Below are 115,343 nucleotides of genomic sequence, written 5' to 3' on the forward strand. Positions count from 1 at the left end.
TAAAATTTACCAAAAAGTTTTAACGTTTGTTCTTTAGATAATTTATGTAAAAGAGAAAAAGAAAATATTTTACAAGAACCATTATTTTCTCCTGCTTGATTTATCTGATTTCCATTTTTAAAAAGCGTAGGTACAAACTCATAATTTGCATCAATATGCGCAATAACCTCTTCAAAGGTAATATTTTCTTCTTTTATTATTTTTTGAATTAAAAGATCCATTAATTTTTATTTTTTGATTGAGTCAAAGATAAAAAAGCTATCCGAAAAAGTTACAATCTTATCATCTTAACCAGAAGAAAAAATCACATGATGCTGATAATGTAACTTCTCCTACCGTCGAAGTAACAGACTAAACATTGAGTTTTAACTTTTCAGACACCTTCGGAATTTAATTAATACATATATTAACAATCAGCCATATTTACGGCAACTGCCAATCCTCCTTCTGAGGTTTCTTTATATTTATTATTCATATCTTTAGCTGTTTCCCACATGGTATTTACCACTTTATCCAATGGTACTTTTGCATTTTTAGGATCCGTTTCTAGTGCTAGTTCAACTGCGTTAATAGCCTTAATAGCTCCCATTGTATTACGCTCTATACAAGGAATTTGCACAAGACCACCAATAGGATCACAAGTAAGTCCTAAATGATGTTCCATGGCAATTTCTGCTGCCATTAAAACTTGTTCTGGTGTCCCTCCCATTACTTCACACAAAGCACCCGCCGCCATAGCTGATGAAACCCCTATCTCTGCTTGACATCCTCCCATAGCCGCTGAGATGGTGGCTCCTTTTTTGAAAATAGAACCAATTTCGCCTGCTACCATCAAAAATTGTTTGATTTGTTCTTCATTAGCTTGATGATTTTCTATGACCATATAGTACATTAACACGGCTGGTATTACCCCAGAACTCCCATTAGTAGGTGCTGTAACAACTCTACCTAATGAGGCATTAACCTCATTAACTGCTAGTGCAAAACAAGATACCCATTTAAGTATTTGTCTAAATTTCACTTCGGTTTTACGTATTGTTTCTAACCACTCTTGTGGCGAATTATAATGCGCTAGACCGATTAAATTTTGATGTATATCAAATGCTCTCCTTCTTACATTCAATCCACCTGGTAAGATTCCTTCTGTATGACAGCCTATATACATACATTCTAGCATGGTGTTCCATACTCTTAATAGTTCATTATGAATTTGATCTTCTGTACGAATTGATTTTTCATTATCATAAACTATTTCTGATATTTTTCTATTTTGTTGCTGGCAATAATTTAATAATTCAGTTGCGTAATTTATGGGATATGGAAATGCCTTTTTTACTTCTTCTTTTTCTTTTGCAGATACTCTTTCTTCTTTTACAACAAATCCTCCTCCTATTGAATAAAATGTTGATTCATACTTTTCATTCTCATAAAATGCAGTAAAAGTTAATCCGTTGGCATGAAAAGGCAAAAAGTTTTTATTAAATACAATATCTATTTTGGGATTAAATTTTACAACAAATTCATTAGCTAATTTTAATTCATTAGAATCGTTAATATGATGAATGATTCCGTCAATATCTTGCACTGGAATATACTCTGGATCTTGTCCACTAAGCCCCAACATTACGGCCAAATCCGTTGCATGACCTACTCCTGTCAATGAAAGAGATCCATATAAGTCTACCTGTACTTTATTTGTTTTATTTAGAATGTTTGCTTCTTTAATTTCATTTAAAAATCGTTCAGCTGCACGCCAAGGACCTAGAGTATGCGAACTTGAAGGCCCTACTCCTATTTTTAACATATCAAATACTGAAATACACTCTTCCATAATTTTTTATTTTAGCGTACAAAGATAAGGTTCCTATTGCTTACAAAAAAGCGTTAATTTTTTAAAAAATATAAATAGAGATATCATTTTATCAATTACTTTTGTCCTAAAAAAACAAAGCAATGATCAAACATATTAGAATTCAAGAATATAAAGCTTTAATTTACAGAATATTACTAGTATATGCTTTTTACTCCTTCGTTCGAATTCTTTTTACTCTTTTTAATCTAAAATTTTTAAAAATAGACTCTTTAGGTCAATTTTTAAAATTAGCGTTTCATGGATTAACTTTTGATACTACTGCTATATTATACGTAAATTCTCTTTTCATATTACTTTCTATATTTCCTTTATGGATTAATACACGCAAAGGTTATCAAACAGTACTGTTATATGTATACTTCATTACTAATCTAATAGCCTACGCAACTAATTTTATTGACTTTATTTACTATAAATATATTTATTCAAGAACCACTATTGCTATTTTAGATATAGCTAAACATGAATCTAATAAAGGAAATATGTTTTTTAGATTTATTGTAAGCTATTGGTATGTTTATCTACTCTTTTTTATAACGGCTTTTGTCTGGATTAAATTATACAAGTTAGTTAAAGTTCAAGAAGAAAAAATTGAACATAATTGGAAATATTTTTTAACTTCAAAAATTGGAGTTATTATTATTTTAGTTTTATCAATAGGTGGAATACGAGGTGATTTTAAAAAAAGTACTCGTCCTATTAACCTCATAGATGCCAATCAATATGTTACAAAACCACAACATGCAGATATAGTTTTAAATACCCCTTTTGCATTAATTCGAACATTTCGCACAACAACATTTCAAAAAGTTAATTATACAATCAACGATTCTGTTTTAAAAAATCAAATACAACCCATTAAACAATACCGTAACTACCCTCTCACAAAACCTAATATTGTTGTATTTATAACAGAAAGTTTTGGACGAGAATATTGGGGATGTATGAATAAAAATACGACCATCCCTGGTTTTAAGAGTTATACTCCTTTTTTAGATGAATTAGCTAAAGAAAGTTTAATCTTTACAAATGCCTATGCTAATGGAAGCAAATCTATTCACGGAATGTCATCAGTTATTGCTGGTATCCCATCCTTTAGAGATGCCTTTACCTCTTCTCCTTACCCTAATCAAAAAATTCAATCTTTGGTTTCTTGTTTAAAAGAACTGGGTTACGATACTTCTTTTTTTCATGGAGCTCCTAATGGATCTATGGGATTCATGGGATTTGGAAATATTTTAGGTTTTGATCATTATTATGGAAAAACAGAATTTAATGACGATACACAACACGATGGTGTATGGGGAATTTGGGACGAACCTTTTATGCAATTCATGAAAAAAACATTAGATCAAAAGAAAACGCCTTTTTTTAGCACAATATTTACAGTATCATCGCACGAACCGTATATAGTACCTAAAAAATACGAAGGTAAATTCCCAAAAGGAACAAGCCCAATGCACCAATGTGTAGGATATACAGATTATGCTTTCAAACGTTTTTTTGAAGAAGCTAAAAAACAACCTTGGTTTAAAAATACAATATTTATTATAACCGCTGATCATACGAACCTTACAGCATATCCTGAATACGACAAAATTGTAAATAGGCAAGCCGTACCCATTCTTATTTACAAACCCGACAGGAGCTTAAAAGGTGAAAACAGTGATCTTGCACAACAAATAGATATTTACCCTACTCTATTAGATATGATTGGCTACTCAAAACCCTTTAGAAGCTGGGGAAGAAGTTTAGTAAATAAAACAGACATAATGCCTTTTGCAATAAATTTTAACGGTAATAGTTATCAATTACAAAGAGGGAATTATATTTGTACTTTTGATGGTAATCAAGACATTCATTTTTACGATAAAAATGATAAAGCATTAGAAAAAGAACTTAGTCTAAAGCCTAACCAGGAAATGCTGGAAACAGCAGAAATTTGTAAAGCATTAATTAAAGACTATTTTGATAGAATTATAGACAAAAAATTAGCTCAATAATGAACAAGAAAATAATATTATTCATAGCAATATTAGGAAGTGTCATAGGTGGTAAATACGTATATGATATGCACCTAAATCATAACTTTGAAACCATTACAGAAGGAAAAGTATACAAAAGCGGGGTTATACCACCAGATGAAATAGAAGATTACGTGAAAAAGTACAAAATAAAATCAATTGTAGACTTGCGCTTCCCTGGAACTGCTGATTTAGAAAATAACCCAGAAGTCCCTTCTGAATTAACGGCTGAAAAGCAAGCTATTGCAAAAATACCAGGTCTTAATTATTTTAACAATGGTTCTGACCAAGTACCTACAGAACAAAATTTAGAAACATTTTATAAAATTATGGATAATCCTAATAATTATCCTGTCTTAATTCATTGTTATCATGGTGTAGGCAGAGCCGAATTATACTCAGCTCTTTACAGAATAGAATATGAAAATTGGAATAAAGACAAAGCGCGTACTTCTACTAGAATATTAACCAAATATTCTTCTTTTGATTTAGGAAAACCAAAAGGTGATTTCCTTCACAATTATAAAAAACGAAACGAAACAAAATAGTTTTACTATAAATTTTATTTAAACTCGAGTTATAGAACTCGAGTTTTTTTATAGTTCCAAAATAGATCTTGACTAAACTTATGTTATATTTTTTACTTTATCTCTTTTATGCTTCTAATTTTCATCACAAAATTGACCATTTAGTTTAGAACTCTTTAGAAATATTATAAAAACTCAAACAAAACCTCTATATATGCAAAACCCAAAACAGTAATTAGCTGCTTTGGGTTTTTATTATTATAGGTAAACTAAAAATTTATTAAGATAAAGCCACTTTTACTTGATCGGCTGCTTCTTGAAATTGAACTGCTGATAAAATTGGCATACCTGAATTATCAATTAATTCTTTTGCTATTTCAGCATTCGTTCCTTGTAAACGCACAATAATAGGAACATTAATAGCATCTCCCATGTTTTTATAAGCATCTACTACTCCCTGTGCTACACGATCACAACGAACAATACCACCAAAAATATTAATTAGGATTGCTTTTACATTTGGATCTTTTAATATAATACGGAAAGCTGTTTCTACACGTTTAGCATCTGCTGTACCTCCTACATCTAAGAAGTTTGCTGGTTCATAACCTGCATACTTAATTAAGTCCATAGTAGCCATAGCTAAACCTGCACCATTTACCATACAACCTACAGTACCATCTAAATCTACATAGTTTAAACCTGCTTCTTTAGCTTCTACTTCAATTGGGCGTTCTTCTGTAATATCGCGCATTTCAGCTAAATCTGCATGACGGTATAACGCATTGTCGTCTAAAGATACTTTTGCATCTACAGCCATAATTTTATTGTCTGAAGTCTTTAAAACAGGATTGATTTCAAACATAGAGGAATCAGATCCAACGTATGCTTTGTATAAAGCATCAACGAATTTCACCATTTCTTTGAATGCTTCACCTGATAATCCTAAGTTAAAAGCAATTTTTCTAGCTTGAAAACCTTGTAGACCAACAGCCGGATCTATTTCTTCTGTAAAGATTTTATCTGGTGTGTGCTCTGCTACTTCTTCAATATCCATACCTCCTTCAGTAGAATACATGATCATATTACGACCTGTTCCTCTGTTTAATAATACAGACATATAAAACTCTTTTGTTTCACTTTCGCCTGGGTAGTATACATCTTCTGCCACTAAAACTTTATGAACTCTTTTTCCTGTTGGAGGTGTCTGAGGAGTTATCAAATCCATTCCAATGATTTGACCTGCTAATTCTTTAACCTGATCTAAGTTTTTAGCCAACTTAACACCACCACCTTTACCACGACCACCAGCATGTATTTGTGCCTTAATCACATGCCATCCTGTACCTGTTTCATCTGTAAGTTGTTTTGCCTTAGCAACCGCTTCTTCAGCATTGTTTGCTACATAACCACGCTGAACACGTACTCCGTAGCTTGCTAATATCTGTTTCCCTTGATATTCGTGTAAATTCATAATATTTCTTTTGACTTTTATAAAGTGGCACAAAAATAATAATTTTCAAAAGAAAAATATAATTCAATCTAACTTTTATTTAAAGTAATGAAATAATATTATTACTTGTTTTCTATTTTTTAAACCCTTTCAGATTTAAAGCAATCCCCTAACCTAAAATGTTACATAAAAAACATTTTGTTGTAATTTTATTTTAAATCTTTATTTTTTTTTCAGTCAAAAAAGAACTTTTTATTTTTATCAAAATTTTAAAAATGGAAGAAACTAATTTATTACAAATCGAACAGTTATACGGAGCTCCCGTATATATTTATCACGCAGAAAAAATTGAAAATCAATATAACCGATTAAACAATGCTTTCAGTAAGGTTCAAAAACTTCAAATAAATTATGCAGTTAAGGCGTTATCTAATCTTTCTATTTTAAAACTATTTAATAATCTAAACTCAGGGTTAGACACTGTTTCTTTACAAGAAGTACAACTTGGTTTATTAGCAGGCTTTACCCCTGACAAAATAATTTTCACACCCAATGGCGTTTCTTTACAAGAAATAGAAACTGCCTCTGAATTAGGGGTTCAGATCAATATTGATAATTTATCTATTTTAGAACAATTTGGCAATAAACACCCTAATACTCCTGTATGTATACGTATAAATCCTCATATCATGGCTGGAGGAAATGCCAATATTTCAGTTGGACATATTGACAGCAAATTTGGTATATCCATACATCAGCTTCCTCATATCTTACGAATTGTTAAAAATACGGGCATGCACATTAACGGATTACACATGCACACAGGTTCCGATATTTTGGATATTGAAGTTTTCTTAGAAGCAACCGAAATATTATTTAAAATAGCCAAAAACTTCACTCTATTAGATTTTATAGACTTTGGAAGCGGTTTTAAAGTATCTTACAAAAAAGGAGATATTGAAACTGACATTGAAGAGTTAGGTAAAAAATTAAGCAAACGATTTAATCATTTTGAAAAAGAATACGGAAGAAAATTAACCTTGATGTTTGAACCAGGCAAATTTTTAGTTAGCGAAGCTGGATTTTTTTTAACAAAAGTAAATGTAGTCAAACAAACTACTTCTACCGTTTTTGCGGGAGTTGACTCTGGTTTCAATCATCTAATACGCCCAATGTTATACGGATCTGAGCATCAAATTATAAATATTTCAAATTCTAAAGGAAAAGAACGTTTCTACACCGTAGTAGGATACATTTGCGAAACAGACACTTTTGCCACCAACAAAAAGATAGCAGAAATTAAGGAAGGTGATATTCTGGCTTTTAAAAATGCAGGTGCTTATGGATTTTCAATGGCATCTAACTACAATTCCCGTTTTAAACCTGCCGAGGTATTATGGAAAGATCAAAAAGCGCATCTTATACGCCAACATGAAACCCTAGAGGATTTAACAAGAAATCAAATTTTAGTTGACTTTTAAATTCAATAACAAACTAATACCATTTTAACTTTGAATTTTCTTTTTAAAAATGACATCTACAAAAGCAATAAAAATGAGTGTTGGTTTTCGATACGTTTCCCGCTCGAACTAACGATGATTTCAATTATATTACTCAACCGTCTGTTCGAGTTGTTTTTTAAAATAAAAAACATATTGAGAATTTTATTTTTTAATCCAATTATAGTTTAAGTTCAAATGACATAATTTCTATTAATTTTCCATAACAACCAAGGAAGAGGTAAAAAGTAATAACTTAATATGTAGTTTATCACTTATCTTATCATCGAAGTAACACTATCAGTATTGTAATTTACTTCATCTGTTCATTTTTTCAACCCAAATTATGCCTTAGTCACATTTTTTTACTTCAACTATAGTTTTAGCACATTGAAGAGAAAAAATAAAGTATTTTCTTAGATTTAAAGTCTTTTATCTGCAATAAATTCCTAACGCATAATCTGGGTTCAAATCTCTTTTTTGTTGATTGTAGTAATTTTAAAAAACTCTAACTTCAATAGTTTTTAACAACCTCTAAGTAATACTTCTCATTTTTTGATTATTTTCGCACAAAAAAATATGTACAAAATTTTAGCAAAAGTAAACAAGATTATCTTACCTAGTTTCAGTAAACAACAGTTAGACCCTAGTAAAGCCAAAAAATGGCAATTAGCAATATTAGCTTACCGCTATTATATAACAACTAGAGCTCTTACTAATAAGTAACCGCGGAAAATATTGGTTTTCCTTCTAATTTCTTACGACCCTTCAAAAAAGTCAATTCAATAAGAAAATTACATTGAACCACTTCTCCTCCAAGCTTTTCTACCAATTCACACACCGCCTTAGCAGTTCCTCCTGTTGCTAAAACGTCGTCGTGAATTAATACTTTTTCTCCTTTTTGAATAGCATCTATGTGCATTTCCAAAACATCTTCTCCATATTCTAGTTCATAACTAGCCGAAATAGTCTTATAAGGGAGTTTATTTTTCTTTCTTACAGGAATAAAACCCACATTTAATTCCTGAGCTAACAACATTCCGAAGAAAAAACCTCTTGATTCTATTCCTACTACCTTGTCAATTTTAGTATTTTTTAACTCTGACAAAAGTTTTTCTATAACTTCATGCCTTGCGGGAGGATTTAACAACAACGGAGTTATATCTTTAAACAAAATACCTTCTTTAGGAAAGTCCTGAATATCACGAAAATACTGATCTAAACTCATTTTTTATTAATTTTATTTTGCAAGATAAAGAAATTTTTCTACATTTGCACCCGCAATCGAGTTGTTATGCAAACAAAATGATTGAAAAATGGCCTCGTGGCGCAACTGAATAGCGCATCTGATTACGGCTCAGAAGGTTACAGGTTTGAATCCTGTCGAGGTCACAAAAATACAATAAAATTATAATGGCCTCGTGGCGCAACTGAATAGCGCATCTGATTACGGCTCAGAAGGTTACAGGTTTGAATCCTGTCGAGGTCACAAAAATACAACAAATTATAACGGCCTCGTGGCGCAACTGAATAGCGCATCTGATTACGGCTCAGAAGGTTACAGGTTTGAATCCTGTCGAGGTCACAAAGCTCACAACAGTGGGCTTTTTTTATACCTTTTATTTTTAACTATAGTTTAAATCTAATTATTACAAAATTCTTTAACAAATTTTAAAAAATTATTACATCTCTTATTTAATCCAAAAAAACTACCTTTGTGTTTTGCTTAATATATATGCAACATACAGAGGAAACTATTGAAATTATAGGTGCTCGCGCGCACAACCTAAAAAATATTGATATCACCATACCTCGTGAAAAACTAGTTGTTATTACAGGTTTATCGGGTTCTGGAAAATCTTCATTAGCATTCGACACTATTTATGCTGAAGGACAACGACGTTATATCGAAACTTTTTCAGCCTACGCTCGTCAGTTTTTAGGCGGACTAGAGCGTCCTGATGTAGACAAAATTGATGGCCTTTCTCCTGTAATTGCTATTGAACAAAAAACAACAAGCAAAAGCCCACGTTCTACTGTTGGGACTATTACCGAAATTTACGATTTTCTTCGTTTGCTTTTTGCTCGTGCTGGAGACGCTTATAGTTATAATACTGGCGAAAAAATGGTTTCATATTCTGATGAACAAATCAAAGAGTTGATTCTCCAAAATTTCGACAAAAAGAGAATCAATATTTTAGCTCCCGTTATTCGTGCTCGTAAAGGACATTATGCTGAGTTATTTCAACAAATAGCCAAACAAGGCTTCTTAAAAGTACGTGTCAACGGACAGGTACAAGACATTGTAACAGGAATGAAATTAGATCGTTACAAAACCCATGATATTGAAATCGTTATTGATCGTTTAGCTGTAGACAAATCCTCAGATAGCGAAACGCGATTAATGGAAAGCATTAAAACAGCCATGTATCATGGAGAAAATGTGCTCATCATTTTAGACCAAGATTCAGGAGAAATCAGATATTTTAGTAGAAACTTAATGTGTCCTTCTACTGGAATTTCATATCAAAATCCAGAACCTAATTTATTTTCTTTCAACTCGCCTAAAGGAGCTTGTGATCATTGTAATGGATTAGGAACTATAAATGAGATTAATCTAAAAAAAATTATTCCAGATCCCAAAATATCCATCAAAAGTGGAGGAATTATAGCACTAGGCGAATATAAATCCACTTGGATTTTCAAACAACTAGAAACTATAGGTGAAAAATTTGGTTTTAAACTAACTGACCCAATTGAAACCATTTCTTCGGAAGCCATGAATATGATTTTAAATGGGGGCAATGAAAAATTTAGTATTACTTCAAAAACAGCAGGTGTAACAAAAGAATACAAAATTGAATTTGAAGGAATTGCTAATTTTATTAAAAATCAGCACGACGAAACAGAGTCTACCTCTATAAAACGCTGGGCTAAAGACTTTATGGACGAAGTAAGCTGCCCTGAATGCCATGGCTCTCGATTAAGAAAGGAAGCATTATACTTTAAAATTAATAATAAAAATATCCAAGATTTATCCAATACAGATATAATTGACCTAAGCAAATGGTTTAACCAATTAGAAGATTATCTAACTGAAAAACAAAAAATAATTGCTTCAGAAATAGTAAAAGAAATTAAAGTTCGTTTACAATTCTTAGTAGATGTAGGACTAAACTACCTCTCTTTGAGTAGAAGTTCTAAATCTCTTTCTGGTGGTGAAGCACAACGCATTCGTTTGGCTACACAAATTGGATCACAACTAGTAGGCGTATTATATATTTTAGATGAACCGAGTATAGGTTTGCACCAAAGAGATAATGAAAAACTAATTCACTCCTTAGAGCAATTACGTGACATTGGCAACTCCGTTTTAGTTGTAGAACACGATAAAGACATGATTGAAAGGGCTGATCACGTAATAGACATAGGTCCTAAAGCTGGACGTTATGGAGGGCAAATTATTAGCCAAGGAACCCCTCAAAATTTATTAAAAGAAAATACAATTACGGCTCAATTCATGAGTGGTAAAATGAAAATAGAAGTTCCTGAAAAACGTCGTGAAGGAAATGGTAAAAAAATCAAACTTACAGGTGCAACGGGCAATAATTTAAAAAACGTTTCTGTAGATTTTCCATTGGGTAAACTAATTTGTGTAACAGGTGTTTCTGGATCGGGCAAATCAACTCTAATTAATGAAACCCTCTACCCTATCCTTAACCACCATTTTTTTAATGCAGTAAAAAAACCACAACCTTATAAAAAGATTGAAGGTTTAGAACATATTGACAAAGTAATTGATATAGATCAAAGCCCAATAGGTCGTACTCCTAGATCAAACCCTGCTACTTATACTGATGTTTTTTCAGAAATTAGATCTTTATACACACAAACCCCAGAAGCACAAATAAGAGGATACAAGCCTGGACGTTTTAGTTTTAATGTGGCTGGTGGACGCTGTGAAACCTGTGAAGGAAGTGGAGTTCGTACTATTGAAATGAGTTTTTTACCTGATGTATATGTAGAATGCGAAACATGTCAAGGAAAACGTTTTAATAGAGAAACCCTAGAAATTCGTTATAAAGGTAAATCTATTTCAGACGTATTGGATATGACTGTAGATGAAGCTGTTGATTTCTTTGAAAACATACCAAAAATCTACCGAAAAATTAAAACAATTCAAGATGTAGGATTGGGATATATTACATTAGGACAACAAAGTACAACCCTATCAGGAGGCGAAGCTCAACGGATTAAATTAGCTACAGAACTTTCAAAAAAAGACACAGGAAATACTTTTTATATAATGGATGAACCTACTACAGGTTTGCATTTTGAGGACATTCGTGTGTTAATGGAAGTTATTCATAAATTAGTTAATAAAGGCAATACTGTTTTAATTATAGAACACAATCTAGATGTAATAAAACTAGCTGATTATATAATAGATGTAGGATATGAAGGCGGAAAAGGTGGAGGTGAAATTATTGCAAAAGGAACCCCAGAAGAAATAATTAAAAATAAAAAAAGTTATACCGCACAATTTTTGAAAAAAGAATTATCTTAGTCGGCTGATTTTTAAAAAAATTATACTAATAATAACCGAGTCAAGCCTAAAGACTCTCAACAATAAGAAGATGAAAGAAATATTTTCAAATGAAGACGAAAGAATCCAAGACAAACTAAAACAAAAAACTTGGAACGAGATACGCTCAAACGATTCTTGGGCTATTTTTAAAATTATGTCTGAATTCGTAAATGGTTACGAAACAATGGCTCGTATAGGACCTTGTGTATCTATTTTTGGTTCAGCAAGAACAAAACCCGAGGATAAATATTATCAATTAGCGGAAAGAATTGCTTATAAAATCACCAAAGCAGGATATGGCGTTATTACGGGTGGTGGTCCTGGTATTATGGAAGCAGGTAATAAAGGAGCACATCGTGGTGAAGGAATATCAGTAGGTTTAAATATTGAACTTCCTTTTGAACAACATTACAATCCTTATATTGATAAAGATAAAAATTTAAATTTTGATTATTTCTTTGTTCGCAAGGTAATGTTTGTAAAATATTCTCAAGGGTTTGTTGTAATGCCTGGCGGATTTGGCACTTTAGATGAACTTTTTGAAGCTATTACATTAATTCAGACAAAAAAAATAGGTCGTTTCCCTATTATTCTTGTTGGAACAGAATTCTGGAGCGGGTTACTTGACTGGATTAAAAATGTTATGATAGACAAGCAAAAAAATGCGAATCCTGAAGATATGAACTTAATAAAAATTGTAGATACAGAAGATGAAGTTGTAGAAGCTTTAGATAATTTTTACAAGAAGTATAATTTATCACCTAACTTTTAATTAAAACCTTTTTAAGGTATCTTATAATACCAAAGAAGTTGTGCAAAAAGCTACAATCTTCTCATTTCGAACATAGGAAGGAATTGCATAATGCTAAAAATGTGATTTCTCCTATCGTTGAAGTGACGAACTAGACATTGAGTTTTAACTTTTTCAGATACTCTTTTTTATAAATAATACCATTTCAACTTTAAAAATACTGTAAAAAGCTTTTATATAAAATTCATAGCCTGTTATTGATTTAATTCATTCTCATCTGTTTTAATCAATTCTTCCATTTTTTGCTTTAAGTCGGCTAGAGTATCATAAATTTTCATTGAAATTTTATCTTTCATCCATTGTTAGATTTTTTCAGTAGGGTTTAGTTCTGGACAATATGGAGGAATTTGTAATCAGAAATATGTTCTCAGGAATTATACCATTTAAACTTAAAATATACTGGATTAAAAAAATAAAGTTCTCGATACACTTTTTTTCATTTTAAAAACAACTCGAACAAACGGTTGAATATATAATTGAAATCATCGTTAGTTCTAGCGCGAAGCGCATCGAGAACCAATACTAAAAATAATTTTATTTTCTATATTTTACTTAATTACAGTTTAATTTCTAGTGTTACATAATAAACTCTAGGTTCTGAAGGGATAATACCTGGTCCTGGATATCCTGTTGCTCTTTTGGTAAAATATTTATTATTAGTTAAATTATTTACACTAGCTTCTAATTTAAAACGATTAATTTTATAAGAGACAGATAGGTCAAGTACGTTATAAGAAGGAATTCCTCCAAATATACCTGATAAGTCATTTTGGTCAGAAACTCTATTAGAAGCGTCTGTAAATTGTGATGATACGTAAGTATATTGTGTACTAACTAGTAGATTTTTGTATCCTAAACTTAATCCTGACTTTAGATTATAAAGAGGTACAAATTCAACATGATTATCTTTAATATTAGGAATATCTGATTTTATATATTTAGACTTTGTTATGGATATATTTGAAAATCCATCAAATTTAAAGTTTAAATTATTGGGTACTATTATTTTTAAAAAATTGATATTAACTAATGATTCAACTCCATAAGTAACACCTGTTCCAATATTATCTCTTAAGCGTACATCTGGTTTTAATCCTTTGGGATCACGGGCACTATATTCGCCAATTTTATTGTCATATAATAAACCAAATCCGTTAATATCAAAATTTATTATGTTTCCTATTTTTCCTCGGATACCAATATCTGAGCCATATCCTTTTTCATCAGTTATATCATCAGCTACAACAATACTAGGACTAGCTGTTCTTATATCATTAAAAGTTACTGAGCGGTAGTTTTGTGTTAAATTAGCGTATAATTCTAAACCATGCTTAGGTTTATAACTAAAACCAAGTCCAAGTAATGAAAATTTTCTTTCAAAAATTCTATCTTCAAACTCTGTTTTATCTATATTTATGTTTCCTGCTAGATCTCTATTAATTACTCTAAAGAAACCAACAGCTTGTGTTTTAATATATTCATATCTAAAACCTGGCGTAATTGAAAAATGATCGGTTATTTTAAATATATTTTCACCAAATAATGATATATTAAGGTTTGGATAGCTATATGATGATTGGTTCTGATAGTATGGAAATTCTTTATCCGCAATTTTAAAATCAGCATCTGAAGTAGAGCTTCCAGGACCTTGTATACCTGAATTTTTAGATTGATAATATTTGGCTCCTATCAAAAAAGCATTATTTCTATTCCATAAATTATATTTATTTAGATACCGTACTTCTGCTCCCCAATTTATAAACTCTCCAATAATTAAATCTCTTTCTGTATTAGGCGTATCAGGGTTAGAAACTCTGTTAGAACGATATCCTAATGCTTTTCTATAAGCATCTAATCCAAATAATTGTAATGATAAATCCGCATCATTTTTAAATTTATGTTTTAAGCGTAAAGCAAATAAATTCCAATTTACAGAAAACCAATTGCGTGATCGATTACTTTGAAAAGGATCATTTGCAAACATTCCGTTAGTTAATCCTCCAGGTTGTTTTGCTAAATAATTAAAATGCGTATAATCAAAATGAAGTGAAGTTTTATCGGATAATTTATAATTTAAATTCCCAAAGTAATTCTTTGATTCAAAATTTGAATTAGGCCTGAATCCGTCGCCTTTTTTATAATTGTAAAATGTATAGTAACTCCATTTATTTTTTGTTCCTGTCAAACTAGTAAAATTAGCAATTGTATTAAAAGATCCTGCTGTAAAACGAGAAATAGCTTCTAGGGGTTTAGTGCTTGGTTTTTTTGTTTTAAAATTAATCATCCCTCCAAACTGTGTTCCATACTGAAGAGAAGCTGCTCCTCTAATTACCTGAATTTCTTCTATAGCTTCTGTTGGAGTAGCATAATAACTTTCAGGATACCCTAATACATCTGCACTAATATCATAATCATTTTGGCGTGTATTAAAATTAGCTGTTCTATTAGGATCTAAACCACGTCCTCCTATTGATAGTTGTAGTCCTCCATCAATACTTTCATTCATTGTAATACCGACAACTTGCGAAAAAATTTGACGTGCGTTATTTATTGCTTTATTGGCTGTCAAATTATTTAAAACAACTACTTCTGTTTTTTTTCCAGCATATATAGCTGTTTCTTCAACGTCTTTTAAAGTTCTAATAGCACTTATTTTTTGACGTTGACTGACTATTTTTACTTCTGATAACTTTTTTATTTGTTCTATCTCTATTATTTGCAATTGGGTTAAGGGAGTCATCTTTTTTTCTATAATTTCATACCCTTCTTTATAAAAGACTAGAGTTGTTGGGTTTTTACTTTTTATCGTAAAATTTCCATTTGAATCAGTATAATAGTTTAGACCTTGTCCTTTATCTAAAATTTCAACTTGTGGAATTCCTACTCCATTAAACACAATCCTACCTATTATATTAGTTTGTGAAAACATTTTTGTAACTACTAATAGTAGTACTATAAATTTAAAATCCTTTAATTTCATCTTTAAATGGTAAAATCCATGTTTTATGTTTGAACGATTCTTTTTGTGATCCTAAATCTATATTTGGATCTATATAAGGTTGACTCAATCGCCCGTTAAGGGCCACAAAGCTTTCTACATATATTTTGGGGTTTACGAAGCCGTTATCTGTATAATATTTTTTAAGTATATGGGCATATTCTAGTATAAAATCAGGCTGAAATGACATTTGTTTCTCCTGAAAAGGAGTTAAAAAATCACGATTATCAACTAATATTACTTTACCTGTTTGATCTACAACTTTAAATTGTGTATATCCTGCTTTTTCCATTAGCATTACACGCCAAGAAAAACGAAAACCTTCTTCTGTCCAAAATAATTCTTCAGGGTACAATAAATATCTAAAGGGAAAAATTAATTGAAATAACATAAAAAAACTTAAAAAAATCACTTTCCATTCTGATGTGATAGCTTTAGAAAAATGGTTTGTTTGAAATCGAGAATTAGAAATATGTAATATTTTAATTACTTTTTCTAATGCTTTTTTATGAAAATTAGGAGAGAAATAGATTAATGTACTTATAATCATTACATAAGGAAAAACACCAATAGGGAATAATATTTTTGTAAAAATATGGAATATAACTACAAATATAAATCCAACTATTCTAGTTCTTCTATTTAATAGTAAAAAAGGAATGGATAAATCATAAATAGCACCCGCCCAGCTCATAGCATAATGAACTCCATTTTTAAGCAACAATGTACCTATAATTGGCAAGCCTGAATTCATAGGAAGCCATGTTTTTAAAGGTTGTGCTTCTAGTAACCAATCTGAATTTAGCTTTATTAGTCCTGCATAAAAATAAACGATTCCTAACATTAATTTTAGAATATCAATAGTCCATTGTGAAACATGTGAGTGCAACTTGGACTTATCGAAATATACGTCTAAAGAATAATTACAATTTGCAGGAAGAAAAATTAGAATAAAACTAATTATAGAGATAAAGTAATAGTGATTTAAATAGGTTGTTTTATCCATTAGTTCTACGTAAGTAAAACTGAGGAAAAAGCATATAATAGCGAGTTTATAGCGATAACCTAAAGCAATAAATAAGGCCGATAAGCCACAGATAAAAAAAATAAAATAAGTATAAACTCCTATTGGTTTAACCCATTCGAATCCGAAGTAAGTGAAATGATACTTAGGGGTTATATACAGACTTTTTATCCATCCATAACTCCAAAAACGAACAATACTAAAAAACATCATCAGACCAAATGCTATTCTATAAAAAGCTAACGTTTCGGAAAATGATGTTTTTTTTAAATATGTATGAATATTAATCCCCATCTGAGTCAACATAGCCTACTGCAATATTAAGTGCTGTTAACATATCTACTTTAAAATAAGATACATTAATTTGCATAGCATCATAGGCCTCTAACATTTTATTATTATTGGTATTTATCTGACTAACAAAATCATCATCAAGTGCATTATTTTTAATTTTAATTAATGAAAATTGATCACTAATAATGGTACTTAATAATTTATTATTTCTTTGTACGTTTAAGTGGTCTAGATAACTTTTTAATGAAGGTCCTGTTTGATTATTAGAATAATACTTTCCATTAAAAAAGTCAGCACTTGCACTTATTGCTTCATTTAGCAAAATTTTTGATACATTTTTTCTAAAGTAAGCTTCTATTTTGTTAGGTTGAATGCCATTAGAAAATTTTCCTGCTGGATAACCTACTTTCCCTAATCGGATATGCTTTTCAAAATATTCTATATACGCATTTACAATTAAATTTACAGAACCTGAGCTCGTATTATTTGTATTTGATATAAAAGTATTTTTATTAGCTTCCCAATCTTTTAATAACAAATCTGCGTTATTTTTTAAATCAGTTACTAAATCAGTCAAATAGTTTCTATATTTTAAAGCATCTGCGCCTGTATAGAACACTAAAATGGCATTATCTGTATCTGCTAAGCCATAAAGCATATAATCAAGAGCAGGATACCCTTGTTTATCAAATTGTGTTAAAGAAGTAAGGTTATAGTTTTGAGTATTTATATTTTTGTTTAGTTCAATAATATTTACAGGATATGTATTAGAATGTCCAATAAAATATAAATCTTCTGCTTTTCCTATTTTAAAGATAGCTACATGCTGATAAGCTTTGTATGAATTAAGCCAAGAAACTCTTAACTTGTTCAAATTATCTATAGTGGGGTTTTGTTTAAAAGTATTTACCTCTTCAAGAAGTTTATTTACCTCTATTTGGTAATTTTTATAAGCTGGGATAATAATATTTTCTGCCCAATTAACAAGCATGGCTTTTTTATCATAGTTATCTCCTATGGTAATTTGAGGTTCATCAATTTTTTTATCATCTGAACAACTTGTCAATAAAGACAAAAAAAGTACAAAAAATATTTTTCTCATAATCTCTTTATTAATACAAATATGAAACTGTCTAAAAAGGTTGTAATCTTATCATTTCAACCAAAGGAAGAAACAAACGAAACAAATCACTGATAATATGAGTTCTACTATTTTCTAAGTGATAGAATAAATGTTTAGTTTAAACTTTTCAGACACCTTCTTTATTTATGCAAATATAACCAAGTACTAATACGTATTAGTACTTGGTTAGTTTATCACTTTATTATAATTTATTAGTTAACTGTTTCTGCTTGCGCTACTGTAAAACCAAACTTATCTGCAATTTGTTTTGCTAAAGTTTCTAAATTATTCTTAGAATAATCAACATCCCAAAAACCGTTTTTACCTCCTACTAAAGTTTTTAAAATAGTATCTATTTCATTTTTAGATAAATACGGATTATTCGTTCCTGATTTATTTGTATATCTTAAACATTTTATAAAACCATATCCTTCAGATAATGCGTGGAAAGTTTTTCCTGCTCCATTAGCTAAACTTTTCTTTCCTTCCATTAAATAATATACCGCACGTACAGCCGCTACCTTTGCTAATTTTTCTTTAATTATAGCAATCTGAGCATCACGAGTAACATAATCATTATTTACAATGGCTGCTCTACCTAGTCTAAACGCTAAATTAATATCTGCTTTTAGAGTATTAAAATCTTTATCTGCATTTACTTGATCAATATAGCTATCCCAAAATTTAGCATTTTTACCTTCTGCATCACGACCAGCTCCATAAACATAGCCATAAGCTTCATCCCAAGCATGCTCCATCTCTGTGTAATTTACACCTGCTTTTAATTTTTTATTTGTATTATCTTCTCTATTTGTACCTGCATCTAGTTTTTTTGTACTTAAATAATTATTGCAAATCTGGTCTATAAAACAAGCTCCCATTAATCCTTTTAAAACTACTTGAATAGGTTCTAAACCATTAGCTGAATAATATCTTTTTTCAAAAATACCTGCAACTCCTTCAGTAGCAGCACCTGTACCAGCACTTCCTACTGCTCTCAATTGATTTTCAAAAAATGTTCTTTCTTCTCCCTGCTCTACACTATTAGATGAAAAATAATCTAATGATGCAGCCGTTTTATCTTTTAATTGCTTAGTAACTGATGTATTTAACTCTCCGCTTGTAAATGGAGAATTTGTATTAGTATACATATCTAACAACTTAGCCTCGTTAACAGCAAGACCACCAGCTCCTTGAGTTTTAACATAATCTGCTATTTCTTGAAGCATTAAAATTCTAGATTTTTGACCGCTGAAATCAACTGTTGTAACACCATTACGATTAAAAGTATAGGTAGTAGGTGTAATATAAGACTTGTCAACCTGTATTACCTGTTCATCTTTAGAACATGAAGCTAAAACTAAAGAAAATAAAGGTAAAGAGGCTAGTAAAATTTTATTAAAGTTCATTATTTAAATATTTTATTTAGATCATTTAAAAATAAGTTGATACAAATATAAAGACTCATTCTAAATAAAAAAAATTATTTAGATTATTTTTAAATACTCTTTTATTAATGATAATGATTAAAAATCTTCAATGCCTCATTATAAGCACTTTCAAAACTCATAGCACTTAAATTATGATTTACTTTTTTAGATGTAAAATAAGATAGCATTTTTTCTGTAGGCATATTTCCTGTTAGTTTATCTGTAGCCATAGGACAGCCTCCATGTCCTTTTATAGCACCGTCAAAACGTTTGCAACCTGCTTTGTAAGCACTATCTATTTTTTCAAACCATTTATCGGGGGTGGTATGTAAATGAGCTCCAAATTCAACATTTGGATATTTAGGGATCAGATTTGAAAATAAATATTCAATAACATCAGGTGTAGAAGAACCTATCGTATCTGATAGAGATAAAATTTTAATTCCCATAGAAGCTAATTTTTCAGTCCATTCTCCTACTATTTCTATATTCCAAGGATCACCATAAGGATTTCCAAACCCCATTGATATATAAGTAACTAGTTCTTTATTAGACTGTTCTGCAATATTCATTATTTCTTGCAATGTTACTAACGCCTCTGCTATAGTCTTATGAGTATTACGCATTTGAAAATTTTCTGAAATAGAAAAAGGGAATCCTAAATAGTTTATTTCCTTATATTGTGCTGCATTTTTTGCACCTTGTGTATTAGCCACTATAGAAAGTAATTTGCTCTGAGTGTTAGACAAATCCAACCTAGCTAAAACTTCAGCGGTATCTTGCATTTGTGGAATGGCTTTTGCTGAAACGAAACTTCCAAAATCAATCGTATCAAAACCAACACGTAACAATGATTGTATATATTGTACTTTTTTATCTGTTGGTATAAAATCTTTTATGCCTTGCATGGCATCACGGGGGCATTCGATTAACTTAATATTTTCAGCATTCATAAGAATCTTTATCTAAAGTTAGGCTTGTTCTAAAATTTTTTTATTGATAGCTTTAATTAAAGCGGGACCTTCATATATAAAACCTGTATATAATTGTACTAAACTGGCTCCTGCATTTAATTTATCTATAGCGTCTTGTGCTGAATGAATACCTCCTACCCCAATAATAGGAAATGCTTTATTACTGTTTTTTGATAAAAAGCGAATTACTTCTGTGGATCGGTCTTTTAAAGGTTTACCTGAAAGTCCTCCTATTTCATTTTTATTGGGAGATTGTAATCCTTCTCTAGAAATAGTGGTATTTGTAGCTATAACTCCTGCAATCTTTGAATTTTTAACTATATCTATAATATCTAACAACTGTTCATTTGTTAAATCAGGGGCTATTTTTAATAAAATAGGTTTTATTTCTCCTTGCATGGCTTCAACTCCTACATATCTTTTAAAATTAAGCTCTTGAAGTGATCGTAAGAGATTGGTTAAGGGTTCTTTATCTTGTAATTCTCGTAAACCAGGCGTATTAGGAGAACTTACATTAACTACAAAATAATCAACATAATCATATAATGCTTCAAAACATACTTTGTAGTCATCTACTGCGTTTTCATTAGAAGTTGCTTTATTTTTACCTATATTACCTCCTATAAGTACCCCTTTATTTTTTTTTAAACGATGAACGGCATCTTGCACTCCTCCATTATTAAATCCCATACGATTGATAATGGCAGAATCTTCCAACAACCGAAATAAACGTTTTTTTGGATTTCCTTCTTGTGCTTTAGGTGTTAATGTCCCTATTTCGATAAAACCAAAACCAAAGTCAGATAATTCATTAAACAATTTAGCATCTTTATCAAAACCTGCTGCAAGTCCTACTGGATTCTTAAATTTTAATCCAAAAACTTCTCTTTCTAGACGTTTATCTTCTATTTGAAATTTACCTTTAATAAAAAAAGAAACACCTGGCATTTTGTTTAATAAACGAATTGTATTAAAAGTAAGATGGTGTACTTCTTCTGGATCAAATCTAAAAAGTAACGGACGGATAAATTGTTTATACATATTAATTTGTTGTGTTGTTGTGCAAAAATAACAATTCAACAGCAAAATTTAAAATTGCTTTGTATTTTTGCTTGTAATAATTTCTTAAATTTATATGAACATCCGATTAATAGCTATTGGCAAAACAGACAATAAAAATTTACAAACACTCATTGATGATTATATCAAGCGTTTGTCTTTTTATGTGAAATTTGATCTAGAAATTATAATAGATATAAAAAATGCTAAAAATCTATCGGAGGTACAGCAAAAAGAAAAAGAAGGTGAATTAATTTTAGCCAAGCTTAACCCCACGGATCATTTAGTTCTTTTAGATGAAAATGGCAAATCATTTTCAAGTATAGGTTTTTCAGAAGAACTTCAAAAAAAAATGAATTCTGGAATTAAAACCTTGGTTTTTGTAATTGGTGGGCCTTATGGTTTTAGTGATTCTGTATATAAAAAAGCAAATGGAAAAATTTCTCTTTCCGCTATGACATTTTCACATCAGATGGTACGTTTATTTTTTATAGAACAAATTTACAGAGGATTTACTATTTTACGAAATGAACCTTATCATCATCAATAATGCTTTCTATACTAATTCCTACTTACAATTATAACATTTATCCTTTAACACTAGAAATTCATAAACAATGTGTTAAAGAAAATATTGTATTTGAAATACTCTGTCAAGACGATTTTTCTAATTCAGAATTAAATTTAGAAAATCAAAGAATAAATCAACTTCCAAATGCTTATTTTTATATTTCAAAAGAAAAATTAGGCAGAGGAAAAAACTTAAACGTTCTTGCTTCTTTGGCGCAATACAAATATTTTTTAATTCTTGAAGCTGATTCCTTTCCAGACTCTAATTTATATATTAGGACAATTTTAAAAAATCTAAACGATACTGTTTCTGTACTTTTTGGAGGTGTTAAATATCCTTTAACTCCATCGGGAAATGATAAAATTTTACGATGGAAATATGGCAATAAAAGAGAAATTAAAAACATATCACATAGAATAAAAAATCCTTATGATTTTACTTTTAGTTGGAATTTAGTTATAAAAAAAGAGATTTTTAACACCATTTATTTTCATAATCAAATAACAGAATATGGCTATGAAGATTTGATTTTTATAAATATGTTAAAAAAAAAGCAAGTTTTTATTCATCACATAAACAATCCTTTAATTCATCTAAACGAAGAAAGTTCTTTAGTTTTTTTAGCAAAATGTAAAAAAGCAAGTATCAACGCGTATTACCTTACTCAAAATTTGTTTATTGACAAAAAAGATATTCGCTTAACAAAAATATTTTATATTGTAAAGAAATTTAAACTAGAATATCTTTTTGCCTTCTTTTTTGATTTTACAGAATCTATGATAAAACAAAATTTAGTATCAAAAAGACCTTCTTTATTTTTATTAGATCTCTATAAATTAGGCTATTTATGCAAAAAAATACGTTTCTGTTTTCTGTAATTATACCACTTTATAATAAAGAAAATTATATATATAATACATTAATTAGTGTAATTAATCAAACCTATACTTATTTTGAAATAATTATTGTCAATGACGGAAGCACAGATAAGAGTTTAGAAATTGTAAAAAACATTAACGATTCTAGAATAAAAATTTTTGAACAAAACAATAAGGGGGTTTCTAGTGCAAGAAATTTAGGTATAAAAAATGCTACAGGCTCTTTAATAGCTTTTTTAGATGCTGATGACCTCTGGAAAAAAAATCATTTGGAAGAAATACAACAACTTTACTCATTATATCCTAAATGTGGTATGTATTGTAGTAGATATTTTATGAAAATTTCAAAAAAAAAGAGTATTCCAATTTCTTATTCTTATGAAATTCCAAATGATTACAAAGGTATTTTAGTTGACTATTTTAAAACGAGCCTCGTATATAGAGTTGGGCTACCTTCTGCAGTAGTAATACCTAAAACCTTATTTAAGTCAGGTTTTTCTTTTAATAATAACGTAAGCAGTGGTCAAGATCTTGAACTTTTTACACAAATAGCTATTTCTTACCCTGTAGCCATTACCAATTGTTATACAATAGAATACAATTTTGTTGTTGATAATCAATTATCAAAAACACCTATAACTCAAAAAAAACTATGCAATTTAAACCAATTTAATAAAGCTGAAGAAAACGATAGTTCTTTAAAACAATTTTTAGATGTTTATAGAAAGGAATATTCTTTGCATTTTAAAATGGCAAAGGATTTTAAACAAGCTAAGGATTATTACAATAAAATTTCTTCCAATAACATTAGTTGGAAATTCAGAATATTATTTCACTTACCCAGAATTATATTATTAAGTTTATTAATTTCTAAACGTTATCTAAGAAGTAAAGGTTTTGATTTTACTATTTATAATTAGAAATATAATTTACAAAGTCCGTATAATCTCTAATGTAATCATCTTCATCAAATTCATCAGAAGAAATTACTAAACATACTGCTCCTGATGAAAAGTTATCTAATTCTCTCCATATTTTTGTGGGAATAAGTAATCCTTTATCTGGTTTATTTAAAGTTATTCTTTCTTTAGTAATTCCATCGTCAAGTAATACATCAAAACTACCTGAAATAGAAACCAAAAATTCTAATTGTTCCTTATGAGCATGACCTCCTCTTGAAGCACTACTAGGCACATCAAATAAATAGTAAACCCGCTTGATCGGAAAAGGTAAGGTATTTCCTTCAATTATACCAAGATTTCCACGGGTGTCCTCTATCTTGGGGATAGAAATAATTCTAATATTCATTATTTTTTGTTTACAAAACAAAAATACATTTAATTTATAAATATAACTTTAATTCATATTGGATTTAAATAATAATAATTTATAAGTTTGTTTAAAAGTTTCAAATGAAAGTAGAAGAAAAAGATATTGAAATATTAGTTTCCACAATGAATAGAAATTCTTTAAATTTTCTATATCAAATGTTCCCTGATTTTAATAGTTTTTACTTTCGTATCTTAGTCGTAAATCAAACAACTCCAGAAAACATTCTCCATAGTAGTCATAAAAACATACGAGTAATAAATACGTATACCATTGGTTCATCTAGAAGTAGAAATATTGCATTAAAAAATGCTTTCGGAACTATTCTTGTTATATCTGACGACGACGTTATTTTTGAAAAATATTTTTATAAAACTATTCTCAAAAATTATACTGATTTACCCAATACAAATTTAATTTGTTTTCAGGCTAAAAGAGATAAAAATACTTTATTAAAAAAATATCCATCTCAAAAGAAAAAAAATATTAACGCTATGGATATACTAAATGTAGCCAATATAGAAATAACTATCAATCGACAAAATATTAATTTTTCAGATCTAACATATAATTCTTTTTTTGGATTAAATGCTTTATTCGGACTCGGAGAAGAAGCTGCTTTTTTATGGAATTTAAAGAAAAAAGGATATAAAATTGATTTTATTCCTGAAACCATCGTAACTCACCCTAATCTTACAACTACAGATAAAATTAATTTTAACGAAAAATATTTTGCTTATGGAGCTTTATATAGTCAAATGTTTGATAATAAATTTATTTTCTGGCTTTTTTTAAAACTATTTTTTGACTTAAAACACGGTCATCTAAAGTATCCTAATTTAAAAAAGGCTTTTTTAATGGGCTTAAAAGGTAAAACAAAATATTTAGAAGTATCAAAACAAAATTCCCTTTGAATAAATGGAAAACGCCCCTCTTGTTACAGTTATCTGCTTATGTTATAATCATGCTACTTTTGTTACAAAAGCTTTAGATTCTGTCATAAATCAATCCTATAAAAACATTGAGCTCTTGATTGCTGATGATGCTAGTCAAGATGAATCAGTAGCCATAATTAAAAAATGGATAGAAAACTATCCTCATGTCTTTTTTATGGTCAATAAAAACAATTTAGGAAATACAAAAACATTTAACAAACTCCTCAAACAAGCAAAAGGAAAATATATTATTGATTTAGCAGCAGATGATGTTTTAACTTCAGGTTGTATAAAAAAACAAGTCGATACCTTCTTAAATACAACCTATAAAAATTTAGCTTTAGTATATGGAAATTTAGAAATCATTGATGAAAAAGATAATCATTTAGAATATTACTATTCAGTCAGTTCTAATAAAAAAGTAATCAAACTCCCTCCTTCTGGATACATATACATATCACTTTTAGCTGGAAAAGAAAAAATGTGCTCCGTTTCATCCATGATAAAATCAGAAGTACTAAAGTCATTAGGAGGTTATGATGAATTATTAGCCTATGAAGATTTTGATATATGGATAAGAGCTTCTAAAAATTTTGAATTTGAATTCATTGATGAAATTCTAGTTCAAAAAAGAGAATTGAAAAGTTCTATGTATCAATATTTTTTCAAAAAACGGAATCATTTTACAAAACGTTTAAACAACTCTACTTATAAAATCTTAGTTAAAGCTTTTAAACAAAATACTAAAAAAGAAGAGTATTTAGCTATGCTTAAAAGAGTTCATTATGAAATAGTTTTAAATTTTAGAAATGGTCATTATAACCTTTGCATTCTACTAATTTTCTTAAAATTAAAAATTCATTTAAAATCATTTTTCAAAACATCTTCTCTGAAAGAATAAGATAAAATCTTTAAATAGCAATATTTGTAAAAGAATGCAAAACAAAGTAATACTCTTTATTGAAAATAAAAAGAGACTATCCAAAAAGCAATATTTTATCTTTGTTAATTTAAGTGAGAAGAAAAATAACATAATATTGGGTATGTTATTTATAATTCTGTTTAAACCTCTTTTTGAACAGTCTCCCTTTTCAAATTAATTTTTTAACATTGAAAAAATTTCATCTTTCAAGAATAGCAGTTTTGCTTTTAACTCGTGCATGTGTGCATCTGTAGTTACCTCTGCTCCAGAATTATATCTATGAATTTCATGTTCTATTTCATGATATTCATCAAATATTTTTCTGAAATGATTATCTGTTGTTTTTAAATCGTGAATTTTTTCAGTGAATTCAGGGAATTCATTCAGTAGGTTGTGTCTTTCCATTTTTGCTTATATTTAAATTATTATGAAATTCTATTTTTTTATTTTCTATCATTATTTACAATGTGGTGTATTTTGAATAAATAAACTCATAGTACTAGGGGAGAAAAAAGGTATATCTAAACCTAATCCTCTTAGTATAAATAATATTCCTACTCCAACGACTGTTATTGGTATTATTTTTTGAATTTTATTTCGTACGGATACTGTTAACAAATTAGAAGTATAAACTACTATGGTCATCATAGGAATAGTTCCCACTCCATATAAAGCCATATAAACCATACTTAACGGAATTTTTTGCATAGCAATAGCTCCAAAAAGTGCTACATATACTAATCCGCAAGGCAAAAAGCCATTAAGTAACCCTATCATAAAAATAGATTTATTGGTTTTATTTCTAAACTGTTGACCTAATAATGACTTTACTTTACTTAATATTGTGTATATAGGTTTAGAAAAGTTGTATTGGGCGAAGGCTTTTTCTGGAACTAAAACTATTACTATCATTAAAATGCCAATAATAATTGACATTTTTTGCTGAAAACCAGCAAGAAAAAGCCCTCTACCCAACAAACCAAAAAACAATCCTAATAGGATATAGGATATGATTCTTCCTATGTTATAGATGATAATTTGTATTATTTTTTTTGTTTGATTTGTTCTATTAACTGGCAACATCATAGCAATAGGTCCGCACATACCCACACAGTGCAAACTGCTAATTAAACCTAATATGAATGCTGAATATATCATTTTTAAATTTAAAGTAAAGGGATAAAAAACCTTTCTTTACAAATTTACTTTCTCTTTATTCAAATAGTTTATTTCTTTGTATTTCCAGTCAATAGTAATGTCCCAACGACCGCCAATCAGCTTGGTTTTAGGTATGAGCAAATTGGAAGAAGATAACGATATGGGCACATCGAAATCTAATTGCTGATTAGACGGTCTATAAAAGGACACCTTACCTATTATATTTTTATAATCAAATGATTTTGGAAATTTTATTATAAGTCCCTCACTTTTAATTTCTAAAAGGACTTTTTCTTTTAAATTAATTGCATTTTGTTCTTTATTTAATTGATCTTGGTATCCTACTTCTTTTTTATAATAATCCTCTGTAACCATTTCGTGATCATATTCTTTTGTTCCTTGTACTTTAAATACAAAATATAGTATAAATGTGATAAATAACCCAAATGCTATCACAATTCCTGTACCCCAATTTGCTCTCATAATTTTATTATTACATTACATACCTTTTAAATATTATCTTCCATAAGAAATGATTTTATATTTTAAAATCTTCTTATTTTGTTAAAAATTACTTGTTAGTTCCTAATTAAATCTTCTTGGCCCTAAGAAATTACTAGTAGTGGTTTCTATCAAGTTATTATTATTATAAACTTCTATCTTTATTTTTGTTTTATCACCTTCTAAAAATGCTGGATGAATTTCTACGAATAAAGTACCTTGTGCTAAATTATCTTTTTTAACCTGAATGCTTTGTTTGCCTACAATTTCTATTTTACCTTTTGGACTAACTAGTTTAAAAGTTACATTTTTAAAATCATCCATGGTTTTATTAACTATTTTATAAGTAAAAACGTTTGTAATATTTTCTCCTTTATGTTGAAATAACTGTCCTGGTAAACGTAATACTGTAGCTTCTATATCATTTCTTAAAAACAACATACCAATAAAAATTCCCACAAGAATACTTAAAACAGCTACATATCCTTTCATTCGAGTTGTAAAAACAAACTTTTCTTTTTTAACAATCTCATTTTCACTTGCATAACGTATTAGATTAACGGGTAGATTTACACTTCTCATAATTGCATTACACTCATCTATACAAGCTGTACAGTTAACACATTCTAACTGAACTCCGTTTCTAATATCAATTCCTGTAGGACAAACATTTACACATTGATGACAATCAATACAGTCTCCCTTGCCTAATAAAGATCTATCTTCTCCTTTTTTGAATTTCGCTCTTCCTTTTTCGCCCTCTCCTCTTACATGATCATAAGCTACATTAATAGTTTTATTATCTAATAATACCCCTTGCATACGACCATAAGGACAGGCTATAATACAAACTTGTTCTCTAAACCAAGCAAATACAAAATAAAAAACTGCTGTAAAAATTAAAAGAGCAATTAAAGTACCTGTATTGTGTAGTGGTCCTTGACGTACCATATCTAACACATGATCTCCTCCTATTAGATAAGCTAAAAAAACATTAGCTATAAAGAAAGAAACAACAAAAAAGAGAATCCATTTTGTTACTCTTTTTTTAATTTTTTCGGTATTCCATTCTTGCTTAGTTAACTTTATTTGAGCTCCTCTATCACCTTCTATCCAATATTCTATTCGTCTAAAAACCATTTCCATAAAAATAGTTTGTGGACAAATCCAACCGCAAAAAATACGTCCAAAAGCAACTGTAAATAATGCTAACCCAACGACGCCAATGATCATAGAAATTACAACTAAATGAAAATCTTGAGGCCAAAACGGAAATCCAAAAATGGAAAATTTTCTTTCTATTACATTAAACAATAAGAATTGACTTCCATTTACTTTTATAAAAGGCGCTGAAAAAAGAAAAATCAATAATAAATAACTGACTACTTTTCTTTTATTATAAAATTTACCACTAGGTTTTTTAGGAAAAATCCAAGCGCGCTTTCCTTCTTTATCAATAGTTGCAATAGTATCTCTAAAACTATCAGATGGTGAATGGCCTGCCATAATTTCTTTTTTTATATCTTTTTAATAAATTAAAGTGAAATGAGAAATCTCAAAACAACACCTCATCATGAGATTTCTCATATCTAACACTTTAATCATTTAGCTTTGGTTGAGTCAACGTTTACTGAGGTTGTTTCAGCAGCTTTTGTTACTCCTCCTTCTTCCCATAGATCACCTTCAGGAGCTTTGGCTCCAGCAGGGTTAGTACCTTGTAAACTCAATACATAGCTAGCAATTTTTTGAATTTCAGAAGGTTTTATTTGATCTTTCCAAGCAATCATCCCTTTTCCTGCGCGTCCACCTTCCATAATGGTATTGAATACGTTTTTGATTCCTCCTCCTAAAACCCAATATTGGTCTGTCAAGTTTGGCCCAATTGCTCCTCCAGCATCTGCTTTATGGCAAGCAATACAGTTCGTTTGAAAGATTGCTTTACCTGCATTGATACTTTCTGAATCTGTCAATAAAGTAACTGTTTCTTTATCCATTAAATCTGGTGCTGTTTTTTTGTATTCTTCTACTTGAACTTTTGCTATAGCCATTTCTTTTTCAAATTCAGCAGTTTGATCATCATGCCCTAACATGTGGAAACGCACTAAATAAATGAACGCAAATGCTATGGTTCCGTAGAACAGGTATACCCACCAAGGAGGTAAAACATTATCTAATTCTTGAATTCCATCATAATTATGATTCATAATTAACTCATTTTCTTCTTCAACTTTACGAGAACGAGTTAATTTTTGTAAAATTCCTTTAAAGAACTGAGTTTCAGTAAAAGGTAAACTTTCTTCTAATTCTTTTGCTTTACGTTGTTCATCTGTCAGTAAAGTATCTAAAACCTTATCGGTTGCATTAAGAACTAATTCTACTGCTATTAATATTAACAAAAATATTAGCAGAATAACGTTTAATATAGGATACTTAATAAAAGCTGGGCGGTCACCCGAGTCTATAAAGAACTCCATGGCAATAAAAAAGATTCCAAAAAAAACTGGAATTCTTACATATATGGGAAATATTTTTTTCATGTGTTTAAAATTTATTTTTCAGCGCAAAATATGATACCATTCGTTAAGTCACACAATTATTTATACAAGCTTATTATTAATAGTGATCTCATAATGCCTAAATTTTATTTTTTAATACATATACATTATCTTTTAATGAAAAGACAATTTCTTATGTTTTATAAGTTTAAAAATTCATCTGTAGTACCTTCTGCAAAAGGCAGATTACTTAACTGATTAATCTTATCTTTTTTATAGGTAAAAACCCAAAAATACAATCCTATAAAAAAGAAGAAAAAGATCAACAATGAAATGATAGGATATATCTCAATACCAACGATATTTTCCATAGTGTGTTTGACAAACTTTAACATAGTTTCTTAGTTTTGAGTATTTTTAACCTTAATATCCGTTCCTAAGCGCTGTAAATAAGCTATTAAAGCTACAATTTCACGATTTTTCATAGGAATAAATTCCTCTCTACGCATCTTCGCGTTTTTCTCACTTTCTGTATAACTTTTTACAAAATCAGGATCATTTTTTAGATTGGATTCTATTTTAGAAGATTGTTCTTCAATAGATAATCTAGCATTCTTAATATCTTCTTCAGTATAAGGAACACCTAACGTTTTCATTACCTCCATTTTTTTCTCTATTTGAGAATAATCAGCTGGTTTATTATCAAACAACCATTTATAGGCTGGCATTATGGAACCAGCTGATGTACTTTGAGGATCCCACATGTGATTAAAGTGCCAGTTGTCATTATATTTTCCTCCTACTCTAAATAAATCGGGACCTGTACGTTTAGATCCCCATAAGAATGGATGATCATATACATATTCACCTGATTTAGAATATTCTCCATAACGTGCAACTTCTGATCGGAAAGGACGAATCATCTGAGAGTGACATCCCACACAACCTTCACGGATATACAAGTCACGTCCTTCTAACTCTAATGGTGTATAAGGTTTTACACTTGAAATAGTTGGAATATTGGATTTTACAACAATAGTTGGAATAATTTGTATAATACCTCCTATTAGAATTGCAATTGTAGCTAGAACAGTTAATTGAACTGGTTTTCTTTCTAACCAAGCATGAAATTTTTCATTTTTTAAACGGTATGGTGCAATAGTGGCTAATGCTGGAGCTTCTGCTAATTCATCTTCAACTGATTGTCCGTTAGCAACTGTTTTATACGCATTATAAACCATCACAAACATCCCTATTAAGTACATACTTCCTCCTATAGCACGAATAGCATACATAGGCATAATTTGAGTAACTGTTTCTAAGAAATTACCATACACTAACGATCCATCAGGGTTAAATTGTTTCCACATAGAGGCTTGTGTAAAACCAGCCACATACATTGGCAAAGTATACATAATGATTCCTAAGGTTCCTATCCAAAAATGAAAATTAGCTAATTTTTGAGAATATAATTGCGTTTTAGTTAATCTAGGTAATAACCAATAAATAATACCAAACGTCATGAAACCATTCCAAGCTAAAGCGCCAACGTGTACGTGCGCTACAATCCAATCTGTAAAATGCGCGATAGCATTTACATTTTTTAGCGATAACATAGGTCCTTCAAAAGTTGCCATACCATAACCTGTAAGTGCCACTACAAAGAATTTTAACACTACATCAGTACGTACTTTATCCCAAACTCCTCTTAAGGTTAAAAGACCATTAATCATACCTCCCCAAGAGGGCGCAATTAGCATTACAGAAAACACTACCCCTAAGTTTTGCGCCCAATCAGGCAAAGCTGTATATAATAAATGATGAGGTCCAGCCCAAATATATAAGAAAATTAAAGACCAAAAGTGAATAATTGATAATCTATAAGAATACACAGGTCTGTTAGCCGCTTTGGGCATAAAATAATACATAAGTCCTAAAAATGGTGTAGTCAAGAAAAATGCCACTGCATTGTGTCCATACCACCATTGTACTAAAGCATCTTGAACCCCTGCGTAAACAGAATATGATTTTAGACCATTAACAGGCAATTCTAAACTATTAAAAATATGCAACACTGCTACTGTTACGAAAGTAGCTATATAAAACCAAATGGCAACATAAAGATGTCTTTCTCTACGGCGCAAAATAGTCATGATCATATTTACACCAAATACCACCCAAATTAGAGCTATAGCAATGTCTATTGGCCATTCTAATTCTGCGTATTCTTTAGAGGTTGTATAGCCTAAAGGTAAAGAAATGGCTGCAGCAACAATAATTAACTGCCATCCCCAGAAGTTTAAGTTCGTTAAAAAATCACTATACATTCTGGTTTTTAATAATCGCTGAATAGAATAGTAATAACCTGCAAACATTGCATTACCTACAAAAGCAAAAATTATTGCATTTGTATGTAAAGGGCGTAAACGTCCGTAGCTCAACCACGAGATACCATCTGTAATATTAGGGAATAAATACATTGTTGCTAACAATAGCCCTACTAACATACCTACTACCCCAAAAACTATGGTTGCGTATATGAACTTGTTTACAATTTTGTTGTCATAATAAAATTGTTGCATTTCCATAATTAAATTTGTTTTTCTGAATTTATATTTGTTTTGGGTTTACTTTTTTTGAGCTCATCTTCGAATAACATACGAACCGAAGGAGTATAATCATCATCAAACTGACCACTTTTCACCGCTCTAATGAATATATAGAGAAAAGTAACAGCTAATACGATACTGATACAGATTAGTAAATAAATAATACTCATACCTTTATTTTTATACCTCAAAGTTACCTTGACTATATGGGATAAAATATGATTTTTATCATACTCTTTATTTTGTTTAAAATTTACACTCTATCTTATTATAAAACCCTTAAAATCTGAATTTTACAATCCTTTTTTAGACGCATAAAAATTACTCATTAATGTTACAAAACTTACAATAGTAATAGTACTCAACGGCATTATGATAGCTGCTACGATAGGTAACAAATTACCTGTTACAGCATAACTTAACCCCACAACATTATATAGGAGTGATAATACAAAACTCATATAAATAGTTTTCATCGCATTTTTCGAATATTTCATAAAAAAATCAATCTTTGAAAATTGGGTAGCATCTAAAATCCCATCACAAGCAGGAGAAAACACATTTACATTTTCTGAAATAGCAATTCCTATATTACTTTGAGCCAATGCTCCAGCATCGTTTAATCCATCCCCTACCATCATCACATTATCCCCTCTTTTTTGAAGTTTTTCTATATATTGCAATTTTTCTTCTGGTTTTTGATTGAATACTAAACATGTAGAAGAAGGTAGCATTTTTTCTAAAATTTTCCTTTCGCCATCATTATCACCTGATAAAACGACTAATTTGTATCTCTTTGATAAATTTTCAAATAATTGTTCTAATCCTTCCCTATACTGATTGTTAAACACATAATTTCCTTTATATACTCCGTCAATTGCAACGTGGACTTTGGTTTTCTTATGAGTATTTTCACTCATGTGTTCTAAAAATTGTGAAGAGCCTAACTTAACCGAGCGTCCATTCAACTCAGCAAAAATTCCTTTACCTATTATTTCTTCAAAATAAGTAATTTCTATTTTTTCTTGAGTTGGAATAAAATCATATAACCTTCTGCTTAGAGGATGATTAGAAGTACGGAGTACGTTTTTTAAAAGTTTTAATTCATCATCATTAAATTCACTACCTTCATAAGTTATAGATGTCTTTTTGTTCGTTGTAATGGTTCCTGTTTTATCAAAAACAATTGTATCTACTTTTGCTAATTGTTCTATAACCGTAGCATTTTTCAAATAAAATTTTCTGTATCCCATTATACGAAGGACATTTCCTAATGTAAAAGGAGCGGTTAATGCTAATGCACAAGGACAAGCCACTATTAAAATTGCCGTAAAAACATTAAATGCTGTAGAAAGTTCTTGGAATATCCAAAAGGCAAAAGACACAAAGGCCAACAATAATAAAGCAGGTGTAAAATACTTACTAATAGTATCTGTAATTGTTTTGTATTTTTGTTCTACTCGTTTTTGAAAAACATCATTACTCCACAATTGTGTTAAATAACTTTGTGAAACTGAATGCAAAACTTCTATTTCTATAATTTTTCCTATTTGTTTTCCTCCTGCATATACCTTATCTCCTGATTTTTTCTTCATTGGTATTGCTTCTCCCGTAACAAAACTATAATCAATAGAAGCTTCTGACGAAATCAGAATACCATCCACAGGTATTAATTCTTGATTACGAATCAGTAATCGGTCTCCTTTGGTTATATCGTATACTTGAATAGGTTCTTCATTTCCATTCGTATTAATTTTAGTAATTGCAATTGGAAAATACGATTTGTAATCGCGCTCGAAAGACAAAAAGTTATATGTTTTTTGTTGAAATAACCTTCCTAATAACATAAAGAAAATCAACCCACACATACTATCAAAAAAACCTTGCCCATAATCAAAAACTATGTCAATTGTACTCCGTACAAACATTACTATAATTCCTAAAGCAATAGGAATATCTATATTTAACATTTTTGATCGAATGCTTTTCCAAGCAGACATATAATAACTCGAAGCTGAATAAAAAAAAGGAGGTAATGATAAAGCAAAAATCAACCATCTAAAAAATCCTTTATATTGCTCAATCCAAAACTCTCCTACCTCAAAATATTCTGGAAAAGAGAGTAACATGATATTGCCAAAGGAAAAAAAGGCAATACCAATTTTATAAATTAAAGTCCTATCTACTTCTTGTTTTTTATTTTCGTAATTTTCTAAACTAATATAAGGTTCGTAACCAATCTTACTGAGTATTTCAACAATTTCTTTTAAATTAATGATTTCTGGACTATAAGTAATTCTAACTTTCTTTTGATGAAAATTAACTTGCGAACTAACAATCCCTCTCATTAATTTTTGAAGATTTTCTAAAATCCAAATACAAGAACTACAATGTATATGAGGTATATACAAAGAAATAATATGAGTCCTTTCTTCTTCAAAATCTAATAATTTGGAAACTATTTTATCATCATTCAAAAAATTGTATTTCCCTTTTACATCTTGTGGGGTAGCTCCAGGAGATTTTTCGAAATCATAATAACAAATCAAATCATTTTGACTAAAAATCTCATATACTGTTTTACAGCCCACACAGCAAAAAGATCTATCTTCAAAATCAATTTTTTCTCTTTCTACAATATCATTTCCGCAATGGAAACAACTCATTTTATCCATAAATTTATTTGCTCTTTAAAACCTTTAACAAAATTCTTTCCTTATTCATAATTTTACTATGATATTTATCATACTTTAAATATCTTTGAACGCTGAATTTTGTGATATGAGCAAATGTGAACAATGTATCGTTAGACAATTCAGTTCTTTGAAGGCTCTAACAAAGGACGAATTATTACGAATGGCCGAATGTAAAACTTCGTATACCATTAAAAAAGGCGAACCTATCTTTGAAGAAGGCGAGATGACTAATGGAATCTTTTGTATAAAAGATGGAGTTTGTAAAATGACCAAACTAAGTACAAATGGCAAAGACCAAATTGTAAAACTAGTAAAAGCTGGTGAACTTTTAGGACAGCGATCTATGATTAGTGAAGAACCGGCTAATTTAAGTGCTGTTGCCTTAGAAGATATGGAAGTTTGTTTTGTTCCCAAAAGTGAAATATTAAAATTTTTTAATCAAAACAATCAGTTTTCTATGAATGTCATGAAAACAATATGTAGCGATTTAAAAGAGGCTGATGATCACATGGTCTCAATGGCTCAAAAAAGCGTAAAAGAACGTTTAGCCGAAACACTCCTCTATTTAGAAGAAACCTTTGGTAGCAATGAAGATGGTTCACTTCGTATCCAGCTCTCTCGCGAAGAATTAGCTGGTATGATAGGTACTGCCACCGAAAGCTGTATCAGATTACTTTCCGAATTAAACAAACAAGAATTAATCAGTATATCAGGAAAAAAAATAGCCATTAAAAATAAAAATCAATTACGAAAAATGGCAGAGTAAACTTTAAAATTATTATTTATTTTACTTTTTTTATCTAAAATATAAGAACTATCCTTATATAGAATAAAATAAAATTCTTATACCATTTAAACTTCCTCATAATATTTTTTTTAACCTTGAGAGTGTCCAAAAAGTTCGCAATCTTGTTCATTTCGACCAAAGGGAGAAATCACATAGTTCTGATTATAAGACTATTCCTTACATAGAAGAGACAAACTGCATGTTGATTTAGGCACTATCCTACAAAAGCAATAAAAATGAATGTTGGTTCTCGATGCGCTTCACACTCGAACTAATGATGATTTCAATTATATAATTCAAGTTGCTAGTTGATATTTATAAAAAACAAAGCAAAGGTTAAGTAATTTTGTTTTGTGAACCAAAAAAACAACACCAATGCTTTGCAAAGACAAAATTATATCAATTTTTTGTTTAATTGATGATATTTTAAAAGGAATTGAACATCCAGAAGATATAAGAAGACAGGTTAGCGATAGTGAAATTATTTTAACTGCGATTGTGTCATCGACAAGCTTTTATGTGTAATAGTTAATATTTAATCTGACAGTTACCAATTAAAGTATTAATTTTAAACAAAGATTAAATATGACAACAAATCAAAAAATAATAGGTAATAAAATTGGACTATTAAACTTAGCAAACAAATTAAAAAATGTATCAGAAGCTTGTAGGATTATGGGCTACAGTCGTGATAGTTTTTATCGTTTTCAAGAATTATATGAAACAGGAGGCGAATTAGCACTTCAAGAAATAAGTCGAAGCAAACCCATTATTAAAAATCGTGTTGAACCCTACATTGAGCAAAAAGTAGTAAGCATTGCTACAGATAATCCAGCTCTAGGTCAGCAAAGAGTGAGTAATGAATTGCGTAAAGAAGGCATTGTACTTTCTCCTGGAGGAGTTCGTTCGATTTGGCTTCGTAATGATTTAGAGACCTTTAAAAAGCGATTAAAAGCCTTAGAGACAAAAGTAGCAAAAGAAGGTTTGATTCTTACTGAATCACAAGTCGTAGCCATTGAAAAAGCTAAAGAAGAAAAAGAAGCTCACGGAGAAATAGAAACCGCTCATCCAGGTTATTTGGGAGCACAAGACACCTATTATGTTGGCACAATTAAAGGAGTAGGAAGAATTTACCAACAAACTTTCATAGACACTTATTCTAAAGTTGCTTTTGCAAAACTATACGACCAAAAAAATTCACTCGTAGCAGCAGATATGCTCAATGATAAAGTGCTCCCATTTTATCAAGAACAAGATGTTTCTTTACTTAGAATACTTACCGATAGAGGAACAGAGTATTGTGGTTCACAAGATCACGATTTTCAACTTTATCTAGCTATTGAAGACATAGATCATACTAAAACCAAAGCTAGAAGTCCTCAGACTAATGGTATTTGCGAACGTTTTCATAGAACTATACAAAATGAATTTTATGCCATAGCTTTTAGAAAAAAAGTTTATAACTCAATTGAACAACTTCAAATAGACCTTGACCTTTGGCTTATAGAATACAATCAAAACAGACCCCATTCTGGTAAGTTTTGTTATGGACAAACTCCTTTAAAAACTTTTTTAGATACCAAATATTTGGCAGATGAAAAAAACTTGAATAAATTGCATCAGAATCATTTTTTTCTTTCATCTGAAAAAGCCCCGCAGGAATTGAAAAAACAAACAATCTGACAAACTTAATTTAACTTACAACTGTCAGGTAAAGTAGTGGCTATTACATTTTATGGAAATCATAGTTCAGCTATAAAGTTTATGAAACAATATGGATTTATACCAAAGATGCTTGACAAGAGTAGATTTAATAGAAGATTACATAAAATTGGAAGTTTGCTTTATGAGTTATTTGAAATAATAAGTTCATATTTTAAAGATTTATGCTGTGAGATGCAGTATATCATAGATTCATTTCCAGTTGCTGTTTGCAATAATATGAGGATTTCGAACTGCAAAATCCTCAAAGAAGAAAAATGGCGAGGTTACACAGCAAGTATGCGAAATTATTTTTATGGACTTAAAGTACAATTACTTACCACAAAAAATGGAATCCCAATAGCTTTTCATTTTACACCAGGAAAAACAGCAGATGCAAAAGCACTAGGAAAAATGATTGACAAATTACCAGTAGAGGCTTCAATATATGGAGATAGTGCTTATACTGATTATAGTTTAGAGGATGCTGTATATGAGAGAAGATGTATTTCATTAAAAATTCAGCGTAAATCAAATGCTAAAAGAATGGATACTTTAGAACAAAAAAATGAAAAACTAAAAATGAGAAAAAGGGTAGAAACAACAATAAGCGATATTAAAAAAATGTTTCCAAGAACTATACATGCAATAACTTTAGAAGGTTTTCTAATAAAACTTACATTATTTGTCTTTGGCTTGCAATTAAATAAATCAATTAACTAGCAACTTGAATTATATACTCAACCCTTTGTTCGAGTTGTTTTAAAATAAAAAAAACAGATCGAGAATTTTACCTTTTAATCCAGTATATTTTAAGTTTTAATGGTATTATTTAGATTCAAAATCATTTTTACATTCAATAAACTTATAACATCTTTAATCTTACAATAAAAAACAAACCCCGTTTTGGGCTATTTTCACTCAAAACAGGGTTTAAATTCAAAAAAAACTTAATATTTAGGAAACTTTTTTCGTTTTACCTTTCTTATAAATAAGTATTTATATACAAAAAACAATCTTACATTAGAGATTAGTCTTTACCTCTATTTAACTTATTCTTAAAAAACGCTTTTAAAAATTAATTTATTTTATTAAAATCTTTTTTCTAATAGTGTATTGATCTGATTTTATATCTAGCAAATAAACTCCTTTAGGATTATCTGAAATATTAATTTCATCATTAGATGTTAAAGATTTGAATGATTTTTCAAAGACTAATTTACCTGAAACATCATATATAGCCATTTTTAAAGGTTCATTAATATTAACATTTAATCTAAAAACACCATTAGAAGGATTAGGAAAAACACCTCCTTTATTCACATCTAATTCATGATTTTCTAAAGCGAGCGTTCCGCTTGGTAAAGCTACTCTCCATATTCCTCTTCCATAAGTAGAAGCTGTTAAATTATTTTCAGAAGTATTAATTTTTAACTCTGTTATCTTAACTCTAGGTAGACCATTACTAAAAAGACTCCAAGAATTAGATTCTTCGTCAAAATAATATACCCCTAAATTTGTTCCTACATAAACAGAATTTTTTTCATTTCCTTGTGCAGCTATACAATAACTAACCGAATAAGGCAAATTATACGTTATATTTACCCAAGTCTTTCCTGAATCAGCTGTTTTATAAACCTTTGAACCGTATATTATATAAAAGATATTAGGATTTACAGGATTAAAACAAATTGCTACTAAAGTTTTTGCATACATCCCAGGAGCAGGAGGAAGATTAATAACCCTTGGGACCAAATTACCTGAACTATCTTTGTTTTCATCTGTATAAATTAATTCATCAAAATTAGGATTAGCAGCACTTTTTCTATAATACAACAACCTATTAGGATATAATGGATTAACTTTCATATTTCTTATATTATACCCATTAGAATTATTAGTTCTTGGTTGCCAAGACCTATTTTCTAATTCCTCTATTTCTTTCCAACCACCATAAATATTTCCCGCACTTGATATTTCAAGAGGAGTAACCCACTCTCCCCGTGGATGACTCACAACAAAAGAACCTTCTGCTTTTAAATTAAAATCATATTCATATAAATTTCCTCCATATTGTGTAAAACCGTATGCTAAATTAGGCATTACAGGATTTATTGCAGCATCCATACCATCTCCTCCATAGAAATTAACCCAAGTATCATTATCCGATATAAATCCCCCATTATCTTGTAAGCCTCCCACTAATCTAGAATTCGTAGATGGGGAAGTATCTATTTTATAAAACTGACTTATTTGTAAACCAAACGTTCTATTCACAAAAGTATTACCATTATCTTTAGAAATATAAATTCCACCATCTGATGATACATACACATTAGACCCTACTGTTCTTATATCATGAATATCCGCGTGTGTATATCGTTGATCTAAAACACTCCCCCAATGATTCAAAGAAGTAAAAGTTTTTCCTCCATCATTTGAACCCCATAAATTCAAACATCCCGTATAAACTAAATCTTTATTAGTTTGCGATACCGCCAATCCTAAATCATAATAGCTCTGGTAACTTTCTAAAACATTAGTTGAATCATTTTTAAGCGTAAACGTTTCTCCTGAATCAACTGACAAATAAACCCCTTTAAATCCATTTAAAACACCAGATGTATTAGCACCTAACAAATACAAATAATTAGAGTCCGCTTGAGTAGTTGCCATAATCATTTTTTTTACTCCCACAAAACTTTTCTTTAATTCCCAAGTCAAACCATTGTCAATACTCTTATAAATAAAAGTATCATCCCCATTTGAAGTAGAAGCATATACCACATTGGAGTCATTAGGCTTAAATGCAATCTGAAAAACAATCTCTTCCTCTGAAGTTTGCTCAAAAGTAAGCCCTCCATCCTGCGAACGATACACCCCTGAATTTGTCCCTACAATTACAACATTGCTATTATTAGGATCTATCAATATTGTTCTCCCATAATTTATATCCGTCAAACCCATTTTTATCCAAGTTTCACCCCCATCATTTGATTTATAAAGACCATCAAATCCTACATTTGCACCATCTGCATCTCCTGTCATTGCATATATAACGTTCGTATTGTTAGGATCTATCGCTAATCCTGAAATACCTATTGAATCAATAAAATCAGTTTTAGGAGACCAACTTAATCCTCCATCTGTAGATTTCCAAACACCTCCTGTAGCTGCTCCTATATAAATTACATTTTCATTAGTAGGATCCGTAACAGAACAGTTTACCCTACCCTGCCCTGTACTCCAAGAACCTTTATTAGTATATGTAAAAGGACCAACAGGTGTCCACAAATTATTTAATGCCTCTCTATAAACTTGATCACTTAAAGAAGGGCTTTCTTTAAATTCAACTTTCATCTTATTAATAGCACTCGAATTAGGTAAATAACCATTCTCATCTACCTCAAAACTTGCCATATATTTCCATCTCTGATATACCTTCCATCCACTCCCCTTTGCATTAATATCACGATTATTAAAAGATTCTTCCACTCTTCTATCAATTTCATCAAATTTAATAGTCTTATTTTCAATTGACTTATATAATTTTTGATTAAAAATAAAAGACTGTGAATAAAAATTAAAATTTAAAAACAATAATGTTGTTACTAAATAGTTTCTCATAATCTTGTTTGTTATTTTTACACAAAATAAACCAAAATAATAACTAATACTTTAAAAAAACGACGAAACGCACAAAAATCCTTTCAAGTGTTTTGAAATTCAAATTTCATTTTTCAAAAAGTAAATATTACATTTGCAATGACAAACACAACAACACACAACAATGATTCATTTTTTTGGTAACACAACCAACACTGTATTTGCTGTACAAACGCAAAACGAATTATCGACAGAAGATATCAACAAATTAAATTGGCTTTTTGGCAACGCACATAAAATAGAAAAATCCGTATTGGCGGATTTTTTTGTTGGTCCTCGTGCCGCTATGGTGACTCCTTGGAGTACCAATGCTGTTGAAATCACTCAAAATATGGGAATCTCTGGAATTATTCGTATCGAAGAATTCCAAAGGGTAACCGAAGATTTCGCTGATTTTGACCCCATGTTGTTACAAAAATACTCGGAGTTAAATCAAGATATTTATACCATCAATATTCAACCTGAAGCCATTATGGAAATTGAAGATATTGAAGCTTACAACCAACAGGAAGGTTTGGCTTTAAGTCCAGAAGAGGTGGAATATTTACATAATCTTTCGACTAAAATAGGTAGAAAATTAACCGATTCTGAAATTTTTGCTTTTTCACAAGCCAATTCAGAACACTGCCGTCACAAAATTTTCAACGGAACTTTTGTGATTGATGGTGAAGAACAACCTACTTCCCTATTCAAATTAATCAAAAAAACTTCTGAAACACATCCTAACGAAATTGTTTCAGCCTATAAAGACAACGTAGCTTTTGTAAAAGGACCTACTGCCGTTCAGTTTGCTCCAAAAAGTGCTGACAAACCTGATTTTTACCAAGAAAAGGAATTCGAATCGGTTTTATCCTTAAAAGCTGAAACCCACAACTTCCCTACCACGGTAGAACCTTTCAACGGTGCCGCTACAGGTTCTGGAGGTGAAATCCGTGACCGTTTAGCAGGTGGACAAGGTTCATTGCCCTTAGCTGGTACAGCGGTGTACATGACTTCTTACTCACGTTTAGAAGAAAATCGCCCTTGGGAAAATGCTATGGATGAAAGAGCTTGGTTGTACCAAACCCCTATGGATATTTTAATCAAAGCATCAAATGGTGCTTCCGATTTTGGAAATAAATTTGGTCAACCCCTTATTACGGGTTCGATTTTAACTTTTGAACACGAGGAAGAGGCTCGCAAATTAGGTTTCGATAAAGTAATCATGCAAGCGGGTGGTATAGGTTACGGAAAACTAGAACAAGCTAAAAAACACGAACCTAAAGCAGGCGACAAAATCGTTATTTTAGGAGGTGAAAATTATAGAATTGGTATGGGAGGTGCGGCGGTATCTTCTGCTGATACGGGTGCTTTTGGTTCGGGCATCGAATTAAACGCTATTCAACGTTCGAATCCAGAAATGCAAAAACGCGCGGCTAATGCTATCCGTGGTTTAGTTGAAAGTGACAACAACCCTATCGTTTCTATTCACGACCACGGTGCTGGTGGACACTTAAACTGTTTATCAGAATTAGTAGAAGCTACAGGTGGACATATCGATTTAGATAAATTACCAGTGGGTGACCCTACCCTTTCGGCAAAGGAAATCATCGGTAATGAATCGCAAGAACGTATGGGATTAGTCATTGGTGAAAAGGACATCGAAACTCTAAACCGTATTGCAGAAAGAGAACGTTCCCCTATGTACACTGTGGGTGATGTAACGAATGACAATCGTTTCACTTTCGAATCAAAAACAACAGGGGCAAAACCCATGGATTATGCGTTAGAGGATTTCTTTGGTAGTTCGCCTAAAACGATTTTGACGGATAAAAAGATTAATCGTAACTATTCAAATCCTGATTATACCGTTGCTGATGTTCCAAACTACTTAAACCAGATGCTACAGTTGGAAGCAGTCGCATGTAAAGACTGGTTAACCAACAAAGTTGACCGTTGTGTAGGCGGACGTGTAGCGAAACAACAATGTGCAGGACCGTTACAATTACCATTGAATAATGTGGGTGTAATGGCATTAGATTATAAAGGTAAAGAAGGTATTGCGACTTCAATTGGACACGCGCCAGTAGCCGCAATTGTTGACCCTGTGGCAGGTTCAAAAAATGCGATTGGTGAAGCATTATCTAACTTAGTTTGGGCGCCTTTAAAAGACGGATTACAATCGGTTTCCTTATCGGCGAACTGGATGTGGCCTTGTAAAAACGAAGGGGAAGATGCTCGTTTGTACGAAGCAGTAAAAGGTTGTTCAGATTTTGCTATCGAATTAGGCATCAATATCCCAACCGGTAAGGACTCGCTTTCTATGAAGCAAAAATACCCTAACGATGAAGTAATTGCACCAGGAACGGTAATTATTTCAGCTATGGGAAATTGCTCAAACATTACCAAAGTAGTTGAACCTGTACTTAAGAAAAACGGTGGTAACATTTACTATATCAACCTTTCACAAGATACTTTTAAATTAGGAGGTTCTTCTTTTTACCAAATTTTAAATAAGATTGGTAACGAAGTTCCAACGATGAAAGACGCTGTTTATGTACGTAAAGCATTTAACGAAATCCAACATCAAATCAAGGAAAGAAACATTAGTGCGGGACACGATGTAGGTAGCGGTGGTTTAATCACAACCTTACTTGAAATGTGTTTTGCAGATGTGAATGTGGGGGCAACCATCGATTTAACAATATTAAACGAAGCTGATACGGTAAAAGCGTTATTCAACGAAAATATTGGGTTGGTATTCCAGTCTAATTTAGGAGATGATGCCATCGATTTAGCTTTTTCAAAACGCAATGTAAAAGCATTCAAAATTGGAACCGTTACTGAAGGAAACACCGTTTCAATCAAAAACTTCAATGACCAATTCAATTTTGATGTGGCTCAGTTAAGAGATACTTGGTACAAAACTTCCTTCCTTTTAGATTCAAAACAATCTAAAAACGGAATGGCTCAAGAAAGATACACTAATTACAAAAACCAACCTTTACAGTTTGTTTTCCCTGAAAATTTCAGCGGTATGAAACCTGAAATTCCAGCAGCTGCGCGTCCTAAAGCGGCTATCATCCGTGAAAAAGGAAGTAATTCAGAGCGTGAAATGGCAAATGCGATGTACTTAGCTGGTTTTGATGTAAAAGACGTACACATGACCGACTTAATATCTGGTCGTGAAACTCTTGAAGATATCCAATTCATTGGTGCTGTGGGTGGTTTCTCCAACTCAGACGTATTAGGTTCGGCAAAAGGTTGGGCAGGTGCTTTCTTATACAACGAAAAAGCCAATACCGCTTTACAAAACTTCTTCAAACGAGAAGATACTTTGTCGGTTGGAATTTGCAACGGCTGTCAGTTGTTAATGGAATTAGAGCTAATCAATCCAGAACACGAAGTACACGGTAAAATGCACCACAACACGTCTAACAAACACGAAAGTGGCTTTACTTCGGTAAAAATCCAAAAGAATAACTCGGTAATGTTGTCTTCATTAGAAGGATTGACTTTAGGGGTTTGGATTTCGCACGGTGAAGGTAAATTCAAATTACCATATAGTGAGGACAAATACAACATTGTAGGTAAATATGCTTACGAAGGCTATCCAGCTAACCCTAATGGTTCTGACTATAATACGGCCATGCTTTGCGACACCACAGGACGTCACTTGGTAATGATGCCACATATTGAACGTTCTATATTCCCTTGGAACTGGGCGAATTACCCAGAAAGGGGTCAAAAAGACGAAGTTTCTCCTTGGTTAGAAGCTTTTGTGAATGCTAGAAAATGGATTGAAAATCAGAAATAAATAAAAGGAAAGCGGTTGTAAGACCGCTTTTTTTGTGGGGATTTTATATATTTGAGAATAAATACGTAACTTTTTAAGCTAAGTACAATTGGCAAAAAACCTTTAAAAAAATATTATGGAAATTTTTAAAACAGCAGAGTTTTGGTATTTTTTTATTCCAGTTATCATAAGTTTTGTAATTTATTTTTTAGACAAAAGTGTCAAAGACGAGAAAAAACATCTTTTAATTTTATTTAAATCAAATCAAACTATTTCAAAAAACATACAAGAAAAACTGCGAGGGTTTATTGTAGAATTTAGTGCTTCAAATGCAATCGCATTTCCTGAAAAAAATTTAACTTACGGAACTTGGCTTGAAATGATGTCCGAAGAATACAAAAAAAATCTTTCAGATGAATTATACGAATTCGCAAAAAAAGGAAAAATACCAAAACCAACATTACTCTCAATGACTGACTCATTAAATAGGCAAAATGAAGCTTTAAGATTGATGGAAATTGATATGGATTTAATAATAAAAAAGGCTAAGGAAGGAAGATAGTAACAATTTCAAATGTAGACAATAGTAGTGTCTTTTACATTTTAGGAATGAATTATTCTGTAAGCCTGTCATTTCGACCAAAGGGAGAAATCACATAAAGGGAATAAGACACTACTTAAATTTGATTATGTGACTCCTCCCAAGGTCGGAGTGACAAACTGGACAGTGATTTACTATAAAAAATTATTCGTAATCTTGTCATCCCGAGAAACGAGACTCGAACGAAGTGAATGGCGAAGCAAATCACATAAAGTGAGTAAGACACTACTTAAATTTGATTATGTGACTCCTCCCAAGATCTGAGTGACAAACTATACGGTTATTTTTCAGGAATGAGTTATTCGGTAATCTTGTCATCCCGACACAAGGAGGGATCACATAAAGTGAGTAACGCATAGCTAATAAAGTTTAACCTAGATTATGTGACTCCTCCTTGCGTCGGAGTGACAAACTAGACGGTTATTCATTTACTATAAAAATTATTCATAATCTTGTCATCCCGACGCAAGGAGGGATCACATAAAGTGAGTAACGCATAGCTAATAAAGTTTAACCTAGATTATGTGACTCCTCCTTGCGTCGGAGTGACAAACTATACGGTTATGTACTATAAAAAAATTATTCGTAATCTTGTCATTCCGACGCAAGGAGGAATCACATAAAGTAAACACAATGCTTTTAAAAAATTGACTTGGGTTATGTAACTCCTCCTTGCGTCGGAGTGACAAACTATACGGTTATGTACTATAAAAAAATTATTCGTAATCTTGTCATTCCGACGCAAGGAGGAATCACATAAAGTAAACACAATGCTTTTAAAAAATTGACTTGGGTTATGTAACTCCTCTTCCGCAGTGACAAACTCAATAACAAAAAATAACTTATAATATGGATCCATTCAATCCTCAAAAAGGTTTTCATACATATTATGTTTATATCATCACAAACGATTTTCGTTCGACCTTTTACATTGGAATAACAAACAATCTTAAACTCAGATTGGAACAACATAGATTAAACATAGAAATCGGTAATAAAACATTTGCAGCAAAATACAACTTAAAACATTTAGTTTATTACCAAACATTTACTTGGGTTCAAGAAGCGATAGCAAGAGAAAAAGAGTTAAAAAATTGGAGACGAGAGAAGAAATTAGAATTGATTAAAGAATTCAACCCTAGCTTTGAGTTTTTGAATCATTTTTTTGAATAACTGTATTAAATATTAAATTCTTTATGCGACTCCTCCTTGCGTCGGAGTGACAAACTGGACAGTGATTTTTTTTATTAAAATTTATTCGGTAAGCCTGTCATTTCGACCAAAGGGAGAAATCAAATAAAGTGAGTAAGACAATACTTGAATTTGATTATGTGACTACTCCTTGCATCGGAGTGACAAACTGGACGGTGATTTTTTTTATTAAAATTTATTCGGTAAGCCTGTCATTTCGACCAAAGGGAGAAATCAAATAAAGTGAGTAACACAATACTTGAATTAGATTATGCGACTCCTCCTTGCGTTCGTGACAAACTGAACATTTATTTATTTTTCCATAATCTTTTTAAGAATCTCAACAAAGCAACTTAAAATAAGTTTATATTTACAAAAAACTTTCAAAATGGGATTCGGACTTTTGTTTCTATTTATTCTAGTTTTATACTTAAAGACTAGTGACTTAAAAAAAGATGTTAACAACACTTTATCTGATATTAATAAATTAAAAAAGGAAAATAATTCGTTAAAAAAAGAATTAGAAAGTTTAAAGCTCAAACTTGAGAACGGTTTTATTACTCCAACACCTAGTATACCCGAAACTGAAAAACCTTTTGAAGTCACACAAGAACAAAAAATTGAAAGTGTTTCACGTATTGATATTGAATTTGTTCCTTCTGATACTATAGAAGAAAAACAAGTCGTGCCTGAACCTATTAACATTACAACCGAAGTAACTCCCGAGTTGATTACCTCAATTATTCCTGCCACACCTGATGAAAAAACAGAAGTAACTTCAATAGAAACCGATCAAGAAGTATTGTCAACAAAACCTGTTATCAATAAAATAGTTGAAGAAGAAAAAGAAACTGTTCCTTTTACAAAAGAACCTATTAAAGAGGAAGTTTATCAAGAAAGTGCTTTTTCAATTTTCTTAAAAAAAGCCGAAAAACAATTTGCAGACAATTGGACAGGAATTCTTGGAACTGCCATTATGGTTCTTGGAATTGGTTACTTAAGTATTTATACCGCTTTGAAAGTGTCGCCTTTTTTTAGAATCCTAATTTTATGGTTATATGCTGGCTTATTGATAGGTTCTTACTATATCTTAAAAAAGAAAGAAAAATGGATAAGTACAGGTTTATGGCTTCGAAGCGCAGGTGCCAGTTTGTTTTTATTTAGTTGTTTTGGTGCTTCCCAAATTGATTCTTTAAGTTTTATTTCCAATACAGCAATGGGTTATGCGTTTATTGGTCTTGGAATAGGTTTAAATTTATATATAGGTTACATCGTTAAAAAACAAACTTTTTTATCGCTACACGTTGTCTTGAGTATCTTAATACTTTGTGTGATTCCAGATAAATTATTAATTACATTCTTATTAGCAGCTATTACAGTTACAATAGGTATCATTCTTTCTTATAAAGAAAAATGGGAATATCACTTGTTAATAGTCATTATTGGTTTTGTGATATTCGATATTTGGTTCAATGCACAAGGAACAAAATTAACCACTACAGAAAACATTCTAGCTATTTTAGGTATCATTATGGTTGCAGGTAGTTGTGTATTTATGCAATACAGAGCCATTTATGAAAACTCTCATTTTGACAAACCTGCCTTTATTACCCATTTGACCAATTGGCTTTTGTTTGCAACGGGATTAGTATTACACGCGACGGGAAGTAAATTTAAAATAGTTGTATTATTCCTAGGCGCCCTAATTTGCTTTTTTATGGCACTCAAAGCGCGAAAGAAAAAAGTGTACTGGTTATATAATTTAGACGGTATGGTTTCTTTTATATTAGCCGGATTGAGCATTATTATGTTGAATGATTGGAATATAGGACTTGATATTATTGCTTTTATTCTTTATTGTCTTGTTCTCGTTTGTTTATTCATTGTACATAAAGAGAAGGAAGTTCTACTGCATAAAATATTACTAGGTGTTAATCATTTTATGGTTGTTGCTTTAATTATTTTCTTTTTATTATTAGAAACCAATAGTATTGCTCCAAACCAGAGTTTTAATATTTTATTTTCTTCTATCCTACTCTTTTGTATAGCGATAGCTGTACCTATAATTTCTCAGATAAAAAAAGAATTTCTAGAAGTTGATTCTCTTTTCCTAGAAAAAAGCATTAGCATCAATGGCCTATTAGCGATGATTGTTTCAACTATTATTGTTTTGAAATGCAATGCTTTATACGGAAAGGCTTTTTACTATGCTGTAATTGCATTTGCCGGAATATGGTTTGTTTTAAAATGGAAATTTAAGGCTAAAACTTTTGAAATAGGTAGCGTTATTTTTTACTTACTGACTATCGTAATTGGTCTCTTGCTAATTCAAGTACAAGATAAAACCTATCAAGATGGACTGTTTAGTTTTGGTTTATTAAGTATCATAGTCCTAAATTGGTACCAAAAAGAATTTTACAAGAACGATTTTTATATTCGCTTTTTCGGAATTATGGGGGTAAATATTTTACTACTAATCTTTAGTTTTAAATATCTAACTCATTTTGAAACACTTCAAATTTTGAGTTTGTTTGGTATTGCTTTATTAAATCACGAATTTCTTTGGATTTCTTATAAAAGAAAAAATCTTTGCAGTAAGAATCAAACGATTTTATATCTGTTCTACTTTTTATTTATAATCATAGGTACTATAACTTTTATTTTCAAAACAACTGCTTTTTCAAATGCAAACATAGGTTTTATCAGCATTGGAATTCTACTTATAGAATCCTATGTTTTATTTACAAAAAGATTTAGAAAAAACATAGGTGACAATTTACCTAATTGGGAAAAATTGAATGTTTTTAATACCGAGTTTATCATTATTACAACATTGATCTTTGGTATCTCTTGTTTAAAAATGACGTACTTACCTATATACGTTGCCTCTTTAGGAGTACTTTTCTTTATCGCTTTTCAAAAATTTTCAGAATGTAAACGCTTTTTAGTGTATTCATTTGCACTAACTGTAGTTGCTATTATTTTAATGGTATCTACAGCTTTAAATAATTCTACAAATGATTATTTTGTTTACCTATCTCAATTTATAACATTTGCAATTACTTTAGGATACTCGTATTTATATATCACAGATAAGAATTTACCTGAAGATAAAAATTACTCATTTGTTCTGCCTTATATTCAAAATATTGGTCTGTTATTTTTATTACTTATCCAATTACAGACCAATTGTATTTCTTTATTTTTAATGTTTTTAGCAATTAGCAATTATTTTATAATTACCCGATTCAAAGTAAAAACCCACCCTTTTACCATCTCTGCAATTGGTTTACTTTCTATTGCTACATCTTTATATTATAGTGTGTATAAATGGAATCATTTTAGCCTGATTGATTGGTTTTTACAATTAGGAGCGATTGCCCTTGGGGTAGTATTAATTGGTTTATTAAATAAAACAGAAAAAGTTGAAGCGCAAAAATCGTATAATCAAATTATCGTAAACACTTGGTTATCTTTTATTATGTTTTCTCAATTAGAACATCAATGGTTGCCTATTTTTTGGTGTGTCGTAGCTATACTAAATCTGTACTTGTATTATAAGAAAATTAGCAAAGTTAAAAACATCCATTTTGTATATTATTTGTTAGCCAATTTGCATCTTGCTTTCTTTAGTTTTAACTTTTATGAAACTAGATTTTTAATCTTTTATCTGTTACTATTTATTTTACTAGCTGTTTATATATATCTGAGTTATAAATGGGCCGAAGAATTTAAACAAAAAAACAGCCTGTTGATTTACCCTGCTACATTAAGTATAGGTTGCTTTTTATATTTGACATTTGATAAAGGAATATTAACCTTCTTCTGGATATTAGAAGCTTTAGGATTGCTTATTTTAGGAATTGCTTTGAAAGAGAAATATTTCCGATATGTATCGCTTTCTTTGGTTGGTTTGTGTATTATCCGACTGATGTTCTTTGATTTATCAAATGCTGACTTCCTGATTAGAGCTTTAGTCTTACTGGGCGTAGGTGTGGTATTGCTAGTAATGAATACTTTATTTAAAAAATATAAGGATAGGTTTGACTAAAATTAGTTTTTATGTGAATGATTTTATTTAAAACTAATATATTACTTATTTTAAGAGAGAGGAATATATTTTTCTATTTTTAAAAAAAGATTAGAGAAGATTAAATTAATAGGAATAGATTTTTATATAATAGTCTTTTGATAATCTACAGGCAAGTCAATAAATTAAGATTTTGAGGTAATAATATTACTTCATAAAATTTTATTAGTTTTGTATAGATGACGGAAAAAAATTTATATATCATCTCGGGTTGTAATGGTGCTGGAAAAACCACTGTATCTTTTGCCATATTGCCTGAAATTTTAGATTGTAAAGAATTTGTAAATGCAGATGAAATAGCAAAAGGACTCTCTCCTTTTCAACCTGAAAAAGTAGCCTTTGAAGCGGGTAGAATTATGCTTCACAGAATAAATGAGTTATTTATACAGAATGAAAGTTTTGCTTTTGAAACTACCTTATCAACAAGAAGCTATAAAAATAAAATAATTGAGGCTAAGAATGAAAATTATAATGTAACTTTGTTGTTCTTTTGGTTAAGAACAATAGAGTTAGCAAAAGAGAGAGTAAAAACAAGGGTAAAAGAAGGAGGGCATAATATACCTGAATATATTATAGAAAGAAGGTACAAAAAGGGTATCTTTAATTTATTTGATATTTATTTACCTATTGTAGAACAAGTCCTTATATTTGATAATTCAGAAGGAAATCATCAATTAATAGCTGAAAAATCAAGTAATGATGAATTAAATATCATAGATCTTAAAAAGTTCAACGAAATTAAAAATATTTATGACCAAAGAAGCTAAAATTGAACGTCGTAACAATATTATAAAAGGATTGGCTATAGCCTACCAAAAAATGTTAGAATTTAAGAAAGAACGAAATAGTGAGCTCGTTATCATTAAGGATGATAAAATTGTAAAAATTAAATTATAAAAAATATTTTTATTTTATGATTTAACTCTGAAAATCTAAGATTTTATTTCATATCGTTTTAAACTCAGATTAAAATAGACTCAGGCTGAAATCTATAGACAAGGCAGGTTCGCTCTTCCTTTATTTTTGTTTTTAAATAATTATCAGATATGATATTCAGATTAATAATTATCTAATAAAAAAACCTAACAACCATTATTGTTAGGTTTTTTTAGGCACATTCATAATTACCCAAACACTTGCATATCAACAAAATAAGTATTATTTTAGAAGAAACAAACCCCGAAATTGCTCAAAAAGAGTCAAAAACGGGGTTTTTCTTTAAATGCTATGCCAAAAATAATACGTTTAAGCGAATTTCAATACCAAATTCCATTTTTTACTATCAATAAAGATTTTGATGGTTTTTACGCCCAATTTTTAAAAACAGATTTGGGTAAAATTTATCTTTCGATGCCTTTTTCAGAGCTTGCTCAAGCCTTCAAACTGAAAGATTCTCAAAAAGGGACTCATTGTTATTTTAGTCCTAAAGGCAAAATTGCTCTGATGATGCTTAAAAACTACTACGGTTGTTCGGATAAAAAGTTGATTGAACTTCTCAATGGAAATATCTTTATGCAATTTTTTTGTGATATTCTGATTCCGATTGATAAACCTTTGAAAAACTTTAAAATCGTGAGTCAAATCAGAATGGAGCTATCCAAGACTTTAACCATTGGCAAAGCTCAAGAAGTACTAGCTAAGAACTGGATTCCTTATATGGGAGATTTAGATAAAATGCTTACGGATGCTACTTGTTACGAGAGTGAAGTACGCTTTCCTACGAACCAGAAATTGCTTTGGGAGTGTGTACAGTGGAATTATAAGCAAATGGAAGCTTTGTGTCATTTGTTTAAAATAAAACTACCAAGAACTAAATATTTAGATTGGTGTAAGCGATACAATCAATATTCAAAAAAGAGAAAAAAACAATCAAAACATCGCACAAAAGTTACCCGAGGTTTACTTAAATTATTATACAAACTCAATGGCGAACTTAGCCGTATTGAAGCACAAAATCCGTTTGAAGCCACTACAAAATATAGCAAACAGCGCCTGATTATCAAACAAGTATACAAACAACAAATTCAGATATTTAAAACTGGTAAAAGTGTTCCAGACAGGATTGTAAGTATTAGCAAAAGTTATATCCGCCCAATTGTTCGCGGGAAAGAAGTAAAGCAAGTTGAATTTGGAGCCAAAGTAAACAAAATTCAAATCGATGGCATTAACTTCATCGAACACATTCAATATCGAGCTTTCAACGAAGGAACTCGTCTGCAAAGCAGTGTTTTTTGCGCTCAGAATTTAACTAAAACAAAAGTAAAAATACTTGGAGCCGATGCCATTTATGCTACCAATAAAAATCGAACCTTCACGTCTACCAATACTATCCAAACCGATTTTGTACGTAAAGGAAAAGCTGGAAAAAATGAAGAACAACGCAAAATTTTAGCGCAACACATCAAGAAAGAACGAGCTACTCGACTAGAAGGAAGTTTTGGCAAGGAGAAGGAACATTACCATCTCAAGAAAATCAAAGCCAAAACCCAAAAAAGTGAGATCCTTTGGATTTTCTTTGGCATTCACACAGCCAATGCATTAGAAATAGGGAGACGGATTTATCTACAACAGCAAACTTTAGTAGCATAAAAAAAATGTAAGACCAGCATCATAGGGGAACGTGCGTCGTGTTGCGACCCAAAAACCTATTTTTAAACATTTGAATCCTTTAAAAAACAAAAATGACCCAAATTTGTAAATCAAAATGGGTCATTGTTTTATTTTTTTACAAAAGTGAGGTTACTTCTGAATGTGCCTTTTTATTTTAAAAATTTGAAATCCCTTTTTTAAATTTTTAAAATATCTATAATATGTATACTTGTTTTGTAATAGTTGCTCTTCCCCAATTATAGTTAGGAGGAGATGAGGACCACATATTAAAAAGGAAATTAGAATTAAAAGATGAATAATATTCTATATAACCATTAAGAGAATAGGTAATATTTACTGGAGAAGCTCCAGTGGTTAACTTTTCTATGTATGTATTAGTAATAGTTGCCATGTTTGCAGTGGAGCCATTTAATGGTGCAGTTTCATAATTATTTACAATTGTTGATTTCCTAGAGCCAGCTTCTGCTTCAGTTCCATTCTTTAAAAATCGAACGCCATAGTATCCTACTACTTCTTGTTTAGGAAAATTTGAAATTCCTATAGGAACGGAATAGTTTATAATAATTATACAGTTTTTATTTGCAGGAAGGCTAATATTAGTTGACAAACCTAAATTCAAATTATTAACTATACCAGGAGCTGCTATTGAATAATTAACAGGATTTGAAGCTACAACTCCATCTACATCTGAGAGAAGATGTGTATTAAATGTTCCTATATTTCCATTACTATCACTCGTAAGTATTTGAGTTGAACTTGTGGTAACAGGAATATTGCGAATTCGTAAATTTCCATTTACATCTAATGTGGAAGTAGGAGAAGAAGTTCCTATTCCTAAATTACCCGCACTTGTCACTCTTAATCTTTCAACATTATTGGTTCTTGTTACAAAGTCATTTGCATTTGTTGTTCCTATAAAATTAGTGTTTGGATTCGTATTATTGTTACCTAAAATACTCCAATTGGTAGGTGTAGATGTATTTTGATTGGTTAATAATAACCATTTAGTACCATCCCAATAATAAAAACCTGGTATTACATCATTTGGGGTTACACCTGCTGTTACAGTATTATAAACTATAGTACCTGCTACAATTGAGCCTCCTTGTGGATTTAACACGGGAGCTTCAATATTTGATGCCATCAATTCTACTCTTGGAGGTATTAACCCGCTTGTATTAGAACTAATATCTAATATTCCTTGGGGGGTTACAGTCCCAATTCCCACTTGTCCATTAATTAATATAGAACTTAAAATAATAAAAATTAACAATAGTCTTTTTTTCATCCCTCTTACATTTAAAATCATTTACAAATTTAATAAATTAAGATTGTTTTAGGTAATTTATAACAAAAATATTAGAGTTATCACTCTAAATATCAGTATTTTACTACAAAAACACTCTTGTATATAAAATCAAAATCAATAATCGTACCAAAAAATATAATACAAAAAATATCATTTAAACTTAAAATATACTGGATTAAAAATAAAGTTCTCGATACGTTTTTCATTTTAAAACAACTCGAACAAACGGTTGAGTATATAATTGAAATCATCGTTAGTTCGAGCGCGAAGCGAATTGAGAACCAACACTAGTTTCTATTGCTTTTGTAGGATAGTGCCTAAATCAACATGCAATTTATAACTCCTACGTAAGGAGGTGTCTCATAATCAAGATTATGTAATTTATCCTTTAGTCGAAATGAACAAGATTGCGAACTTTTTGTACAGTCTCAAGGATAAAAAATAGTATTATGAGGAAATTTCAAAGTTTAAATCGTATAAGACTTTGCTTAAAAAAATATTTTATGAATTATTATATATTTTAATAAAATTAAAATAAGCTCAAATAGTTTTTAACTCTTCTGAAATAGTACAAAAAGATAATACAAACAATGTTACTTATAGAGAAGAATTTTTAATAAGACAAAATAACAAGTTCAGGTTTATTTTTTTACTTTTCAAGTTTTTTATTTGGTTCTAATTTTAGAATTAAAATAGTAGAAGGGATCTATAAAAGTTTAATTATGAGTTGTCAAAATTAATTTTATTTTACTTGTTCTCCTTTTATAAATGTATTAATAGGTTTTATATAAGGAATAGCATCTATATCCACTGTCATCAAATCATTATCATAAATAACAAAATCAGCCCACTTTCCTATTTCTAAACTTCCTTTTTCGTTTTCTTCAAAATTAGAATAAGCAGACCAAATGGTCATTCCTTTTATGGTTTCTTCTCTAGATAAGGCGTTTTCTGGTTGAAATCCTCCTTCTGGGTAATTTTTTAAATCTTTACGGGCAACCGAAGCATAAAAAGTAAGCATAGGATTTACTTCTTCTATTGGGAAATCAGTACCTAAAGCAATTATTCCTGCCTTGTTTAGCATTTTTTTATAAGCATAAGAATGTTTAATTCGTTCTTTACCTACTCGTTGTTCAGCCCAATACATATCTGATGTAGCATGTGTGGGTTGGACGGAAGGAATAATATTAGAAGAAAAAGCATCAAAATCTTGTTCTCGTATTATTTGTGCGTGTTCAATCTTCCATCTTCTATTGGGTTTGTCTTTTAAAACTTCTTTATAAATATTTAATAAAACGGTATTAGTAGAATCACCTATGGCATGGGAGTTCATTTGATATTCTGAATTTGCTATTTGTTTTGCTATTTTTTGTATATCGGTCACTGATGATAATAATGCTCCATGATGATTAGAACGATCGCTATAAGGCTGGTGTAAACAGGCTCCACGAGAACCTAATGCACCATCTCCCATAAATTTAAAAGATCTTACATTTAAATAATCCGTTTTATAAGGTCCTAATTGAGTATATAAATCTACATTATCTTGACTGGCACTTACCATGGCATAAATATTTATTTTTAATTCTTTTTTTTGCTGTAATGAATCTATCAAGTGAATGGTTTCTTTTTCTAATCCTGCTTCATTAATGGTTGTTAAACCATATTGAAACATTACTTGTTGGGCATCTTTAATTGCTTGTACTTGATTTTTTTTACTTGGCTTTGGAATAATATTATAGATTAAATCCATTGGATTATCAATTAAAATACCTGTTAGTGCTCCATTTTTCATTTGGATTTCTCCACCTAACACCTTTGTATTTGTTGTAATTTTTGCTAATTCTAGGGCTTTACTATTAGCTAGAAGAGCATGGCCATCAATTCTAGTTAAAACTATAGGTATGGTAGGAAACAATCTATCTAATTCTTCTTTTGTAGGAAATTCTTTAATTTTCCAATCATTTTGATCCCAACCACGTCCTGTTATAAAATCAAGATTTTTTTCTTTTTGAAAAGTAACTATTCGATCTAAAACTTCTTGGTAACTGTTAGTTCCTCTCAAATCTACTTTTTGAAGATTTAAGCCAAAACTATATAAATGAGCATGTGCATCATAAAGTCCTGGGAAAATATATTTTCCTTGTGCGTTAATCTTTTTAATTGATTGGTATTTTTTTATTATATCTGCAGTTTTTCCTATGTCTATAATTTTACCATTCTTTACTGCAAATGCTTCTGTTTTTGAAAATTTTTTATCAACGGTATAAACTGTAGCATTCGTAAGAATCATATCTGCTTTTTGTTTTTGAGCTGAAGAGGTAAGACAAGTCAAAAGACTTAATTGTATTATAGATAAAATGGATTTCATTGTGGTCTTTTTCTTTGGTAGATATAATGTTAATGAACTTCTAAAACTTGGTATAAGACACCGTTTAGATCAAATTGATGAGATACTGATTGTCCTATTATTTTTTTTGCTAAAGGAGAATTGGGTGAGATCCCAAAAATAACCTGATCGTTTAATGTTAGTTTAGGCAAAGCACAACTGATAAAAACAATTAATTTATTTGTTTTTACAAGACTTCCTAGACCAATATTTTTATGTTTTTGTGATGTATCTATTTTTTCTAAAATAGCTTTATATTCAATTGCTTCTCTTAATTTAGCGGATAATTTTTCTTGTTCGAGGTGCATCATAGATAAAGCCGTTTCATGTTTATCTCCTGCTGATCCTTTAGCATCATTTGAAGCATCTTCAGTGAGTTCTTTAATCATGTCTTGAAAGATGTCTACTCTATCTTGAAGTATTTGAAGATATTGGTTATGAATTTGTTGTTTTAATGTCATTTTAAGTATAAAATATTTTTTTGTAAAATATAATCATTAGAATAATAAGTATTATTATTAAAGAGTTCGTCTCTTTTATTTTTTTTATAAATCAAATTTATAACTTGCTCCTCCCAATATTTGTATACCTTGCACAGGATAGTTTAACCATTTTTGATAATTTTGATTAGCTAAATTATTACCTTTTATAAAAAATGTTAAACGATCGTTGTGTTTATAACCTGTATATGCGTTAATATCAAAATAGGCTTCAATATTTTGTATTGAATCTGGATAAACAAAATCTGTTATATTCTTAAATTGATCTTTACGCTCGCCTATATAAAATAGTTGTGTTCCTGCATACCATTTTTTACCTATGGTAAAATCTCCTAAAAAACCAACTTTTATAATTGGCAAATTCCATGCTTCTAATTGAGTGTTTGTTTGATAAGAATTAAAAGTTGTATTAATTCCTAATGTTATATTTTTGTTTATATCTCCTTTTAACTCACCAAAAAAGATAAAATTTTTAATATCATCATATACTACATCAAATGAATTTCCATAACTATAATTTTCTGTAGGAGTAGACAAATAAGGATTGCTAATAAAAAGGGCTTTATTCTTTATTGATTCGTAAGTTGATTTTAAATAATATGAAACTGTATTGGCTAGTTTCCCGTTTAAACCTACAAATAATGCGTATTGATGATCACTTGGTTGGGAATCTAAAGTAGGTGAAAAGAATTTATTTTGATTTACAAAATTTTGATAAGTTTGTTGCTCTAAACCTCCTTCTGCTCCAGCGGTTGTTACCATTAGATCTCCTACTATTTTATAAGAGGCATAAATTTTTGGATAGAAATAAAAACTTGATTGGGTTCCTTGATCTATTCCTGAGTAACGATTTTTTAATCGAGCTAAATAAGTTAATTCAACTCCAAAATCTAAAGACAAATCGTCTTTTTTAAAAGTAATACTAGGATGTGCGCTAAAAATGAATGAAGATTTCTGTATAGATAGATCTTTGCCTTGGTTGTTTTTATTTATTTGAAAACTTTTATCAAAAGAGGTATTAGCATAATCTAGGTTTATATTGAGTTTAAAGTCTGTCTGATTTACATCAAAGTTAAAACGAGGATTTAATATAAAACGATTTTCAGCAGATCCATAATCATCTAAAAATCCGATATAACGAACATTCATTTTATTTAAAAAGCTTTTAACGAACATTAGTTCAGCATCTGCCTTGAATGTATTATAGATGTGTTGAGGTTTTATAAGGTTAATATTGGTAGTATTGAAATTAGGATTCTTTAAGGGTAAACCATACCAATTATATCCTTCTCTATTGTAAGAAGCATCTAATTTTAATATATTTTGTTCAAATGTATAACTATAGAATCCACCAAGTAATAAGTCTTCATACCCATTATTTAATGGTATACCTGAAATACCTCCTCCTGAACCTAAATATCGCACGGTACCTCCTAAATATTGGCTATCATCTATATCATGAGCAATAAAAAGTTCTGAATTAAGCGTATTATAATTAGCATAAGCTGCTGATATATAATTAGCCCATATTTTTTCTTGTTTGCTTTTTTCTATCTGATCTGCTTTCCCTTTAGAAGGGACAAAGGTAGATGCTACTGGAAAGGAAAAAATCTGATATTTAATACTTTCTTTGGGTAAGGACTCTGTTTCATTTACAGGAGGCACTTCTTTTTGTTTAAAAGCATCTGAAATGGTGGGTGTATATGGTTTTACTACATTTATTATTTCTGTACCTATTGTATCATCTTTTTTTTGAGTGAATCCTTTTTGAAAAAAAAATCCTAATAAGATTATTGCATATATATTAATTCTATTCATCTATTTTCTTTTTAAAAGTAGCTATTTTTTATCATAAAGATGTTTTTAAAGCTGGTATTCTTGTCCTTTTTTTATTTAATAATTTACAAGACTTTACTTGTGTCAGAGTAAAAAGCTAAATATTTGTTCTTTATTTTTTTATAGCTTCTATTTTTAAATTTAGGATTACAATATTTTTAAAACATTATCCTTTTATGGAGGAATTTGTTTTTGCTTCTTCTATTTTTATTTTATTTAATTCTTCTTGTGCTTCAATAAGCACGTCTTCAAAATTTTTAAAATTTTTAATCACACTTTCTAATATATAGCTTGCTTGATAACTATCTTTTAATCCGTAAAAATTTTTTGCCATAATTATTAAACTTTTAGCTCCATAATATTTATATCCTGAATATTCTTTTGCTATTTTTTGTACGACTGCATTGGAAAGTTCAAATTTACCTTCTTTATTTTTAAAAAATGAATCATAGTATAATGCTTCTGCCATTAGTTCACCTTGAGCCGTTTTTTGAACGTTTATATAAGCTTCTTTTGCCTTGCTTTCATCTCCCACTTCTCTTGCAGCTCGCGCTACGATAATTTGAGCATCTGTTTTAAGATTAATTTCTGTTTTGGGATTCATTAATGTTTTTTCAGCATAAATCACCGCATTACTATAATCTTTCTTTTCATAATAAATCTTCATTAAATTGGCTTGTGCGTAAATTTTATTTTGTACAAAATCAGATTCGTTTTCTAAACGAGTTAAGTATAAAAGTGATTTATCTATATTTTGTTTTTTTAAGAATAATTCTGACAAACGAGTAAGTCCTTGCTCTGTGTATTCATTTCTTGATTTTGAAACTAAATATTCATAGTTAGGAATAGAAAGATCTAGCTGTTTTCTTTGGTAATATAATTCTGCTAAGTAAAAATGCGCTTTTATTATTTGAGTTCCATTTGGAAAGGTATTTATATAACTTTTTAAATTTAGTCCGACTTGTTCTTTGTTTTCTTGTATATATTGTTTTTCTATTGATTCCCAAGCATCATGATCTAACTCTTTGTCATTTACTTCTACAAAATCTAGTGTTTTAACCCAATTTGCATATTCTTGTACTTTTCCTTTATCTATATAAATAAGTCTAGCTGTTCGAACGGATTCATTAGCTTCTTCTGTTTTAGGGTATTCTTGTGCTACTTCTTTAAATTTTAACAAGGCTAAATCATCTTTATCTTCATTATAGAATATAAGACCTTGACGCAAAATAGCTTTTGCTGTATAACTTCCTTTTTTATACTCTGCAATTAACTGATCATATATTTTTATAGCGGCTGTAGTTTGTCCTGTTATAGTGTATGTATTAGCTAATTCATAAAGGGCATCATCACGGTATTGTGATTCTGTAAATTTTTTAATAAAATTATTGAGTTCTACTATTTTTCTTTCATTTTTACCTACAAAACCATGAGATATTGCTTTTTGAAAACTAGCATAATCTGTATCTATTCCTTTTAAGTTTATAACTTTATCATAAGTTTCAATAGCTAGATTATATTTAGAAGTTACAAAATAACAATCTGCTAATCGTAAATACGCATCTATTAGTCGTACTTTATCTTCTTTTGGATTTTCTGTGTATTTTTGAAAAAATTTTGAAGCTTGTTCATATTCTTTTAATTTAAAATAAGTGTAGGCTATATTGTAATGTATATTCTTATTTTCAATGGTAGATTTTGATTCTGAAAAGCCCAGAAATTGTTTATAACTTAGTAAAGCATTTGAAAAATCGTTTTGAATAAACTCTGTTTCTGCTTTCCAAAAGGCTGCACGAGTTGTAAATAGAGGATCTTTTTGTTCTTCTATAGATTTTTTAAATAAACTCCATGCCTCATTATAATTATTTTCGCCATATAATTCAAGCCCTCTATAAAAAGCTACTTTTTGATAAATTGCTCGATTTCCTATATTTTTATTTTTTTCAAGTAACAGTAATGCTTCCTTATAGTTGTGAGAAGTTACAAAAGAGTTAACTAATAATCTTTCGATTTCAATTTTATGAACTGTGTTAGGATATTTTTTTAAGAAATTAACCAATACCTCTGGTGTTGTTTGATAGGAGTTTCCTATATCATAACTCAAACGGGCATAATTTAGATAAGCATCTTCTTGAATTTTTTTATCAAAAATCATTTCAGAAGCGTTTTTAAAAGCGTTTAATGCTTGTTGTTTTTTATTGGTTTTTAAATAACTTTCTCCTAAATGATAATACGCATTTTGTGCAACTAAATCATTTCCTTCAATAATTTTATTAAAATAACTTATAGCATTATCATAGTTCTTTTTTTGATAAAAGGCATACCCTAACTGATAAAAATCCGTATTAGTCCATTTTCCTTCTTTTCCTTCATATTCTTTTAAATACGAAATACTTCTATCATATTCTTTTAAATTAAAATAACTTTCTCCTATAATTTTATTAAGCTCTGATTTCTCTTCTATTGTTGAATGAGGTATTGCTTTTACCCCTAAATCAATTGCTTTTTGAAAAGCACCTGACTTAAATGCCATGTCTGCTTGAAAATAAGAAATTTTCTCATTGTATCTAGTATCTTTAGCTACTTGCTCGAAATATTTAGTTGCTTCGTCATACTGATCTCCTTCATAAGCTAAAAATCCTAGATAATATTTAGCTTTTGAACCATATTCACTAGACTGAGTAACCTTATTAAAATATTGTTTCGCTGATTTTTTATCGTGAGTTGTAAAGAATGTATAAGCACGATAAAAATAATATTTTTCAAGTTCATCATGCGTTAATGCGGATTCATCTACTTTTTCAAAATATTCTAAAGCATAGGCAAATCTTCCTTTTTCAAAAAAGTAAGTTGCTAATTCAGAATAAGCTAAATTCATTTTGGTACTTGTAGGGTATTCCTTTATAAACAAAAGCATTTTTTGGTCTGCACTTTCTTGCCTTAACCTTAAAGAAGTGAGTGCGCTGTAAAAAGAACAATCTGATGCGGTTTCAAATGGAGCTGTTTTTTGTATTTTATCAAAAACCAACTGAGCAGCTAAATAGTTTTTACTTTTAAGAAGATTAATCCCTGTTTGATAAGAGCTAAGAGTATTTGTATAAATTTCTGACTGTTGACAAAAAACAGATAGACTTCTCAAAAAAAGAATGATGTATATATACAAAGGTAATTGACGCATAAGATATTTTTTGTAATTCAAATGTAGTATTTTCTCCTATAAATATAGTTTAAAACGTTTATGTTATCAGTTTATTATTTTATACCGCTATTCTTCCATAGTAATAGCTTAAAAGATTTTTTTTCTTCAAGAACAGGACAAACACCATTAATATTATTAAAAATAAAACAATTAAACTAAAAAAAAACATAATCCCCCCTTAAATCAAAGAAAAAAAAATATATTAAAATTAAAATTTTAACAAAAAAATTACACAAACAAAAATTAAATTTGTTTAAACAAAAAATAATATTAATTTAGCAAACGAATTAAAAAACTTATTTATTAATCAAACCAAACAAAAAAAACAAATTATGAAAAAATTATTATTATCAGCTTCTGCTGCATTAATGATGTTTTCTTGCCAAAAAGAAGACAGTGTTATTAACAATCAAGTTGACGCTTCTGCACACAGAGGATGTGCTTCTCACGAAGTCTTAGAAAGACAAATGCAAGAAGATCCAGGATTGGCATCTAGAATGAGTGATATTGAAAAACAAACTTCTGAAATTATCAAATCAGGAAGATTAGTAAATGGTGTTATTGAAATCCCAGTCGTATTTAACGTATTATACAGAACTACTGCTGAAAATATTTCATTAGCTCAATTACAATCTCAGATTGATGTTTTAAACAGAGATTTTTCTGCAACTAATACTGATTACAACACAGCTAACAATCCTTATGCAAGTGTAAGAAGTGGTAACCTAGGAATCCGTTTTGTATTAGATCAAGTAATCAGAAAAACGACTACTAAAACATCTTGGGGAACAGCTGATGCTATGAAAAAATCAACTCAAGGAGGTATTAATCCTACTGCTCCAACAACTAAATTAAATATTTGGGTTTGTACAATTGGAGGAGGAATACTAGGATATGCTCAATTCCCTGGAGGTTCTTCAGCTACTGATGGTGTAGTTTTAGATTCTAAGTATACAGGAAATACAGGAACTGCAACTTACCCATTCAACTTAGGACGTACAGCTACTCACGAAGTAGGTCACTGGATCAATTTACGTCATATCTGGGGTGATGCTACTTGTGGATCTGATTTAGTAGCTGACACTCCTGTTCATAACTCTGCAAATTCAGGTGTTCCTGCTGTAGGTCATAGATCAACTTGTACAGGTACTCCACTTGAAATGTACATGAACTACATGGATTATACAGACGATAGAGGAATGTATATGTTCTCTTTAGGTCAAAGATCAAGAGCTTTAGCAGTATTTGCTGCTGGTGGTGCAAGAAATTCTTTTGCTCAACCATAATATAAAATTTTTAATATGATTAAAATCCTGAGAGTATTTCTCAGGATTTTTTTTATATATTCGTTTCAAAAACGTAAAACATGGAAAGCAAAACCATTGCAAACGGAATTATAAGAGCAATCATTTCTTTAGTTCTCATTACAATTTTACTTTATTTTCTTTATAAAATTAAAACCGTAATTATTTACCTAATTATTTCATTATTACTTTCTATGATAGGCTCTCCTATTGTGGATTTTTTTAGAAAAAAACTAAAATTCAAAAATGTTTTAGCCGTATTAACAACCTTATTTCTTTTTGGACTTATCGTATTGGGATTCTTCTTAATGTTTATCCCATTAATAAATAGTCAAGCTACTCATATTTCCCTATTAGACAGTAAAGCATTATCTATACAAATAGAACATTTAATCATTCAACTAGAATCATTCTTAAATTCAAACGGCTTTAAAGCCGATCAAATACTTAATAAAAGCAACTTAACTAAATATTTTAATTTCCACTTTTTAAGTGAATTCCTAAATGCTTTTATCAATGCAATTAGTAATCTAGGAATGGGAATTGCTTCTTGTTTTTTCATTACTTTTTTCTTCTTAAAAGATAGAGCTATTTTTTTACGATTATTTAAAAATATCCTACCAGATGAACACGAAGAAAAAATAGTAGCTTCTATCCAAAAAATAGATTTTTTACTATTAAAATATTTTAGCGGTATATTGCTACAACTTCTAATTGTGTTTATACTTTATTTTCTGGTATTATTCTTTTTTGATGTAGAAAATTCTTTCATTATAGCCTTTATTTGTGCTGTTTTAAATATCATTCCTTACATTGGTCCAATCATAGCAAGTGTTTTAGCTGTTACTTTAGCTTTATTAAGCAGTTTTAATGGAAGTATTAATACCGAAATGCTATATCATGCGTTATATATTTTAGCTGGTTTTTTTGCAGTTCAATTTATAGATAATAATTTCAGCCAACCTATCATCTTTTCAAACAGTACAAATTCACATCCTTTAGAAATATTTTTGATAATCTTAATTTTTGGTTTTTTATTTGGAATTACGGGAATGATTATTGCCGTTCCATCTTACACTATACTCAAAGTAGTTGGAAAAGAATTTTTTCCTAACAATAAATTCATCTATTCTATCACAAAAAATTTATAATGATTTTTGATCTATTAGCACCTAAAGTACAAGAATTCATAGAAAATTCATTAACGTTAAATTTCACAAAAATAGCATTAATGAAAAACCCTTTTCCTGAAATACCCTGGAATGAAATTTTAAATCAAATTGCTTCTAAAGCAAAATCGAAAGAAAAACTACCTACTTGGTATCATCAAAAAAACATTATATTCCCAAGTAAACTATCAATAGAACAAACCTCATCTGAAATTACGGCTCTATACAAATCTTCTCTTATAAGCGGTAATAATTTAATTGATTTAACAGGTGGTTTTGGTATAGATGATTATTATTTTTCTAAGAATTTTAATCATCTCGTTCATTGTGAAATTAAAACTGATTTACATGAAATTGTAAAACATAATTTTAGTGAGCTAAAAACATATAATATTGAATGTTACCTAGGAGATAGTATTGAAACCTTAGTAAAATTAAATAATCATTTTGACTGGATTTATATTGATCCTTCAAGAAGGAATGACACTAAAGGAAAAGTCTTTTTATTAAAAGATTGTTTGCCTAACGTTCCTGATTTATTAGATTTTTATTTTCAATTTACAGAACATATATTAATCAAAACAGCTCCTATATTAGATATATCAGCAGGTCTAAATGAATTAAAAAATGTAAAAGAAATTCATATCGTAGCCTTTCAAAATGAAGTAAAGGAACTTCTTTGGATTATTGAAAAAGATTACAATAATACTATTTTAACAAAAGCCATTAATATTACTAAAGAAGAAAATGAGTCCATAGAATTTATATGGGGTAAAGAAAGTTTTAATTGTAATTATAGCAAACCTCAACTATTTTTATACGAGCCTAATAGTGCTATTATGAAATCAGGAGCATTTGATTATATCTGTTATTTGTTTCCTATACATAAACTTCATTCTTTCTCGCACTTATACACAAATAATGAACTTATTAATTTCCCTGGTAGAAAATTTAAAATAATTGAAAATATTTCATATAATAAAATAGAAATTAAAAAACACTTAGAAGGTAAAAAAGCAAATATTACAACTCGCAATTTTCCCGAAACGGTAGAAACTATTCGAAAAAAATGGAAAATAAAAGAAGGAGGAAATTTATATGCTTTTTTTACAACTGATATAGATAATAATAAAATTATTTTGCTTTGCGATAAAATTTAAAAAATGAAAATTATATTTAATTGGTTATTCCTTTTTACAAATTTTTATATTTGGTCACAAAAACCTTGCGAATTAGCCCTAAATATTAAGGACTCTATTAGTGTAATAAAGCAAACCAAAAGTTGCACAATCTATGAAAAAGTTTTTGGAGGAAAAACTACACTTATTTTCCTTTCTCTTATTTCTACAAACGGGATTCCTTCATTAAAATTAGAGCATCTTCAAAAAAGTCAGAAATTTGAAACACCAATTTGTTTTGATAAATCTTCTAAAATTATCTTTCAACTAAGTAATGGTAGAATTTATACTTTACTTTATGGTGATAATGATCGTTGTGATGATCTAATTTATAATGAAAAAGAACGTATAAATAATCGTTTTATAGAATCTAATTTCTTTTTTTTAAAAGATGATTTAGAAGAATTAAAGAAATACCCTATTAGTTTTATGCGTATTCACTTTGCTGGCACTTCTACAGATTATGTCATACGCAAAGAGTTAGATTGTGAGACACTGGTTGAAACTTATTTTCCTGCTCAATTTTTCATAGATCACTTTAATTGCATTTCCAATTAAAATTAGACAATTGAAAGTAACGAGCTCCTTCTAAACCATAATGCCACCATTCTGATTCTAATGCGTCAAAATGGTGTTTTTTCATCATGTCTTTTAACCATTTTCTATTTTTTAATATTTCTTTAGATAAATTACTATAAGTATGAGATGATTCTTTTCCAAAGTGATCAAATTCAGTTCCCATATTTAATTCATTTCCTAATTTATCTACTAAAGTTAAATCTACTGCTCCTCCTCTATTATGTATTGATCCTTTTTCAGGATTTGCTACATAATTAGGGTTGGAGATTATTTTCCACATTTTTTTTTGTATACTTAAAGGTCGATAACAGTCAAATAATTTTATTCTATATCCTTCCTTTAGAAATTCTTTATTAGCTTTTATCAATTGTTTAACTGTTTTATATCGCAAATAACAAGCATCGCAATCATATACCTTACTCTTTAAGAAGTTATCATTTGTGGCATATCTAATATCTAAAATAAAATCCTTAGAATAATCTTTTATATTTACAAATGTGGTATCATGTACAACAACAACGTTTTTATTTTGAGAAAAAAAACCCATTGAAAAAAAAATGGTTATTAAGATGATTATCTTTTTTATAAACATAAATCTTTTATATTTTTAAACTAATTCTCTTGTTTTGACTCTTTATAATATTCATAAAACCAAGTAATTGTAAAAGATGGTATAAAATCTAAACCTGGTGTTATTTCTTCAATAAAAGTCAAAAATCCTGCAATTTTACCAATTGTTCCTTTATAAAGAATACTCATTATAAATGCCGCAAAAGGAGCCCAAAAAAAGTCTATAAATTCGCCTGCTCCAGGAAATAAATAACTAAAATATCCCACAAGATCCATTACGATACTTATGGTTAATTTCCCAATTGTTGCTTGTTTCTTTTTTTTATTTAATTGATTATTGAATAAATACACAACAATAATATATAAATGATTAATATCTAGGATAAAATATTAGTTTTAAAATATCAAATATATCTATTTCTAAAATAATCTTACTATTTAAAGTGTTTTTTTGTGTTTTGGTATAAAAAACAGAAAACAGTTAAGTATTATATTTTATCTTACTATCTTTTAAAAAAATGCCATTGTACATTAAAGAATAAACAGATTAAGAAAAATACAGATAAAACACTTATTACTAATGATAAAGCTTTATAATATCTAGGTTTGTCTAAAATTGTTTTTATAAAATTTATGGACACAAAATCTTTATCTATCCAATTTTGTGATTTATATACGAATATGGAATTCAAAACAAAAAGATGACATGCTGTTGCTATTCTTGAATGAAAGAATTCATTAGCTTTAAAAGCTACTATAAATGAAGCTAGATGAACCATTAATACTGTCGCTTTAGGTAATAAAAATTTATTGTCGATTAATAATACTCCGATTAACCAAGAACCATAAATAAATTGTAATTCAAGGGGCGCATCATAGCCATAAATAAGGATTTTGTTATCAGGAGAAAGTATTGTTCCTGTTGATCTAAAATAATATATAAAAAGACCTATAGTTAATGCTATAGTGGGTATTAAATTATAATATGTTTTTTTAGTAAGTAAGGAAAGTAAAAAACCTCCTGATTGAAAAAAAAAGAATACAGCAAATACAATATCAAAAATAATCATTTCTATTTTTAAAGATGTATTTAGTTTTAAAGTGATACATATTAGATTAAAAAAAGTTTCTAATATTAGTAATCTTTTAATATCTGATGTTAAATTTTCTTTATTAAAAAAAGGAATAGCTAACAATGGAAAAAGTAAACTAATAATAATTTCATTATAAACACTTTTTTGAATTAGGTATTGAATAAAAAAACAGTAAAGTAGGCTTAAAAGGAAAAATAATGAGGTAGTATATAATTGATATTTTTTATTTGATAATAAACTCATTTTAAATGTATTAAATTATTTTTTTTAAATTGATATTTTTTATATTCTAAAGTTTTTAGATAAAGAATCAACATTTGGCTTATAACTCTAACAATAAGAAAACTTTAGATTTAATATCATACAAATTACATATAGATTAGAGCAAGACTAATCGTTATTTTTTTAATTTTTCAGGAATTTCATAAAATAGAGAGAGAAAAATAATTTATTAGGTGTAATTATTTTAATATTATTTTTTTATAGTATTTCATTTTAAATTTTCTATCCCAAATTAAATGTTAGACTTTGTGATGCAGATCAAAAGAGCAAAGAAGACAAAATATATTGAATTTTTTTCCGCAGATGTAGTTTTTCTACATGGAGGACAAAAATTTAATCTTTTTCAGATTCAAAGCCATATATATCTGGAATAAATCTAATTTATAATATGGATTAAACTAAAATGATACTATTTTGTTTTCAAAATATTTAAAAACAAACGGAATGAATAACTACACCTAATAAATCATTAAAAAATTCTAAGCTTCTACTAAATAATCTTGTACTACTTTAGAACAAATAGCTGCATTTTCCATACATCTTTCAATTGTTGAAGGAACTGTCCATACTTGATTATCATCATTAATCCATTCTCCTGATATAAAAACATTATCATAACTAGCTGAATTTATCCCTACTCTATTGTTATAATCTGGATTTATTAATTCATTTTCAAAAGCCCAAAAATATTTAGTGTTGTTTTCATTAATTATAGGGCCATGATGCCAATTTTTATATCTTTCTAAGTTAAAATCAGTATATTCAAGGTATTTTGCTCCAACACCAATATTTAAATTTCCATACATAATATCTTTATACATATTTTCCTTAATTCCTAATTGGAATAAGATTTCTTCTTCTACTTCTTTTAAAGTACATTCTATTAGAGGTTTGTTATGCAAAAGGCCTTTTTCTTTTTCTGTTTTTGTAGCCGTAATAGAAACAGTTAATTTAACATTATTAGAAAACTCTTTATGTGCATATTTTTTACTATGATACAGTTTATAACTTAATCCCCAAGCTGAATCAGCTATAATTCCAATTGTTTTATTGATGAATAAATCTGGAATTTCTTTAAAATGAAATTGAAAACCATGACTTTTAATATAACTAACAGACAGTCTATCAGAAATTTTAGGCAACATACTTATAACTTGTTTAGGAGGTATGGCTAAAATAAAAGCATCTGCCTCAATAATGTTATCCTTTTCAGAAATTGCACTTAAAACTTTTCCATCGTTAATATTTAATTTTTTTACACCTTCGTTAAAATAAAAAGTTACTCCTTTTTGTTTTAAAAAATCATACCAAGGTTGTATTAAAGAATCAGATATAGGACCATTAAGAGTAATACTTGTTGTATTAGTTTCAGTATAGACTTTTTCTTTTGATAAGTTCTTATAATTAAAAAGTAATAAAAAATCTCCTGTCTTAGTATTTCCATTACCCCCTATCCAAGTAGATATTATTTTAAGAATGAAATTTGCCAATTTAGGTCTTTTTTCAAATTCTAAATATTCAGATAAAGGCATATTTAATGTGTTTTTATCTGCTTTATTTACTAACAATTTAGATCGAAACCAATAAATATCTTTTAAAGGTACTCCTGAAAAAAACAAAGAATTTGCTGATTTTAAATTATCTATCAATAGTTCAAAAAAATTAAAAAAGTTTCGTTTAAAATCCATGAACTTATTTTCATTTGCCCAATAAAATTGCACATTATTTAAAGGTTCAATATTTTTTAACAAATTACTACCGTTATACTCTATTTCATTTAATGTATTAATAAAATTCATATTAGAGGCAAACATTTGTCTATGCGTAAGCTCCGTTGGTAAACCATCTTCAAAAGTCCCCATACATTTTCCTCCAGGTTGATCTTTTTTTTCATAAACAGTAACTATATTTCCTGTTTTAACTAATTCGTGAGCTAGTTTAAGTCCTGTAATACCAGAACCAAAAATTACAATTTTCTTCATTTGTTTAATTTATTATGCAAGCATACAAAATTAAAAATTTTTTTTCACAATAAACACTAAAAAACAAAACAATATCACAAATTACATATAAAAAAAACAAAATAAAATAAAAACAACTTATTGTTTAAAAAAACCAAGTAGTAATAATATGCCTTAATGCTTTATTAAGTTCATAATAAAACCTCTTTAAAATAGATTCAATAATTTCAAAATTATTCTTCTTAAAATTCATTCAAAATAGGATACTGTATTAAGCTTAATAAAACTTTATTTGAAGTTCAATAAAATTCTTTGTTTATTTGTGAAAATACTTAGTAATGATTAAAGCCACTAATATTCATAAATACTTTGGACAACTAAAAGTTTTAAAAAGAGTAAATCTTGAAATCAAAAAAGGAGAAGTTGTCTCTATTGTAGGTGCTTCTGGAGCAGGAAAAACTACTTTATTACAAATTTTAGGCACTTTAGATCAACCTAGTTTAAAAAACAGAAAAGGTATAACCCTTAGTTCTTCTTTAAAAATTAATGGTCAAGATGTATTAAAAATGAATGATAAAGAATTATCTAAATTCAGGAATTTAAATCTTGGTTTTATTTTTCAATTCCATCAACTATTACCCGAATTTACTGCTTTAGAGAATGTCTGTATACCAGGTTATATTGCCAAAAGACATAAAAAAGAAGTCGAAGAAGAGGCTAAAAAATTACTAGCTTATTTAGGGTTAGAGCATCGAATGAATCATAAACCTATGGAATTGTCAGGAGGAGAACAACAGCGGGTTGCCGTTGCTAGAGCTATGATAAACAAGCCTAAAGTAATTTTTGCAGATGAACCTTCTGGTAATTTAGACACTACAACTGCAGAAAACCTACATCGATTATTTTTTAAACTACGTGATGAGTTAAATCAAACCTTTGTAATTGTTACCCATAATGAGGACTTAGCAGATATGGCGGATAGAAAGATAACCATTGTAGATGGTAACATAAAAGATATTCATAGTATAGAAGTAATCCTTGATTAAAATGGTTTTAACAGAATTAAAAAGTTTTTTAGATGAAAAAGTAGATTTATATAATCGTCTTAATTTTATAGACAGCGACCCTATACAAATTCCTCATTTATTCAGTATCAAAGAAGATATTGAAATTGCTGCTTTCTTAAGTGCAACTATAGCTTGGGGTAATAGAAAAATGATTATAAAAAATGCCCAAAGAATGATGAATTTGCTAGGTGATTCTCCTTATGATTTTGTTATGAATCATAATTCAAGTCAATTGGATAAACTGGGTTCGTTTGTACATAGAACTTTTAATGGACAAGATTTTATAGCGTTTATAAAAAACCTTCAACATATTTATTTACATCATGGAGGTTTAGAAACTGTTTTTACAAAACATACAGACCATAACTCCACTCAAAAAGCAATTAGTGAATTTAAAAAAGTTTTTTTTGAAATTTCAGATACTACTAGATCCCAAAAACATGTATCAGATCCTTTAAATAATTCCGCTGCTAAGCGAATTAATATGTTTTTACGATGGATGTGTAGACAAGATTCCTCAGGTGTTGACTTGGGGATATGGAATCAAATTTCTTCCTCTGCTTTATCTTGTCCGTTAGACGTTCATTCAGGCAATGTAGCTAGAAAATTAGGTCTCTTAAGTCGTAAACAAAACGATGCTAAAGCCCTAAATGAATTAGATAATAGCCTACGATTACTAGATCCAAAAGATCCTGTAAAATATGATTTTGCTTTATTTGGACTAGGAATTTTTGAAAATTTTTAAAACGATGAATTACAAATTTTATATTTTCAATCATTTAAATTAAGAATATAACATTTAAAAAAATTAAAGTTTAAATAGGCACATTCAGAAGTAACCACACTTTTGTGAAAAAATAAAAAAATGACCCATTTTGATTTACAATCTTGGGGCATTTTGTTTTTTGATGGATTCAAGTCTTTAAAAATTGGTTTTTAGTTCGCAACAGGAGGCTAATTTTCATTTTTTATGCTACTAAAGTTTGCTGTTGCTGATAAATTCTTCGCCTTATTTCTAAAGTATTGGCTGTGTGAATGCCAAAGAAAATCCAAAGTATCTCACTTTTTTAAGATAAATAGGCAGGTAATACTATTTTTAAAATTTGATATATCCATAGAAATTTATATTAAAAACTTTAGTTCTAAAGCTTTTCTTTTTTATATAATTTTTTCCAAAAGTAATAAGAGAGTTCGTAAGATTGCTTGCTTATTTGTGTCCATTTATGTGTAAAATTTGTAAAAGTAGAGGACTATCTATCATAATACTTATCAAAATTATAATTTTTATAGTAGTTTTTTGGAATAGCAACAAAATTTGGTACGAAAATCTTAAGCCACATTTTGGTTTAAATTTCTTAAATATATTTCCATTTCGAGAGGTGTTTTATACCCTAAACTAGAATGTAGCCTTTCCGTATTGTACCAGTTGATATATTCATCTATACAGCGATATAAAGATAAAATAGAGGAAAAAGAATATCTATTAAGGCATTCATTTTTAATGGTTTTAAAGAAACTTTCCGCCACTGCATTGTCCCAACAATTTCCTTTTCTACTCATACTTTGTGTTATTTTCCTGTTGAAAGAAAAGATACACGTCATCTTTTTGAAGCGTATTGTACACCTCTATCAGAATGAAAAATAAAATTGTCGCTAATATTTCTGTTTTCTCTTGCTTTTATCCAGGTTTTATAAATGGTATTTTCCACTGTCATATCCTCACTCAATTGCCATCCAACTATCTTTCTATCAGCTAAATCCATTATTGTAGTGAGATAATTCCAATTGTCGTTTACTCGAACGTAGGTAATATCCGAAACCCATTTTTCTCCTAATTGATAACTGGTAAATTCTCTATTAAGTTTATTTTCAGCGATTGGATAAGAATGATTAGAGTTTGTTGTGATTACATATTTCCTTCTTAAAACACTCTTTAAGCCCATTTTTTGCATCCAAACAGCAATATAAGCTCTTGAATAATAGATATTTTCTCGTTCTAATGCTTTCTTAATTCTATAGCTTCCGTACACGCTTTTACTTTGCTGAAAATGGTATTGAATTCTTTCTTTTAATACTATTAAAGAGGCTTTTTGACGAATTTTATCTTTAGTAGTTAACCATTTGTAATAGGAGTTTTTACTGATTTTTAGATATTTACACATCTTCTCAACAGGATAATTGGATTCATGTTTATAAATGAATTCATATTTCATCTGTCGTTCTTGGAGAAGATGCTCACCGCCTTTTTTAAAATATCTCGTTCTAAAGTAATCTCTTTTAGTTCTTTTCGTAAGGCCTTTAATTCTAACTCTTCAGCTGAAAATTCTTTTTTCTTGGTAAAATCACCTGCTTTTGCTTCAAATTCTCGCCTCCATCTACGTAACATACTGTCATTGAGACCGTATTCTTCACTTACTTCTTTGACTGTTCTACCTGAATTAAGTAATTCTACTATCATTACTTTAAATTCATTTTCATACACTTTTCCCATAATACAAAGTTAATATTTCGGGCTTACTTTTTTCGTACCATCAAAGATAGACATTCCATTGTTTATTTGAAAGAAAAAAGAAAAAAGGCGATCCCAAAAGATCGCAACTATCATTTAATGGAGTTCTTTTTAGACTAGGGTTGACCGGCGTAAAACCTAGGGGGTAATACAATGATTGATCTAGCCAATGTCATTTCCTTATGGAAAGTAACAAAGAACTGGGGGTTAAAAAGTTGCTTTTAGGGAACGCCTTTTTGAAGGGATTATACCCATTCGTTTTCGTAAGCTCCTGAACCTAGTTCAATTTTTTTAGCTGAAATGGTAAAGGTTTCTGTTAATGGATTTACGCCTGTTGAATCAAAGTTTTCTCTGAATTTTACTACGTAAGCTTCTGAAAATTTTAATTCTTTTAGAACTGCTTCGCTGTCTCTTTTAAAGAATTTTACACTTCCGTCTTTTCTTTCAAATGAGTTGGTCATCCACTCGAAGAATGAAGTGTCTGCAGTACCTTCAATTGTTAATTCAATTTTTCCTCCTCTAGTTACAGTAGAAGGTCTACCCGTTGCGTCTGTTTCTTGAAATAAACCGTAGTTTACATTTAATACTGTGTACTCTTTTCCTGCTACTGCTAATTTTGCTTTAAATGACATAATTATAAATATTTAAAAAATTAAGAAATACATAAGGATATACCTATAAAGGTATAGAGTAGGTTAAAAAATGATTTGGGGTGGGTTTTGTTAGGTAATAACCAATTTGAGTAGGATCGTTTGGTTTTTGTGCTTTCATAACATATTTTGTTTTTAATAATAATAACCATTTATGGAAATATGATTAAGTCAAATATAGTGAATTTGTTTTATAAAAAAGTTTTTGTTATAAAAAATTAAAAAGTAAGCAGTATTTTATTTTTTATTGTTTTAAAAAAGGATTTGCATTAATTGAGGTCACTGAAAAACCTTGTTTATTTTGATCAATTTGGTTTTCTAGAGATATAAAAAACGCTTATAAAAGGATTTTAAAGATGTAACTGTTTTTTATTTTAGGTTATATGAGTCAGTGTTTTTTGCCTTAAGTAGGGTCATTTTGCAAAATGTATGTGTAGGTTATCTTTTTTACATTAATTTGAGTATTCTTTTTAAGTTGACTGTAAAAATTGCCATTGCACCTTGCATTTGCATATTGGTAATACCGTACGATATTGCTCTGTGGTAACCGTGTATGTTTTTCAACTCACTATTTTTGGCTTCTATCTTTATCTACTTGATTTGTCCCAACATCTTTGGTTCCACCACGGGCTTTTCGTATTGCCAAATATCCTGCTGGACAAACAAATCTATCGGCATCTTTGTTGTAATCAAATTTATCTTCTTTTTTTCTAAATCCTTGTGTTATAGATGGATTTAAACGAGCTATTACTTTAATATTTTGTTCACTTGTAATCTTAAGGTTTTCTTTTCCAGAATAAGCCGCATCACCAATGATGGTATCAACATCAATTCGGTTTTCTTGACTTATTTCTAAAAGTTTAGGCAATTCTGGTCCATCTCCTTTTTCTGATTTCGGTGATAGCACAAACTCGTATAAAACAAAAAACCCTTCATCGTTTCGGATGAAGGGTTTCTAAAGAAAGGCGGCGATCTACTCTCCCACAGTATGCAGTACCATCGACGCTGGCGGGCTTAACTTCTCTGTTCGAAATGGGAAGAGGTGAGCCCCGCCGCAATAACCACCTTAAGGTTTTTAGTGATGAGTGATTAGTGAGAAGTGATTAGCTTAAATCTAGTCACTGGTTACTTATTACTTTTCACTGCAAGCTTTGCTTGCCAATATTTTAACATATTGAGATAAATATTCAATTTGGAAAGAATTTTACGCCCCACCCTTGCTCCTCCCCTTTGGGGAGGTTGGGTGGGGCACCAATAAGCTTACGGGTTATTAGTACTACTTGACTGTGACATTACTGCCTTTACATCTATAGCCTATCAACGTGGTGATCTTCCACGACCCTTAAAAGAAATCTCATCTTGTGGTGGGTTTCGCGCTTATATGCTTTCAGCGCTTATCCCTTCCCAACGTAGCTACTCTGCGGTGCTCCTGGCGGAACAACAGATACACCAGCGGTTGGTCCAACTCGGTCCTCTCGTACTAGAGTCAGATCCACTCAAATTTCTAACGCCCACAGTAGATAGAGACCGAACTGTCTCACGACGTTCTGAACCCAGCTCGCGTGCCACTTTAATGGGCGAACAGCCCAACCCTTGGGACCTTCTCCAGCCCCAGGATGTGACGAGCCGACATCGAGGTGCCAAACCCCCCCGTCGATATGAGCTCTTGGGGGAGATCAGCCTGTTATCCCCGGCGTACCTTTTATCCTTTGAGCGATGGCCCTTCCATGCGGAACCACCGGATCACTATGCTCTACTTTCGTACCTGATCGACCTGTATGTCTCTCAGTCAAGCTCCCTTATGCCATTGCACTCTACGCACGGTTACCAAGCGTGCTGAGGGAACCTTTAGAAGCCTCCGTTATTCTTTTGGAGGCGACCACCCCAGTCAAACTACCCACCAAGCAATGTCCCCGCCAGGGGCGGGTTAGATCTCAGATAAGCAAAGGGTGGTATTTCAACAATGACTCCACAACGCCTGGCGACGCCATTTCATAGTCTCCCACCTATCCTACACATCACTTATCCAAGACCAATACTAAGCTATAGTAAAGGTGCACAGGGTCTTTTCGTCCCACTGCGGGTAATCGGCATCTTCACCGATACTACAATTTCACCGAGCTCATGGCTGAGACAGTGTCCAGATCGTTACACCATTCGTGCAGGTCGGAACTTACCCGACAAGGAATTTCGCTACCTTAGGACCGTTATAGTTACGGCCGCCGTTTACTGGGGCTTCAATTCAATGCTTCTGATTGCTCATAACATCTCCTCTTAACCTTCCAGCACCGGGCAGGTGTCAGGCCCTATACGTCATCTTACGATTTTGCAGAGCCCTGTGTTTTTGATAAACAGTCGCCTGGACCTTTTCACTGCGGCCAGCTTGCGCTGGCGACCTTTCTCCCGAAGTTACAGGTCTATTTTGCCTAATTCCTTAGCCATGAATCTCTCGAGCGCCTTAGGATACTCTCCTCAACTACCTGTGTCGGTTTACGGTACGGGTACTTATAATCTATGTTTAGAAGGTTTTCTTGGCAGCCTTTAGGTACTCTATCCCTTTGTCCGAAGACTCCGAGTACTATCGCATTTCACCAGTCCCAGCGGATTTGCCTACTGGGCCTATAGTTAGGTGCTTTAACGAACTATTCCGTCAGTTCGCGGTACTTTCACCACTGCGTCGCTCCATCACAATTATAAGTAGTACGGGAATATTAACCCGTTGGCCATCGACTGTTCCTTTCGGATTCGCCTTAGGACCCGACTAACCCGCAGCTGATTAGCATAGCTGCGGAAACCTTAGTTTTGCGGCGGGGGTGTTTCTCGCACCCCTTATCGTTACTTATGCCTACATTTTCTTTTCTAACTTCTCCAGCATCTCTCACAAGACACCTTCGGCGATGTTAGAATGCTCCCCTACCACTTGTACAGTGTACAAATCCATAGCTTCGGTAGTATGCTTATGCCCGATTATTATCCATGCTCGATCGCTCGACTAGTGAGCTGTTACGCACTCTTTAAATGAATGGCTGCTTCCAAGCCAACATCCTAGCTGTCGATGCAATCAAACCGCGTTTGTTCAACTTAGCATACATTTGGGGACCTTAGCTGATGGTCTGGGTTCTTTCCCTCTCGGACTTGGACCTTAGCACCCAAGCCCTCACTGCTGTGTATATTATATAGCATTCGGAGTTTGTCAGGAATTGGTAGGCGGTGAAGCCCCCGCATCCAATCAGTAGCTCTACCTCTATATAACTCTACCACAGCGCTGCACCTAAATGCATTTCGGGGAGTACGAGCTATTTCCGAGTTTGATTGGCCTTTCACCCCTACCCACAGGTCATCCGAAGACTTTTCAACGTCAACCGGTTCGGACCTCCACTGTGTGTTACCACAGCTTCATCCTGCCCATGGGTAGATCACACGGTTTCGCGTCTACCACTACTGACTATAGCGCCCTATTCAGACTCGCTTTCGCTACGGATCCGTGACTTAATCACTTAACCTTGCCAGTAACGGTAACTCGTAGGCTCATTATGCAAAAGGCACGCCGTCACAGCTTATGCTGCTCCGACCGCTTGTAGGCGTATGGTTTCAGGTTCTTTTTCACTCCGTTATTCACGGTTCTTTTCACCTTTCCCTCACGGTACTGGTTCACTATCGGTCTCTCAGGAGTATTTAGCCTTAGCGGATGGTCCCGCCAGATTCAGACAGGGTTTCTCGTGCCCCGCCCTACTCAGGATACCACTATTCTTTATATTCTTTGCTTATACGGGACTTTCACCTTCTTTGGTTAACCTTTCCAGGTTATTCTAATTCTGTTTATAAGAAATATTGTGGTCCTACAACCCCGTTATTGCCGTAACAACAACGGTTTGGGCTATTCCGCGTTCGCTCGCCACTACTTACGGAATCACTTTTGTTTTCTTCTCCTCCGCCTACTTAGATGTTTCAGTTCAGCGGGTTTGCCTCCTATTGGATAATGCATCTTCAATGCATTGGGTTGCCCCATTGGGATATCTACGGATCTATTCGTGTGTGCCAATCCCCGTAGCTTTTCGCAGCTTATCACGTCCTTCTTCGCCTCTGAGAGCCTAGGCATCCCCCATACGCCCTTATTTTGCTTATTGTTTTCTTTTTTTTAGTGATTAGTTCTTAGTAATTAGTGACTAGCCCTAAGACTAATTACTATTCACTCTGTACTAATTACTAAAGTGTTCTTTCTACTTGTTTGTATGTTTATCTCAATATGTCAATGAACTTTATTCAATTTGAAGATTTGATGATTCGTTAATTTGAAGATGTTATTCATTTTCAAATTTTCAAATCAATTCATTTTCAAATCAATTTGGTGGAGAATATCGGAGTCGAACCGATGACCTCCTGCGTGCAAGGCAGGCGCTCTAGCCAGCTGAGCTAATCCCCCATTCTTTTTCTATTTTGAATGTTGATTTATATATTTTGAATTATTTTTCAAATTCATGATTTAAAATTTATAATTCAAAATTCGCTTCTAGAATTTCCTTTTAAACTTAATTTTTTTAAATTTTCAAATTAATCAATTTTCAAATTTGTTTGTAGTCCCGGGCAGACTCGAACTGCCGACCCCTACATTATCAGTGTAGTACTCTAACCAGCTGAGCTACGAGACTCTGTATTTTAAGTCTTTTTTTTTTTTGAATTAACAGCGAGAGTAAGGGTCTATTTTCTTTTTTTTGTCTCTAGAAAGGAGGTGTTCCAGCCGCACCTTCCGGTACGGCTACCTTGTTACGACTTAGCCCTAGTTACCAGTTTTACCCTAGGCAGCTCCTTGCGGTCACCGACTTCAGGTACCCCCAGCTTCCATGGCTTGACGGGCGGTGTGTACAAGGCCCGGGAACGTATTCACCGCAGCATGGCTGATCTGCGATTACTAGCGAATCCAGCTTCACGGAGTCGAGTTGCAGACTCCGATCCGAACTGAGAACGGTTTTGTAGATTCGCGCCTACTTGCGTAGTGGCTGCTCTCTGTACCGTCCATTGTAGCACGTGTGTAGCCCAAGGCGTAAGGGCCGTGATGATTTGACGTCATCCCCACCTTCCTCACGGTTTGCACCGGCAGTCTTGCTAGAGTTCCCGACTTGACTCGCTGGCAACTAGCAACAGGGGTTGCGCTCGTTATAGGACTTAACCTGACACCTCACGGCACGAGCTGACGACAACCATGCAGCACCTTGAAAAACGTCCGAAGAAAGATCTGTTTCCAAATCTGTCGTTTCCCATTTAAGCCTTGGTAAGGTTCCTCGCGTATCATCGAATTAAACCACATGCTCCTCCGCTTGTGCGGGCCCCCGTCAATTCCTTTGAGTTTCACTCTTGCGAGCGTACTCCCCAGGTGGGATACTTATCACTTTCGCTTAGCCACTCAGATTGCTCCAAACAGCTAGTATCCATCGTTTACGGCGTGGACTACCAGGGTATCTAATCCTGTTCGCTCCCCACGCTTTCGTCCATCAGCGTCAATATACTCGTAGTAACCTGCCTTCGCAATTGGTATTCCATGTAATCTCTAAGCATTTCACCGCTACACTACATATTCTAGTTACTTCCAAGTAATTCAAGTCTTACAGTATCAATGGCCGTTTGATCGTTGAGCGACCAGATTTCACCACTGACTTATAAAACCGCCTACGGACCCTTTAAACCCAATGATTCCGGATAACGCTTGGATCCTCCGTATTACCGCGGCTGCTGGCACGGAGTTAGCCGATCCTTATTCTTACAGTACCGTCAAGCTCCCTCGCAAGGGAGTGTTTCTTCCTGTACAAAAGCAGTTTACAATCCATAGGACCGTCATCCTGCACGCGGCATGGCTGGTTCAGACTTGCGTCCATTGACCAATATTCCTCACTGCTGCCTCCCGTAGGAGTCTGGTCCGTGTCTCAGTACCAGTGTGGGGGATCTCCCTCTCAGGACCCCTACCCATCGTTGCCTTGGTGTGCCGTTACCACACCAACTAGCTAATGGGACGCATGCTCATCTTGTACCGTTGGAACTTTAATAATTAAATGATGCCATTTAATAATACTATGGGGTATTAATCCAAATTTCTCTGGGCTATCCCCCTGTACAAGGTAGATTGCATACGCGTTACGCACCCGTGCGCCGGTCTCAAAGGAGCAAGCTCCTTCTACCCCTCGACTTGCATGTGTTAAGCCTGCCGCTAGCGTTCATCCTGAGCCAGGATCAAACTCTTCATCGTATGTTTTTTATAGCTTTTGAGCTAAATATTTTTGACAAAGAATGCTAGTTTTCTTACTCTCTTATTTTTTTTGTTTTAATATTGCTATTAAAACGTGCTGTCAATCCAATATGTCTATGAACTTGTTTCTTTTGTTTTTCGCTTTTGACTTATTGTCTTAGCGGCTGCAAAGGTAAAACTTCTTTTTAAATTCGCAAGATTTTTTTTGAAAACTTTTTTTGAAGTAAGCTTCTAAAATTTATCTTAAGGTTTTGTTAAAGAACTTCGCTGTTGCGGATGCAAAGGTACGTTCTTTTTTTGTTTTTTCCTAGTCTTTTTTTGCTTTTTTTGTTTTTTGTTTTTTAGTTGCTGTTTTTCAAATATTTAACTTTGTTTTTTATTTGTTTTGGATTGTTTTGGGTTTTTTATTTGTTATTTTGGGGCGTGTTTGGTATTAGGTTTAATTGTAGTTATTTGGCTGTTTTGTTTTTTCTTGTTTGTTTCTAGGATATTTTTTGTTTCTTTTTTTTATTTGAGGCTAAGGATGCGTGAGGGATGGAAGTGTCATCCTTTTGCTGATTTGTATGGCTCTTTTTTATAGGTATGGTTCTTTCAGCAAAAGATAGAACGGACAGCCCGACCCGAAGGGGCACACTCATAAATATTTAATCAAATAAATCTTTAATCTAGTATTACGTATAAGTGATTTACTTATTATTATTATCTGATTTATTTGATAAATTCTATTTTCAAGTAATTTTTTAAATTCTACCTATATATATTGTATGTGTTTTTTTAAACTTATATATTTGCGTTCTTAAATTTTTAATATGATTAAGATTACTTTACCAGACGGTTCGATTAGAGAGTACGCAAGTGGCGTGACTCCTATGGACGTGGCTAAATCGATTAGTGAAGGTTTGGCGCGCAATGTTATTTCGGCAAGCTTTAACGGGACGACCGTTGAGACGGTTACCGAATTGACTACCGACGGTAACTTAACTTTATTTACTTGGGATAACGTGGAAGGGAAAAAAGCTTTTTGGCATTCGACTTCACACGTGATGGCTCAGGCTTTGGAGGAGCTTTACTCGGGTATCAAATTAACTATTGGTCCTGCCATAGAGAAGGGATTCTATTATGATGTTGATTTTGGTGAACATAAAATTACTGACGCTGATTTCAAGAAAATTGAGGATCGTGTCTTAGAAATCTCAAGAGAGAAGCACGAATTTAAAATGCGCAGTGTTACTAAAGCTGAAGCTTTAGCATTATATAAAGACAATGAGTTCAAAACTGAATTGATTGAAAATCTTGAAGATGGCACTATCACTTTTTGTGACCACTCTACTTTTACCGATTTATGTCGTGGTGGACATATTCCGAATACTGGGATTATTAAAGCTATGAAAATTCTTTCGGTAGCTGGTGCTTACTGGAGAGGCGATGAAAAAAATAAACAGTTAACTCGTGTTTATGGTATTTCGTTCCCTAAACAAAAAGACTTAACTGATTATTTAGCTTTATTAGAAGAAGCTAAGCGTCGTGACCACAGAAAACTAGGAAAAGAATTGGAATTATTCCATTTTTCACAACGTGTAGGTCAAGGTTTACCGTTATGGTTACCAAAAGGAGCTGCCTTACGTGACCGTTTAGAGCAATTTTTAAAGAAAGCTCAAAAGAAAGCTGGTTACGAACAAGTAGTTTCTCCACATATTGGGCAGAAAGAATTATATGTAACTTCTGGTCATTATGCAAAATACGGCGCAGATAGTTTTCAACCAATACATACTCCAGCTGAAGGTGAAGAGTTTTTATTAAAACCGATGAACTGTCCGCACCACTGTGAAATTTACAACGCAAAACCTTGGTCATACAAAGATTTACCAAAACGTTACGCTGAGTTTGGTACTGTATATCGTTACGAACAATCGGGAGAATTACATGGTTTAACTCGTGTGAGAGGATTTACTCAAGATGATGCGCACTTATTCTGTACTCCAGACCAATTAGACCAAGAGTTTAAAAACGTAATCGACCTAGTATTATATGTATTTGGTTCGTTAGGATTTGACAACTTTACGGCTCAAATTTCATTAAGAGACCCTAAAAAACCAGAAAAATACATTGGTTCAGATGAAAACTGGGAGAAAGCTGAAAATGCGATTATCAATGCGGCAAAAGAAAAAGGTTTAAATACTGTAGTTGAATACGGTGAAGCTGCTTTCTACGGACCTAAACTTGATTTTATGGTTAAGGATGCGTTAGGAAGAAGTTGGCAATTAGGAACTATTCAGGTGGATTACAACTTACCGGAGCGTTTTGATTTGACCTACAAAGGTTCTGACAACGAATTACATAGACCTGTAATGATTCACAGAGCACCATTTGGCTCTATGGAGCGTTTTATTGCAATTTTATTAGAGCATACAGGAGGAAATTTCCCTCTTTGGCTAATGCCAGAACAGGCTATTATCCTAAGTTTGAGTGAGAAATATGAAAATTATGCGAAAAAAGTTTCAGAATTGCTAGAAAATCACGAAATTCGCGCCCTAATTGACAACCGAAACGAGACTATAGGTAAGAAAATTCGTGAAGCGGAAGTTAAGAAGTTCCCGTTTATGTTGATTGTAGGTGAAGAAGAAGAGAAAAACGGAACGGTATCTGTACGTAGACATGGACAGGAAGGAAAAGGAAATATAACCTTAAAAATAGAAGATTTTGCTACTTTAGTAAATGAAGAGGTAAGCAAATCTTTAAAAACATTTGAAGTTTAACTAAAAAATTAAAAGTTATCGCAATCAGGAACAACAGAGGTAATCAACCTCGCGTAGAAAAAAAAGATGAACACAGAATTAATCAGTATATTCGTGTTCCAGAGATTCGTTTAGTAGGAGATAATGTGGAGCCTGGGGTTGTAAAGACTTCAGAAGCTTTGCGTCTGGCAGATGAATTAGAACTTGATTTAGTTGAGATTTCTCCAAACGCTGAACCTCCTGTTTGTAAAATAATGGACTATAAAAAGTTCTTATACGAACAGAAGAGACGTGAAAAAGAATTAAAAGCGAAATCAACTCAGATCGTTATAAAAGAAATTCGTTTTGGTCCTCAAACAGATGAGCATGATTATGAATTTAAGAAGAAGAATGCTGAAAAATTCCTCAAAGACGGAGCAAAATTAAAAGCTTTTGTATTCTTTAAAGGACGCTCTATTATCTATAAAGAACAAGGACAAATCCTATTATTAAGGTTAGCTCAGGATCTTGAAGAAGTAGGAAAAGTGGAGGCTATGCCTGTTTTAGAAGGTAAACGTATGATTATGTTTATTACCCCTAAAAAAAAGGGTAAGTAGAAATTAGACATTAGCTTAATTGCTTTTGACTAGTTATTTAAAATAGTAAGTAAGTTAAATTAAATAAATTTGGGAAATTATGCCTAAAATGAAAACTAAATCTAGTGCTAAGAAACGTTTTAAAGTTACTGGCTCTGGAAAAATTAAAAGAAAACACGCTTTTAAAAGTCATATTTTGACTAAAAAGTCTAAAAAACGTAAATTAGCGTTAACTCACTCTGCTTTAGTTCATCAGTCAGACGTGAAAAGTGTAAAAGAACAATTAAGAATTATCTAATTAAGTGATTAGTAAAAAGTAAAAAGTGATTAGTTTTCTATAGCTATTTACCAATTACTACTAACTATTTACTCTGATAATTTCGGTTAAAACAATTAAAATAACCCTGGGGTGGGCTTTTAAGAGTCTGATAAATTTCAGAACGCCTTACTTCAAAAAAAATTAAAAAATTATGCCAAGATCAGTAAATTCAGTTGCTAAAAGAGCAAGAAGAAAAAAGATAATGAAGCAAGCCAAAGGTTTCTTTGGTAGAAGAAAAAACGTTTGGACAGTTGCTAAGAATGCGGTTGAAAAAGCAATGTTATATGCTTACAGAGATCGTAAAGCTAAAAAGAGAAATTTCCGTTCTTTATGGATTATGCGTATCAACGCTGGTGCAAGATTAGAAGGAATGTCTTACTCTCAGTTCATGGGCAAAGTAAAAGCTAACAACATCGAGTTAAACCGTAAGGTTTTAGCTGACTTAGCAATGAATCATCCTGAAGCTTTCAAAGCTATTCTTAACAAAGTAAAATAATAACGTTTAACAATATTTAACTTACTTTATTAAAATCCCGATTTTTTAGAATCGGGATTTTTTTTAATGCTGCACCCTTCATTATTTAGCTATATCCAATGGAAAACCAACAGAAAAAAAGTTTACACCCTCGCAACAAGCACAATCAGAACTATGATTTCGATGCTTTAATAGCTGTTGCTCCTGAGTTAGAAAAACATGTAGGAATCAATAAATTTGGCAATCAAAGTATTGACTTTGCTCATCCAGATGCCGTAAGAGCTTTAAACAAAGCTTTACTAAAACATTTTTACCAAATTGATTATTACGAATTACCTAAAACCAATTTATACCCTCCTATTCCAGGACGAGCTGATTATATCCATCACTTAGCAGACATTATTGCTAAAGGAATTAACGGTACTTTACCAACTGGAAGTGGTATTAGAATATTGGATATAGGAACTGGTGCAAACTGTATCTATCCTATTTTAGGTAACAAAATATATGGCTGGACTTTTGTAGGAACAGAAATAGATAAGCCTGCAAAACTAACTGCTGAAAAAATCATTCAAGAAAACAAGCTGACCAATGCCATCAACATTCGTTTACAAGAAAGTAGACGTAATATTTTCAGAAACATCATTCAACCGAATGAAAAATTCGATGCTGTACTGTGCAACCCGCCTTTTCATAATTCGAGAGAAGAAGCCACCAAGGGAACCACTCGTAAATTGAAAAATTTAGGCAAAACCATTGAAGGTAAACCAGTTTTGAACTTTGGCGGACAGAATAATGAATTATGGTGTGAAGGCGGCGAAAAAGCCTTTATCACCAATATGATTTACGAAAGTGTTCATTTTAAATCGCAAGTTAAATGGTTTACGTCATTAGTTTCTAAAAAAGAAAATTTAAAGAATTTTGAAACTATTTTAAAGAAATTAAAAGCTAAATTTGAAATTATCCCTATGAAACAAGGCAATAAAACTACAAGAATTTTAGCTTGGCATTTTTTGTAGTATTACGATTGTTTTATAACAATTTGAATATAGAATTATGTTTTCTGGTGCTTCTTTTTAGCCGCAGGAAATAAAATATTATTTAAGATTAGTCTAAACCCAGGTGAATTAGGATGCAAGTTCAAGTCTGTAGGCTCATCCCCCACTCTATGCTGATAATCCTCTGGGTCATGCCCACCATAAAAGGTAAAGAACCCTTTTCCTTTTTGTGCATGAATGTAACGTGCTTCACCGTTTATTTTACACTCGCCCATTACTAAAACGTTTGATTTAATTAATTCTTTATCGAATGCAGTAGTTTGCCCCATAAATCCTTTTACTAATGCGGTATGATTCTGACAAAGCATGCTGGGTATAACATCCCATTTTGCTGAATATTCTGACAGGGTGAAATAATCTTTATCGAAAGGTACAATTGATTGGTGTTTTTCAGTTGTATCTATATTTGAAAATTCATATTTTTCAGGTCTCCTTTCTAAAAGAAAATCTTTAAAAGCAAAAGTTTTTGAATAATCTATTTTATTTTGATAATTTGCTTCACTAGGATCTCCGTCGAACATTGTTTCACAAATATCTATTCCTTCGGCAGAAAGGGCTATATCAAAACTATCTGTTGCGGAGCACATAGCAAACATGAATCCTCCTCCAATAACAAAATCACGTATTTTTTTGGCTACGGCTAATTTTTCATTGGAGACTTTTTGGAAACCTAATTTGGTAGCTAAATTTTCAGAATCTTTTTTTTGTTCTATATACCAAGGCATATTTTTGTATGATCCATAAAATTTTCCATATTGTCCTGTAAAATCTTCATGATGTAAATGTAACCAATCATACAATAACAACTGATCATTTAGTACCTCTTGATCATACACTACTTTAAAAGGAATTTCTGCATAAGTTAAAACCATTGTTACTGCGTCATCCCAAGGTTGCTTTCCTGGTGGTGAGTACACTGCTATTTTAGGTGCTTTTTCTAATGTTACAGCTTCCATATTTTGAGATGGAGAGGCTATATCTGCCAGGATTTGTTGTGTTTCATTATCTGAAATAATTTCAAAACTGACACCTCTTATTTGACATTCTTTCTTAATTTCTTGAATATCTGGCAAAAGAAAAGAACCTCCTCTATAATTAAGCAACCAACTTCCTTTATATCCTTTGTCTAATACCCAATAAGTAATACCATAGGCTTTTAAATGATTTTTTTGAGCGGTTTCATCCATAGGAAGCAAAATAGAATTTGCTTTTATGGAAATATTAAAAAATGTAATTATAAAAATCAAAAAAGCTTTCATGGAACCTATCTGTATCTATTATCAAATATAATAATTTTTTATTATTTAATTAAAAAGGGACATCGCTATCGTCATCAAAATTATTCATAGTACTACCAAATGCTTCATTGGGAGAAGGTAAATTAGGCGTAATGAATGGATTAGAGTCTTCTAAATTCATTTTGGAAGGTAGATCATCAAAATCGCTTCCAAATTCGTCTAAATTATCAAATTTACCTAGATGTCCTAAGAATTTTAGTCGTATGTTTTCTAAACTACCGTTACGGTGTTTAGCGATAATAAACTCTCCTTGTCCTTGAGTTGGAGAACGTTCATCATCATCCCATTCTTCAATTTTATAATATTCGGGACGATAAATAAATGATACGATATCAGCATCTTGTTCGATTGCTCCTGATTCACGTAGATCGGATAATAGGGGGCGTTTACTGGACCCACGCGTTTCTACGGCACGTGATAACTGGGATAAAGCTATAACAGGTACATCTAATTCTTTTGCTAATGCTTTTAAATTTCGGGAAATGGTTGAAATTTCTTGTTCACGATTTCCTCCTCCTCCTTTTGCATTTCCTCCTGCTGTCATTAACTGAAGGTAATCAATAACTATAATTTTTATATCGTATTGTGACTTTAGTCTTCGTGCTTTAGCTCTTAAATCAAATATTGATAAGGAAGGTGTGTCGTCTATAAAAAGAGGTGCTTTTTCTAGATCTCTAACTTTAACTGATAATTGTTCCCATTCGTGTTTTTCTAACTTACCCGTGCGTAATTTTTCGGAAGACAGGCCTGTTTCGGAGGAAATCAAACGAGTAATTAACTGAACTGAGGACATCTCTAGGGAAAACACGGCTACTCCACTATTAAATTGGATTGCCATATTTCGTGCCATGGATAATACAAATGCTGTTTTTCCCATACCTGGACGAGCTGCAATGATAATTAAATCAGAAGGTTGCCAACCTGAAGTTACTTTATCTAATGCGTGAAAACCTGTTGGTATACCACTCAATCCTTCTTTACCTGCTATTTGTTCAATTCTTTTTTTAGCTTGAATTACTAAGCTTTGTGCTGTTTCTGAGCTTCGTTTGATATTACCTTGTGTTACTTCATAGAATTTGGCTTCTGAGCTATCTAATAACTCAAAAACATCGGTGGTTTCATCATAGGCTTCTTCTATGATTTCGGAAGAAATTTTAATCAAACTTCTCTGAATATATTTTTGAAGAATAATACGTGAGTGAAATTCTATATGTGCGGAAGATGAAATTTTTTGAGTCAGTTGAATCAAATAATAATCCCCTCCTGCTACTTCTAATTTGCCCATTTTTTTTAGTTGGGCTGAAACGGTCAATAAATCAATTGGCTGTGAATCGTTAAAAAGTGTAACGATGGCATCAAAAATATACTTATGTGCATCTTTATAGAAGGCATCGGGTTGCAAAATATCAATAACTTCATCAACTCCTTTTTTATCTATCATCATGGCTCCTAAAACAGCCTCTTCTAAATCAATGGCTTGCGGTGGCAATTTTCCTTTTTCAAGGTTTATTATAGCCGTTTTTTCTACTTTAGCTGGGTTGATATTTTTAAAATTTTCCATAGTACAAAGGTAGTTTGAAATCTCTAAAAAGAGAAGAAAAAACAATCCTTAAAGTGTTGACAACTAATGTTAATAATTATTTTGTTTTGTTAATATGAGAATAAAAAAATCCGAAACCATGGGCTTCGGATTTAAATATTTTAAATTCTTATATTATTCTTGATAATGCCCCATTTTACTATACTTATCCATTCGTTGAGCGATTAACTCTTCTGCTGACAAGTCTTTTAATTCGCCAAAAGCTTTTAATACATATTCTTTTACATTTTTAAAGGCTGTTGGTTTATCACGGTGTGCTCCACCAAGGGGTTCTGGAATAATCTCATCAATTAGTCCGTGTTCTTTCATATCTTTTGCTGTCAATTTAAGTGCTTCGGCTGCTTTTTCTTTATGTTCCCAGCTTCTCCATAAAATAGATGAGCATGATTCAGGTGATATTACGGAATACCAAGTATTTTCCATCATATATACTTTGTTCCCTACTCCTATTCCTAGTGCTCCACCAGAGGCTCCTTCTCCTATAATTACTGTAATTATAGGGACTTTTAGACGAATCATTTCGAAAATATTTCGTGCAATAGCTTCACCTTGTCCTCTTTCTTCTGCTTCTAAGCCAGGGTAGGCTCCAGGGGTGTCAACTAAGGTTAAAACTGGAATATCAAATTTTTCAGCCATACGCATTAAACGTAATGCTTTACGGTACCCTTCTGGATTTGCCATACCAAAATTACGTAATTGACGCATTTTTGTATTAATTCCTTTTTGTTGACCGATAATCATAAAAGACTGACCGTTTATCTTACCTAGTCCTCCAACCATGGCTTTATCATCTTTTACCCCACGGTCTCCAAATAATTCTAAGAATACACCTTGCGTTAAATTTTCAATGTGTTCTAAAGTGTAAGGACGATTTGGATGGCGAGACATTTGAACACGTTGCCATGCTGTTAAATTTTCATATAAATTTTTTTTTGTCTCTTCTAACTTTTCTGCTAATTGTTCACATGTAGCTGATACGTCTACTTGTGTATCTTCTCCTATAAGCTGACATTTTTCAATTTGCTCTTCAAGCTCTTTAATAGGTAATTCAAAATCTAAATATTCCATAAGATTTTATATTTCTAGTTGAGTGAGCAAAGATAAAATTTTAGATGGAGTTTTAAAGAAATATTTGATCTAAAGTATCTCTTAGCAACATAAACTACTAAAAAACAATTACTTACTCTTTTTTTTTGGTTTTATTTTTAAAAATTCCGTTCAAAATTACTGTTATTAGTATAATAAAAGCACCTAAATAAAACGGGGTATTCATCTTTTCTTTATCTCCAAAAACCCATAAGGCTAAAATTATACCGTATATAGGTTCTAAATTTATGGTTAGCATTACTGTGTAAGGGCTTAAATATTTCATGACTTGTACCGATGCTATAAATGCGTAAGCGGTACATACAGAGCTTAAAAGCCCCATCCATAGCAAGTCATTTGTTGATATTTGAAAAAAGGAATAATTAAAACTTCCGGTAAATAGTAAAAAAAGAGAAAAAAATAAAACACCTCCTAATAATTCATAGAAAGAAATAATGGTTGGTGAATCATCTTTAGCTAATTTTCCATTAATAATGGAAAAAGAAGCTGATAAAAATGCTGAAGTCAAGGCTAATATAATTCCTTGAATGTATTTTATTTCTACTTTAAAAATTAAGTACAGACCAGCAATTACCATTAAACCTAGCACTACTTCATACAGAATTATCTTACGTTTAAAAAAGATAGGTTCTAATATGGATGTAAAAAAAGCACCTGTAGATAAACAGGCTAAAGTTATGGATATATTAGATACCTTGATTGCTTGAAAAAACGTATACCAATGTAATGCTATAACTAATCCTGCTATAAGGTATCGTATCAATGATTGTAAAGTAATTTTTAAACTAATTTTTGCAAAAAAAACATAGATTAGAATAAAAACAGATGCTATACTCATTCTAAACCAAACTAAAGGCAGTGCTTCTAAAGTAATTAAAGCACCTAAAACGGCTGTAAATCCCCATACAAAAACAATTAAATGGAGATGTAAATAACTTGTAAAGGTTTTATCTTTTAGCATTTTTTAATAAGTAATAGGCTAAAATACCGAATATGACATTGGGTAACCAAACGGCAATAAAAGCTGGGAAAGAGGATTTTTCTGCCATTGTACCAAATATTTTATCTAAGAAAATATAGGAAAAGGCAACCGCTATTCCTATTGCTAGGTTTACTCCCATTCCTCCGCGTCGTTTCATTGATGAAACAGCAACCGCTATTATTGTTAGGACGAAGGCTGAAACAGGCACGCTGTATTTTTTATACTTAACAACTAAATAAGCATTAATATTGGAAGAACCTCTTTGTTTTTCTTTTTCTATAAATTCATCTAATTCAGTAGGCATTAAGGTTTCGGCTATATAGACTACTGGTGTCAAGTCTTCTATTTCAAAATTAAATTTATAATTTTTGCTTATATCAGATTCTATTTTGTCGTCTAATTCTCCTACTTTTCTTTTGGTGTAATTAGATAGTGTATAATCTTTTGTTTTAGGATTATAGGTAATTGAGGTGGCTGTTATTTTTTCGACTAATCTATTTTTATCGAATCGTTCGTATACAAATGTATAGGCTGTTTTTCCTTCTACATTTAAATTACTTGCATAGACATACTCGTTTTTACTAATTTGTCTAAAAACATCACTTGTTTGACGCATTTCTTCTCGTCCTCCTCCAATAAGATACATGTATCGAAAGCTTCTGAATCCTTCACTTGATTTTGGCACTAAAAAGAAGCCCATAATTAAGGCTAGTAAACAAACTATTGTAGCACCTATTAAATAAGGTCTTAAAAATCGCTGAAACGAAATACCCGAACTTAAAATGGCTACAATTTCTGTATTATTGGCTAATTTTGATGTAAACCAAATAATTGATAAAAATAAGAATATTGGAAAAAGTAGGTTTGCAAAGTAAATTACGAAATCTAGATAGTAAGATGCAACCTTAATAAAGGGAACTTTATTTTCTAATATTTTATTTATTTTTTCAGATATATCAATCGTAATTCCTATTGGGATGAACAATAAAAGCATAGCAGAAAAGGTAGCTAAATATCTTTTCAGTATGTAACGATCAATTAATGTTAATTTTGAAAATAGATTTGAGAACATTATAACCTTTGAGCCATTTGTTTAACCATTTTTTCTTTCCATTCGCGGAAATCTCCTGCTAAAATGTGTTTTCTTGCTTCACGAACTAACCACATATAAAAGCCTAAATTGTGGATAGTTGCTATTTGCTTGCCAAGATATTCGTCTGCTGCAAATAAATGTCTTAAATAAGCTTTTGTATAATCTGTATCAACAAATGTATGCCCCATTTCATCTATTGGGGAGAAATCGTCGGCCCATTTTCTATTTTTAATATTAATAACTCCATTTGCTGTAAACAACATACCGTTTCTAGCATTACGAGTTGGCATTACACAATCAAACATATCAATACCTAAAGCAATATTTTCTAAAATGTTTATAGGGGTTCCTACTCCCATTAAATATCTTGGTTTTTCTTTAGGTAAAATAGCGGTAACTACTTCTGTCATTGCATACATTTCCTCTGCTGGTTCTCCTACTGACAATCCTCCGATAGCATTCCCTTGTGCGCCAACATTGGCTATATATTCTGCAGACTGGGCTCTCAGATCTTTGTATGTACTTCCTTGAACAATCGGAAATAAAGTTTGTTCATAACCGTACATTTCGGGTACTTTTTTTAGGTGATCTACACAACGATCTAGCCAACGGTGTGTCATGTGCATACTGCGTTTAGCATAACGATAATCACAAGGGTAAGGTGTACATTCATCAAATGCCATAATAATATCAGCCCCAATAGAACGTTGAATTTCCATAACGCTTTCTGGTGAAAAAAAGTGATATGACCCATCTATATGCGATTTAAATTTAACTCCTTCTTCTTTTATTTTACGATTAGAAGAAAGTGAATATACTTGATAGCCTCCTGAATCTGTAAGAATATTACGATCCCAATTCATAAATTTATGTAATCCTCCTGCTTGTTCTAAAATTTTTGTTTGTGGACGTAAATATAAATGATAGGTATTCCCTAAAATAATATCAGGATTAATATCATTTTTTAATTCACGTTGATGTACTCCTTTCACGGAAGCAACAGTTCCTACTGGCATAAAAATAGGAGTTTCAATAACGCCATGATCCGTAATTACTTTCCCTGCTCGTGCTTGTGTTTGTGGATCTGTATATAATAATTCGAACTTCATAATAACTTTTCTTCCAAAATTTTAAAGTGCAAAGATAACCTATTGGATTTAGATTTTAGATTTCCCGCTATCAGATTTTTAAAATCTTTAACTAAAAAAGTATTGAAGCAAGATTTGTCTTTCGAAAAAATATGAAGTAATTTTGACACCGATTCACAAAAACTTATTAAAAAATGTCTGACATTCAACAACTAAATGATTTTACAACACAAGTAAGAAGAGACATTCTTCGTATGGTACATGCTGTAAATTCAGGACATCCTGGTGGATCATTAGGATGCGCTGAGTTCTTAACTGTATTATACCAAAATCTAATGAACCGTAAACCAGGATTTAACATGGACGGTATTGGAGAAGATATTTTCTTTTTATCTAATGGTCATATTTCACCTGTTTTTTACAGTGTATTAGCTAGAAGCGGTTATTTTCCTATTTCTGAATTGGCTACTTTTAGAAAATTAAACTCTCGTTTACAAGGTCATCCTACCACTCACGAAGGCTTACCTGGAGTACGCATGGCATCTGGTTCATTAGGACAAGGATTGTCAGTAGGTATAGGTGCTGCCCAAGCTAAAAAATTAAATAATGACAACCATCTTGTCTATTTATTATGTGGTGATGGTGAATTACAAGAAGGACAAAACTGGGAAGCTATTATGTATGCTTCTGCTAAAAAAGTAGACAATTTAATTGCCACTGTTGATTATAATGGTCAACAAATTGATGGATCTACAGATGATGTTCTTTCATTAGGTAATTTAAAAGCTAAATTTGAAGCTTTTGACTGGGATGTTATTGAAATAAAAGAAGGAAATAACATTGAAGCTATTTTAGCTGGAATGACTGAAGCTAAAAATCGTACTGGAAAAGGAAAGCCTATTTGTGTATTACTTCACACTGTCATGGGAAATGGTGTAGACTTCATGATGCACACTCATGCTTGGCATGGTAAAGCTCCTAATGATGAACAATTAGCTGATGGATTAGCTCAAAATGCAGAAACTTTAGGTGATTATTAAAATGCGTTAGACTTTTAGCAGTAGTGCTTTATAAAACTACTGCATTAGCTTACAACTTATAGCTTTAAAAAATGAAAAAATATACAAATCAAGGAAGTAAAGATACACGTTCTGGTTTTGGAGCGGGTATGACTGAATTAGGTCAAAAAAACAAAAATGTGGTGGCGCTTTGTGCGGATTTAATAGGATCTTTAAAATTTGATGACTTCAAAAAAAACCATCCTGAACGTTTCTTTCAAATTGGTATTGCAGAAGCCAACATGATCGGAATAGCAGCAGGTTTAACTATTGGCGGTAAAATTCCGTTTACGGGTACTTTTGCTAATTTTTCTACAGGTCGTGTATACGATCAAATCCGTCAATCTATTGCTTATTCAGATAAAAATGTTAAAATTTGTGCCTCTCACGCAGGTTTGACATTGGGGGAAGATGGGGCTACTCATCAAATCTTAGAAGACATTGGTTTGATGAAAATGTTACCCGGTATGACTGTAATTAATACTTGTGATTATAATCAAACTAAAGCGGCTACTATAGCTTTAGCGGATCATCATGGCCCTGCTTATTTGCGTTTTGGTCGTCCTGTAGTGCCTAATTTCACATCTACTGACGAGCCTTTTATAATAGGAAAAGCTTTACATCTTAATGAAGGAACAGATGTTACAATTTTAGCTACAGGTCATTTAGTATGGGAAGCACTACAAGCCGCAGAAACATTAGAAGCCAATGGTATTTCTGCCGAAGTAATTAACATACACACCATAAAACCATTAGATGAGGAAGCTATTTTAAAATCAGTAGCTAAAACAGGCTGTGTAGTAACAGCTGAAGAACACAATATATTAGGAGGATTAGGAGAAAGTGTTGCTAGAGTATTAGCTTTAAATACTCCTACTCCACAAGAGTTTGTAGCTGTTAAAGATTCATTTGGTGAATCTGGAACTCCTGAACAATTAATGGAAAAATACAAATTAAATGCTCCTGCTATTGTAGATGCTGTTGAAAAAGTAATAAAAAGAAAATAAATCCTATATCTTTTAATATAAAAAAGACTGTCCTTAATTTTTTTTATTAGGACAGGCACATTCAGAAGTAACCTCACTTTTGTAAAAAAATAAAACAATGACCCATTTTGATTTACAAATTTGGGTCATTGTTGTTTTTTAAAGGATTCAGGTTTAATAGTCAAAAATGGTTGGTAAAAATGCTGTAAAGCATTATAAAATATGATATTGACGAAAGTTTATTGAAATTAGTTTCAATAAACTTTTTTTATTTCATGAAAACTTCAAAAAAAAGCGTTGTCCAACCTGTAAAAGCCTCAATACGATAAAGTGGGGAATAAGAGAAAATAAGCAACGATTTAAGTGTAATGATTGTGGTCAATTATTTACTTCAAATAATAAATCAGTTTCAGATTCTAATAAAGAGATTTGGTTTAAAAACTGGATAATCGGTAAAGATATTTTTGATAAAATTTCACTTGAATCTGGTTACAGTAAAAGTACTTTACAACGTTATTTTTCTAAAATGTTATCTAAAGCTCCTGTTTTAGAGTTTAGCTCCACTGATGATGTTTATCTTATGATTGATGGAACTTATTTTCCTAATGATATTTGTCTAGTAGTTTATAGAAATTTTCATTTAAAATCTACTCAACTTTATAGAATAACTGATAACGAAAATTATGAAGAAGTTGCAGAAGATTTACAAAATTTATTAAATCTTGGGATTACTATAAAATGTATTACTTCTGATGGTGATAAATCTGTATTAAAAGCGATACAAAATATTTGCCCTGACATAGCTTTTCAAAGGTGTTTAGTACATATTTCAAGAATGTGTAAAATATGGCTCACGGCCAATCCAAAACACAAATCAGGCTTTGAATTAAAGCAAATTATAATTAAAATCCATCAGATTAATTCTGAATACAAAAGACAATTATGGTTAATAGAGCTTATACATTGGGAAGAAAAATATAGAGACTATCTTAATGAAAGATCATATAAAATCGAAAGTAAAAAATATTGGTATACTCATAAAATGGTTAGAAGATCATTTACTGTAATTAAAAAAGCATTACCACATATGTTTACCTATCTTAAAGATGATAAAATACCAAATTCAACTAATGCTCTTGAATCATTTTTTGGACATTTGAAAGACAATCTAAATATTCATAGAGGATTAAGTATAAAAAACAGGAAGAACTTTTTAAGATGGTATTTATACTATAAAAATCAAATTGAAAAATAGGTTTTTTCAGCCATATTTGATTACCGATAATTAAAAAAGGATAGATTAAAACCTATCCTTTAATTATCGTATAATCATCAAACTTATTGCTGGTTGGTTGCTCCTCAGCAGAGCCAACTTCCTCTTCAATTTGATGTTGTAATATAAGCAATTTAAAATCAAAAATTACCAACCATTTTTGACCACATTACCAGGATTCAAATGTTTAAAAATAGGTTTTTGGGTCGCAACACGACGCACGTTCCCCTATGATGCTGGTCTTACATTTTTTTTATGCTACTAAAGTTTGCTGTTGTAGATAAATCCGTCTCCCTATTTCTAATGCATTGGCTGTGTGAATGCCAAAGAAAATCCAAAGGATCTCACTTTTTTGGGTTTTGGCTTTGATTTTCTTGAGATGGTAATGTTCCTTCTCCTTGCCAAAACTTCCTTCTAGTCGAGTAGCTCGTTCTTTCTTGATGTGTTGCGCTAAAATTTTGCGTTGTTCTTCATTTTTTCCAGCTTTTCCTTTACGTACAAAATCGGTTTGGATAGTATTGGTAGACGTGAAGGTTCGATTTTTATTGGTAGCATAAATGGCATCGGCTCCAAGTATTTTTACTTTTGTTTTAGTTAAATTCTGAGCGCAAAAAACACTGCTTTGCAGACGAGTTCCTTCGTTGAAAGCTCGATATTGAATGTGTTCGATGAAGTTAATGCCATCGATTTGAATTTTGTTTACTTTGGCTCCAAATTCAACTTGCTTTACTTCTTTCCCGCGAACAATTGGGCGGATATAACTTTTGCTAATACTTACAATCCTGTCTGGAACACTTTTACCAGTTTTAAATATCTGAATTTGTTGTTTGTATACTTGTTTGATAATCAGGCGCTGTTTGCTATATTTTGTAGTGGCTTCAAACGGATTTTGTGCTTCAATACGGCTAAGTTCGCCATTGAGTTTGTATAATAATTTAAGTAAACCTCGGGTAACTTTTGTGCGATGTTTTGATTGTTTTTTTCTCTTTTTTGAATATTGATTGTATCGCTTACACCAATCTAAATATTTAGTTCTTGGTAGTTTTATTTTAAACAAATGACACAAAGCTTCCATTTGCTTATAATTCCACTGTACACACTCCCAAAGCAATTTCTGGTTCGTAGGAAAGCGCACTTCACTCTCGTAACAAGTAGCATCCGTAAGCATTTTATCTAAATCTCCCATATAAGGAATCCAGTTCTTAGCTAGTACTTCTTGAGCTTTGCCAATGGTTAAAGTCTTGGATAGCTCCATTCTGATTTGACTCACGATTTTAAAGTTTTTCAAAGGTTTATCAATCGGAATCAGAATATCACAAAAAAATTGCATAAAGATATTTCCATTGAGAAGTTCAATCAACTTTTTATCCGAACAACCGTAGTAGTTTTTAAGCATCATCAGAGCAATTTTGCCTTTAGGACTAAAATAACAATGAGTCCCTTTTTGAGAATCTTTCAGTTTGAAGGCTTGAGCAAGCTCTGAAAAAGGCATCGAAAGATAAATTTTACCCAAATCTGTTTTTAAAAATTGGGCGTAAAAACCATCAAAATCTTTATTGATAGTAAAAAATGGAATTTGGTATTGAAATTCGCTTAAACGTATTATTTTTGGCATAGCATTTAAAGAAAAACCCCGTTTTTGACTCTTTTTGAGCAATTTCGGGGTTTGTTTCTTCTAAAATAACACTTATTTTGTTGATATGCAAGTGTTTGGGTAATTATGAATGTGCCTAGGACAGTCTTTTTGTTTTATAATTCAATCATCTTTTAAAAAAACTGAATCTTTTTCTTTTCTATCTTATTCATCCTTTCATCTTCATCATAAAGCCTAAAACTTAATTTGGATGGAGTTCTATTTATTTCAAAAAAGGTATCTAAAAAGTAATTAATTAACATTTAACTTATCAATTATCAACTTCAATAACAGGAGAAGTTACATTATCAGCACTATATTATTTTTACTTTGGGTTGAAATGACAGGATTTCAAACTTTTGGGTAACTCTCTTTTATAAAATTAAAATTTGTATTTGTTTATATTCAATACGTTTTCAACTGTTTTTTAAGATACGTTTTCTACACTACTTTCAGCTAATACTTTGTAAGTACCATTACTTAATTTTTCACGAATAGCTTCAAATGCAGCTAGTGTTTCGTCTATATCAGTAATAGTATGAGATGCGGTAGGTATCATTCTTAGTAAGATAATTCCTTTAGGAATTACAGGATATACAACAATTGACAAAAAGATATTATAATTTTCTCTTAAATCATTAACCATAACCATGGCTTCAGGAATAGAACCTTCTAGATATACAGGAGTTACACAAGTATTTGTATCGCCTATATTAAAACCTTTAGATTTTAATCCATTTTGCAAGTAATTTACATTCTCCCACAACTTATTTTTTAATTCGGGCATTGTACGCAACATTTCTAAGCGTTTTAAAGCACCTACTGTAAATATCATAGGCAAAGACTTTGCAAACATTTGAGAGCGCAAGTTGTATTTTAAATAATCAATAATATCTTTATCACCTGCCACAAAAGCTCCTATACTAGCCATTGATTTAGCAAAAGTTGAAAAATAAATATCTATACCATCTTGGCAGCCTTGTTCTTCTCCAGCTCCAGCTCCTGTCTTACCTAAAGTACCAAAGCCATGTGCATCATCTACTAATAAACGGAAATTGTATTTTTCTTTTAAGGCAACGATTTCTTTTAACTTACCTTGTTGACCACGCATTCCAAAAACGCCTTCAGTAATTACTAAAATACCACCACCTAATTCAGCAGCCATTTTGGTTGCACGTTGTAGATTTTTCTCAAGGCTTTCCACATCATTGTGCTTATAGGTAAAACGTTTGCCCATGTGTAAACGAACCCCATCAATTATACAACCATGTGAGTCTACATCGTATACAATTACATCATTTTTAGTTACTAGGGCATCAATAGTAGATACCATACCTTGATAACCAAAATTTAATAAATAGGCAGCTTCTTTACTCACAAATGATGCTAATTCATTTTGTAATTGTTCATGTAAACTTGTATGTCCACTCATCATACGAGCTCCCATAGGATAAGCCGCTCCATATTGTTCAGCTGCTTCTGTATCAATTTTTCTAATTTCAGGATGATTAGCCAAACCTAAATAATCATTGATAGACCAATTTAAAATTTCTTTACCATGAAACTTCATACGAGGACCTAAATCACCTTCAAGTTTAGGAAATACATAGTAACCTTCCGCTTGCGATGCCCATTTTCCTAATGGACCTTTATTGTTTTGAATTCTTTCGAATAAGTCTTTTACCATCTTATTATTAGATTAAAAAATCGAAGCAAAAATATAAATTAATACCGATTAAATTAAAAATTGAAGGAACAATAAATAAAAAAAGTCATACTCTAAACAGTATGACTTTTCTTGATAATTTTAAACGATCAATGTAATTCCCCAAAAACAAATAACGAGATAAAGCGTATTGTTTTACTAAAAATAAGAAGTGTTAAGAAGAAAACTACTCAATTAAATAATACGAAATATCTTTTAGTAAACCTTTACTCGCGTAGATCATTTAAAAATAAAAAATGTTTATTTGACTAAGCAATGCGAGGCAAAGTTAAGTAACTGCAACCTAATCTTGTTACGGGTTTTCCGTATATTTTGTTAAATATTTCTTATACCTAAAAACCATTTATTTTAATAAAAAAATAGCCATACAATTTGCATGGCTGTTTTTTTAATTTTTAAACGATAATTTTATATCTCCCAAAAACAAAATAAAAGATAAAGTCACGGTGTTTCTATATGTTTTGTCTACAATTTTAATAAAATTACAGAGTAAAAACACCCATAATATGGATTATAAATATGCTTTATCAAATAATACGTTTAAAAATTTAGTTTGTTTACTTGATTAAGAACGTATGACAAATTTAAAATACTAATATTAAAACTTATTACGGTTTTACCATATATTTTGTTAAATTTTACTTATACTCCTTTTTTGAAATTACTTTTTAGCAATTTGTCTTTTATATCTACAAGATAAAATATAAATTCTTATACCACTTAAAATATACTGGATTAAAAAGTAAAATTCTCGATATTTTTTTTCATTTTAAAACAACTCGAACAAACGGTTTAGTATATAATTGAAATCATCGTTAGTTCGAACGCGAAGCGCATCGAGAACCAACATTAATTTTTATTGCTTTTGTAGTATAGTGTCTAAATCAAACATTATGTGATTTCTCCCTTTGGTCGAAATGAGGATTGCGAACTTTTAGGACAGTCTCAAAGTTGAAAAAATAGTATTGTGAGGAAATTTCAAATTTTAAATGGTATTATTTTCTAGCTTATTACTTCTAATCAACACATATAGATGTGTTTACGTATTTTTAAATACTCAACTATTCTTTTAATTTATATTATTCAAAATAAAATAGATAACTAAATCATGATTTTTAAGGGATAATCATTAGTCTTTAATTGATAAAATATGATATAAAAGCATTCTATTTAAATTAGGTAATTTCTTTAAAGAGAATATAAAAAATATCTTATAAAAGCTACTTGGTTAGAAAAGGAGTATTAATAAATTAACACTATGATAAAAATATTTTTCTGTATATATAATTTTGACTATTTGAATAATAAAAGATCAAGTTCTTTTTTTATCTATAAAGATTTGTTATACCATATTTGGATTAAGCCATAAAATCTTAAAATTAAAATAGCCATCATTTTTTAGGTGATGGCTACTTATTACTTAATAAAAAAATTATTTTTTATTTAATGCTATTGTCATGTCTGATGAAATGGCTGAACGTTCCATTTTTATCTTACCAGCCATCGTTTCTACAATAACTACACCTTCGGCTAATTCAGCTATTTTTCCATGAATTCCGCTTTTGGTAATGACCTTATCACCAACTTTTAGTGAAGATTCAAATTCTTTTTCTTTTTTTATTTTTCGTTGTTGTGGTAGTATTAAAAACACAAACATTACAACAAACATTAACAAATAAGGTAAAAATTGCATCATTTCGTATTAACTTTCTTTTTTATATTATTATTAGGATATTAAAACTATTTAGTAGTAGGTACATTATTTTCTACTAATATATTTGCTTTAAATGTTAAAATTTCATTTCCTTGTTCTGTATTGGTTAAAAGAGCTACTGATTTAGTTTGTTGACCCGATTTTCCTTTGGAATCAAAAATAATTTTTATTTCACCTGATTGTCCTTTTTTTACGGGTGTCTTTGTCCATTCTGGGGCAGTACATCCACAAGAAGGACGAACTTCCATTACATATAAATCATTTTTACCTGTATTGGTAAACTTAAATATATGCTCTACTTTATCTCCTTGTTTAATTGTTCCAAAATCATGTTGAAGATTATCAAACTCTATTTTTGGGTATTCACCTGGTTTTAGTTTCTTTTTCATGCTCTCTTCTTTCATGGAAAGCACACCTTGTGGTAATACTAAATTATTATCGTCTAATTGTTGAACCTCAAATTCGTCTTTAGATTTGCAGGCTACTAACGAAAGGATTGTAAAAATTGCAAAACTGTACTTTTTCATTTTGTTATTACATTAAGCCACGACCCGTCTTTTTTAACTTGCCGTTAGTGTTAAATTCTTTTACTAAATTATCTAAAATTCCATTGATAAATATAGAACTTTTTGGCGTAGAATATTCTTTTGCTATTTCTAAATATTCGTTAATTGTTACTTTAACAGGAATTGATGGAAATTTTAATAATTCGCAAATAGCCATTTTTAAGATGATTGTATCAATTTCAGCAATACGTTCTATTTCCCAATTAGGTGTTTTTTCAGCAAATTCTTTAGCAAGAGCTTCTTCATTTAAGGTTGTTTTACGAAAAAGTTGAGATACAAATTCTCGATCTTCAATATCAGAAAATAATTTAGGAACAAAGAATAGGTCTTCTTCACTTTTAATTGCTCTTAATTGTTTAACAATATATGTATTAATTAGTGGAATATCATCTATCCAAGTTAACTTATGATCTTCTAGATATTCATAAAGTTTAATATTTGGAGCTAAAATTTCGGTAAACAAACTTATAATAAACTCTTTATCTTCTTGAAAATCGTTAGTACGATTATTCATATATTTTTTATATAAATCGCTTTGTTTAATCTCAGCAGTAAAAATCTTCACATATTCTTCGTGTATATGCCAATCATTAATTTTTCTATCTGCTAAAGCTATAGATAAAGAATTGCTTTCTTCTAAAAGTTGAAGAACTTTATTATTAACAAGTTTTAAATTTGGATTTTTTTCTTCTCGGGTAGCTAAATACTTTTTGCTAGATAAGTCTAAAAACTCTTCCTCTTTTTTTCTTATTTCTAATAATAAAGATATGGTTACAAGATATAAGTCTTGCATATTATCGATACTACTAAATAAGAATCTTTCTTCTTTTTCAATATTATCAGAATGGTTTTGATGCATTGCATATATGGTTTGCATCACTTTTAGTCGGATATGTCTTCTATTTAACACCTTTGTAAGAACTTTTAAAAAATTAACGAAGCGAAAGAGTTTCTTTCGCTTCGCAAAAATACATTTTTTTTTAGAGATTAAAATATTTTAACAAAAGAGTAATTAACAAATTTTGTTATATATTTTATTTTCAACGAGCTAATTACTTAGCTAATTCTTTCTTTTTTAGATCAATTCTATTTTGAGCAATTTTGAAAGCAGCTTCGTGAGTTGTAATATTATTAGTATCTGCGTAATCAAATATTTCTAATGTAGTATTGAATATATTTTCTGTTCTACGCATAGCTTCTTCTTTTCCATAATTAGCTATTTCACCGTATACATTAATGATCCCTCCTGCATTAATTAAAAAGTCTGGAGCATATAAAATTCCTTTTTCTTTAAGCATTTGTCCATGACGTACTTCATTTGCTAATTGATTATTAGCCGCCCCCGCAATTACTTTTGCTTGTAACTTATTGATTGTATCATCATTAACTGTTGCACCCAAAGCACAAGGAGCGTAAATATCAACATCTAAGCTGTATAGATCATCTCCTTGAAAAATTTTAGCTCCGTATTTATTTCCTATTTCAATCAAACGAGCTTCATTAATATCAGAAATAACAACTTTTGCTCCTTCTTTTGTTAAATAGTCTACTAAAGTTTCTCCTACGTGGCCAATACCTTGAACTAAAACTTTTTTCCCGTCTAAATTTTCAGATCCGAACTTATATTTAGAAGCCGCTTTCATCCCCATATATACCCCGTATGCTGTAACGGGAGATGGGTTTCCTGATCCACCTATTGCTTCTGAGATACCTGTTACGTATGATGTGTGTTGACGAATTAGATCCATATCAGGCGTGGTAGTTCCTACATCTTCAGCTGTAATATAACGCCCACTTAAAGAATGTACAAATTGACCAAATTTCGCAATCATTTCAGGAGTTTTGTCAACTTTTGAATCGCCAATAATTACGGCTTTACCACCACCTAGGTTTAAACCAGAAATAGCCGATTTAAAAGTCATTCCTCGAGACAAACGTAATACATCATTTAATGCTTCCCATTCGTTTGTATATTTCCACATTCTAGTACCTCCTAATGCAGGTCCTAAAACTGTGTTATGGATACCAATTATTGCTTTTAAACCAGTATCTTTGTCTTGGCAAAAAACAATTTGTTCGTGATTATCAAATGAAACTTGACCGAAAACAGGGTCAACTTTATGTAATTCACTTGCTTTTACAGATTCAGTAATCATAATGAATGTTTTTTTAATAGTATGGTTTGTTTTTTAAAACCATTACAAAATTACGCTTTTCGATTAATTTTTTGCAATTATAAGCTAAAATATTTAGTCCTAGTTATAAAAAATAAAATTTTATTATCTTTAAATTATCGTTTAAATATTAAAGTTTTATTAATATATTTTTATTTAAAACGTTTTTATTTTGAAAAAATGAAAGAACTTAGGTATATCACCCCTTATTTTTTAAAGTATAAATACCATTTTTTTGGAGGAATTTTAATTACAATAATCGCCCAATTTTTTTCATTATATACTCCTGAATTGATTGGAGATTCTATTTCTGAGATAGAATATTATTTTAGATCTAACCAATCTGATTCAACTGAAATAAGGAAGAATTTAAGAAATTACATCATTCTTATTTTAGGAGCTACTTTATTGGCTGGTTTTTTAACTTTTTTGATGCGCCAAACTTTAATTGTTATGTCACGTCATGTAGAATACGATCTAAAAAATGAAGTTTTTAAAAAATATGAAACATTAAGTCAAAATTTTTATGTTGAAAATAGAACAGGGGATTTAATGAATCGAATTACAGAAGATATAGCACGTGTAAGAATGTATGTTGGCCCTGCCGTAATGTATACAATTAATACCTTAATTAGATTTGCTATCGTCATTTTTTATATGATAAAAATTTCTAAAATATTAACTCTAATTGTATTATTGCCATTACCTTTATTAGCTTATTCTATTTTTAAGATCAGTTCCGAAATTAATAAAAAAAGTACTATTTTTCAAGAAAATTTATCTAAGCTAACTAGCTTTGCACAAGAATATTTTTCAGGAATTAGGGTTGTTAAATCTTTTCATATTCAATTATTTAAAGGATTAGAACTTGAGGATTTATCTAGGATTAATTATAAAAAAAGTATTGATTTAGCTAAGACACAAGCTTTTTTTGCGCCTTTAATGTTATTATTAATAGGATTAAGTAATTTGTTCGTAATTTCCGTAGGAAGTTATATGTATATTCAAGGAAGTTTATTAAATCTTGGTGTTATAGCTAAATTCATACTTTATATCAATATGTTAATTTGGCCTGTTACCTCTATAGGCTGGGTTTCATCCTTAGTTCAAGAAGCAGAAGCTTCACAAAAACGGATCAATGAATTTTTAAAAATCACGCCCGATATTAGAGTTGATTTAAAGGCTACATCACATACTACGATCGATACTATTGAATTTAAAAATGTTAGCTTTCATTATCCTAATACAGATGAATTAATTTTAAAAGATGTATCTTTTAAAATAAAGAAGGGGGAAAGAGTCGTTATTTTAGGATCTACAGGTGCTGGAAAGTCTACTCTATTATCACTTCTTCCTAGATTATATGACGCATCGGAAGGAACTATTTTTATTGATGGAATAAATATTAAAAAAATTCAATTGCAAGACATAAGAAATGCTATAAGTGTTGTCCCACAAGATTCGTTTTTATTTTCAGATACAATTTTTAATAATATCTGTTTCGGAAAAGAAGGTTCTAACTTAAAAAATGTAATAACCGTAGCAAAACAAGCTGTTATTCATGATACTATTTTAGGATTTAAGGATCAATACGAAACATTGTTAGGTGAAAGAGGAATTACCCTTTCAGGAGGTCAAAAACAACGTCTTTCTATAGCAAGAGCATTAATAAAAGAGGCTCTTATATTGTTATTAGATGATAGTTTGTCCGCAGTAGATACAGAAACAGAGGAAAAAATTTTAAATAATTTTACAAAATATATTAAAAATCAAACGATTATAATGGTAACCCATAGAGTATCTTCTGCTAAAGATGCAGATAAAATTATAGTTTTAGAAAAAGGAATAATTACTCAGCAAGGAACTCATAATCAACTAGTAAATCAAGAGGGTTATTATAAAAATTTATATTTAAAACAATTAACTGAAAAAGATTTTCAATAAATATTTGGCTGTAAGTATTTTTTTTTACAAATTTGAACATCACAACACAAAATAATTTTTGATAGAATGAGAATGAACGAAAACGAAATGTTAGAAAAAGAAGAAATTTTTTCTAAAGTATTACGTGCAGGGAGAAGAACTTACTTCTTTGATGTACGTTCTACAAAGGCAGATGATTATTACATCACAATTACAGAAAGTAAAAAATTTACAGAAGATGATGGATCTTTTCATTTTAAAAAGCACAAAATCTATTTATATAAAGAAGATTTTGCTGCATTTAGAGATATTTTAGATGAAATGACTTCTTACGTTTTAGATCAAAAAGGAGAAGAAGTGATTTCTGAACGTCACCAAAAAGATTTTAAAAAGGAATATCAAAGAGAAGGAGATGGTTTAAGGAATTCTTTTACAGATATTGATTTCGATGATATTTAAAATTTTTGAAACAAAAACTAAAAAGAAAGTGTCTCCTAAAATTTAAACTCACTTTCTAAAAATCGGATATATAAAATTCATCTTCGATAGGTATTTGGATCTTTAATAATAAAAAGAGGCTGCCAATTTTTTTGGAACAGCCTCTTTTTATGAATTACAGTTTTAGTTACAAAATATCTTACTCTCTTCAAAAAAATTATTTGATAATAAATTCAGAGTTAACAAATCACTTTTTCAAAAATTATGTAATAAAAACAACATAACATGAAAAATTTGCTAGTAAAAAATTAAAATTAGTTAAACTTAAAAAGAATATAAAAGCTCAAGTAACATAAAACAGTAAAAAGAGGCTTCGATCTTGTCTACCAAAGAAAAATTCCAGTCGAAGTATCACGTAACGCTGATAATACGAGTTTTCTTATTGCTGAAGCAGACAGGCTGAACATTGATTTTCACTTTTCAAACATCCTCTTTTTACATCATTCATTTATTTTTAATTTAATTTTTAGCTTTTAATGCTTTGTATTTATCTGTCATATCAAGTGCATTATACATATTTAATAATGTATTTTTAATGTCTTTATCACTTTCAAATAACTCGTACGCTTTTTCTAGATGAGGAATTGCTGATTTGTATAAATTTTCTCTTTTTACTTTTAAAGCTTCATACTTTTTCATGTCAGCTGCGGAAGTTCCTAATTTATTCATTTGATCTACAATTTCTTTTTCTCCATCTAATTTCAAAACGCCTAAATTCAAATACGCATTTTTGTATTTTGGATCTATCTGAATTGCTTTTAGATAATATCCTTCTGCGTCTATTTTTGCTTGTTTATCATTTGCTTGTCCCGAAATAACACCTAAGTTATAAAACAAATCGGCATTATTAGGATCTTGTGCTAGAGCTTCTTGTGCATATTTTTTATACGTTGCATAATCATTTGCTTTTAATGCTACTTCCATACCAGCAGTATACAATCCCGTATCTCCAGGATTAGCTTGTATTGCTTCTTCTACGGCTCTTTTAGCAGCTGACAAATCTCCTTTTTGATTTAGAATTAGTGCAATATTTTTAATTATTTCACCTCTTTTTGATGAGATATTTTCTGTTCTTGGAGCTTCATGAGTTCCTACTTTTACAGAAAAATCTCTATCTTTCATCGAAGCAAAAGTTTCTTCTTGTCCGTTTGATTTGTTTTTAGCTAAATAATTAGTTGATTTACCTGAATATTTCAGGTCTTTTAAGATTTTATAATAAGAAAGGGCTGTATCATAATCTTCACCGTTTATAGCTGTGCCTGCTGCATAATATAACATTGTTGTGTCTTTTTTATCTAAACCGTACACTTCGTATAATTTTTGAGCACTTTCTTTATAACGTTTTGCATTTGAGTCTGCAATAGCATTATTGGTCAATAAACGTTTAACTTCAATTAAAGAGGTTTCTGCTTGTCCTGTATATTTATTTTTTCCAGAGCTAGCTTCAGTTGATTTTAGTTCATTATAGGCTTTAGCTGCTGCTACTAGATTTTTTCCTTCTTCAATATTTTTCTTAGCTAATTCTAGATTTGTATTTCCTAATAAAAAATAATACTGTGCTTTTGTTGGATTGTCTAAATTTACAATCATATACTCTATTTTATCTAATGCTGTTTTAGCTTCAGTAGGATTTCCTGATCGTAATGCTTTTTCAGCTACTTTGATATCTTCTTTTTGAGCATTTGTAGTAACTGACAAAAACAAAGCCGTTACTAGTGCTAAATTCTTTATTTTCATTTTATTTTTATTTATATTATTCTTGATTTTCTAATTCTGTTCCTTCTTCAGAATCAGTTGTTAAATGATTATTCAATTCATTTTCTTCTGAATTAATTTCCTCTTCATCTTCTTCTCTCATTACTTTACAAACTGCCGCAATAGAATCTTTTCCTTTGATATTAATCAAACGAACTCCCTGTGTTGCGCGTCCCATAACACGTAAATCTGAAACTCTCATCCGAATAGTTAAACCTGATTTATTGATAATCATTAAATCATCATCATCTGTAACGTTATTAATAGCAATAAGTGAGCCTGTTTTTTCTGTAATATTTAAGGTTTTAACTCCTTTTCCTCCACGGTTTGTAATTCTGTACACATCTTCTCCATCATCATCTACTAATTTAGTTCGTTTTCCATAACCGTTTTCTGTAACTACCAATATTTGAGAATCATTTACATGATCTCGATCAATAGACACCATCCCTATTACTTCATCTTTTTCATCAGCAAGGGTTACTCCTCTTACTCCTGATGCTGTTCTTCCCATTGGTCTGGTTTTTTCTTCTTCAAAACGAACTAGTTTTCCGGACTTAACAGCAATTAAGACTTGACTGTTTCCTGTTGTCAATTTTGCTTCTAACAACTCATCACCTTCTTTTATAGTAATAGCCGCTACCCCATTAGTACGTGGACGTGAATATTGTTCTAAAGAAGTTTTTTTAACTTGTCCTTCTTTTGTTACCATGATTACATAGTGACCATTGATGTATTCTTGATCTTTTAAATCTTTTGTACAAATAAAGGCTTTTACTTTATCATCTTGCTCAATGTTTATCAAGTTTTGAATAGCACGTCCTTTAGCAACTTTGCTTCCTTCAGGGATTTCGTATACTCTCATCCAGAAACATTTTCCTTTTTGGGTAAAGAATAACATGTATTGGTGATTGGTTGCTACGTACATGTGTTCTAAGAAATCCTGATCGCGTGTCCCCGCTGATTTTTGTCCTACTCCTCCTCTATTTTGAGTTTTATATTCTGATAACGGAGTACGTTTTATGTAGCCTGCATGTGATATGGTAATAACAACTTGTTCATCAGCAATTAAGTCTTCAATACTCATATCTCCTCCTGAGTATTCAATTGTAGAACGACGCGTGTCACCGTATTTTTCTTTAACTTCTAGTAATTCTTCTTTTATTAAATTCATACGAAGTTCTTTACTAGCTAATAATGCTTTTAACTCCGCTATTAATTTCATAATTTCTTCGTATTCTGCACGTAGTTTGTCTTGTTCAAGACCTGTTAATTGTCTTAAACGCATTTCTACAATGGCACGAGCTTGAATTTCAGAAAGATTGAATCGTTCTATTAATTTTCCACGTGCTTCTTCTCCATCTTTAGAAGAACGAATAAGTGCAATAACCTCGTCAATATTATCCGATGCTATGATTAAACCTTCTAAAATATGTGCTCTTTCTTCTGCTTTTCGTAAGTCAAATTGTGCACGACGTGTAACCACGTCATGACGGTGCTCTACAAAGTAATGTATTAAGTCTTTCAGATTTAACAATTGAGGTCTTCCGTTTACTAATGCAATATTATTAACACTAAACGATGATTGCAATTGTGTATATTTATAGAGTGTATTTAATACTACATTGGGTACAGCATCTCTTTTTAATATATAAACGATGCGCATACCGTTTCTATCAGACTCATCACGTATGGTTGATATTCCTTCAATTTTTTTATCATTTACCAAGTCAGCAGTTTTTTTAATCATTTCTGCTTTATTCACCTGATAAGGAATTTCCGTTACTACAATTGCTTCACGTCCATCTACTTCTTCAAAACCCACTTTAGCACGAATTACCACACGACCACGTCCTGTCTTAAATGCTTCACGCACCCCATCCATACCATAAATAACGCCTCCTGTTGGAAAATCAGGTGCTTTTATATAGGTAGCTAATTCATCTACTTCAATATCATTGTTATTTATATAAGCTAAAGTTCCTTCTATTACTTCAGATAAATTATGAGGAGCCATATTAGTAGCCATACCAACAGCAATACCAGATGCTCCATTTACAAGCAAATTGGGTACTTTTGTAGGCATTACTTTAGGTTCTTCTAAAGTATCGTCAAAGTTTAATTGAAAATCAACTGTTTCTTTATCAATATCAGCTAACATTTCTTCAGAGAACTTTTTCATTCTTGCCTCTGTATAACGCATAGCCGCAGGACTATCTCCATCTATTGATCCAAAGTTTCCTTGACCATCTACCATTAAATAGCGTAAGCTCCAATCCTGTGCCATACGAACCATGGCATCATATACAGAAGAATCCCCATGTGGGTGATACTTACCTAACACTTCCCCTACAATTCTCGCTGACTTTTTGTGTGGTCTATTAGAAAAAACTCCTAATTCATGCATTCCAAATAACACACGACGGTGTACAGGCTTTAAACCATCTCTAACATCTGGTAACGCTCTTGATACAATAACTGACATCGAATAATCGATATAAGCTGATTTCATTTCGTCTTCAATGTTAATTGGAATTAACTTTTCTCCCTCAGACATAAGTATTTACGTTAATTTATCAAATTTTTTACAAACGCGCTAATATACGGATTTATCTGATTTTGAACACACTCTTACTCTTGTTATTTCATTTTTTTATTAACAAACAAACAACCTGTATTGGTTAATAAATACACACAATAACCTTTGTTTGTCTCATTTTTTTTTTGTCTTTTAGCCTGACAGTATAATTGAAATGGAATGTTTTTTGTAATTCCGTTTATAAATTATTAAATTTACAATTACTAATAACTGTAAGATATGGATGACAATTTTTCACCAAGAGTTAGAGAAGTAATTACTTTCAGTAAAGAGGAAGCACTGCGTTTAGGTCATGATTTTATTGGTACTGAACACTTTATGCTTGGAATTTTAAGAGATGGCAATGGTTCTGCCATTCATATCTTAAACAATCTTTCGATTGATTTAGAGCATTTGCGTAGAAAAGTTGAGATATTAAGTCCTGCAAATCCCAATCTTTCTTTAAGTAATGATAAAAAAAATTTACATCTAACAAGACAAGCTGAAAGAGCTTTAAAAACTACTTTCTTAGAAGCCAAAGTTTTTCAAAGTACAACAATCAGTACGGCTCATTTACTTTTATGTATACTACGTAATGAAAATGATCCTACCACAAAATTATTACATAAACTCAAAATTGATTACGATACAGCTAAAGAACAATATTTAACTATGATGCCAAACGAAGAAGATTTTCAAGACAATTTTCCTAAAAACGAGTCGTCTTATGGTGATGATTCAAGACAAGATGACAGTTTTAGTCAAGGCCCCCCTTCTAATCCTGCCAATAAATCAAACAAAAAATCTAAAACTCCTGTCTTAGATAATTTTGGACGCGATTTAACCGAAATGGCAGAAGAAGGTAAACTAGATCCTGTTGTAGGACGTGAAAAAGAAATAGAACGTGTTTCGCAAATTTTAAGCCGAAGAAAGAAAAACAACCCGCTATTAATAGGCGAACCTGGCGTTGGAAAGTCAGCTATTGCGGAAGGCTTAGCTCTAAGAATTGTACAAAAGAAAGTTTCTAGAATTTTATACAACAAAAGAGTTGTAACATTAGACCTTGCTTCATTAGTAGCTGGTACTAAATATCGTGGTCAGTTTGAAGAACGTATGAAAGCCGTTATGAATGAGTTAGAAAAAAATGATGACATCATTCTATTCATTGATGAAATTCATACCATTGTGGGAGCAGGTGGAGCTACAGGCTCTCTTGACGCTTCTAATATGTTCAAACCCGCTCTAGCAAGAGGTGAAATACAATGTATTGGGGCTACTACATTAGACGAATACCGTCAGTATATAGAAAAAGATGGCGCGCTAGAACGTCGTTTTCAAAAGGTTATTGTAGATCCAACTTCCATTGAAGAGACTATCACAATACTAAATAACATAAAAGGGAAATACGAAGATCATCATAATGTGAGTTTTACACCAGAAGCTATTGAAGCTTGTGTGAAACTAACGGAACGTTATATGAGCGATCGTTTTCTTCCTGATAAAGCTATTGACGCACTAGATGAAGCGGGTTCTCGCGTACACATAACAAATATTGATGTACCTAAACAAATCCTAGATTTAGAACGTCAATTAGACGAAGTACGTGAATTAAAAAATACCGTTGTAAAACGTCAAAAATATGAAGAAGCAGCTAAACTACGTGATGATGAAAAACGCATTGAAAAAGAATTAGCAATAGCTCAAGAACAATGGGAAGAGGATTCTAAAAACAACAGAATAAGCGTTACAGAAGACAATGTTGCCGATGTAGTATCTATGATGACAGGTATTCCTGTAAATCGTATTGCGCAAACTGAAAGTAACAAGTTAGCTCATTTACCTGAAATTCTAGACAAAAAAGTGATAGGTCAAAAAGATGCAGTTCAAAAAATTGCACGTGCTATTCAACGAAATCGAGCGGGATTAAAAGACCCTAATAAACCAATAGGCTCATTTATTTTCTTAGGCTCAACAGGTGTTGGTAAAACCCAATTAGCAAAAGTATTAGCTAAAGAATTATTTGATTCAGAAGAAGCTCTAGTTAGAGTTGACATGAGTGAATACATGGAAAAATTTGCTATATCACGTTTAGTTGGAGCTCCTCCAGGATATGTTGGTTATGAAGAAGGAGGGCAATTAACCGAAAAAGTAAGACGCAAACCTTATTGTGTAGTTCTTTTAGACGAAATTGAAAAAGCACATCCCGATGTTTTCAATATGATGTTACAAGTGCTTGACGACGGTTATTTAACAGATAGTTTGGGTCGAAAAATTGACTTTAGAAATACTATTATCATTATGACTTCTAATGTAGGGGCTCGACAGTTAAAAGACTTTGGTCAAGGTGTAGGTTTTGGTACTGCTGCTAAACAAGCACAAGCAGATGACCATGCAAAAGGAGTTATTGAAAGCGCATTGAAAAAAACTTTTGCTCCTGAGTTCTTAAACAGAATTGACGACGTAATTGTATTTAACGCCCTTGAAAAAGAAGATATTGATAAAATCATCAATATTGAATTACAAAAATTATATGCTCGTATTAAAGAATTAGGATACGAATTACAACTAACGGAAGAAGCCAAAGCTTTCATTGCAGAAAAAGGTTTTGATAAACAATTTGGTGCTCGTCCGTTAAAAAGAGCCATCCAAAAATATGTAGAAGATGCACTTGCAGAAGAAATTATCACTTCTAAAATTCATGAAGGAGATATAATTGAGATGGATTTAGATACTAGTTCACAAGAATTAAAAATTCAAGTAAAAAAATCTCAAAAGCCTACAGACTAGTAGGCTTTTTTATTCGAAAATAATTATTGTTATCTTATTTTGTTTGTTTAAAAATATGTCATCTAAAAAAGAGATTATAGGGAGTGAAGAATGGTGTTCCTTCCCTGAGTTAGAAATTCCTTATATAAAAGCAAGAGTGGATTCAGGTGCTAAAACATCTGCTATACATGCCACAAATATTACTCCGTTTTCCAAAAATGGAGAAAATTGGGTCAAATTTGATGTAAATCCTCTTCAAAGCAATGTTAAAATAACTAGACATTGTGAAGCTAAATTAATTGATAAAAGGATTGTAAAAAGTTCTAGTGGCTATAGG

General features: G+C 31.0%; 83 protein-coding genes, 5 tRNA genes, 3 rRNA genes and 4 pseudogenes (2 of these 95 only partly in view). 43 read left to right on the plus strand and 52 right to left on the minus strand.

What is annotated here, in order from left to right; all coding sequences use genetic code 11:
* Together AWN65_RS06670 and AWN65_RS06675 are read right to left on the minus strand one after the other, a co-directional pair.
* Positions 1 to 221, minus strand: partial view of a HopJ type III effector protein gene (locus AWN65_RS06670; RefSeq protein ID WP_060382456.1) — the 5' portion only. It extends 112 nt beyond the left edge of the window; 221 of the gene's 333 nt are visible here — the first part of the coding sequence; the start codon lies at positions 219 to 221; the stop codon falls past the left edge of the window.
* 185 nt (positions 222 to 406) lie between these two features.
* A complete protein-coding gene (locus tag AWN65_RS06675) occupies positions 407 to 1,831 on the minus strand; it encodes an L-serine ammonia-lyase (RefSeq protein WP_060382457.1) in 1,425 nt (474 codons plus the stop codon).
* Positions 1,832 to 1,953: 122 nt separating this feature from the next.
* Between AWN65_RS06675 and AWN65_RS06680 the strand changes: the two genes are divergently transcribed.
* Positions 1,954 to 3,876, plus strand: coding sequence for an LTA synthase family protein (locus AWN65_RS06680; protein WP_060382458.1), 1,923 nt, complete (start codon positions 1,954 to 1,956; stop codon positions 3,874 to 3,876).
* Positions 3,876 to 4,445, plus strand: a complete 570-nt coding sequence (locus AWN65_RS06685; protein WP_060382459.1) for a dual specificity protein phosphatase family protein — start codon at positions 3,876 to 3,878, stop codon at positions 4,443 to 4,445. Before AWN65_RS06680 ends, AWN65_RS06685 begins: the two co-directional genes overlap by 1 nt.
* A 259-nt stretch (positions 4,446 to 4,704) precedes the next feature.
* Here AWN65_RS06685 and sucC read toward each other — a convergent pair whose 3' ends face one another.
* Positions 4,705 to 5,898, minus strand: a complete 1,194-nt coding sequence (gene sucC, locus AWN65_RS06690; protein WP_014164319.1) for an ADP-forming succinate--CoA ligase subunit beta — start codon at positions 5,896 to 5,898, stop codon at positions 4,705 to 4,707.
* Positions 5,899 to 6,152: 254 nt separating this feature from the next.
* Here sucC and lysA point away from each other — a divergent pair, with 254 nt between their 5' ends.
* Together lysA and AWN65_RS15195 are read left to right on the plus strand one after the other, a co-directional pair.
* Positions 6,153 to 7,358, plus strand: a complete 1,206-nt coding sequence (gene lysA / locus AWN65_RS06695; protein WP_060382460.1) for a diaminopimelate decarboxylase — start codon at positions 6,153 to 6,155, stop codon at positions 7,356 to 7,358.
* Between the two features lie 597 nt (positions 7,359 to 7,955).
* Positions 7,956 to 8,102, plus strand: a complete 147-nt coding sequence (locus AWN65_RS15195; protein ID WP_060382461.1) for a hypothetical protein — start codon at positions 7,956 to 7,958, stop codon at positions 8,100 to 8,102.
* Here the strand turns inward: AWN65_RS15195 and AWN65_RS06705 are convergent.
* Positions 8,092 to 8,604 carry an adenine phosphoribosyltransferase gene (locus tag AWN65_RS06705; protein ID WP_060382462.1) on the minus strand — a complete coding sequence of 171 codons (513 nt, stop codon included), beginning with the start codon at positions 8,602 to 8,604 and terminating at the stop codon, positions 8,092 to 8,094. The two genes, AWN65_RS15195 and AWN65_RS06705, sit on opposite strands and share 11 nt — an antisense overlap.
* 90 nt (positions 8,605 to 8,694) lie before the next feature.
* Here AWN65_RS06705 and AWN65_RS06710 point away from each other — a divergent pair.
* The 5 genes from AWN65_RS06710 to AWN65_RS06730 all read left to right on the plus strand — a co-directional run bounded on the left by AWN65_RS06710 (position 8,695) and on the right by AWN65_RS06730 (position 12,736).
* Positions 8,695 to 8,768 (plus strand) — tRNA-Arg (locus AWN65_RS06710).
* Between the two features lie 23 nt (positions 8,769 to 8,791).
* A tRNA-Arg gene (locus AWN65_RS06715) sits at positions 8,792 to 8,865 on the plus strand.
* A gap of 22 nt (positions 8,866 to 8,887) precedes the next feature.
* A tRNA-Arg gene (locus tag AWN65_RS06720) sits at positions 8,888 to 8,961 on the plus strand.
* Positions 8,962 to 9,111: 150 nt separating this feature from the next.
* A complete protein-coding gene (gene uvrA, locus AWN65_RS06725; protein ID WP_060382463.1) occupies positions 9,112 to 11,943 on the plus strand; it encodes an excinuclease ABC subunit UvrA in 2,832 nt (943 codons plus the stop codon).
* A gap of 70 nt (positions 11,944 to 12,013) precedes the next feature.
* Positions 12,014 to 12,736, plus strand: a complete 723-nt coding sequence (locus tag AWN65_RS06730; RefSeq protein WP_014164314.1) for an LOG family protein — start codon at positions 12,014 to 12,016, stop codon at positions 12,734 to 12,736.
* 595 nt (positions 12,737 to 13,331) lie between these two features.
* Here the strand turns inward: AWN65_RS06730 and AWN65_RS06735 are convergent.
* The 6 genes from AWN65_RS06735 to AWN65_RS06760 form a co-directional block, all read right to left on the minus strand.
* Positions 13,332 to 15,755, minus strand: coding sequence for a TonB-dependent receptor domain-containing protein (locus AWN65_RS06735; protein ID WP_060382464.1), 2,424 nt, complete (start codon positions 15,753 to 15,755; stop codon positions 13,332 to 13,334).
* A complete protein-coding gene (locus AWN65_RS06740) occupies positions 15,736 to 17,091 on the minus strand; it encodes an HTTM domain-containing protein (RefSeq protein ID WP_060382465.1) in 1,356 nt (451 codons plus the stop codon). The genes AWN65_RS06735 and AWN65_RS06740 overlap by 20 nt, the downstream gene beginning before the upstream one ends.
* On the minus strand, positions 17,081 to 18,193 hold the full coding sequence (locus AWN65_RS06745; RefSeq protein ID WP_060382466.1) for an imelysin family protein: 1,113 nt from the start codon (positions 18,191 to 18,193) through the stop codon (positions 17,081 to 17,083). Before AWN65_RS06745 ends, AWN65_RS06740 begins: the two co-directional genes overlap by 11 nt.
* Before the next feature lie 233 nt (positions 18,194 to 18,426).
* Positions 18,427 to 19,623 (minus strand): DUF4856 domain-containing protein, encoded by a 1,197-nt coding sequence (locus AWN65_RS06750; RefSeq protein WP_060382467.1) that lies wholly within the window; start codon positions 19,621 to 19,623, stop codon positions 18,427 to 18,429.
* Positions 19,624 to 19,727: 104 nt separating this feature from the next.
* Positions 19,728 to 20,597, minus strand: a complete 870-nt coding sequence (locus tag AWN65_RS06755) for a beta/alpha barrel domain-containing protein (RefSeq protein ID WP_060382468.1) — start codon at positions 20,595 to 20,597, stop codon at positions 19,728 to 19,730.
* An 18-nt stretch (positions 20,598 to 20,615) separates the two neighbouring features.
* Positions 20,616 to 21,659, minus strand: coding sequence for a quinone-dependent dihydroorotate dehydrogenase (locus AWN65_RS06760; RefSeq protein ID WP_060382469.1), 1,044 nt, complete (start codon positions 21,657 to 21,659; stop codon positions 20,616 to 20,618).
* Positions 21,660 to 21,753: 94 nt separating this feature from the next.
* Here AWN65_RS06760 and rlmH point away from each other — a divergent pair, with 94 nt between their 5' ends.
* The 3 genes from rlmH to AWN65_RS06775 are packed head-to-tail and all read left to right on the plus strand — an operon-like array spanning position 21,754 to position 24,046.
* Positions 21,754 to 22,227 (plus strand): 23S rRNA (pseudouridine(1915)-N(3))-methyltransferase RlmH, encoded by a 474-nt coding sequence (gene rlmH, locus AWN65_RS06765; RefSeq protein ID WP_060382470.1) that lies wholly within the window; start codon positions 21,754 to 21,756, stop codon positions 22,225 to 22,227.
* Positions 22,227 to 23,126, plus strand: coding sequence for a glycosyltransferase family 2 protein (locus tag AWN65_RS06770; RefSeq protein ID WP_060382471.1), 900 nt, complete (start codon positions 22,227 to 22,229; stop codon positions 23,124 to 23,126). Before rlmH ends, AWN65_RS06770 begins: the two co-directional genes overlap by 1 nt.
* Complete coding sequence (locus tag AWN65_RS06775; protein ID WP_060382472.1) at positions 23,096 to 24,046, plus strand: glycosyltransferase family 2 protein; 951 nt, start codon at positions 23,096 to 23,098, stop codon at positions 24,044 to 24,046. Before AWN65_RS06770 ends, AWN65_RS06775 begins: the two co-directional genes overlap by 31 nt.
* Here AWN65_RS06775 and AWN65_RS06780 read toward each other — a convergent pair.
* Positions 24,033 to 24,434 carry a sugar 3,4-ketoisomerase gene (locus AWN65_RS06780; RefSeq protein ID WP_060382473.1) on the minus strand — a complete coding sequence of 134 codons (402 nt, stop codon included), beginning with the start codon at positions 24,432 to 24,434 and terminating at the stop codon, positions 24,033 to 24,035. The two genes, AWN65_RS06775 and AWN65_RS06780, sit on opposite strands and share 14 nt — an antisense overlap.
* Positions 24,435 to 24,538: 104 nt before the next feature.
* On the opposite strand from AWN65_RS06780, the gene AWN65_RS06785 reads away from it, so the two are divergent.
* On the plus strand, positions 24,539 to 25,369 hold the full coding sequence (locus AWN65_RS06785) for a glycosyltransferase family 2 protein (RefSeq protein WP_060382474.1): 831 nt from the start codon (positions 24,539 to 24,541) through the stop codon (positions 25,367 to 25,369).
* Between the two features lie 4 nt (positions 25,370 to 25,373).
* Positions 25,374 to 26,291: a glycosyltransferase family 2 protein gene (locus AWN65_RS06790; RefSeq protein WP_060382475.1), complete on the plus strand. Its 918-nt coding sequence runs from the start codon at positions 25,374 to 25,376 to the stop codon at positions 26,289 to 26,291.
* Between the two features lie 195 nt (positions 26,292 to 26,486).
* Here AWN65_RS06790 and AWN65_RS06795 read toward each other — a convergent pair whose 3' ends face one another.
* The 9 genes from AWN65_RS06795 to AWN65_RS06835 form a co-directional block, all read right to left on the minus strand.
* Positions 26,487 to 26,717 carry a YdcH family protein gene (locus tag AWN65_RS06795; RefSeq protein WP_060382476.1) on the minus strand — a complete coding sequence of 77 codons (231 nt, stop codon included), beginning with the start codon at positions 26,715 to 26,717 and terminating at the stop codon, positions 26,487 to 26,489.
* A gap of 51 nt (positions 26,718 to 26,768) precedes the next feature.
* Positions 26,769 to 27,470, minus strand: coding sequence for a sulfite exporter TauE/SafE family protein (locus tag AWN65_RS06800; RefSeq protein WP_060382477.1), 702 nt, complete (start codon positions 27,468 to 27,470; stop codon positions 26,769 to 26,771).
* Between the two features lie 36 nt (positions 27,471 to 27,506).
* Positions 27,507 to 27,953 (minus strand): FixH family protein, encoded by a 447-nt coding sequence (locus AWN65_RS06805; protein ID WP_060382478.1) that lies wholly within the window; start codon positions 27,951 to 27,953, stop codon positions 27,507 to 27,509.
* Positions 27,954 to 28,055: 102 nt separating this feature from the next.
* Positions 28,056 to 29,477 carry a cytochrome c oxidase accessory protein CcoG gene (gene ccoG, locus AWN65_RS06810; RefSeq protein WP_060382479.1) on the minus strand — a complete coding sequence of 474 codons (1,422 nt, stop codon included), beginning with the start codon at positions 29,475 to 29,477 and terminating at the stop codon, positions 28,056 to 28,058.
* A gap of 95 nt (positions 29,478 to 29,572) precedes the next feature.
* On the minus strand, positions 29,573 to 30,508 hold the full coding sequence (locus AWN65_RS06815) for a cbb3-type cytochrome c oxidase N-terminal domain-containing protein (RefSeq protein ID WP_060382480.1): 936 nt from the start codon (positions 30,506 to 30,508) through the stop codon (positions 29,573 to 29,575).
* A 158-nt stretch (positions 30,509 to 30,666) separates the two neighbouring features.
* Positions 30,667 to 30,861 (minus strand): cytochrome C oxidase subunit IV, encoded by a 195-nt coding sequence (locus AWN65_RS06820; RefSeq protein WP_060382481.1) that lies wholly within the window; start codon positions 30,859 to 30,861, stop codon positions 30,667 to 30,669.
* 6 nt (positions 30,862 to 30,867) lie between these two features.
* Entirely contained in the window at positions 30,868 to 33,054 is a 2,187-nt protein-coding gene (ccoN, locus tag AWN65_RS06825; RefSeq protein WP_060382482.1) for a cytochrome-c oxidase, cbb3-type subunit I, read from the minus strand.
* A gap of 2 nt (positions 33,055 to 33,056) precedes the next feature.
* Positions 33,057 to 33,245: a cbb3-type cytochrome oxidase assembly protein CcoS gene (gene ccoS, locus AWN65_RS06830; RefSeq protein ID WP_060382483.1), complete on the minus strand. Its 189-nt coding sequence runs from the start codon at positions 33,243 to 33,245 to the stop codon at positions 33,057 to 33,059.
* A 123-nt stretch (positions 33,246 to 33,368) separates the two neighbouring features.
* A complete protein-coding gene (locus tag AWN65_RS06835; protein ID WP_060382484.1) occupies positions 33,369 to 35,750 on the minus strand; it encodes a heavy metal translocating P-type ATPase in 2,382 nt (793 codons plus the stop codon).
* Positions 35,751 to 35,856: 106 nt separating this feature from the next.
* Between AWN65_RS06835 and AWN65_RS06840 the strand changes: the two genes are divergently transcribed.
* The 4 genes and pseudogenes from AWN65_RS06840 to AWN65_RS06850 form a co-directional block, all read left to right on the plus strand.
* The gene (locus tag AWN65_RS06840) at positions 35,857 to 36,537 is read left to right on the plus strand and encodes a Crp/Fnr family transcriptional regulator (protein ID WP_060382485.1); all 681 of its coding nucleotides are present in this window, start codon (positions 35,857 to 35,859) and stop codon (positions 36,535 to 36,537) included.
* Positions 36,538 to 36,933: 396 nt separating this feature from the next.
* Positions 36,934 to 37,077 (plus strand): annotated as a pseudogene (locus tag AWN65_RS14560) (IS982 family transposase); the annotation flags it as partial.
* A 66-nt stretch (positions 37,078 to 37,143) separates the two neighbouring features.
* Positions 37,144 to 38,241 (plus strand): IS481 family transposase, encoded by a 1,098-nt coding sequence (locus tag AWN65_RS06845; protein WP_060382253.1) that lies wholly within the window; start codon positions 37,144 to 37,146, stop codon positions 38,239 to 38,241.
* A gap of 42 nt (positions 38,242 to 38,283) precedes the next feature.
* Positions 38,284 to 38,982 (plus strand): annotated as a pseudogene (locus tag AWN65_RS06850) (IS982 family transposase); the annotation flags it as partial.
* A gap of 360 nt (positions 38,983 to 39,342) precedes the next feature.
* Here AWN65_RS06850 and AWN65_RS06855 read toward each other — a convergent pair.
* A complete protein-coding gene (locus AWN65_RS06855) occupies positions 39,343 to 41,886 on the minus strand; it encodes a T9SS type A sorting domain-containing protein (RefSeq protein WP_060382487.1) in 2,544 nt (847 codons plus the stop codon).
* A 163-nt stretch (positions 41,887 to 42,049) separates the two neighbouring features.
* Here AWN65_RS06855 and purL point away from each other — a divergent pair, with 163 nt between their 5' ends.
* The 7 genes from purL (at position 42,050) to AWN65_RS15200 (ending at position 54,171) form a co-directional block, all read left to right on the plus strand.
* Positions 42,050 to 45,721: a phosphoribosylformylglycinamidine synthase gene (gene purL / locus AWN65_RS06860; protein WP_060382488.1), complete on the plus strand. Its 3,672-nt coding sequence runs from the start codon at positions 42,050 to 42,052 to the stop codon at positions 45,719 to 45,721.
* A gap of 115 nt (positions 45,722 to 45,836) precedes the next feature.
* On the plus strand, positions 45,837 to 46,262 hold the full coding sequence (locus tag AWN65_RS06865) for a hypothetical protein (RefSeq protein WP_060382489.1): 426 nt from the start codon (positions 45,837 to 45,839) through the stop codon (positions 46,260 to 46,262).
* Positions 46,263 to 47,150: 888 nt separating this feature from the next.
* A complete protein-coding gene (locus AWN65_RS06870) occupies positions 47,151 to 47,474 on the plus strand; it encodes a GIY-YIG nuclease family protein (protein ID WP_060382490.1) in 324 nt (107 codons plus the stop codon).
* A gap of 406 nt (positions 47,475 to 47,880) precedes the next feature.
* Positions 47,881 to 51,543 (plus strand): hypothetical protein, encoded by a 3,663-nt coding sequence (locus AWN65_RS06875; RefSeq protein ID WP_060382491.1) that lies wholly within the window; start codon positions 47,881 to 47,883, stop codon positions 51,541 to 51,543.
* A 218-nt stretch (positions 51,544 to 51,761) separates the two neighbouring features.
* Positions 51,762 to 52,349, plus strand: coding sequence for a zeta toxin family protein (locus AWN65_RS06880; protein WP_060382492.1), 588 nt, complete (start codon positions 51,762 to 51,764; stop codon positions 52,347 to 52,349).
* A complete protein-coding gene (locus AWN65_RS15035) occupies positions 52,333 to 52,479 on the plus strand; it encodes a hypothetical protein (protein WP_163444449.1) in 147 nt (48 codons plus the stop codon). The genes AWN65_RS06880 and AWN65_RS15035 overlap by 17 nt, the downstream gene beginning before the upstream one ends.
* A 330-nt stretch (positions 52,480 to 52,809) precedes the next feature.
* A complete protein-coding gene (locus AWN65_RS15200) occupies positions 52,810 to 54,171 on the plus strand; it encodes a hypothetical protein (protein ID WP_063744209.1) in 1,362 nt (453 codons plus the stop codon).
* 214 nt (positions 54,172 to 54,385) lie between these two features.
* Here the strand turns inward: AWN65_RS15200 and AWN65_RS06890 are convergent, their stop codons facing one another.
* The 5 genes from AWN65_RS06890 to AWN65_RS06910 form a co-directional block, all read right to left on the minus strand.
* Positions 54,386 to 55,480, minus strand: a complete 1,095-nt coding sequence (locus AWN65_RS06890; RefSeq protein WP_123861994.1) for a hypothetical protein — start codon at positions 55,478 to 55,480, stop codon at positions 54,386 to 54,388.
* Between the two features lie 763 nt (positions 55,481 to 56,243).
* Complete coding sequence (locus AWN65_RS06895) at positions 56,244 to 57,872, minus strand: amidohydrolase (protein ID WP_060382494.1); 1,629 nt, start codon at positions 57,870 to 57,872, stop codon at positions 56,244 to 56,246.
* A 29-nt stretch (positions 57,873 to 57,901) separates the two neighbouring features.
* A complete protein-coding gene (locus tag AWN65_RS06900; RefSeq protein ID WP_060382495.1) occupies positions 57,902 to 58,351 on the minus strand; it encodes a hypothetical protein in 450 nt (149 codons plus the stop codon).
* A gap of 84 nt (positions 58,352 to 58,435) precedes the next feature.
* Positions 58,436 to 60,208, minus strand: a complete 1,773-nt coding sequence (locus AWN65_RS06905) for a porin family protein (protein WP_060382496.1) — start codon at positions 60,206 to 60,208, stop codon at positions 58,436 to 58,438.
* Positions 60,209 to 60,392: 184 nt separating this feature from the next.
* Positions 60,393 to 63,404: a tetratricopeptide repeat protein gene (locus AWN65_RS06910; RefSeq protein ID WP_060382497.1), complete on the minus strand. Its 3,012-nt coding sequence runs from the start codon at positions 63,402 to 63,404 to the stop codon at positions 60,393 to 60,395.
* A gap of 353 nt (positions 63,405 to 63,757) precedes the next feature.
* On the opposite strand from AWN65_RS06910, the gene AWN65_RS06915 reads away from it, so the two are divergent.
* The 4 genes from AWN65_RS06915 to AWN65_RS06930 all read left to right on the plus strand — a co-directional run bounded on the left by AWN65_RS06915 (position 63,758) and on the right by AWN65_RS06930 (position 67,634).
* On the plus strand, positions 63,758 to 64,711 hold the full coding sequence (locus AWN65_RS06915; protein ID WP_060382498.1) for a zinc metalloprotease: 954 nt from the start codon (positions 63,758 to 63,760) through the stop codon (positions 64,709 to 64,711).
* Positions 64,712 to 64,791: 80 nt separating this feature from the next.
* Positions 64,792 to 65,880: an AI-2E family transporter gene (locus AWN65_RS06920; protein ID WP_060382499.1), complete on the plus strand. Its 1,089-nt coding sequence runs from the start codon at positions 64,792 to 64,794 to the stop codon at positions 65,878 to 65,880.
* Positions 65,880 to 67,058, plus strand: coding sequence for a class I SAM-dependent methyltransferase (locus AWN65_RS06925; RefSeq protein WP_060382500.1), 1,179 nt, complete (start codon positions 65,880 to 65,882; stop codon positions 67,056 to 67,058). Before AWN65_RS06920 ends, AWN65_RS06925 begins: the two co-directional genes overlap by 1 nt.
* A gap of 3 nt (positions 67,059 to 67,061) precedes the next feature.
* Positions 67,062 to 67,634 (plus strand): hypothetical protein, encoded by a 573-nt coding sequence (locus AWN65_RS06930; protein ID WP_060382501.1) that lies wholly within the window; start codon positions 67,062 to 67,064, stop codon positions 67,632 to 67,634.
* Here AWN65_RS06930 and AWN65_RS06935 read toward each other — a convergent pair.
* The 4 genes from AWN65_RS06935 to AWN65_RS06950 form a co-directional block, all read right to left on the minus strand.
* Positions 67,615 to 68,202 (minus strand): M15 family metallopeptidase, encoded by a 588-nt coding sequence (locus AWN65_RS06935; RefSeq protein ID WP_235588359.1) that lies wholly within the window; start codon positions 68,200 to 68,202, stop codon positions 67,615 to 67,617. The two genes, AWN65_RS06930 and AWN65_RS06935, sit on opposite strands and share 20 nt — an antisense overlap.
* 65 nt (positions 68,203 to 68,267) lie before the next feature.
* Entirely contained in the window at positions 68,268 to 68,576 is a 309-nt protein-coding gene (locus AWN65_RS06940) for a hypothetical protein (RefSeq protein WP_376777356.1), read from the minus strand.
* A 152-nt stretch (positions 68,577 to 68,728) separates the two neighbouring features.
* Entirely contained in the window at positions 68,729 to 69,562 is an 834-nt protein-coding gene (locus tag AWN65_RS06945) for a hypothetical protein (protein WP_060382503.1), read from the minus strand.
* Between the two features lie 518 nt (positions 69,563 to 70,080).
* Positions 70,081 to 71,583: an oleate hydratase gene (locus AWN65_RS06950; protein ID WP_060382504.1), complete on the minus strand. Its 1,503-nt coding sequence runs from the start codon at positions 71,581 to 71,583 to the stop codon at positions 70,081 to 70,083.
* 317 nt (positions 71,584 to 71,900) lie between these two features.
* Here AWN65_RS06950 and AWN65_RS06955 point away from each other — a divergent pair, with 317 nt between their 5' ends.
* Complete coding sequence (locus tag AWN65_RS06955) at positions 71,901 to 72,608, plus strand: ABC transporter ATP-binding protein (protein WP_060382505.1); 708 nt, start codon at positions 71,901 to 71,903, stop codon at positions 72,606 to 72,608.
* 1 nt (position 72,609) lies between these two features.
* Positions 72,610 to 73,374, plus strand: a complete 765-nt coding sequence (locus tag AWN65_RS06960; RefSeq protein ID WP_060382506.1) for a TIGR02757 family protein — start codon at positions 72,610 to 72,612, stop codon at positions 73,372 to 73,374.
* 584 nt (positions 73,375 to 73,958) lie between these two features.
* On the opposite strand, the pseudogene AWN65_RS06965 reads toward AWN65_RS06960, so the two are convergent.
* The 8 genes and pseudogenes from AWN65_RS06965 to AWN65_RS07005 form a co-directional block, all read right to left on the minus strand.
* Positions 73,959 to 75,120 (minus strand): annotated as a pseudogene (locus AWN65_RS06965) (IS3 family transposase).
* Between the two features lie 263 nt (positions 75,121 to 75,383).
* Positions 75,384 to 75,770, minus strand: coding sequence for a type VI secretion system tube protein TssD (tssD, locus tag AWN65_RS06975; protein WP_060381383.1), 387 nt, complete (start codon positions 75,768 to 75,770; stop codon positions 75,384 to 75,386).
* A 465-nt stretch (positions 75,771 to 76,235) separates the two neighbouring features.
* A pseudogene (locus tag AWN65_RS06980) lies at positions 76,236 to 76,677 on the minus strand (IS5/IS1182 family transposase); the annotation flags it as partial.
* A 71-nt stretch (positions 76,678 to 76,748) separates the two neighbouring features.
* A 5S ribosomal RNA gene (gene rrf / locus AWN65_RS06985) occupies positions 76,749 to 76,857 on the minus strand.
* A gap of 181 nt (positions 76,858 to 77,038) precedes the next feature.
* A 23S ribosomal RNA gene (locus AWN65_RS06990) occupies positions 77,039 to 79,915 on the minus strand.
* 219 nt (positions 79,916 to 80,134) lie between these two features.
* Positions 80,135 to 80,211, minus strand: a tRNA-Ala gene (locus AWN65_RS06995).
* Between the two features lie 152 nt (positions 80,212 to 80,363).
* Positions 80,364 to 80,437 (minus strand) — tRNA-Ile (locus tag AWN65_RS07000).
* A 73-nt stretch (positions 80,438 to 80,510) separates the two neighbouring features.
* Positions 80,511 to 82,026: ribosomal RNA gene (locus AWN65_RS07005) — 16S ribosomal RNA — on the minus strand.
* The 16S, 23S and 5S rRNA genes sit together here with 2 tRNA genes alongside, the layout of an rRNA operon.
* An 809-nt stretch (positions 82,027 to 82,835) precedes the next feature.
* Between AWN65_RS07005 and thrS the strand changes: the two genes are divergently transcribed.
* The 5 genes from thrS to rlmF all read left to right on the plus strand — a co-directional run bounded on the left by thrS (position 82,836) and on the right by rlmF (position 87,149).
* Positions 82,836 to 84,782: a threonine--tRNA ligase gene (gene thrS / locus AWN65_RS07010; protein WP_060382509.1), complete on the plus strand. Its 1,947-nt coding sequence runs from the start codon at positions 82,836 to 82,838 to the stop codon at positions 84,780 to 84,782.
* A gap of 17 nt (positions 84,783 to 84,799) precedes the next feature.
* Entirely contained in the window at positions 84,800 to 85,357 is a 558-nt protein-coding gene (gene infC / locus AWN65_RS07015; RefSeq protein WP_201025145.1) for a translation initiation factor IF-3, read from the plus strand.
* A 79-nt stretch (positions 85,358 to 85,436) separates the two neighbouring features.
* Positions 85,437 to 85,634: a 50S ribosomal protein L35 gene (rpmI, locus tag AWN65_RS07020; protein WP_014164268.1), complete on the plus strand. Its 198-nt coding sequence runs from the start codon at positions 85,437 to 85,439 to the stop codon at positions 85,632 to 85,634.
* A 172-nt stretch (positions 85,635 to 85,806) separates the two neighbouring features.
* The gene (rplT, locus tag AWN65_RS07025) at positions 85,807 to 86,151 is read left to right on the plus strand and encodes a 50S ribosomal protein L20 (protein WP_060382510.1); all 345 of its coding nucleotides are present in this window, start codon (positions 85,807 to 85,809) and stop codon (positions 86,149 to 86,151) included.
* A gap of 98 nt (positions 86,152 to 86,249) precedes the next feature.
* Positions 86,250 to 87,149: a 23S rRNA (adenine(1618)-N(6))-methyltransferase RlmF gene (gene rlmF / locus AWN65_RS07030; protein WP_060382511.1), complete on the plus strand. Its 900-nt coding sequence runs from the start codon at positions 86,250 to 86,252 to the stop codon at positions 87,147 to 87,149.
* Between the two features lie 35 nt (positions 87,150 to 87,184).
* On the opposite strand, the gene AWN65_RS07035 is transcribed toward rlmF, so the two are convergent.
* From AWN65_RS07035 to tgt, 6 genes are all read right to left on the minus strand, one after another.
* Positions 87,185 to 88,447, minus strand: a complete 1,263-nt coding sequence (locus AWN65_RS07035) for a hypothetical protein (RefSeq protein WP_060382512.1) — start codon at positions 88,445 to 88,447, stop codon at positions 87,185 to 87,187.
* Between the two features lie 49 nt (positions 88,448 to 88,496).
* Positions 88,497 to 90,047: a replicative DNA helicase gene (gene dnaB, locus AWN65_RS07040; protein WP_060382513.1), complete on the minus strand. Its 1,551-nt coding sequence runs from the start codon at positions 90,045 to 90,047 to the stop codon at positions 88,497 to 88,499.
* A 153-nt stretch (positions 90,048 to 90,200) separates the two neighbouring features.
* Positions 90,201 to 91,154, minus strand: a complete 954-nt coding sequence (locus AWN65_RS07045) for an acetyl-CoA carboxylase carboxyltransferase subunit alpha (RefSeq protein WP_060382514.1) — start codon at positions 91,152 to 91,154, stop codon at positions 90,201 to 90,203.
* A 112-nt stretch (positions 91,155 to 91,266) separates the two neighbouring features.
* Positions 91,267 to 92,154 carry a DMT family transporter gene (locus AWN65_RS07050; RefSeq protein ID WP_060382515.1) on the minus strand — a complete coding sequence of 296 codons (888 nt, stop codon included), beginning with the start codon at positions 92,152 to 92,154 and terminating at the stop codon, positions 91,267 to 91,269.
* Positions 92,141 to 93,247, minus strand: a complete 1,107-nt coding sequence (locus tag AWN65_RS07055) for an LptF/LptG family permease (protein ID WP_060382516.1) — start codon at positions 93,245 to 93,247, stop codon at positions 92,141 to 92,143. The genes AWN65_RS07050 and AWN65_RS07055 overlap by 14 nt, the downstream gene beginning before the upstream one ends.
* Positions 93,247 to 94,377, minus strand: coding sequence for a tRNA guanosine(34) transglycosylase Tgt (gene tgt, locus AWN65_RS07060; RefSeq protein ID WP_060382517.1), 1,131 nt, complete (start codon positions 94,375 to 94,377; stop codon positions 93,247 to 93,249). Before tgt ends, AWN65_RS07055 begins: the two co-directional genes overlap by 1 nt.
* Positions 94,378 to 94,550: 173 nt before the next feature.
* On the opposite strand from tgt, the gene AWN65_RS07065 reads away from it, so the two are divergent.
* From AWN65_RS07065 to AWN65_RS07075, 3 genes are all read left to right on the plus strand, one after another.
* The gene (locus AWN65_RS07065) at positions 94,551 to 95,396 is read left to right on the plus strand and encodes a transketolase (protein WP_060382518.1); all 846 of its coding nucleotides are present in this window, start codon (positions 94,551 to 94,553) and stop codon (positions 95,394 to 95,396) included.
* A 71-nt stretch (positions 95,397 to 95,467) separates the two neighbouring features.
* The gene (locus AWN65_RS07070) at positions 95,468 to 96,421 is read left to right on the plus strand and encodes a transketolase family protein (protein ID WP_060382519.1); all 954 of its coding nucleotides are present in this window, start codon (positions 95,468 to 95,470) and stop codon (positions 96,419 to 96,421) included.
* A gap of 226 nt (positions 96,422 to 96,647) precedes the next feature.
* The gene (locus tag AWN65_RS07075) at positions 96,648 to 97,655 is read left to right on the plus strand and encodes an IS256 family transposase, variant Zn-binding type (protein WP_424959246.1); all 1,008 of its coding nucleotides are present in this window, start codon (positions 96,648 to 96,650) and stop codon (positions 97,653 to 97,655) included.
* Between the two features lie 271 nt (positions 97,656 to 97,926).
* On the opposite strand, the gene AWN65_RS15205 is transcribed toward AWN65_RS07075, so the two are convergent.
* From AWN65_RS15205 to AWN65_RS07105, 6 genes are all read right to left on the minus strand, one after another.
* Positions 97,927 to 99,288 carry a hypothetical protein gene (locus AWN65_RS15205; RefSeq protein ID WP_063744209.1) on the minus strand — a complete coding sequence of 454 codons (1,362 nt, stop codon included), beginning with the start codon at positions 99,286 to 99,288 and terminating at the stop codon, positions 97,927 to 97,929.
* Positions 99,289 to 99,733: 445 nt separating this feature from the next.
* Entirely contained in the window at positions 99,734 to 100,993 is a 1,260-nt protein-coding gene (locus AWN65_RS07085; RefSeq protein WP_060382520.1) for an aminotransferase class I/II-fold pyridoxal phosphate-dependent enzyme, read from the minus strand.
* Between the two features lie 1,471 nt (positions 100,994 to 102,464).
* Complete coding sequence (yajC, locus tag AWN65_RS07090) at positions 102,465 to 102,728, minus strand: preprotein translocase subunit YajC (protein ID WP_060382521.1); 264 nt, start codon at positions 102,726 to 102,728, stop codon at positions 102,465 to 102,467.
* 44 nt (positions 102,729 to 102,772) lie between these two features.
* Positions 102,773 to 103,273, minus strand: coding sequence for a DUF1573 domain-containing protein (locus AWN65_RS07095; RefSeq protein WP_060382522.1), 501 nt, complete (start codon positions 103,271 to 103,273; stop codon positions 102,773 to 102,775).
* A gap of 7 nt (positions 103,274 to 103,280) precedes the next feature.
* Positions 103,281 to 104,189, minus strand: coding sequence for a transcription antitermination factor NusB (gene nusB / locus AWN65_RS07100; protein WP_060382523.1), 909 nt, complete (start codon positions 104,187 to 104,189; stop codon positions 103,281 to 103,283).
* A 175-nt stretch (positions 104,190 to 104,364) separates the two neighbouring features.
* On the minus strand, positions 104,365 to 105,468 hold the full coding sequence (locus tag AWN65_RS07105; protein WP_060382524.1) for a Glu/Leu/Phe/Val family dehydrogenase: 1,104 nt from the start codon (positions 105,466 to 105,468) through the stop codon (positions 104,365 to 104,367).
* Positions 105,469 to 105,666: 198 nt separating this feature from the next.
* Between AWN65_RS07105 and AWN65_RS07110 the strand changes: the two genes are divergently transcribed.
* Entirely contained in the window at positions 105,667 to 107,430 is a 1,764-nt protein-coding gene (locus AWN65_RS07110) for an ABC transporter ATP-binding protein (protein WP_060383850.1), read from the plus strand.
* Between the two features lie 72 nt (positions 107,431 to 107,502).
* Positions 107,503 to 107,868, plus strand: coding sequence for a PUR family DNA/RNA-binding protein (locus AWN65_RS07115; protein WP_060382525.1), 366 nt, complete (start codon positions 107,503 to 107,505; stop codon positions 107,866 to 107,868).
* Between the two features lie 498 nt (positions 107,869 to 108,366).
* Here the strand turns inward: AWN65_RS07115 and AWN65_RS07120 are convergent, their stop codons facing one another.
* Together AWN65_RS07120 and gyrA are read right to left on the minus strand one after the other, a co-directional pair.
* Positions 108,367 to 109,644 (minus strand): tetratricopeptide repeat protein, encoded by a 1,278-nt coding sequence (locus AWN65_RS07120; protein ID WP_060382526.1) that lies wholly within the window; start codon positions 109,642 to 109,644, stop codon positions 108,367 to 108,369.
* Positions 109,645 to 109,660: 16 nt separating this feature from the next.
* Positions 109,661 to 112,219 (minus strand): DNA gyrase subunit A, encoded by a 2,559-nt coding sequence (gyrA, locus tag AWN65_RS07125; protein WP_060382527.1) that lies wholly within the window; start codon positions 112,217 to 112,219, stop codon positions 109,661 to 109,663.
* Positions 112,220 to 112,480: 261 nt separating this feature from the next.
* Here gyrA and AWN65_RS07130 point away from each other — a divergent pair, with 261 nt between their 5' ends.
* A complete protein-coding gene (locus AWN65_RS07130; protein ID WP_060382528.1) occupies positions 112,481 to 115,027 on the plus strand; it encodes an ATP-dependent Clp protease ATP-binding subunit in 2,547 nt (848 codons plus the stop codon).
* 55 nt (positions 115,028 to 115,082) lie between these two features.
* Positions 115,083 to 115,343, plus strand: partial view of a 30S ribosomal protein S6--L-glutamate ligase gene (rimK, locus tag AWN65_RS07135; RefSeq protein WP_060382529.1) — the 5' end (the start) only. The gene runs 1,110 nt beyond the window's last position; only the first 261 of its 1,371 coding nucleotides appear in the window; it begins with the start codon at positions 115,083 to 115,085; the stop codon falls past the right edge of the window.

This window comes from Flavobacterium covae, assembly GCF_001534645.1.
Classification (GTDB): domain Bacteria; phylum Bacteroidota; class Bacteroidia; order Flavobacteriales; family Flavobacteriaceae; genus Flavobacterium; species Flavobacterium covae.

Coding starts and splice junctions, on each gene's coding strand:
- AWN65_RS07130 (WP_060382528.1), top strand. CDS start 112,481: ATGGATGACAATTTTTCACCAAGAGTTAGAGAAGTAATTACTTTCAGT.
- AWN65_RS06910 (WP_060382497.1), bottom strand. CDS start 63,404: ATGCGTCAATTACCTTTGTATATATACATCATTCTTTTTTTGAGAAGT.
- AWN65_RS07045 (WP_060382514.1), bottom strand. CDS start 91,154: ATGGAATATTTAGATTTTGAATTACCTATTAAAGAGCTTGAAGAGCAA.
- AWN65_RS06840 (WP_060382485.1), top strand. CDS start 35,857: ATGAGCAAATGTGAACAATGTATCGTTAGACAATTCAGTTCTTTGAAG.
- AWN65_RS07070 (WP_060382519.1), top strand. CDS start 95,468: ATGAAAAAATATACAAATCAAGGAAGTAAAGATACACGTTCTGGTTTT.
- AWN65_RS07095 (WP_060382522.1), bottom strand. CDS start 103,273: ATGAAAAAGTACAGTTTTGCAATTTTTACAATCCTTTCGTTAGTAGCC.
- AWN65_RS06915 (WP_060382498.1), top strand. CDS start 63,758: ATGAAAAAATTATTATTATCAGCTTCTGCTGCATTAATGATGTTTTCT.
- AWN65_RS07055 (WP_060382516.1), bottom strand. CDS start 93,247: ATGTTCTCAAATCTATTTTCAAAATTAACATTAATTGATCGTTACATA.
- AWN65_RS06900 (WP_060382495.1), bottom strand. CDS start 58,351: ATGACATTAAAACAACAAATTCATAACCAATATCTTCAAATACTTCAA.
- gyrA (WP_060382527.1), bottom strand. CDS start 112,219: ATGTCTGAGGGAGAAAAGTTAATTCCAATTAACATTGAAGACGAAATG.
- yajC (WP_060382521.1), bottom strand. CDS start 102,728: ATGATGCAATTTTTACCTTATTTGTTAATGTTTGTTGTAATGTTTGTG.
- AWN65_RS06735 (WP_060382464.1), bottom strand. CDS start 15,755: ATGAAATTAAAGGATTTTAAATTTATAGTACTACTATTAGTAGTTACA.
- AWN65_RS06685 (WP_060382459.1), top strand. CDS start 3,876: ATGAACAAGAAAATAATATTATTCATAGCAATATTAGGAAGTGTCATA.
- thrS (WP_060382509.1), top strand. CDS start 82,836: ATGATTAAGATTACTTTACCAGACGGTTCGATTAGAGAGTACGCAAGT.
- AWN65_RS06770 (WP_060382471.1), top strand. CDS start 22,227: ATGCTTTCTATACTAATTCCTACTTACAATTATAACATTTATCCTTTA.
- AWN65_RS06950 (WP_060382504.1), bottom strand. CDS start 71,583: ATGAAGAAAATTGTAATTTTTGGTTCTGGTATTACAGGACTTAAACTA.
- AWN65_RS15195 (WP_060382461.1), top strand. CDS start 7,956: ATGTACAAAATTTTAGCAAAAGTAAACAAGATTATCTTACCTAGTTTC.
- AWN65_RS06875 (WP_060382491.1), top strand. CDS start 47,881: ATGGGATTCGGACTTTTGTTTCTATTTATTCTAGTTTTATACTTAAAG.
- AWN65_RS06675 (WP_060382457.1), bottom strand. CDS start 1,831: ATGGAAGAGTGTATTTCAGTATTTGATATGTTAAAAATAGGAGTAGGG.
- AWN65_RS06945 (WP_060382503.1), bottom strand. CDS start 69,562: ATGAGTTTATTATCAAATAAAAAATATCAATTATATACTACCTCATTA.
- AWN65_RS07120 (WP_060382526.1), bottom strand. CDS start 109,644: ATGAAAATAAAGAATTTAGCACTAGTAACGGCTTTGTTTTTGTCAGTT.
- AWN65_RS06780 (WP_060382473.1), bottom strand. CDS start 24,434: ATGAATATTAGAATTATTTCTATCCCCAAGATAGAGGACACCCGTGGA.
- purL (WP_060382488.1), top strand. CDS start 42,050: ATGATTCATTTTTTTGGTAACACAACCAACACTGTATTTGCTGTACAA.
- AWN65_RS06795 (WP_060382476.1), bottom strand. CDS start 26,717: ATGGAAAGACACAACCTACTGAATGAATTCCCTGAATTCACTGAAAAA.
- AWN65_RS06880 (WP_060382492.1), top strand. CDS start 51,762: ATGACGGAAAAAAATTTATATATCATCTCGGGTTGTAATGGTGCTGGA.
- AWN65_RS06755 (WP_060382468.1), bottom strand. CDS start 20,597: ATGAATGCTGAAAATATTAAGTTAATCGAATGCCCCCGTGATGCCATG.
- AWN65_RS06895 (WP_060382494.1), bottom strand. CDS start 57,872: ATGAAATCCATTTTATCTATAATACAATTAAGTCTTTTGACTTGTCTT.
- dnaB (WP_060382513.1), bottom strand. CDS start 90,047: ATGGAAAATTTTAAAAATATCAACCCAGCTAAAGTAGAAAAAACGGCT.
- tssD (WP_060381383.1), bottom strand. CDS start 75,770: ATGTCATTTAAAGCAAAATTAGCAGTAGCAGGAAAAGAGTACACAGTA.
- rpmI (WP_014164268.1), top strand. CDS start 85,437: ATGCCTAAAATGAAAACTAAATCTAGTGCTAAGAAACGTTTTAAAGTT.
- rlmH (WP_060382470.1), top strand. CDS start 21,754: ATGAACATCCGATTAATAGCTATTGGCAAAACAGACAATAAAAATTTA.
- AWN65_RS06785 (WP_060382474.1), top strand. CDS start 24,539: ATGAAAGTAGAAGAAAAAGATATTGAAATATTAGTTTCCACAATGAAT.
- AWN65_RS06955 (WP_060382505.1), top strand. CDS start 71,901: ATGATTAAAGCCACTAATATTCATAAATACTTTGGACAACTAAAAGTT.
- AWN65_RS07050 (WP_060382515.1), bottom strand. CDS start 92,154: ATGCTAAAAGATAAAACCTTTACAAGTTATTTACATCTCCATTTAATT.
- AWN65_RS06750 (WP_060382467.1), bottom strand. CDS start 19,623: ATGAACTTTAATAAAATTTTACTAGCCTCTTTACCTTTATTTTCTTTA.
- AWN65_RS06775 (WP_060382472.1), top strand. CDS start 23,096: ATGCAAAAAAATACGTTTCTGTTTTCTGTAATTATACCACTTTATAAT.
- AWN65_RS06865 (WP_060382489.1), top strand. CDS start 45,837: ATGGAAATTTTTAAAACAGCAGAGTTTTGGTATTTTTTTATTCCAGTT.
- AWN65_RS07035 (WP_060382512.1), bottom strand. CDS start 88,447: ATGAAAGCTTTTTTGATTTTTATAATTACATTTTTTAATATTTCCATA.
- AWN65_RS06925 (WP_060382500.1), top strand. CDS start 65,880: ATGATTTTTGATCTATTAGCACCTAAAGTACAAGAATTCATAGAAAAT.
- AWN65_RS07085 (WP_060382520.1), bottom strand. CDS start 100,993: ATGGTAAAAGACTTATTCGAAAGAATTCAAAACAATAAAGGTCCATTA.
- AWN65_RS06790 (WP_060382475.1), top strand. CDS start 25,374: ATGGAAAACGCCCCTCTTGTTACAGTTATCTGCTTATGTTATAATCAT.
- AWN65_RS06705 (WP_060382462.1), bottom strand. CDS start 8,604: ATGAGTTTAGATCAGTATTTTCGTGATATTCAGGACTTTCCTAAAGAA.
- AWN65_RS06845 (WP_060382253.1), top strand. CDS start 37,144: ATGACAACAAATCAAAAAATAATAGGTAATAAAATTGGACTATTAAAC.
- AWN65_RS06935 (WP_235588359.1), bottom strand. CDS start 68,202: ATGGGTTTTTTTTCTCAAAATAAAAACGTTGTTGTTGTACATGATACC.
- ccoN (WP_060382482.1), bottom strand. CDS start 33,054: ATGGAAATGCAACAATTTTATTATGACAACAAAATTGTAAACAAGTTC.
- AWN65_RS15205 (WP_063744209.1), bottom strand. CDS start 99,288: ATGCCAAAAATAATACGTTTAAGCGAATTTCAATACCAAATTCCATTT.
- AWN65_RS07065 (WP_060382518.1), top strand. CDS start 94,551: ATGTCTGACATTCAACAACTAAATGATTTTACAACACAAGTAAGAAGA.
- rplT (WP_060382510.1), top strand. CDS start 85,807: ATGCCAAGATCAGTAAATTCAGTTGCTAAAAGAGCAAGAAGAAAAAAG.
- AWN65_RS06815 (WP_060382480.1), bottom strand. CDS start 30,508: ATGAAAAAAATATTTCCCATATATGTAAGAATTCCAGTTTTTTTTGGA.
- ccoG (WP_060382479.1), bottom strand. CDS start 29,477: ATGGCAGGCCATTCACCATCTGATAGTTTTAGAGATACTATTGCAACT.
- rlmF (WP_060382511.1), top strand. CDS start 86,250: ATGGAAAACCAACAGAAAAAAAGTTTACACCCTCGCAACAAGCACAAT.
- nusB (WP_060382523.1), bottom strand. CDS start 104,189: ATGCAAACCATATATGCAATGCATCAAAACCATTCTGATAATATTGAA.
- AWN65_RS06680 (WP_060382458.1), top strand. CDS start 1,954: ATGATCAAACATATTAGAATTCAAGAATATAAAGCTTTAATTTACAGA.
- AWN65_RS15200 (WP_063744209.1), top strand. CDS start 52,810: ATGCCAAAAATAATACGTTTAAGCGAATTTCAATACCAAATTCCATTT.
- AWN65_RS07115 (WP_060382525.1), top strand. CDS start 107,503: ATGAACGAAAACGAAATGTTAGAAAAAGAAGAAATTTTTTCTAAAGTA.
- AWN65_RS06855 (WP_060382487.1), bottom strand. CDS start 41,886: ATGAGAAACTATTTAGTAACAACATTATTGTTTTTAAATTTTAATTTT.
- sucC (WP_014164319.1), bottom strand. CDS start 5,898: ATGAATTTACACGAATATCAAGGGAAACAGATATTAGCAAGCTACGGA.
- AWN65_RS06930 (WP_060382501.1), top strand. CDS start 67,062: ATGAAAATTATATTTAATTGGTTATTCCTTTTTACAAATTTTTATATT.
- AWN65_RS06760 (WP_060382469.1), bottom strand. CDS start 21,659: ATGTATAAACAATTTATCCGTCCGTTACTTTTTAGATTTGATCCAGAA.
- uvrA (WP_060382463.1), top strand. CDS start 9,112: ATGCAACATACAGAGGAAACTATTGAAATTATAGGTGCTCGCGCGCAC.
- AWN65_RS06740 (WP_060382465.1), bottom strand. CDS start 17,091: ATGGGGATTAATATTCATACATATTTAAAAAAAACATCATTTTCCGAA.
- AWN65_RS06905 (WP_060382496.1), bottom strand. CDS start 60,208: ATGAATAGAATTAATATATATGCAATAATCTTATTAGGATTTTTTTTT.
- AWN65_RS07110 (WP_060383850.1), top strand. CDS start 105,667: ATGAAAGAACTTAGGTATATCACCCCTTATTTTTTAAAGTATAAATAC.
- AWN65_RS06835 (WP_060382484.1), bottom strand. CDS start 35,750: ATGGATAAAATGAGTTGTTTCCATTGCGGAAATGATATTGTAGAAAGA.
- AWN65_RS15035 (WP_163444449.1), top strand. CDS start 52,333: ATGACCAAAGAAGCTAAAATTGAACGTCGTAACAATATTATAAAAGGA.
- AWN65_RS06730 (WP_014164314.1), top strand. CDS start 12,014: ATGAAAGAAATATTTTCAAATGAAGACGAAAGAATCCAAGACAAACTA.
- ccoS (WP_060382483.1), bottom strand. CDS start 33,245: ATGAGTATTATTTATTTACTAATCTGTATCAGTATCGTATTAGCTGTT.
- AWN65_RS06745 (WP_060382466.1), bottom strand. CDS start 18,193: ATGAGAAAAATATTTTTTGTACTTTTTTTGTCTTTATTGACAAGTTGT.
- AWN65_RS06920 (WP_060382499.1), top strand. CDS start 64,792: ATGGAAAGCAAAACCATTGCAAACGGAATTATAAGAGCAATCATTTCT.
- AWN65_RS06890 (WP_123861994.1), bottom strand. CDS start 55,480: ATGAAAAAAAGACTATTGTTAATTTTTATTATTTTAAGTTCTATATTA.
- lysA (WP_060382460.1), top strand. CDS start 6,153: ATGGAAGAAACTAATTTATTACAAATCGAACAGTTATACGGAGCTCCC.
- AWN65_RS06800 (WP_060382477.1), bottom strand. CDS start 27,470: ATGATATATTCAGCATTCATATTAGGTTTAATTAGCAGTTTGCACTGT.
- tgt (WP_060382517.1), bottom strand. CDS start 94,377: ATGAAGTTCGAATTATTATATACAGATCCACAAACACAAGCACGAGCA.
- AWN65_RS07105 (WP_060382524.1), bottom strand. CDS start 105,468: ATGATTACTGAATCTGTAAAAGCAAGTGAATTACATAAAGTTGACCCT.
- AWN65_RS06805 (WP_060382478.1), bottom strand. CDS start 27,953: ATGAGAGCAAATTGGGGTACAGGAATTGTGATAGCATTTGGGTTATTT.
- AWN65_RS06960 (WP_060382506.1), top strand. CDS start 72,610: ATGGTTTTAACAGAATTAAAAAGTTTTTTAGATGAAAAAGTAGATTTA.
- AWN65_RS06870 (WP_060382490.1), top strand. CDS start 47,151: ATGGATCCATTCAATCCTCAAAAAGGTTTTCATACATATTATGTTTAT.
- AWN65_RS06820 (WP_060382481.1), bottom strand. CDS start 30,861: ATGTTAAAGTTTGTCAAACACACTATGGAAAATATCGTTGGTATTGAG.